Origin of the sequence: Cyclobacterium jeungdonense (genome assembly GCF_010994275.1) — a bacterium.
GTDB classification, from domain to species: Bacteria; Bacteroidota; Bacteroidia; order Cytophagales; family Cyclobacteriaceae; genus Cyclobacterium; species Cyclobacterium jeungdonense.
The window spans coordinates 1-111,041 of sequence record NZ_WMCD01000014.1 but is presented as its reverse complement, the minus strand read 5'-3'; the positions used below and the strand labels follow the sequence as shown (position 1 = coordinate 111,041).

91 protein-coding genes, 1 tRNA gene and 1 other RNA gene are annotated in these 111,041 nt (G+C 45.1%); 35 read left to right on the top strand and 58 right to left on the bottom strand.

The window, feature by feature from the left end:
• Positions 1-145: 145 nt before the first annotated feature.
• From GKS34_RS21430 to alaS, 7 genes are all read right to left on the bottom strand, one after another.
• Entirely contained in the window at positions 146-2,590 is a 2,445-nt protein-coding gene (locus GKS34_RS21430) for a leucine-rich repeat domain-containing protein (RefSeq protein WP_163387039.1), read from the bottom strand.
• The gene (locus tag GKS34_RS21425; RefSeq protein WP_163387038.1) at positions 2,577-3,419 is read right to left on the bottom strand and encodes a hypothetical protein; all 843 of its coding nucleotides are present in this window, start codon (positions 3,417-3,419) and stop codon (positions 2,577-2,579) included. Before GKS34_RS21425 ends, GKS34_RS21430 begins: the two co-directional genes overlap by 14 nt.
• Entirely contained in the window at positions 3,416-3,994 is a 579-nt protein-coding gene (locus GKS34_RS21420) for a hypothetical protein (RefSeq protein WP_163387037.1), read from the bottom strand. Before GKS34_RS21420 ends, GKS34_RS21425 begins: the two co-directional genes overlap by 4 nt.
• A 30-nt stretch (positions 3,995-4,024) precedes the next feature.
• The gene (locus GKS34_RS21415) at positions 4,025-4,495 is read right to left on the bottom strand and encodes a nucleoid-structuring protein H-NS (RefSeq protein WP_163387036.1); all 471 of its coding nucleotides are present in this window, start codon (positions 4,493-4,495) and stop codon (positions 4,025-4,027) included.
• Positions 4,496-4,842: 347 nt separating this feature from the next.
• A complete protein-coding gene (locus GKS34_RS21410; RefSeq protein ID WP_163387035.1) occupies positions 4,843-5,961 on the bottom strand; it encodes a TlpA disulfide reductase family protein in 1,119 nt (372 codons plus the stop codon).
• A gap of 2 nt (positions 5,962-5,963) precedes the next feature.
• Entirely contained in the window at positions 5,964-7,445 is a 1,482-nt protein-coding gene (gene gatB / locus GKS34_RS21405) for an Asp-tRNA(Asn)/Glu-tRNA(Gln) amidotransferase subunit GatB (protein ID WP_163387034.1), read from the bottom strand.
• 73 nt (positions 7,446-7,518) lie between these two features.
• Entirely contained in the window at positions 7,519-10,155 is a 2,637-nt protein-coding gene (gene alaS, locus GKS34_RS21400; RefSeq protein ID WP_163387033.1) for an alanine--tRNA ligase, read from the bottom strand.
• A 156-nt stretch (positions 10,156-10,311) separates the two neighbouring features.
• On the opposite strand from alaS, the gene GKS34_RS21395 reads away from it, so the two are divergent.
• The 4 genes from GKS34_RS21395 to GKS34_RS21380 all read left to right on the top strand — a co-directional run bounded on the left by GKS34_RS21395 (position 10,312) and on the right by GKS34_RS21380 (position 13,640).
• The gene (locus GKS34_RS21395; RefSeq protein WP_163387032.1) at positions 10,312-11,289 is read left to right on the top strand and encodes a M23 family metallopeptidase; all 978 of its coding nucleotides are present in this window, start codon (positions 10,312-10,314) and stop codon (positions 11,287-11,289) included.
• Positions 11,290-11,449: 160 nt separating this feature from the next.
• The gene (locus tag GKS34_RS21390) at positions 11,450-11,806 is read left to right on the top strand and encodes a MerR family transcriptional regulator (protein ID WP_163387031.1); all 357 of its coding nucleotides are present in this window, start codon (positions 11,450-11,452) and stop codon (positions 11,804-11,806) included.
• Entirely contained in the window at positions 11,784-12,911 is a 1,128-nt protein-coding gene (dprA, locus tag GKS34_RS21385) for a DNA-processing protein DprA (protein ID WP_163387030.1), read from the top strand. The genes GKS34_RS21390 and dprA overlap by 23 nt, the downstream gene beginning before the upstream one ends.
• A gap of 72 nt (positions 12,912-12,983) precedes the next feature.
• Complete coding sequence (locus GKS34_RS21380; protein WP_163387029.1) at positions 12,984-13,640, top strand: hypothetical protein; 657 nt, start codon at positions 12,984-12,986, stop codon at positions 13,638-13,640.
• Positions 13,641-13,801: 161 nt separating this feature from the next.
• On the opposite strand, the gene dnaN is transcribed toward GKS34_RS21380, so the two are convergent.
• The 14 genes from dnaN to GKS34_RS21310 all read right to left on the bottom strand — a co-directional run bounded on the left by dnaN (position 13,802) and on the right by GKS34_RS21310 (position 28,994).
• Positions 13,802-14,926, bottom strand: a complete 1,125-nt coding sequence (gene dnaN / locus GKS34_RS21375; protein ID WP_163387028.1) for a DNA polymerase III subunit beta — start codon at positions 14,924-14,926, stop codon at positions 13,802-13,804.
• Between the two features lie 233 nt (positions 14,927-15,159).
• Positions 15,160-16,848 carry a gliding motility-associated ABC transporter substrate-binding protein GldG gene (gldG, locus tag GKS34_RS21370; RefSeq protein WP_163387027.1) on the bottom strand — a complete coding sequence of 563 codons (1,689 nt, stop codon included), beginning with the start codon at positions 16,846-16,848 and terminating at the stop codon, positions 15,160-15,162.
• Entirely contained in the window at positions 16,841-17,563 is a 723-nt protein-coding gene (gene gldF / locus GKS34_RS21365; RefSeq protein WP_163387026.1) for a gliding motility-associated ABC transporter permease subunit GldF, read from the bottom strand. The genes gldG and gldF overlap by 8 nt, the downstream gene beginning before the upstream one ends.
• A gap of 4 nt (positions 17,564-17,567) precedes the next feature.
• A complete protein-coding gene (gene gldA, locus GKS34_RS21360) occupies positions 17,568-18,476 on the bottom strand; it encodes a gliding motility-associated ABC transporter ATP-binding subunit GldA (protein WP_163387025.1) in 909 nt (302 codons plus the stop codon).
• Between the two features lie 231 nt (positions 18,477-18,707).
• Positions 18,708-19,907 carry a phosphoglycerate kinase gene (locus GKS34_RS21355; RefSeq protein WP_163387024.1) on the bottom strand — a complete coding sequence of 400 codons (1,200 nt, stop codon included), beginning with the start codon at positions 19,905-19,907 and terminating at the stop codon, positions 18,708-18,710.
• A gap of 36 nt (positions 19,908-19,943) precedes the next feature.
• Positions 19,944-20,906, bottom strand: coding sequence for an L-threonylcarbamoyladenylate synthase (locus GKS34_RS21350; RefSeq protein ID WP_163387023.1), 963 nt, complete (start codon positions 20,904-20,906; stop codon positions 19,944-19,946).
• Positions 20,906-21,619, bottom strand: coding sequence for a tetratricopeptide repeat protein (locus GKS34_RS21345; RefSeq protein ID WP_163387022.1), 714 nt, complete (start codon positions 21,617-21,619; stop codon positions 20,906-20,908). Before GKS34_RS21345 ends, GKS34_RS21350 begins: the two co-directional genes overlap by 1 nt.
• Before the next feature lie 88 nt (positions 21,620-21,707).
• Positions 21,708-22,259: an NUDIX hydrolase gene (locus tag GKS34_RS21340; protein ID WP_163387021.1), complete on the bottom strand. Its 552-nt coding sequence runs from the start codon at positions 22,257-22,259 to the stop codon at positions 21,708-21,710.
• A 2-nt stretch (positions 22,260-22,261) separates the two neighbouring features.
• Positions 22,262-22,849: a hypothetical protein gene (locus tag GKS34_RS21335; protein ID WP_163387020.1), complete on the bottom strand. Its 588-nt coding sequence runs from the start codon at positions 22,847-22,849 to the stop codon at positions 22,262-22,264.
• Positions 22,846-24,768 carry a RecQ family ATP-dependent DNA helicase gene (locus tag GKS34_RS21330; RefSeq protein ID WP_240459410.1) on the bottom strand — a complete coding sequence of 641 codons (1,923 nt, stop codon included), beginning with the start codon at positions 24,766-24,768 and terminating at the stop codon, positions 22,846-22,848. The genes GKS34_RS21335 and GKS34_RS21330 overlap by 4 nt, the downstream gene beginning before the upstream one ends.
• A gap of 69 nt (positions 24,769-24,837) precedes the next feature.
• Positions 24,838-26,814 carry a ComEC/Rec2 family competence protein gene (locus GKS34_RS21325; protein WP_163387019.1) on the bottom strand — a complete coding sequence of 659 codons (1,977 nt, stop codon included), beginning with the start codon at positions 26,812-26,814 and terminating at the stop codon, positions 24,838-24,840.
• Between the two features lie 163 nt (positions 26,815-26,977).
• On the bottom strand, positions 26,978-27,544 hold the full coding sequence (locus tag GKS34_RS21320; protein WP_163387018.1) for a DUF3575 domain-containing protein: 567 nt from the start codon (positions 27,542-27,544) through the stop codon (positions 26,978-26,980).
• 50 nt (positions 27,545-27,594) lie between these two features.
• On the bottom strand, positions 27,595-28,035 hold the full coding sequence (locus GKS34_RS21315) for a GNAT family N-acetyltransferase (protein WP_163387017.1): 441 nt from the start codon (positions 28,033-28,035) through the stop codon (positions 27,595-27,597).
• Entirely contained in the window at positions 28,032-28,994 is a 963-nt protein-coding gene (locus GKS34_RS21310; protein ID WP_163387016.1) for a PhoH family protein, read from the bottom strand. Before GKS34_RS21310 ends, GKS34_RS21315 begins: the two co-directional genes overlap by 4 nt.
• A 104-nt stretch (positions 28,995-29,098) precedes the next feature.
• On the opposite strand from GKS34_RS21310, the gene GKS34_RS21305 reads away from it, so the two are divergent.
• The 3 genes from GKS34_RS21305 (at position 29,099) to GKS34_RS21295 (ending at position 30,891) form a co-directional block, all read left to right on the top strand.
• Positions 29,099-29,869 carry an SAM hydrolase/SAM-dependent halogenase family protein gene (locus GKS34_RS21305; protein ID WP_163387015.1) on the top strand — a complete coding sequence of 257 codons (771 nt, stop codon included), beginning with the start codon at positions 29,099-29,101 and terminating at the stop codon, positions 29,867-29,869.
• A 153-nt stretch (positions 29,870-30,022) separates the two neighbouring features.
• A tRNA-Leu gene (locus GKS34_RS21300) sits at positions 30,023-30,106 on the top strand.
• A gap of 398 nt (positions 30,107-30,504) precedes the next feature.
• Positions 30,505-30,891: a hypothetical protein gene (locus tag GKS34_RS21295; RefSeq protein WP_163387014.1), complete on the top strand. Its 387-nt coding sequence runs from the start codon at positions 30,505-30,507 to the stop codon at positions 30,889-30,891.
• 15 nt (positions 30,892-30,906) lie between these two features.
• Here GKS34_RS21295 and GKS34_RS21290 read toward each other — a convergent pair whose 3' ends face one another.
• Positions 30,907-31,626, bottom strand: coding sequence for a DUF4197 domain-containing protein (locus GKS34_RS21290; protein ID WP_163387013.1), 720 nt, complete (start codon positions 31,624-31,626; stop codon positions 30,907-30,909).
• A gap of 381 nt (positions 31,627-32,007) precedes the next feature.
• Between GKS34_RS21290 and GKS34_RS21285 the strand changes: the two genes are divergently transcribed.
• Positions 32,008-33,114, top strand: coding sequence for an AI-2E family transporter (locus GKS34_RS21285; RefSeq protein ID WP_163387012.1), 1,107 nt, complete (start codon positions 32,008-32,010; stop codon positions 33,112-33,114).
• 84 nt (positions 33,115-33,198) lie between these two features.
• Here the strand turns inward: GKS34_RS21285 and GKS34_RS21280 are convergent, their stop codons facing one another.
• The 3 genes from GKS34_RS21280 to GKS34_RS21270 form a co-directional block, all read right to left on the bottom strand.
• Complete coding sequence (locus tag GKS34_RS21280; protein ID WP_240459409.1) at positions 33,199-35,889, bottom strand: DUF7133 domain-containing protein; 2,691 nt, start codon at positions 35,887-35,889, stop codon at positions 33,199-33,201.
• Positions 35,890-36,059: 170 nt separating this feature from the next.
• Positions 36,060-36,752, bottom strand: a complete 693-nt coding sequence (locus GKS34_RS21275) for a phosphoadenylyl-sulfate reductase (RefSeq protein WP_163387011.1) — start codon at positions 36,750-36,752, stop codon at positions 36,060-36,062.
• A gap of 120 nt (positions 36,753-36,872) precedes the next feature.
• Positions 36,873-38,030, bottom strand: coding sequence for an MFS transporter (locus tag GKS34_RS21270; RefSeq protein ID WP_163387010.1), 1,158 nt, complete (start codon positions 38,028-38,030; stop codon positions 36,873-36,875).
• 357 nt (positions 38,031-38,387) lie between these two features.
• Between GKS34_RS21270 and GKS34_RS21265 the strand changes: the two genes are divergently transcribed.
• A complete protein-coding gene (locus GKS34_RS21265) occupies positions 38,388-39,086 on the top strand; it encodes a spheroidene monooxygenase (protein ID WP_240459408.1) in 699 nt (232 codons plus the stop codon).
• Positions 39,087-39,092: 6 nt separating this feature from the next.
• Positions 39,093-40,013, top strand: a complete 921-nt coding sequence (locus GKS34_RS21260) for a glutamate--tRNA ligase family protein (RefSeq protein ID WP_163387009.1) — start codon at positions 39,093-39,095, stop codon at positions 40,011-40,013.
• Here GKS34_RS21260 and GKS34_RS21255 read toward each other — a convergent pair.
• Positions 39,991-41,196, bottom strand: a complete 1,206-nt coding sequence (locus GKS34_RS21255; RefSeq protein ID WP_163387008.1) for a Gfo/Idh/MocA family protein — start codon at positions 41,194-41,196, stop codon at positions 39,991-39,993. The two genes, GKS34_RS21260 and GKS34_RS21255, sit on opposite strands and share 23 nt — an antisense overlap.
• 214 nt (positions 41,197-41,410) lie before the next feature.
• On the opposite strand from GKS34_RS21255, the gene GKS34_RS21250 reads away from it, so the two are divergent.
• Together GKS34_RS21250 and GKS34_RS21245 are read left to right on the top strand one after the other, a co-directional pair.
• The gene (locus tag GKS34_RS21250; RefSeq protein WP_163387007.1) at positions 41,411-44,476 is read left to right on the top strand and encodes a PVC-type heme-binding CxxCH protein; all 3,066 of its coding nucleotides are present in this window, start codon (positions 41,411-41,413) and stop codon (positions 44,474-44,476) included.
• Positions 44,477-44,491: 15 nt separating this feature from the next.
• A complete protein-coding gene (locus GKS34_RS21245; protein WP_163387006.1) occupies positions 44,492-45,385 on the top strand; it encodes a hydroxypyruvate isomerase family protein in 894 nt (297 codons plus the stop codon).
• A 101-nt stretch (positions 45,386-45,486) separates the two neighbouring features.
• Here the strand turns inward: GKS34_RS21245 and GKS34_RS21240 are convergent, their stop codons facing one another.
• The 7 genes from GKS34_RS21240 to GKS34_RS21210 all read right to left on the bottom strand — a co-directional run bounded on the left by GKS34_RS21240 (position 45,487) and on the right by GKS34_RS21210 (position 56,647).
• On the bottom strand, positions 45,487-46,653 hold the full coding sequence (locus tag GKS34_RS21240; protein ID WP_163387005.1) for a glycosyltransferase family 4 protein: 1,167 nt from the start codon (positions 46,651-46,653) through the stop codon (positions 45,487-45,489).
• A gap of 85 nt (positions 46,654-46,738) precedes the next feature.
• Positions 46,739-47,791, bottom strand: coding sequence for an NAD-dependent epimerase (locus GKS34_RS21235; protein ID WP_163387004.1), 1,053 nt, complete (start codon positions 47,789-47,791; stop codon positions 46,739-46,741).
• 268 nt (positions 47,792-48,059) lie between these two features.
• Positions 48,060-51,110 (bottom strand): efflux RND transporter permease subunit, encoded by a 3,051-nt coding sequence (locus GKS34_RS21230; protein ID WP_163387003.1) that lies wholly within the window; start codon positions 51,108-51,110, stop codon positions 48,060-48,062.
• 3 nt (positions 51,111-51,113) lie between these two features.
• Entirely contained in the window at positions 51,114-52,187 is a 1,074-nt protein-coding gene (locus GKS34_RS21225; protein ID WP_163387002.1) for an efflux RND transporter periplasmic adaptor subunit, read from the bottom strand.
• 258 nt (positions 52,188-52,445) lie between these two features.
• Complete coding sequence (locus GKS34_RS21220; protein ID WP_163387001.1) at positions 52,446-54,005, bottom strand: SulP family inorganic anion transporter; 1,560 nt, start codon at positions 54,003-54,005, stop codon at positions 52,446-52,448.
• 308 nt (positions 54,006-54,313) lie between these two features.
• Positions 54,314-55,204: a serine hydrolase gene (locus tag GKS34_RS21215; RefSeq protein ID WP_163387000.1), complete on the bottom strand. Its 891-nt coding sequence runs from the start codon at positions 55,202-55,204 to the stop codon at positions 54,314-54,316.
• 24 nt (positions 55,205-55,228) lie between these two features.
• The gene (locus GKS34_RS21210) at positions 55,229-56,647 is read right to left on the bottom strand and encodes an SLC13 family permease (RefSeq protein WP_163386999.1); all 1,419 of its coding nucleotides are present in this window, start codon (positions 56,645-56,647) and stop codon (positions 55,229-55,231) included.
• Between the two features lie 205 nt (positions 56,648-56,852).
• On the opposite strand from GKS34_RS21210, the gene GKS34_RS21205 reads away from it, so the two are divergent.
• Positions 56,853-57,872: a hypothetical protein gene (locus GKS34_RS21205; RefSeq protein WP_163386998.1), complete on the top strand. Its 1,020-nt coding sequence runs from the start codon at positions 56,853-56,855 to the stop codon at positions 57,870-57,872.
• A gap of 438 nt (positions 57,873-58,310) precedes the next feature.
• Positions 58,311-58,715, top strand: a transfer-messenger RNA (tmRNA) gene (ssrA, locus tag GKS34_RS21200).
• 1,199 nt (positions 58,716-59,914) lie between these two features.
• Here the strand turns inward: ssrA and GKS34_RS21195 are convergent.
• Positions 59,915-61,216, bottom strand: coding sequence for a glucuronyl esterase domain-containing protein (locus GKS34_RS21195; RefSeq protein WP_163386997.1), 1,302 nt, complete (start codon positions 61,214-61,216; stop codon positions 59,915-59,917).
• 942 nt (positions 61,217-62,158) lie between these two features.
• Between GKS34_RS21195 and GKS34_RS21190 the strand changes: the two genes are divergently transcribed.
• The 4 genes from GKS34_RS21190 to GKS34_RS23330 all read left to right on the top strand — a co-directional run bounded on the left by GKS34_RS21190 (position 62,159) and on the right by GKS34_RS23330 (position 64,307).
• The gene (locus GKS34_RS21190) at positions 62,159-62,881 is read left to right on the top strand and encodes an NAD(P)-dependent oxidoreductase (RefSeq protein ID WP_163386996.1); all 723 of its coding nucleotides are present in this window, start codon (positions 62,159-62,161) and stop codon (positions 62,879-62,881) included.
• 85 nt (positions 62,882-62,966) lie between these two features.
• Positions 62,967-63,422 (top strand): DUF305 domain-containing protein, encoded by a 456-nt coding sequence (locus tag GKS34_RS21185; protein ID WP_163386995.1) that lies wholly within the window; start codon positions 62,967-62,969, stop codon positions 63,420-63,422.
• Positions 63,423-63,431: 9 nt separating this feature from the next.
• On the top strand, positions 63,432-63,953 hold the full coding sequence (locus tag GKS34_RS21180; protein ID WP_163386994.1) for a DUF421 domain-containing protein: 522 nt from the start codon (positions 63,432-63,434) through the stop codon (positions 63,951-63,953).
• A gap of 210 nt (positions 63,954-64,163) precedes the next feature.
• Positions 64,164-64,307 carry a hypothetical protein gene (locus GKS34_RS23330; protein ID WP_205602127.1) on the top strand — a complete coding sequence of 48 codons (144 nt, stop codon included), beginning with the start codon at positions 64,164-64,166 and terminating at the stop codon, positions 64,305-64,307.
• Positions 64,308-64,327: 20 nt separating this feature from the next.
• Here GKS34_RS23330 and GKS34_RS21175 read toward each other — a convergent pair whose 3' ends face one another.
• Positions 64,328-65,050, bottom strand: a complete 723-nt coding sequence (locus tag GKS34_RS21175) for a collagen-like triple helix repeat-containing protein (protein WP_163386993.1) — start codon at positions 65,048-65,050, stop codon at positions 64,328-64,330.
• A 137-nt stretch (positions 65,051-65,187) separates the two neighbouring features.
• Here GKS34_RS21175 and GKS34_RS21170 point away from each other — a divergent pair, with 137 nt between their 5' ends.
• Entirely contained in the window at positions 65,188-65,829 is a 642-nt protein-coding gene (locus GKS34_RS21170; protein WP_240459407.1) for a four helix bundle suffix domain-containing protein, read from the top strand.
• Positions 65,830-66,111: 282 nt separating this feature from the next.
• Here the strand turns inward: GKS34_RS21170 and GKS34_RS21165 are convergent, their stop codons facing one another.
• The 4 genes from GKS34_RS21165 to GKS34_RS21150 form a co-directional block, all read right to left on the bottom strand.
• A complete protein-coding gene (locus GKS34_RS21165; RefSeq protein ID WP_163386957.1) occupies positions 66,112-66,501 on the bottom strand; it encodes a hypothetical protein in 390 nt (129 codons plus the stop codon).
• Positions 66,502-66,503: 2 nt separating this feature from the next.
• Entirely contained in the window at positions 66,504-70,658 is a 4,155-nt protein-coding gene (locus GKS34_RS21160) for a DUF6443 domain-containing protein (protein ID WP_163386992.1), read from the bottom strand.
• The gene (locus GKS34_RS21155) at positions 70,655-74,143 is read right to left on the bottom strand and encodes a hypothetical protein (RefSeq protein ID WP_163386991.1); all 3,489 of its coding nucleotides are present in this window, start codon (positions 74,141-74,143) and stop codon (positions 70,655-70,657) included. Before GKS34_RS21155 ends, GKS34_RS21160 begins: the two co-directional genes overlap by 4 nt.
• 208 nt (positions 74,144-74,351) lie before the next feature.
• Positions 74,352-74,510, bottom strand: a complete 159-nt coding sequence (locus GKS34_RS21150) for a hypothetical protein (RefSeq protein WP_163386990.1) — start codon at positions 74,508-74,510, stop codon at positions 74,352-74,354.
• Positions 74,511-75,513: 1,003 nt separating this feature from the next.
• On the opposite strand from GKS34_RS21150, the gene GKS34_RS21145 reads away from it, so the two are divergent.
• From GKS34_RS21145 to GKS34_RS21110, 8 genes are all read left to right on the top strand, one after another.
• A complete protein-coding gene (locus tag GKS34_RS21145; RefSeq protein WP_163386989.1) occupies positions 75,514-75,732 on the top strand; it encodes a hypothetical protein in 219 nt (72 codons plus the stop codon).
• A 381-nt stretch (positions 75,733-76,113) separates the two neighbouring features.
• The gene (locus GKS34_RS21140; RefSeq protein WP_163386988.1) at positions 76,114-76,461 is read left to right on the top strand and encodes a PadR family transcriptional regulator; all 348 of its coding nucleotides are present in this window, start codon (positions 76,114-76,116) and stop codon (positions 76,459-76,461) included.
• A complete protein-coding gene (locus GKS34_RS21135; RefSeq protein WP_163386987.1) occupies positions 76,458-77,069 on the top strand; it encodes a hypothetical protein in 612 nt (203 codons plus the stop codon). The genes GKS34_RS21140 and GKS34_RS21135 overlap by 4 nt, the downstream gene beginning before the upstream one ends.
• 51 nt (positions 77,070-77,120) lie before the next feature.
• Entirely contained in the window at positions 77,121-78,761 is a 1,641-nt protein-coding gene (locus GKS34_RS21130) for a serine hydrolase domain-containing protein (RefSeq protein WP_163386986.1), read from the top strand.
• A gap of 290 nt (positions 78,762-79,051) precedes the next feature.
• Positions 79,052-79,939 (top strand): dienelactone hydrolase family protein, encoded by an 888-nt coding sequence (locus GKS34_RS21125; protein ID WP_163386985.1) that lies wholly within the window; start codon positions 79,052-79,054, stop codon positions 79,937-79,939.
• Between the two features lie 629 nt (positions 79,940-80,568).
• A complete protein-coding gene (locus tag GKS34_RS21120) occupies positions 80,569-82,014 on the top strand; it encodes an MltF family protein (protein WP_163386984.1) in 1,446 nt (481 codons plus the stop codon).
• A 163-nt stretch (positions 82,015-82,177) separates the two neighbouring features.
• Positions 82,178-82,492, top strand: a complete 315-nt coding sequence (locus GKS34_RS21115; RefSeq protein WP_163386983.1) for a hypothetical protein — start codon at positions 82,178-82,180, stop codon at positions 82,490-82,492.
• Between the two features lie 44 nt (positions 82,493-82,536).
• Entirely contained in the window at positions 82,537-82,821 is a 285-nt protein-coding gene (locus tag GKS34_RS21110; RefSeq protein ID WP_163386982.1) for a DUF6958 family protein, read from the top strand.
• Positions 82,822-83,006: 185 nt separating this feature from the next.
• On the opposite strand, the gene GKS34_RS21105 is transcribed toward GKS34_RS21110, so the two are convergent.
• Positions 83,007-84,347, bottom strand: coding sequence for a M48 family metalloprotease (locus GKS34_RS21105; RefSeq protein WP_240459406.1), 1,341 nt, complete (start codon positions 84,345-84,347; stop codon positions 83,007-83,009).
• A gap of 52 nt (positions 84,348-84,399) precedes the next feature.
• Here GKS34_RS21105 and GKS34_RS21100 point away from each other — a divergent pair, with 52 nt between their 5' ends.
• Both GKS34_RS21100 and GKS34_RS21095 read left to right on the top strand, forming a co-directional pair.
• Positions 84,400-84,672 (top strand): hypothetical protein, encoded by a 273-nt coding sequence (locus GKS34_RS21100; RefSeq protein WP_163386956.1) that lies wholly within the window; start codon positions 84,400-84,402, stop codon positions 84,670-84,672.
• Between the two features lie 4 nt (positions 84,673-84,676).
• Positions 84,677-86,059 (top strand): M28 family metallopeptidase, encoded by a 1,383-nt coding sequence (locus GKS34_RS21095; RefSeq protein ID WP_205602126.1) that lies wholly within the window; start codon positions 84,677-84,679, stop codon positions 86,057-86,059.
• Between the two features lie 26 nt (positions 86,060-86,085).
• On the opposite strand, the gene GKS34_RS21090 is transcribed toward GKS34_RS21095, so the two are convergent.
• Together GKS34_RS21090 and GKS34_RS21085 are read right to left on the bottom strand one after the other, a co-directional pair.
• Positions 86,086-87,687 carry a S1 family peptidase gene (locus tag GKS34_RS21090; protein ID WP_163386980.1) on the bottom strand — a complete coding sequence of 534 codons (1,602 nt, stop codon included), beginning with the start codon at positions 87,685-87,687 and terminating at the stop codon, positions 86,086-86,088.
• Positions 87,680-88,540 (bottom strand): hypothetical protein, encoded by an 861-nt coding sequence (locus GKS34_RS21085; protein WP_163386979.1) that lies wholly within the window; start codon positions 88,538-88,540, stop codon positions 87,680-87,682. The genes GKS34_RS21090 and GKS34_RS21085 overlap by 8 nt, the downstream gene beginning before the upstream one ends.
• A gap of 216 nt (positions 88,541-88,756) precedes the next feature.
• Between GKS34_RS21085 and GKS34_RS21080 the strand changes: the two genes are divergently transcribed.
• Genes GKS34_RS21080 through GKS34_RS21070 form a run of 3 tightly spaced genes read left to right on the top strand, consistent with a single transcriptional unit; the run spans position 88,757 to position 89,716 of the window.
• Positions 88,757-89,059, top strand: a complete 303-nt coding sequence (locus GKS34_RS21080; protein WP_163386978.1) for a YciI-like protein — start codon at positions 88,757-88,759, stop codon at positions 89,057-89,059.
• Between the two features lie 11 nt (positions 89,060-89,070).
• Complete coding sequence (locus GKS34_RS21075) at positions 89,071-89,244, top strand: glycosyltransferase (protein ID WP_163386977.1); 174 nt, start codon at positions 89,071-89,073, stop codon at positions 89,242-89,244.
• A 49-nt stretch (positions 89,245-89,293) separates the two neighbouring features.
• Complete coding sequence (locus GKS34_RS21070; RefSeq protein WP_163386976.1) at positions 89,294-89,716, top strand: hypothetical protein; 423 nt, start codon at positions 89,294-89,296, stop codon at positions 89,714-89,716.
• Between the two features lie 56 nt (positions 89,717-89,772).
• On the opposite strand, the gene GKS34_RS21065 is transcribed toward GKS34_RS21070, so the two are convergent.
• The 7 genes from GKS34_RS21065 to GKS34_RS21035 all read right to left on the bottom strand — a co-directional run bounded on the left by GKS34_RS21065 (position 89,773) and on the right by GKS34_RS21035 (position 94,950).
• Positions 89,773-90,345, bottom strand: coding sequence for an MCP four helix bundle domain-containing protein (locus GKS34_RS21065; protein WP_163386975.1), 573 nt, complete (start codon positions 90,343-90,345; stop codon positions 89,773-89,775).
• Positions 90,346-90,429: 84 nt separating this feature from the next.
• On the bottom strand, positions 90,430-90,822 hold the full coding sequence (locus tag GKS34_RS21060) for a GreA/GreB family elongation factor (RefSeq protein ID WP_163386974.1): 393 nt from the start codon (positions 90,820-90,822) through the stop codon (positions 90,430-90,432).
• A 432-nt stretch (positions 90,823-91,254) separates the two neighbouring features.
• Positions 91,255-92,499 (bottom strand): DUF4153 domain-containing protein, encoded by a 1,245-nt coding sequence (locus tag GKS34_RS21055; protein WP_163386973.1) that lies wholly within the window; start codon positions 92,497-92,499, stop codon positions 91,255-91,257.
• A 28-nt stretch (positions 92,500-92,527) separates the two neighbouring features.
• A complete protein-coding gene (locus GKS34_RS21050) occupies positions 92,528-92,833 on the bottom strand; it encodes a winged helix-turn-helix domain-containing protein (RefSeq protein ID WP_163386972.1) in 306 nt (101 codons plus the stop codon).
• A complete protein-coding gene (locus tag GKS34_RS21045; protein WP_163386971.1) occupies positions 92,830-93,456 on the bottom strand; it encodes a hypothetical protein in 627 nt (208 codons plus the stop codon). Before GKS34_RS21045 ends, GKS34_RS21050 begins: the two co-directional genes overlap by 4 nt.
• Positions 93,457-93,603: 147 nt before the next feature.
• Positions 93,604-94,557 (bottom strand): NAD(P)-dependent alcohol dehydrogenase, encoded by a 954-nt coding sequence (locus tag GKS34_RS21040; protein WP_163386970.1) that lies wholly within the window; start codon positions 94,555-94,557, stop codon positions 93,604-93,606.
• A gap of 132 nt (positions 94,558-94,689) precedes the next feature.
• Positions 94,690-94,950 (bottom strand): hypothetical protein, encoded by a 261-nt coding sequence (locus GKS34_RS21035; protein ID WP_163386969.1) that lies wholly within the window; start codon positions 94,948-94,950, stop codon positions 94,690-94,692.
• A gap of 466 nt (positions 94,951-95,416) precedes the next feature.
• Between GKS34_RS21035 and GKS34_RS21030 the strand changes: the two genes are divergently transcribed.
• Entirely contained in the window at positions 95,417-95,713 is a 297-nt protein-coding gene (locus GKS34_RS21030; RefSeq protein WP_163386968.1) for a PIN domain-containing protein, read from the top strand.
• Between the two features lie 95 nt (positions 95,714-95,808).
• Here the strand turns inward: GKS34_RS21030 and GKS34_RS21025 are convergent, their stop codons facing one another.
• The 3 genes from GKS34_RS21025 to GKS34_RS21015 all read right to left on the bottom strand — a co-directional run bounded on the left by GKS34_RS21025 (position 95,809) and on the right by GKS34_RS21015 (position 101,890).
• The gene (locus GKS34_RS21025; RefSeq protein WP_163386967.1) at positions 95,809-99,315 is read right to left on the bottom strand and encodes a sulfatase-like hydrolase/transferase; all 3,507 of its coding nucleotides are present in this window, start codon (positions 99,313-99,315) and stop codon (positions 95,809-95,811) included.
• Between the two features lie 245 nt (positions 99,316-99,560).
• A complete protein-coding gene (locus tag GKS34_RS21020) occupies positions 99,561-101,012 on the bottom strand; it encodes a sulfatase (protein ID WP_240459405.1) in 1,452 nt (483 codons plus the stop codon).
• A 137-nt stretch (positions 101,013-101,149) separates the two neighbouring features.
• Complete coding sequence (locus GKS34_RS21015) at positions 101,150-101,890, bottom strand: DUF6250 domain-containing protein (protein ID WP_163386966.1); 741 nt, start codon at positions 101,888-101,890, stop codon at positions 101,150-101,152.
• 404 nt (positions 101,891-102,294) lie between these two features.
• Here GKS34_RS21015 and GKS34_RS21010 point away from each other — a divergent pair, with 404 nt between their 5' ends.
• Positions 102,295-102,909: a Uma2 family endonuclease gene (locus GKS34_RS21010; RefSeq protein ID WP_163386965.1), complete on the top strand. Its 615-nt coding sequence runs from the start codon at positions 102,295-102,297 to the stop codon at positions 102,907-102,909.
• A gap of 248 nt (positions 102,910-103,157) precedes the next feature.
• Here GKS34_RS21010 and GKS34_RS21005 read toward each other — a convergent pair whose 3' ends face one another.
• From GKS34_RS21005 to GKS34_RS20980, 6 genes are all read right to left on the bottom strand, one after another.
• Positions 103,158-104,339 carry a hypothetical protein gene (locus tag GKS34_RS21005; protein WP_163386964.1) on the bottom strand — a complete coding sequence of 394 codons (1,182 nt, stop codon included), beginning with the start codon at positions 104,337-104,339 and terminating at the stop codon, positions 103,158-103,160.
• Between the two features lie 232 nt (positions 104,340-104,571).
• Entirely contained in the window at positions 104,572-104,865 is a 294-nt protein-coding gene (locus GKS34_RS21000) for a hypothetical protein (RefSeq protein ID WP_163386963.1), read from the bottom strand.
• Positions 104,813-105,736, bottom strand: coding sequence for a hypothetical protein (locus tag GKS34_RS20995; RefSeq protein ID WP_163386962.1), 924 nt, complete (start codon positions 105,734-105,736; stop codon positions 104,813-104,815). Before GKS34_RS20995 ends, GKS34_RS21000 begins: the two co-directional genes overlap by 53 nt.
• Before the next feature lie 141 nt (positions 105,737-105,877).
• On the bottom strand, positions 105,878-106,615 hold the full coding sequence (locus GKS34_RS20990) for a hypothetical protein (protein WP_163386961.1): 738 nt from the start codon (positions 106,613-106,615) through the stop codon (positions 105,878-105,880).
• A gap of 1,088 nt (positions 106,616-107,703) precedes the next feature.
• A complete protein-coding gene (locus GKS34_RS20985; RefSeq protein ID WP_163386960.1) occupies positions 107,704-108,144 on the bottom strand; it encodes a GNAT family N-acetyltransferase in 441 nt (146 codons plus the stop codon).
• 69 nt (positions 108,145-108,213) lie between these two features.
• Positions 108,214-108,666, bottom strand: coding sequence for a PH domain-containing protein (locus GKS34_RS20980; protein ID WP_163386959.1), 453 nt, complete (start codon positions 108,664-108,666; stop codon positions 108,214-108,216).
• A 743-nt stretch (positions 108,667-109,409) separates the two neighbouring features.
• On the opposite strand from GKS34_RS20980, the gene GKS34_RS20975 reads away from it, so the two are divergent.
• On the top strand, positions 109,410-110,618 hold the full coding sequence (locus GKS34_RS20975) for an ATP-binding protein (protein ID WP_163386958.1): 1,209 nt from the start codon (positions 109,410-109,412) through the stop codon (positions 110,616-110,618).
• The last annotated feature ends 423 nt before the right edge of the window (positions 110,619-111,041 follow it).

The following is a 111,041-nucleotide window of genomic DNA, read 5'->3' as shown; positions in this document are numbered from 1 at the left end:
GCAAAAAACTGAAAAAAACACTTTTATTGAACGAAAGTCAGCAAAACCTGGCCAAAATGTTTGGTTTTTGATTTTGGGTGTCCCAGTGTCGAAGTCAGGAGGCTACCAGGGAAATCTGGTAGCCTTTTTTGGTTCGCTTCTGTTTTTAATAATACCTGATTTCACAATTGGGAAGTTCTTCTTGGAGTTTCTCAATGTTTCGACTGCTAATCCGGGTATTATAGCAAACCAGTCTTTCCAAATTTATCATGTGGCTGATGGGATTCAAATTTCTTACACCCGTGCTGGCAATATCTAAATACCTTAGGTCATAAAGCATCTCCAATCCTTTCAGGTTTCGGATATTGGTACCCGAAAGGTTCAAGTGCTTGAGTCTCCCTAGCTCGCTGAGTGGTTGCAGGTCTTCTACGGCCGTATTGGATAGGTCTAGCTCTTCTAAAAAGCTGAGGGGCTGTAGAAATGACGCATCACGGAAAGGAGTCTCTACCAATTGAAGCAATTCCAGCCCTTCTAATCTGGAAATGGCAGAAGGGTCTTTTAATGGGACGCTTCTTATCCGTAATTTTTTAAGGTTAAAAAACACCAATAATGGCTCCAGGTTGGAAATATCCGCATTTTCAATCGAAACAGCAGGACTGGCAGTCATGCGGTGCAATTCCCTCGTTTCCGGATCGGTAGTAAGATCAAATTGAGTGCTAAATAAATTCTTCCATGTGGAATCAAGACTATCCCACCATTGAAATAATTCGTCTGATCGAAAAACAATGGTAGCCTCTGGAAGGAAGCTGGAAAGTTCCTGGATTTCCCAATCGGGCACTTCTGTAAGGTCCAGATTGACATATTCAAGCGTTTCGAGTCCCTTTAATGGGGAAACAGTCTTAACCTTGGTAGAAGCAAAAGATATCTTTTTCAGGTTAGTCAATTCCTGCAAAGCTCCCAAGTTTATTACCCCTGTTTGATTTCCCTGTATGTGTTCCAGGCTTTTCATTTCGGCCAATGGCGAAAGGTCTTCTATCTGGGTGTTTTCGAAGGAAATATAAACCGCATTTTTAAATTTCAAAGCCGGACGAAGGTTGACGACCCGGCTGTCATTGAGCATTAGTGAGTCGATGTTCACGAGCTCGGACAATGCTTCAATACTTGGTTTTCCTCTTCCCAAATTTGGGAATTTTTGGATAAATACCTGATTCCAACCTTCAGGAAGGGTCTCCCACCATGTTTGCAGGTTTTCCACATTGTGGATGAGCAAAATGCCCCGGTTATTTCTGGCGAAAGTTTCAGCCGCATTTTCCGAAATGCTGGTGCGGTCGGCATAAATTCTCCGGATGGAATTTGACCCGCTTAATGGATCCAACCTGCTTACTTCCGTACCGTTAATATTAACACGCCAAAGGGCGGGAAGTTCGGCAAGTGGCGACAAATCGAGGATATTGGTAGCTTCCAGGTTTATCTCTTCCAGATTTTTTAGTTCAGATAAGAACCCAAAATTAATCAGGTAATTTCCTTTCAGATTAAGCTTCTTCAACTTAGTCAAATGCTGGATATTCTCGATATTATTAAACCCACTTTCTTCCAGGTTAAGATGTACCAGTTCTGTGAAATTCTCTAAGACTCCGAAACCCATAAGTGGCGTTTGAACGGCATTGAGTACTTCCAAATTTTTCAGGCTGCCTAGTTCTTCAATATTTGTAACCTGGGTTCCCGATATGTCCAGATAGGTCAGCTTATCCGAATATTTGATAAATTGAATATCGGAAGTGGGTGTATGTGCAATATTCAGATACGATAGAAATGTAACGTTGCTGATAGGAGCCAGTTCTTCGATTCTTGTGTGGCTGATATCTACGTATTTCAGGTCCTGAAATACTTGAATTGGTGAGAGATCCACGAGTAAGCGGTTTCCGGACAGATTGAGCGAATCCAGACTGGAAACTTTATAAAGCATGTCCAGGGACACGGAATCCTCCTGAAGGTCAAACTTCTCCCTGATTACGGTCTCCCACTCCAGAGACAGGGAATTCCACCAGTCTACCAACTCTTCATCCCTGCTCAGCTTGGTAGTGTACATACTGGCAATTTTTAGTTCATTCGAGTCCCTATCAAGATTAATTTCTATGTATCTCGCTTTGGTATTCTCAACCGGTTCGTTATTCAACCCCAGCCCGGTAAGGGTCCGATCGAGGGAAATTTCAAAAAACAACTCATCTTGGTCGTTTAATTTTGGTTTTATTTCTTTGATTTTAAATTCGAACTCCACGTCCTTAAAAAAGAACTCTATGTCCTTCAGATAAGAAACGATGCTTTTATTGGTGATTACTTGTCTATCTGTAAGCAAATCGTCCTCTACCTGTACCTGCTCGTCTCTAAAAATCTTTTTATAGCTTTCCCGGATGATTACATCCTTATCCCGGGCAGAAGTTTCACTACTTCCGACGGTATTGAGAAAATATTGCAAAAAGCGAACTTGATCTTCCGCCTGCTGGCTAAAATCCTTAATTTCCTGTTTACTGTATCCTCCTAAATCCTGAGCAAAGGCTATTTGGGTACAAAAAAAAAGCAGGATTGAAACAATTGATCTAATTCCTGTCATAGATGTAATTCAATATAATTTGCTTATCTCCATCATCCAATTTCATAAGATTAGCAATAAGCCAACCTGTATTAAATCCCGGACGATTGAACTGTGAAAGCTCGAAGTACCAATTATCAATTTGAAAAAAATGAAACTTGGTATCCTTCACGGTCACGAATTTCAATCTCTCATTCTTTATTTCATAAAGAAAAAGAGTAAGGTAATCCGGTTCATAACCATCTGGAGTATACGATTCCGGCTTGGGATTTTCCACGATTGCCTTCCTTAAGTTCATAAACCCCAATTCGTGACTGAGAGGATGGAGAAACTTTTTATCATCTCCTGTTGGCTTGTCGAAGGCAGCGGTGAATGGTTCAAACGAAACATTCTCAATTACCCATTCATATCCAAGTCCCTGTGGCTGTAACTTCAAAAACAATACCACATCTTGCCGTTTTCCATTATAATTGAAAACTGTATTGACTTCGGAAAACCATTCTCCGCCATGAAAATTAAGAAACTGCGGATACGTGTCGGAAACCACATGATTTATGAATTCCCTTTTCAGTTCATTACTGACATCGGATGTTTCGTTGTCAAAAAGGATATTGATAAAAGATTTTCTCAGCTCTTCATTGTGGTAATTTTCATCACCGGGAAGATACCGGATCGTTCCATCTTTACTTTCTTCGGCATTAAACCTTCTAAAAAATTGATTGACTTGTTTGGTTGCGGCAGCGAACCTGCCATCATCTATAATCCGCCCGGAGCTATTTAAAGTCTGCCCCGGAGCGGAATGTATAGATAAGATTATGGTAATTAGGGTAATTAGGGGTACTATTCTCATGCTGATGTTTCCGTCACTCTCACGTCTCCCAGTAACACATCCCAAAACTCAATGGTTCTTCCGGAAATCTGGGTTTGCTTCTTCTCTACGTAGATCGTAATGTCTTTTTTGGTTGTATCTCTATAATTAAGTCCGGCTTCCTGTGAAGTCCCTTCGAATCTTTGGTAGATGGTAATGACCCCTACATACCTGCCATCGGGCTGTCTTTCCAAATCACTGATGTAGTGGATATCGTACCAACTGATATTCACCCGATCGTAATTCAGCGCCATCAATCGCTCAAAATACCTTCTAATTTTATAGTAGGCAATCTCATTTGTGTTGATGGAAGACACGCCCATTTCGGCATCCGGAGCAAACAACTCTTCGGCTCGATCCATAACGCGGGTAGCCTCGGAAAATTGCGTTTCTTTACTTCCGATAATACTAATGTATTTACTAAGGTCCTTTACTTTTTCCAAAGCCAGGGAATCAATGGCTTGCTTTCTTTGAGGACTTATGCTGTCATCCTGCGCAAAAACCGAAATAGAGGTCGCCAGGAAAAAGATCAAAAGGGATGGGATATATTTTTTCATAATCACTTACTTTCTTTTATATTTTTAAAATTATCTTCTTCTAAGTTCTAGTTCTGTGACCTTTCCGGATCCATCCATTCTGATGTCACTGATAAAATTCAGATTCTTTTTGGTGTCTTTCAAATAATTAAGATACCTCTCAATGGTAGTAGGTTCGTCGTAATCTTTCACCCCACTTTCCTCATGAATGACAATCAACACAGGAGTATTTTGGTTAGAAAACATACCCATCGCTTCCCTAATAGTATTGTTGGCACTTTGAAGCGTGGATGCATTGGCTACCGCATCGAAGTAACTTTCCAATTTACCTACAGCAACTTCTTCCGCAGAGGGTTGTTCCGGCTCGGGAGCTGGTTCTGGGGCTGGTTCTTCTACAGGCACTGGCTCAGGCTCTGCCTCAACTACCTTTTTCTTACTCTTACATGCTCCCATGGCTAACAAAACGAATAGCATCACAGCCAGTGACCGTGTCAAGGGAAATTTTAGGTTTCTTTTTTTCATAAGAATTGAATGGTTTTTAAGTTAAATGCAAATCCAGTGTTTGGGTAATAGTCTCACCCTGCTTATCTGTTTTACATTGGAGATTGGTGAAAATTGTTTATGTATGTGTTACCTGTTATTTATTTTCAATTACACAAATTTGGCTATGGGTGACAAATAAATCCGTATAAATACTTCAGTACTTACTTTTGATGAACAAAATAATTATAATAAAACATATCCAATAATAGGGAATTATTTCCTCAATTACACATGGAATGATGAGATCATTTTTAATTATCCGAATTGCTAATATATTACTATCTCCTGATTGCTGGAAAAGATTATTTTAACGGTCAAATCCTCATTTAATTGAATAATTCCTCCAGTTTTCTCTCCAGGGATCTTCCCCGCAGGTCTTTTGCCAGGATATTTCCTTCGGGGTCAATCATGTAAGTAGCCGGTATGGCATTGATTTGATAGGTAGCTGCTGCTTCCGAATTAAAATACTTCAAATCCGAAACCTGGGTCCACTCCAACCCATCTTCCTCAATTGCTCTCAGCCACATTTCCCGGGTCCGGTCCAGGGATACCCCAAAAACCTCAAAACCATCTTCTTTATACTTGTTATAAAGTCTAACCACATTTGGGTTCTCATCTCTGCAGGGCTTGCACCAGCCTGCCCAAAAGTCTACCAAAACGTATTTACCCTGCAAGTCCGACAAATTCACTATCTCTCCCTCTGGGTTTGGGAGGGATATTTCAGGCGCAGGCTGCCCTATGGACAAAGCTCTTAATTCATCCAACTCCTGCTTCCAGGAAGTGATAAGCTTCATATCAGGATATCGCTCCCCCAAGTCCGTTATCAGACTATCCAGGTAATTAAAATCTGTTCGGGGATTCAGCATGCCCATTCCTGCCAAGGCAGCGAAACTGCCGTCACTATCGGAGATAACCGCTTTGATGTTCTCCGCATGGTTCAATTCCAGATCCATGGCCTGCTCCTGGATTTGTTTGATTTTTTCCTGATCTTTATCTGCCATGGCCTCATAGAAGGTGGAGTTAAGTTCATTTCCAGCCTCCTGATAAACGGACGTGAGAGAATCAATAGCTACCACCAATTGGCTATCCGAGGACCCCGAAAGTTGGAGTTCGTCTGTTTCAAAGTCGTAATTGACCTGCACATCTTCCTCATAAAGTGCCAGGCGTACCGTTTTCATACCAAAAAGATCCAGTTCGTAAAAGTTGGGGGATTCCAGTTCCAATTCGTAGGAAAATTCTCCATTCTCTTCTACCGTAAGGGTATCCACCACGTTTATCCGGTCGTTATCGTATTGAGACAATACCAGTTCACCATCCGGGTGATTTTGGATTTGGCCAGAAATGGTGACTTGACCATCAAACACTTGTTTCTCTCCTTCCCCACAAGAGAAAAGGAGGCCAATCGCTACTCCTATGGGAAGGACTGTATAAATCCATTTTTTCATAATCACTGTTCCAATAATTCAGTTAAAATTTTATTGGCAATTTTTGGATCTGCCTTTCCTTTGGATTTTTTCATTACCTGTCCCATAAACATGCCCATCAGTCCTTTTTTCCCGGATCGATATTCCAAAACCTTGGCCTCATTTTCAGCAAGAACGGCTTCAATTACGGGTTTGATCGTGCCTTCATCACTCTCCTGAATCAGGTTAAGCTCCTGCGCGATTTCCAGTGGAGACCGCTGCGGATGTTGTAATAATTCGGGATAAATTTTTTGGGAAGCTGCTGTGTAGCTGACCTTACCTTCATCGATCAGACTGATCAATGCAGCCAATTTTTCAGGTCCGATAGGGAAATCAGCAATTCCAAGTGTCAATTCGTTCAAATACGATTTTACAGGCCCCATTAGCCAGTTAGACGCACTTTTATAATTTTTTGTGTGGCTGCAAAAGGTTTCAAACCATAGCGCGATCTCCTTTTGGTCGGTAAGTACCCCCGCATCGTACTCGGGTAAACCATAAGTGTCTACAAATTTGGCGAAAAGCACTCCCGGCAAGACGGGCATTTCAGCTTTTACCGACTGAAGCCACTCCTCGGAAATAACCACTGGACTCAAATCCGGTTCAGGAAAATACCGGTAATCGTTAAGGTCCTCCTTGGTTCGCATGCTTCCCGTTAGGCCGGAAGTTGCATCGAAAGTTCTGGTTTCAGAGACAATCTCCTTTCCTTCTTCCAGAAGCTGAGTTTGCCGTTCGAATTCGTGCTCGATGGCTCTGGCCACGTTTCGGAAAGAGTTCATATTTTTCACTTCCACTTTTTTTCCCAAAACCTTGTCCCCCCAACGTCTGACCGATACATTGGCATCGCAACGAAGGGACCCTTCTTCCATATTTCCGTCACAAATCTCCAGGTATTTTACCAGCTTTTTGATTTCAATTAGCAAATTGTATGCCTCTTCGGAAGAGCGCATGTCAGGTTCTGTTACGATTTCTATCAGCGGTACACCGGCCCGATTAAAATCTACCAAGGTGTCAACTTCTCCTGCCAGGTGAATGGACTTTCCTGCATCCTCTTCCAGGTGGATGCGGGTAAGTGCGATGTCCTTTTTTTCTCCGCTCGACAATACGATGGGTACATGGCCGCCTACACAGATCGGGTTTTTATCCTGAGTAAGCTGATAGCCTTTAGGCAAATCCGGGTAAAAATAATTCTTCCTCGCAAAGACGTTTTTTCTGGTGATGGAACAATGGCATGCCAGCCCCATCTTTATCGCGTATTCCACTGCCCGCTTATTGACTTTTGGCAAGGTACCCGGGTGCCCAAGTGTAATGACGGACACATTTGTATTGGGCATGTTGCCAAAAGTAGTTGCATCCGAGGTATACATCTTACTGTTGGTGAGTAGTTGGGCATGAACCTCCAACCCTATCACCAACTCGTATTTTTCCCGAATGGCACCAGCTGAGGAAATGGATTTTTCGTCAATCATCGTTTATTTATTACATTTATTATTCCAAAAATGGCAGAGAATTCTCCCAAAACCAAATCTGGAATCGGCAAAATTATTTCAGGGAATGCTGGAGGATCGCTTCCGCCTTGGATAGCACACGAGGCAAACCTGAGGAATCTTTGCCCCCAGCTGTGGCATAAAAGGGCTGTCCTCCACCACCCCCATTGATTTCCTTCGCAAGCTCTCTTACCAATTCCCCGGCATGAAGCCCTTTTTCTTTTACAAGCCTGTCACTAATGACAACCGCTATTTGGGGCTTGCCTCCAATATCAGCCGCCAGGATGGCTATCAGGTCTTCCATTTCATTTTTCAACTCAAAGGAAAGCTTTTTTAAGGCTTCTCCGTTAGGCAATTTAATCAAAGCTGATACCAATTGGTAACCGTTCAAGGATTTTGCCTGATTTTTCAGACTTTCTTTTATTTCTTCAGTGGCTTTCAAATGCAAAACTTCGATCTCTTTTCGAAGAAGCGACCGCTCTTCTATTAATGCCGCTACAGCTCCTACCAGGTCTTTAGGGTTTTTTAATAACTCCTGTACTTCATGCATGACCTGGAACCGCTTATTAACAAAGGCCTCGGCCTGACTGCCAGTAACAGCTTCCACTCGTCGAACGCCAGCAGAAATAGAACTCTCTGAAATTAACTTAAAAAACCCGATTTCTCCCGTTGCCCGTACATGCGTCCCCCCACACAATTCGACAGAAAACTCCGGATCAAAAGTAATTACCCGAACATGTTCTCCGTATTTTTCGCCAAAGAGTGCTGTGGCTCCCATGGCCATCGCTTCCTCTATGGGTATATTTCGCTGCTCATTCAGCGAAATGTTTTCCCGGATTTTAGCATTTACCATGGCCTCTGTCCGCTCTAATTCATCGGGCGTCATTTTTGCGAAATGAGAAAAGTCAAAGCGCAATACCTGCTCGTTTACCAAAGAACCTTTTTGTTGGACGTGGATTCCCAACACTTGTTTCAAAGCCGATTGGAGCAAATGAGTGGCTGTATGGTTGTTTTTGATTTTAGCACGTTTATCTTCATTGACTTGGCAATAAAACTCGTTTTCAATACTATCAGGCAATTTATCCACCCAATGAACGATCAGGTCGTTTTCTTTTTTAGTATCCAGGACCTGAATCACCTCGTTTCCATTGCTGATCGTGCCGGTATCGCCAACTTGCCCACCACTCTCGGCATAAAAAGGTGTCCTGCTTAAAACCAACTGAAACCGATCGGATTTTTTATCTTTTATTTTCCGGAATTTTATAATTCTGGCTTGTGTCTGCAGGGAGTCATACCCTACAAACCCTTCACTCTCTTCGTTATTTACGGTATTCCAGTCGCCAGTTTCCAATTGAGCGGCGGATCTTGACCGCTCCTTTTGGAGGACCATGGCTTGTTTAAAACCCTTTTCGTCCACACTTAGGCCATTTTCCCTTGCGATCAACGAAGTCAGATCTAATGGGAATCCATACGTATCGTACAATTCGAAGGCAACTTCTCCAGGTATCACCTGCTCATTTTTTGATTCCAGGGATTGCTGAATGTTCTCCAGATTTTTTAGTCCTTTATCAAGGGTTCGGAGAAATGCCAACTCTTCTTCCTGTATTACCTTAGCAATAAATGCTCGCTGTTCCTGTATTTCGGGATAAAACTCACCGAACTTTTCTGCCAAAACAGAAACCAGCTGGTATAGAAAAGGAGCTTTCAGATCCAGGAACGTGTACCCGTACCGGACTGCTCTCCGAAGTATTCTCCGGATAACGTACCCTGCTTTGTTGTTGGAGGGTAGCTGCCCATCTGCTATGGTAAAGGATATCGCCCGGATGTGATCCACAATCACCCGGAAAGCAATATCTGTTTTTTCAGACTGCCCGTATTGGTACCCGGAAATGGCTGCGATCTTATCTAAAAATGGTACAAATAAATCCGTATCGTAATTGGATGCTTTTCCCTGGATAACCCGTACCAGGCGTTCCAGCCCCATTCCGGTATCCACGTGGCGGGAAGGTAGCTCCTTCAGGCTTCCGTCTGAAAACCGGTTATACTGAATGAAAACCAGGTTCCAGATTTCGATCACCTGGGGATGATCTGCATTGACCAGCTCTTTTCCCGGAATCTGGTCTATCTCCTCCTGAGGACGCATGTCAATGTGGATCTCCGAGCAGGGACCACAAGGCCCCGTCTCTCCCATTTCCCAAAAATTATCCTTTTTAGAACCAAATAGGATCTTCTCCCGGTCGATCCATTCCTCCCAATAGGAAAAGGCTTCCATATCTTGTTCCAACCCATCTTCCCGGTCGCCTCCAAATACAGTCACATACATGCGGTCTACTGGCAGCTTGTACACATCGGTCAGCAATTCCCAGGCCCAGGCGATGGCTTCTTTCTTGAAATAATCTCCAAAAGACCAGTTACCCATCATCTCAAACATGGTATGATGGTAGGTATCCACGCCTACCTCCTCCAAATCATTGTGTTTTCCCGAAACCCTAAGGCACTTTTGACTGTTAGTAACCCGTAAGCTGGTTGGGATTTCATTTCCTAGAAAAAAATCCTTAAATTGATTCATTCCTGCGTTAGTAAACATCAACGAAGGATCATTCTTAACAACAATTGGGGCAGAAGAAACAAATTGATGCTTTTTTGATTGAAAAAATTCAATGAATTGGCTTCTTATTTGTTTTGAATTCATATTTAGTTAGCTTAGAATGAATTACTTGGAAATTGTAAAGTTTTTGGATTATCTTTGTACCCAAACACCCAAATAAGTGATTTTCTAGTAGTAATGAAATTAACCGATTTTTTTTTCGGATTACAAAATTAGCAGTTTTAACGTACTATTTGTTAAATGAGTAGAATAAAATATTATTACGATCCCAAAACCTGTAAATACGAACGATATGTCAGGAGTAAGTGGGATGTAACCCTAAACTTATTGGGTTTTTTGTCCTTATCTTCCATGCTGGCGGTAGGTATTCTTTTGGTATTCCATTACTATTTTGACAGCCCTAAAGAACTAATGCTGAAAAAAGAAAATCGGGAGCTGAAGCTTTATTACGAACTCCTTGAACAGGAAGTTGGGCAATTAAACACCATGATGGCTGACCTTCAGGAACGTGACGACAACCTCTACCGGGTTATTTTCGAATCCGAACCAATACCCACTTCCGTAAGAAAAGCAGGGTTTGGGGGCTCGGACCGATTTCGGGAAATCAAAGAGAAAGGGTTGAATCAAGAAAAAATGATCGTTTCCGTTTCCAATAAAGTAGAAACGCTTAAAAGGCAGCTTTTCATACAGTGGGAATCCTATGACGAATTATCTGAAACGGCCATGAACAAAGAAGAGTATTGGGCTTCCATTCCCGCCATTCAGCCAATTCATAACGAAGAGTTAAATCGTCTGGCCTCGGGATATGGTGTTCGGTTGCACCCGATCTTAAAGGTTAGGAAAATGCACACCGGTGTGGATTTCTCCGCACCCAAAGGTACACCTATTTACTCCACGGGTGATGGTGTGGTAGAACGAATTCGTACGGAATTTGGAGGTTATGGCAAATCCATTATCATTGATCATGGTTTCGGTTTTAAAACCCGCTATGCACATATGAACGATTTTGATGTCAAAGTAGGTGACAAGATTAAAAGAGGCGATAAAATTGGTTCGGTAGGCAATACCGGCTCTTCTACCGCCCCCCATGTTCACTATGAAGTAATCAAAGATGATAAATACGTGAATCCGGTAAATTACTTCTTTAAAGATCTGGAACCCTCTGAATTTGATAAAATTCTTGAGTTAGCTTCCAGAGAAAACCAGTCCTTGTCCTAAAAACCAAGATTCTTCTAATGACCAGAAACGTTTCCGTAATTACCGGACAGGTTTCTGGTTTTTCATTTTTATCATCCGACTACCATGGAAAATAGTTACGAGTAAACCTATGTTGTTTGCCGATAAAATTGTATATTTTTGGTGAAAAAATACCTGGAAATTGCCTTACAGAGAAAAAGAAATAGAGAAAAAATACTATTCTATAGGAGAAGTAGCCGAGAAGTTTAAAGTGGCTACTTCCCTAATCCGCTATTGGGAAGGGGAATTTGATATCATCAAACCCAAGAAAGATAAAAAAGGTAACCGGCGGTTTACCAAAGATGACATCGAAAAAATTCAGCTCATCTATCACCTGGTAAAGGAAAAGGGATATACGCTCACCGGTGCTCAGGAAATCATCAAAAAAGACCTGCACAAAATTCAGGACACCGCTACGATGATCCACAAGCTGCATGAAATCAGAAGTTTTTTGATCGAAATCAGGGAAAATCTGGATGAGCAACGGACAGAACAGTAAGGTTTTGCATACCGTGGCTCTGAGTTTGATACCCAAATTGGGGCCGAGTATTTTCAAGACAATCGTCAGCTATTGCGGATCAGCTGAAGGCTTTTTTACCCTTCCACAGGGGAAGGTGGCCAAAATTCCCGGCATCGGACCGAAGTTGCTGGCACAGCGAAAATCCAAAGATTCTTATCTAAGAGAAGCAGCGTCCATACTAGAAATCGCTATTAAGAAAAATATACAGGTACATTGTTACCCAGATGACAGCTTTCCGGACCGGCTGCGAAGCATCCCGGATGCACCTCCCATTCTCTTCACTAAAGGCAACCTGAATCTAAATCCCAAACGAACGGTCGGTATCGTGGGAACCCGGAATGCAAGCAGGTATGGCAAAAATATCACCCAAAAAATTACTGAAGACCTTGCCCGTTTTCAACCTTCAATCATTAGCGGACTGGCTTACGGTATTGATGTGGAAGCACACCGGGCCGCACTGTCTCTAAATTTACCCACCATAGGCGTGATGGGCTCTGACCTGGACACCATCTACCCTGCTACACACACTGTCATTGCTTCACAGATGATGGAAAACGGTGGGTTACTATCTGAATTTAAAATTGGGACTAAGCTAAATCCCATGAATTTCCCCCAGCGAAACCGGATCATAGCCGGGCTTTCCGATGCGCTCATCGTAGTGGAAGCAGCAAAAAAAGGGGGTGCCCTCATAACGGCAGAAATTGCCTATAGCTATAATAGAGAGGTTTTTGCCGTACCGGGTAATTTGCAGGCGAAATACAGCGAAGGATGCAATAACCTCATTCGTAACATGAAAGCTGGGATTTACATGGGGGCAAAAGAAATCGAGGAGTCACTTTCCTGGGACAAGGAATCGGGAGAAAAGGACCCCGCATCGACTTTGCCAGATACATCCAACCTGGATTCCATTGAGGTCAGGGTCCTGGAGCGGCTATTTGAAAAAAACGAGGCCGGAATTGATTGGCTGAGTCGGGACACGGGGGTTCCAATCGCTGAACTTGCTATCAAACTATTAAACCTGGAATTTCTAGGGTTTGTAAAGGCTATCCCTGGAAAAAAATACCAGTGGACCCATAAAAAATAAGAATTTCCAATCCACTCGTGTAAATGCCTTAAAATGATTACCTTAGTAAGTAACCATTTAAACCACCTACTCATGAAAAACAGTAACTACTTCCTGATTCCCCTCCTTATCATTGCCTTGGCCTGCACGCCTAAAACGGAGGATACCGATTCCATTACCATGAAAATAGCCAAAGCATATGGTTATGAGCAGCTGGATGAGGTCAGTTCAATCGCCTATACCTGGAACGTGCGCAGAGACAGTGTGAATGTACTGGTAAGAGACTGGAACTGGAACATGGAAAAGGGCGAAGTTCAATACCGGGGACCAGATACTACGGCTAGCTACAGTCTTGCAAACAAGACAGCTCAGGTCGAAGAGGTAGACCAGAAATTCATAAATGATAAATATTGGCTGCTTTTTCCTTTTCAATTGGCCTGGGATGATGGATACGAGGCGGAGGTGATCGAAAATCAACCCTCTCCCATACATGGAGAAACGACTACGAAGGTCATTATCCGTTACAACAATACCGATGGGTACACCCCGGGAGATGCCTACGATCTATACGTGGACGATGACTATATGATCAAAGAATGGGTTTTTCGCAGGGGAGATGGTCCGGAAGGAAGGGCCTTTACCTGGGAGAATGTCCAAGAATTCGACGGGGTTAAAATTGCCCTGGACCACCGATTGGAAAACGGGGATAAAATCATTTGGTTTACAAATGTAGAAGTAAACAAAGAATAAGAATTATCCATCAGAACGAGAACGGTACTCTTGAGAAGCAAACAAAATGGCTTTGCCAGGACAAGCATTCTCCTCTACCTCTGATTTCAATATTAAATTAAGCGAATTAAAAAAACCCGGGGAATAACCGGGTTTTACATCTTTTTAAATACCTCGCTTTTCTAAACGTAATTGCTAAGCATCACCGGCATTACCAGCATGAGGATATCCTCATTTTCACTCATATCGGAAGGCAAAATCAGGCCTGCTCGGTTTGGAGCGCTAAATTTTAAGGTGACTTCCTTGGCCGTAATGTTATTTAACATTTCCACGAGAAATTTAGCATTGAATCCTATCTCGATATCCTCGCCTTCGTGTTCGCAGGATAGGCGCTCGTTTGCCTCATTTGAGAAGTCCAGATCTTCCGCAGAAATCTGAAGTTCGCTTCCTGTCAGTTTTAGGCGTACCTGATGGGTGGTTTTATTGGCATAAATGGCAATCCTCCGCAGGGAACCTAAAAATTCCTGCCGGTTGATCACCATGTCATTTTCATTATCGGTAGGGATGACATTTTCGTAATCCGGAAAACGCTCATCAATCAACCGACAAATCATTTTAATATTATTGAATTTGAAGTAGGCGTTACTGTTATTAAACTCTACTGTCACGGGTACGTTATCCGAAGGAAGGGTTGATTTTAACAGGTTCAAAGCTTTTCGTGGTACAATTATATTGGCGGCCTCGGGTGAAGCAATGTCTACTCTGCGATATCGGATAAGACGGTGTCCGTCCGTGGCCACGAAGGTGGTATTGGTGTCACTAAGATTGACATAAACTCCTGTCATGGCAGGCCTAAGTTCATCGTTGCTGGTGGCAAAAATGGTATTGGCAATGGCGCTACTCAAAACCTCAGTTGACATTTCCACGGATGTAGCGTTCGTTACTCCGGGTATTCTTGGAAAATCGGTGGCATTTTCACCAGCCAGTTTGTACCGGCCGTTGTCGGAACTGATTTCTATGCTATACGTCTCCTTATCAATGCTGAAGGTAACCGGCTGTTCGGGTAGATTTTTTAGGGTTTCGATAAGAATTTTAGCAGGAACTGCAATATTACCATCTTCCTTAGCCTCTACATCTATTTCTGTCATCATTGAAGTTTGCAGATCGGAGGCTGTCACCGTCAGTTTACTGTCCTTGATTTCAAAAAGAAAGTTTTCCAAAATCGGTACCACCGGGTTGGTCGTTACCACCCCGTTTATGGAAGACAGTTGCTTCAAAAGGGATGAAGAAGAAACAATAAATTTCATAGGTGTATTTTTTTATTACGTCAGTCAATTGATGCGCCTGATCCACAAGGTTGGTCCTGGCAGCGATAAAAAGATGATTTCTGATTTCCAAACCTTTGCTAAAGAGCAATAGTTGACTCTCCAGATGCATCCGATGGATTTAACAGGGTAAAGTTATAAATAAAATTACAAATGCCCTCATTGGGATTTGATTAGATGAAATAAAAATACCTGGGAGCCGGTAGGGATTTCTATTAGACATGGTCTTTTTCGTATTTTCTTTTCTTGAATAAATACTGCGTCCAGCCAATTAGCAGTACTAGCAGCACTGGAAAAGCAATATTGATGACCTGCCAAACGCCTTTTTGTCGGTTTACTTTTACTTTATTAAGCGGCCTGATTTGGAATTGTTTTCTTTTGGTAGCCATGATTCCATCAGGGTCCACCAGGTAATTCACTGCATTTTGCAAAAACTCTCTGTTTGCCGTCTGATTTTCAGAAAATGGACTCATGCCAAGAGGCAAAGGTTGTTCTTCGCTGGGGTCTACCCAACTCTTCGCCAGATCGGAATCGCCGGCCACGAGAACCCGCCCTGCATTCCCTTCCGGAATAAAGCTGGAAACATCAAACCCATCGGGTACAAACCTGTTTTTAAAATACGAAGTGAATTTTCCTTCTAACAAGTATACCAAAGGTAGGTTTCCTGTAGTGAAGGTTGCCACTTCCGGTTCTTCTGCCATGTCCTTAAATGCAATCCGCACCGGAGCACTCAATTTTTTGCTAAAATTACTACTAAAAATGAGCGGGGTTTTGGTAACCCCTTCCGCCTTTACCGTATCCATGGTGCTGACAAAGCGGAATTGGACCTGATCGAGTCCTTTAGTGATCGGGTGATTGGCCATTTTTCCGGCCTGTACATAAAAAGGCCAAGGCAGTGGAACAACCTGCGACTGATCTCCAAAATCTCCGGCAACCACCGGGTGATATCCAAAATTCAAATCCTGAATCAAATCCCTGTTGATTCGAATACCATACCGGAAAAGCAAACCATCCAATCCGGTGTCAAATGGCATCGCTACCGTCCCTTCTCCCCCCGCCTCTTCCAGGTTCACCGCCATTTGATCCACAAAAAAAACCAGATTTCCACCATGCATTAGATACTGGTCCAGCAGGTACTGTTCCCGTTCTCCGTAGGCTTGCTGAGGACCCGCTACCAAAAGGGTCTCAAAAGTAAGCAAATCGGCTACCTTTTCTGCCTGATCAAAGGGAACCTTGTATACTTCATAATCCTCATTTAGGGCTTCTACCATACCAAATCCATTGTCCTCCGCCGTTTCTCCTTGTCCAATGATAATGCCCACGGCCTTTTTATTTTTCGTATAAAGCCGCTGAAGGGCCTGGCTGATCTCGAATTCCAGGTTTTCTATGGAAAGGTTCAGTATCTCATCAGGCCCCATGCCCCTCTCCCCTTTAAGCAGCAAGACGCCCAATTCATAATCCTCACTTCTAAGTACAATTCCTGGAAATATCATGCGGGAAGTTTGGGCTCCATTTTGGGTACTGTACAAATTGGTCGGATTGATTCCATACGCAGCAAGGTCGAGAATGTAGGCGTCCCGGGAATCGCTTTCCATTTTTAAGGGATCCTGGTAATGGATCGTGATTTCTTCATTGCTATAATTCTGAAAAGTGGTCAGCGTTTCCTCAATTCCTTTCTGAAAACGTTTCATTCCTGCTGGCAAATCCCCCTCCAGCAAAATTTCTACTTCCAACGGCCCGTCCATATTAGCCAAAACCTCCCTGGTAGCGTCGGACAGGGAATAGCGTCCCTCTTCGGTCAGATCCATTCGAAACTGCCACCAATTCCCCAAAACCCACAAGCTCAACCATAGGAGTATCAGTAAAAGTATTCCAAGTACTATCGGTTGGTTCTTTTTATCCATTTCGCTCGATCAAAATCCAGGTGAAAATCAACCAGGTAAGAATCATCCCCAGAAAGTAAAAGACGTTTTCCGAAACGATCACTCCCCTGCCCATTTGTTCAAAATGAAAACTAATACCCAGTTCTTCCAGAAACAACCCCAATTCGCCGGAATATAAGGCCGCAAGTGCACCCATGCCACCGTACAATAGAAAACATAAAAACACCGCTATTACAAATGCAACAATTTGGTTCGAAGTGAGCGTGGAACTGAAAAGCCCAATAGCCGCAAATAAGGCTCCCACCAAAAGCAACCCAATATAGGAGCCAAAAAAACCGGCACTGTCGATATTTCCAACGGGATCACCAAGCTGAACCACACTGAAATAATAAACCAGCGTGGGTAGCAGTGCAAACAGTATTAACAATAAAGAAGCCAGGTATTTGGCCAAAATAACTTGATGGCTTTTGAGGGGAGAGGTTTTAAGGAGCTCCCAGGTACCTGATTTCCTTTCCTCTGCTACCATGCCCATGGTAATGGCCGGTATCAAAAAGATAAACACGAAGGGGGTATAGGTAAACAGGCTGTCTAAATCTGCATAACCATATTCCAGCACACTGGTACCTGGAAAAACCCAAACGATCAAACCCAGGGCCACTAAAAATATACTGGTAATCAGGTAAGCTGACAGGTTGCTGAAAAAGCTGTTTATTTCCTTGTATAACAAACTAACCATGTTGTTAATTTTGTGTGAGCCTGTAGAATATGGATTCCAGGTTATTTTCCTGCTGCCGGACACTGATCAGGTTGAGGCCTTTTTCCTGCACCAGACGCATCAGTTGCAGGCGTAATTGTTTAGGGTCTGTACTGGAAAAAGCATAGGTAGTTGGATTGGGCTGGGAATATTCCGAATAGGCCATGCCTTTGATCCACTCCGGGACCAGTGCCTCTTCAGTTTCGAATATCAGTTGCCCCTCTCCCTGACCTGATTTCAGGTGCTGCAACAGATCCTGGGCCACGATTTTTCCGTTGTGAATAATGACCACCTTATCACAGAGGGCTTCGACTTCCTGCATGATATGGGTACTTAATATCAAGGTTTTATTTTCACTGATGGTTTTGATCAGTTGCCTGATTTCTACCAATTGGTTGGGGTCAAGGCCAGAGGTGGGTTCGTCCAAAACGATAATTTCCGGATCATGTAACAGGGATCTGGCCAGCCCGACCCGTTGTTTATAGCCTTTGGATAACAAGCCTATTTTCTTTTTCCGCTCAGCCATCAGGCCGCATTGTTCCATGACCGTTTGTACCCTGTTTTGAAGCATTTTACCTTCCATTTGGTAAAGACCTCCTACAAAAGTCAGAAATTCAGGAATGTACATTTCCGGATACAACGGATTGTGTTCCGGCAAATAGCCAATCAGTTTACTTATGACTTTCGGATGCTTGGTGACCGAAATTCCTTTCACCAAAACATCCCCCTCATCAGCCGTCAGGTATCCGGTCAAAATCTTCATGGTGGTGGATTTCCCGGCACCATTAGGCCCCAAAAAACCAAGAACCTGACCTGGTTTAGCCTGAAAACTTACCTCATTGAGCACTTGCTGAGAACCGAACGTTTTGGATAACTGATGGATTTCTATGGACATGAAAGTCAGCTGATTTAAATTCGGGGTCAACCACTAAACGACAAAGAAATACGATCTAGTGCCTGAAAGGTAATTTTCCCCTGTCACAAACCAAGGGCAAGGACAGGGGAATAACCATTCAAAGGCTTGCCTAAATTCCAAAAAAACCATCTAATCTACAGCCTTTGGAATCAATCCATTTAGGACCAATCCGGATGGGGATCGAATGGCAGCCTACTTAGTGGTAATTAATTAGGGTTCCAGAGCTTTTACACCAGGAAGCGTCTTTCCTTCCATCAATTCCAGAAGCGCACCTCCGCCCGTAGAAACGAATGAAACATCATCCCCATAGCCAAATTTATTGACCGCAGCGGCAGAATCTCCTCCTCCTATCAGGGTAAAAGCTCCATTTTTCGTGGCGGCTACTATGGATTCGGCAACGGCTTTGGTGCCGTTTTCAAAACTACTCATCTCAAAAACACCCATGGGACCATTCCATAGAACGGTTTTCGAGGCCATGATGACTTCAGAGAATTTTTTCCGGCTTTCCGGTCCAATGTCCAATCCCATCCAACCATCAGGGATCTGTCCTCTTTTAGCCGTGCTTTGTTCTGCATCATTGGCAAAAGCCTTGGAAGTTACGGCGTCTTCAGGTAAAATCAGGTTAACGTTTTGCTTTTTGGCTTTTTCAACCAATTGCAGGGCAAGTTCCATTTTATCTTCTTCCAAAAGGGAATCCCCAATAGAGCCTCCCTGCGCTTTGGCAAAAGTATAGGACATTCCGCCTCCGATAATCAGGTTATCCACCTTATCCAATAATTTATCGATAAGCATTATTTTGTCGGAAATCTTGGCTCCGCCCATGATGGCTGTAAAGGGTCTTTCCGGAGCGCCCAATACCTTTTCTGCATTTTCTAATTCCGCTTCCATCAGGTATCCTGCCACCTTGTCATTGAAAAATTCGGCCACTATGGCTGTGGAGGCGTGCGCTCTATGAGCAGTACCAAAGGCATCGTTGACATAAATATCTCCCAGGGCTGCCAGTTTTTTAGCAAATTCCCGGTCTCCTTTTTCCTCTTCCTTATGAAATCTCAGGTTTTCCAGTAACAATACATCTCCCGGGTTGAGGCTGGTAGCCAATTGGCTGGCTTCGCTCCCGATACAGTCTTTCGCAAATTGTACAGAAACTTCCAGTTCCTTATTCAACTCGGTTACAAGGTGCCTCAGGGAGAATTTTTCCTCCGGACCCGACTTAGGCCTGCCCAAATGGGACATCAGGATCACCGCTCCGCCATCTTCCAAAATCTTTTTGATGGTAGGGATTGCGTACACGATCCGGGTATTATCCGTAATTTTATATTGATCGTCCAGGGGTACGTTAAAATCCACCCTTACCAGGGCCTTCTTCCCTTTAAAATCAACATTATCGACAGTTTTGATTCTATTGTTCATATGTTGTAGGTTTAAAATTTATCAAAAATAAGGATTTTATTTGGCAGCTGCCCTCCTCAATCGGTCATTTATGGCCTTTCCCAAATGAATTTCCGGCAATTCCTGGGCTAATATTACCTCTGCATCACTAGCATCCAAAAGCCGCATGTAGGAAAACAGGTTTCTCGCTGCCTCGTCGTAATTTCCATCTGCACTCAATGCCAGCTGCAGGGAGTCTGGTAAGTCCGCAAAGGCTCTGGTAAAGGATAAGACCGCAAAAACGATTCCTTTTCTGCCAAACTTTTCCATCAGTTCATCCAAATCACCCAAATAGACCGGTTTTTTGGGAGCATAATGGCTTTTGAGCATGCCCGGAGATTTTGGATTGCTGCTGGACTGTGGCAGGATAAGTACTTTCCCCACCGCATCTTCTATATCCGCAACGGAAATCCCACCGAGTCTGTACACAATTACCTGACCCTGCTCCATTCCAACGATGGTACTTTCCAGCCCTACTTCACAATCACCTCCATCCAATATATAATTTATTTTATCACCCAACTGGTCTTGAACGTGCCTCGCTCGGGTTGGGCTAATGTATCCAAAAGGATTGGCACTTGGAGCCGCCAAAGGAAAGTTAAGCTGTTGCAATAGTTTTCTGGTGAGCGGATGCCTTGGGACACGTACCCCAACCGTGTCCAGTCCACTGGTAACCAAATCGGGAATAATGTCCTTTTTGGGTAATAAAAGCGTCAAGGGTCCTGGCCAAAAACGCTCGCCAAGGGCTGCTAATTCTTCCGGAACATCCTGCACATAATCCATCAATTGGCTTTTTTTACCAAGATGGATAATCAGGGGGTCAAATTCCGGTCTGTCTTTGGTCTTAAATATTTTTAAAACGGCGCGTTCATCCAGCGCATTACCTGCCAAACCATACACCGTTTCTGTAGGTATGGCCACTAACTCTCCTTCTGTAAGATATTTGGCTGCTTTCGCTATGTCTTTACCTATCTCGGCCATTATTCCTGACAGAACTCGTCCACCCATTCCTTTGCTTGCGTATACCCTAAAGACAAGGCCATTTTTAATTGGGTACAGCCCTTTTCCTCGTTTCCTAATGCACTCATTTCCGTTACGCCAAGCAGGTAGTAAGCGGAGGCATTCCGCTGATCCAACCGCACCACTTCATTGAGCGTAGCAATGGCCGTCAGGGGGTCATTGTTTCCCAATTGGGCTTTGGCCTTGTTGAAAAGAACGGTAGGTTGCTCAGGGTTCGCTTGCAAGGCCATGTTAAAATCTATCAGGGCGTCCTCGTACATTTCCAGGCCTAATAAAGCCAGACCTCTGTTGTAATAAATATCAGATTGATTGATATCCAAACCATTAGCCCGGTTGTAGTCGATTAGAGCTTCCTTGAACGCCTCCTTTTCCATCCAGGCATTACCTCTGTTAAAAAATGGTTTGTAATTTAACGAATCCACCTCGATTGATTTGGAAAAAGAGTCAATGGCCTCATCCCATTGACCCAGCTCAAAAAAAGCCACACCTCTGGCATTCCAGGCAGCAGCATGCGCACTATCAAGGCCTACCAGCCGGTCAAAATAGCTGATCGATTCCTCGTACTTTTGCCCTTCCAGGGCAGTTACACCAGCCTCAAACAGCTCCTCTACCGAAGGCTGGCAGGAAACCAGTAGAAAAAGAAGTGCCAGGGATTTGAAAAGGTTGTTATTCATCTCATCTCAAAATTTTGGCAAAGATAGGGATTCCCTGAAGCACAAACCGAATAATCGGACAATAAAATCAGGCCTTCCGCGCCTTTGGTTATAAAAGTATTTCAGATCGGCTGGTTTTTTCCAGCATCCGAAGGATTGAGGCATTGTTGCCTACCAGCTCAGCGGTCATGTCAAAGCCTACCCAAGCCAGGTCTTTACTCTCCGGACTAATGATCAAAGGCTCGTCCATTTCAGCCTCTATCAAAAAGCGAACATCGTAATGAAAGTGCTGCGGATCGGTAGCGTTGGCTGGTATCAGATGCCGATCCAGGTCAAATATAAACCGATCTACTAACCGAAGAGAAGTCAAACCACTTTCTTCACGTGCTTCATCCATGGCCACTTCCAACAGGTTCTGGTTACCGTCTGCATGTCCTCCCAGTTGCAACCATTTTTGCAGCTTGCGGTGCAGGGTCAACAGTGTATGCGTTCGCCTCCGATTCACAATCCAGGCAGATGCGGTAAAATGTCCCTCCTTTCTATCGCGGCTGAAGGCAATCGGATCATCCAGCAATGCCAAGAAATCCGGAATCATCGCTTTTTCTTCCTCAAATGGAGTCCTGTAATTCGATAAAAATTCTTTTAATAGTCTCTTGTCCATAGTTAATCCTGATTAAATAACCGATCCATAAATCGGTCAAAGGGAGCGGCATCGTGGTATAACCTGTCTGCATAGACCGTAACCAATACCTTAAGGTAGCTGGGCTCGTTATTTATGTAAATTTTTTCTATACTCACATTGCCGAACAACTGATCAATTTTACTATTCAGATCCCCTGCTGATAAAGGTGGCTTAAAATAATATTTTTCCGTCACTTTTACCTGTTCGTTTGTTTCTTCCATTTTTCTATCCAGGCTTACTTTTCTATATCCCAATTCGGCCATCCCTTGTCCCAAACCAACAAACAGGTTGGAGAAGCTGGAAGCAGTCAAAGGATGCTGAAAACTTACTGCAAAACCATTGGCATAGGGAGAATGCAATACATGAACGTCAGGTTGCTTATTTACCCCGGCAATTTTAAGGTGGTAATTATCGTAAATCTTTTTCATCAACGCCCGACCTTCTACGGAGTCCATCCAGGAAGATACCTGTGCTTCTTCATTCCCGGAAACGGTAAAATTCTCTTTTATGGACAATTTACTGTCTTTCTCTGGAAACAACCTACCCAACAAATCATCGATGAATTTCATGTTAGCCTGATTTTACCATTTTCTCCTGTGACTAGTAGACCTTCATCCTCCAGATGTCGAATGACTTCTACCGTAAGATCATCGGGACTCTCTCCCACAAGTTCTAACAAATCCTTCAAAGAAAACGCTTGCCCGGCTGCTAAAGTTTTAAGTATTTTACTTTCCAGGCATTTTTGATAGCTCCCCCTTTCCTTTTCCTTCTTATTCTGGAGACAGGTATCGCAAATACCGCAGGTATATTCATTCTTTTCCCCAAAATAATCTAAAATAAGCGATGTCCTGCAATTTTTTACATTTTTCGCATAAGCCACCATTTGTCCGGCCTTTTCTTTGGCCTGTGTCCTTCTTTGATTGATCCGCTTTTTATCCAATGGAAGCGTACCGGCATCTTTTCTTGGTGTCATAAAGGTTACCTGGGGCTTGTCCTTTTTTGGAGTGTATGCTACCAAGCCAAGTTCGTCCATCCGCGTTAACATTTTCACCACTTCCTTTTCGGGGATCTTCAGGAGCTGGCTGAGTTTGTTTTCCCAAATGCGAATGTAGTTGACAAAAAGCTCCCCACCGTGCAATCTAAGCAACAGCTTAATCAAGGGGTCTAGTTTGGCGTAAGCAATTTGTGCCTCGTAAATTTTTGTCTGGGATACCAGGAAATGGAGAGACGAGGGGACGAAAACACTTTCAGAGAATAATAGAAAGGACTCTTCCTGAAGTACCTTGATGGCATTATAGGCCATCTTTACATCAAGAGAATAGGTGTTGGCAAAATTGGCGAAATCAAAATCAAAACTACTCATCTCAGCGCTCCCCACCGCCAGTCGGTAATAATTGGCCAGGCATTGGTAAACCCGCTTGATTTGGTCTTCAGGTGGATAGGACTTCTCAGCCATTTCGATCAGCGCCAGACAATCCTGCTCCCGAACCATCAACACGGCAAAGGCTTTGATCCGGTCTCTTCCAGCTCTTCCAGCCTCCTGGTAGTAATTTTCGAGGTTTTCAGGGATGTCCAGATGCAACACTAATCGTACGTCCGGTTTGTCGATTCCCATACCAAAAGCATTGGTAGCCACCATCACCCGGACTTTGCCCTGTATCCAATCCATTTGCCGCTGATTCCGATCTTTTTGTTCCAGCCCTGCATGGTAAAAAGTAGCCGAAATACCCAACTGAATCAGGTGCTGTGCTGTTTCCTTCGTTCCCTTCCGGCTTCTCAGGTAAATGATGGCACTTCCCGGTACTTTCTGAAGAATCTCCACTGCCTTTTCAACCTTGTTTTCCGCCCAGCGAACCGCATAAGATAAGTTGCTACGGGCAAAAGACTGCACAAAAACAGTTGCCGGTTTCATCTCGAGTTTCTCGATAATGTCTTCTCGGACGGCTAATGTCGCTGAAGCAGTCAGGGCAAGCACGGGCACTTCCGGTACCAGTTCCCGGATTTTAACGATCTCCAGGTATGCAGGACGAAAATCATAGCCCCATTGAGATATACAATGGGCTTCGTCCACTGCCAGCAGATTCACATTCATTTTTTTGAACCTTTCAAGGAATAGCTCCGTCTTCAGTCGCTCGGGAGATACGTACAAAAATTTGTAGTCTCCATACACACAATTATCCAGGAGGGTGTCTATCTCCCGCTTTTGCATGCCCGAATGAATGGCCAGGGCTTTAATTCCTCGCTTTTTCAAATGGTCCACCTGATCTTTCATCAAAGCAATCAAAGGGCTGATCACCAGACAAATGCCAGGCTTCATCAATGCGGGAACCTGAAAACAAATCGACTTACCTCCTCCGGTTGGCATCAAAGCAAGTGTATCCGTTCCCTGTGCAGCAGCTAATACAATTTCTTCCTGCAAGGGACGGAAATCAAGGTATCCGAAATACTGTTTTAAGGTGGCCAGGGCCTCTGTTTTCAATTCATCCATTGAGAAATTGTGCGATGTTCCTCCTACCAAGAGGCTATTTTTTTACAAAGTAAACCGCCTTCCAGCCAATCACAAGAATGTGAGCTGATTGTTAAAAGTTATTTTCAAAGCCGCTTCAGGTAGGCTGTTTGCAAAGGCTGACGGTTGGTACTCACGCCACTTGCCAGCCGACCAGAAATGCATTTTGAAGGCATCATCTGGTTTTGGCCGGAAGGTCTGTTTTTCCAATTTCAGGACCTTGCCACCAGGAAGTTCCAGATGAATAAACTCATCCTCATCTCTGACTAGTAGTTTACCTACATTCGTTCCCGTTTGTTTGATCCGGTGCGGAAGAATCTGATAGCGAAAGTCATCCGGTTCTACCTCCACCATCGCTTCAAACACCTGCTCTCCGCATACGTAGTCAATGGCAAGCCCCTGATCAACCTCGTAAACCAGTAAGTAATGCTGCCTGGCTTTTTCCCAGGTTTCAAAGATCCGGTAAAAGCCCAGCAACACCAGCACCGAAATCACCCACAAAACCTGCTGTTTCTTTCTTTGTATTAGCAATTGGTAAGTACAGAATAAAAGGGACCAAATTAAAATCATTTCAGGGAGGCGAAAATAGAGAAATTCAAGTTTCGCGAAGGGTAATTTTTGGAAACTAAAGATTCCCTCGTTTAGTAATCGAATCGACTCGTTTACTAAACTTCCCAAAAAGGAAGCAGGCACCGACCAGTAGGACAGCAATAAAAAGGTTAATCCCAGCGACATGATTATAAAAGCGCCCGGTATGGCCAGCAAATTAGACAAGAAAAAATAGGTGGGAAAAACATGAAAATAGTGAATGGCCAAAGGAAAAGTGGCTAACTGTGCTGCCAACCCCACACTACTAATGTCCCACAAATATCTCAAATACCGGCTATCAGGACTCCATAAGGAAGCAATCAGCGGTTGAAAAAGAAGGATGCCCAACAGGGCTGTATAACTCAGCTGAAACCCCACTGCATACACCAAAAACGGATCATAAACTAACAGAACCATGGCGGATAAGGCCAGCGGATTAAAAATCGACGGGTTTCTGGACTTCATCTGCGCAACGGAAATAAAGGTAAACATGGCAGCGGCTCTGAGGACCGAAGGGGAAAAACCGGTAATGGCTGCATAGAGCCAAATCAGTAGCACCACAAGGCTCAGAAAGAGTACCCGTTTAAACTTTTTGGCCTTTTGGGGTTTGAAAAACAAAAAGAAAAACCCGTAAATAATGCCGACATGCAATCCGGATACCGCCAGAATATGCATGGCTCCAGCCGTGGCATAGGCCTCTCCTATATCCTCGTCCAAGTCTTTTTTTTGCCCCAGAAGTAAGGCTTTGGCAATCTGAGCCGAAGCATCGTCTTCGACAAACCTCAATACCTTCCCCTCTAAAAATTGCCGTAATGAAACAATTCCGGCATGCCAGGGAGGCAATTCCCCCACATGCAGCAGTTTAAAATCGGAACCTATGAAATCACTATAATAAATACGCTTTTGAGACATAAAAGAAGCGTAATCAAACGCTTCCGGATTTTTAGAGGAGGGGATCTTCTCAGGTGTTCCATCTATCAGTAGTAGGGATCCCGGCATCAGTTGACTCGCAGACCGATGGTAAATCTGAACTTTTCCGTTGGCCTTTTGCCATCCTGATTGGGTGCGGACGGCATACACCTCCACCAGATTAGCTATGCTTTTGGGCTTTGGCTGATCCAGATCTTTTACTTCAGCCAGGTATTCTGATATACCGGAAAAATGGACCAAATGATCCGGATCATGGTAGACATCACGAATAGAAGCAACAAACATCCCCATGAGTACCAGATTGGAATAGGCGATGGCCGGAACAAGAAAATAAAGTGACTTCCTGGCTTTCGGAGTGTAGCTCAATACCAGACCGGTATATAAAACCAAAAAAACAATCAATGCTATCAGAAGCCGACCTGGAAGCATTTGGTTGGAATAGGGGTATACCAATACCCCGAACACAAAAAAAATCGTGTACCTGACGAAAGGAAACTCATTGAACTTCATAAAAAAAGAAAAAAGGGACCAAAATCTTTGCCTGTTTTTACTTTTTCTTCCAGATCAATTAAACCGGAAGCCTTTTATCGCAAACGAGGAAAGAAATTAGTGATTTTTTTCAAAAAGACCAATGAATTTGTCTGAATTTCAAGGAATTAGCGTAAGTCGCTACCTAAAATCGGAAACCGACGCTAAAGCCAGCATTAAGTTCTACCGGGTCAAAGCGATCACTTACTTCCTCATTAAATCCCCTGGCAATATTGACGTAGGGGCCGAGGATGAATTTTTCATTATGAACCCACTTATATCCGGCACCAAAACCAACCATAAAACTGTTCAAATTGGTCTCTTGAACCGTACTGTTTTCGTCCACTTCCGTAAAAGTGCCGTTTCTGTATTTCAAAAAGGGGTGCACGTAAAATCCGGAGGGATTTGATTCGGTCACAAAATAGTAGTTGTAGGCAAGTATCAAACTGGTGGCCTTAAAATCCTGGCCGTCTCCACTGTCCGAGACGTAAGCAAACCTATCCATAAATAGTACCTCCAAACCAAGCGATTGATTTTGATCCAAAAATCGCTCGTAGCCAAGCTCCAGAGAACCGATTATAATGGTATTGGCAATGTTAAGCTTCACCTCATTGGCTGGAGAAATAGGATACTCTGGACTTTGAGAATAAGCTGAACTTACTAAAAATCCAAAAAAAATGGTAAAAATCAGGAAATGCTGTAGTTTTCTCATTTCTTATATAAAATTCGTAAAATGTTTTAAAACTAATATGATTAAACGTCCTAATCACTTGAAAGTTCCATTAGGTAATGATCAATACCACATTCTACAAAAAGCTCTCCAGCTTTTTGGAAACCGAATTTTTCGTAGAGCCCCATAGCAGTCACCTGTCCGTGCAAATAGATGGTTTTTCCAGCACTTTCCGGGTGGGATTGAATATCTGCCAGGACGGCCTTCACCAGTGCCTGTCCTACCCCTTTTCCTCTGAACGGCTCCAACACAGCGAAGCGTTCCAACTTGATGCCGTTTCCGGTAAATCTCCAACGGGCAGTACCTACTTCCTGCTGGCCCTGATAGGCTAAGAACTGAGAGGACTCGTTTTCAAACGCATCGTATTCCTCATCCGGGTCCACGCATTGTTCCTTTACGAATACTTCTTCCCTGATTCTAAAGGCCTTTTTAAGAGCAAATTCATCTGTGATTTTCTGTACTGAAAACGTCATCGCGGTTGTTTAACTTCCACTTCATTTTTTTCATAGGCTTCGATGATGGATTTCACCAGTCGGTGCCGGACCACGTCCTTGCCGGAAAGGTGCACTACCCCTATCCCCTTTACGTCTTTCAGAATGCGGAGTGATTCTCTAAGACCCGATTTCTGTTTAGACGGAAGGTCTACTTGAGACTGATCACCTGTAATGATCACCCTTGAATTGGGGCCCATTCGCGTCAAAAACATCTTAATTTGCTCACTGGTGGTATTTTGAGCCTCATCGAGCAGGATAAAAGCGTCGTGTAAGGTCCTTCCCCGCATGTACGCCAGCGGAGCTATTTCGATCACCCTATTTTCCTGATAAAACCGTAGTTTTTCAGCGGGCACCATATCTCCCAGCGCATCGTAAATGGGCCTGAGGTAGGGATCCAGTTTTTCCTGGAGATCTCCTGGAAGAAATCCAAGATTTTCCCCTGCCTCTACTGCAGGGCGGGTGATGATGATCCGCTTAACTTCTCTGTTTTTGAGTGCTCTAACCGCCAACGCCACCGCAATATAGGTTTTGCCGGTACCTGCTGGTCCGAGCGCGAACACAAGGTCGTTGGCATAGGAAGCGTCTACTAATTTTTTCTGATTAGGAGATTTTGGCCGTACCACCACGCCTTTGTTTCCATACAGTATGATGTCATTCTTTGTCTCTGCCTGACCTGGAGGGTTGCCTTCAAGCGCAATGTATTCCTTGACATTATCTGGAGTTACCTGGCCAAAACGACTGAAATGCTCCAAAAGCATGTTTAGAATATCATTGATTTTAAGGATTTCGGGAGCTTGCCCTTTGATCCGTATCTCATTTCCCCGGGATACAATTTTGCTTTGGGGAAAAGCTGCGGATATCTGCCTGATATTTTCATTCTCCGATCCCAGGAAATCCAGGAGGGAAATGTTTTCCAATGTGATGACTTTTTCTACCAATATACTGTCTTCTGTTTATCCTATTCAAAAAACTAATTTAAAATGCCTATTTTTGTTTATCATATAATAAAACAAAAGTACGAATTTTTAATTGACTTGCTTCTATGGCTTTGGTAACATTCATATCTGATTTTGGAAACGCTGATTACTACGTTCCGGTAGTAAAAGCGAAGATGTTATCCATAAACCCCCAATTATCCATCGTCGACATCAGTCATGATATCGCTCTTTACGATATTGCGCATGCGGCTTTCGTTCTTCGTGCTAGCTATAACGAATTTCCTAAAGGTACTGTTCACCTGGTGGCATTAAATTCCACCAGCGACATCACGGATGGTTACATAGGCATCAAACTGAACGAACATATTTTCGTCGGGCCGAACAACGGGGTCTTGAGCATGTTGGCAGATCACGATCCGGGAATAGTGGTCAAGTTCTCAGATATTCATATCCGTAACAGCAGCTTCCCTGCCAAGGACATACTGGCGCCCATTGCGGCCAAAGTAGCCAGCGGCGCGGCCATTCATGATTTCGGAGGCCCCTTGCCTTCCATAAAAAAGATGATGGGCAGGCAATTTAAAGCGAGCAAAAAACAAATCGTGGGTTATGTATTACGGGTAGACCATTACGGGAATCTGATCACAAACATCCCCAGAGACGTTTTTGATAAGCTAAATCCCGGAAAATTTGAAATTTCCTTTGGAAGGGAAACCCTGGAAACGATACAGCAGAACTACGACGAGGTGGAGCCTGGCGATTGTTGGGCCTTTTTCAACAGTCTCGGCTTGTTGGAGATTGGCATTAATCATGGACATGGGGCGGATTTATTGGGCTTGAAATACGACAGCTCCATTTACATTAATTTCGAGGTCTAAACGGACGATGGTCGGGGTCAGCCTGCCCCCTACTGGATTTGGAGTGCTTGAAGATAAAAAAATAAGGATTTGAAGGCGGTAAAGTATTGTTTGAGAAAATTTCTTTGCCCATATTTGCATCCCGTTCAGAAAGGAACGGGATTAGTTTGAAATGCCTTGGTGGCGGAATTGGTAGACGCGTTGGTCTCAAACACCAATGAGGTAACACTCGTGCCGGTTCGACTCCGGCCCAAGGTACATAAAACCCCTTCAGAAGCGATTTTGAAGGGGTTTTTGCATTTTTTGGCAATTGAGTGGAGAGTCAATCAGGGAGGGATCTCTATAATGCCGGTGGTAGTTTACAGAGACAAGGGGTATTTTCTACCGTATCCCTAATACAGATCAAATCAGGGCAACCAATGAGCGCCTCCCTTCAATTAATGTAGGAAGTGCCATCTAGGAAAGAAATCAGGTTTTAGGACTCCTTGCTATTAGCCAGGGTAAGAACCCCTGCTGGCATGAGCAGTGATCAATTGGTATTTCAAAAATATCCTGAGAGTATCCAGCTACTGATCTTGTCGTACTTTTTTCCTACCTTAAAGGCTCCAAAAAGGGAATGTGAAAACAAATATCCCATAAACCAAAAAAAGACAGCAATGACTACGCTTAAACTCGACCTGGTAATTACCAAAGAAAATAATACCTTTAAAGGAAGCCTTACCTATAACGATAATCCCCTGACCCAATCCGCTCCAAGCATTCCGGGACTGGAAACACAATTGAAAAAACTGCTGTGGGAATTTGAAAGTCTGAACCCGGGTACAGTGGAGTTTAATCACTATTACGATTGCCCCACCTTTTTTGAAGCGTTTAAGGTATTCGACCTGAAAGAACTGGCAATCCTGACAGAAATCGATGCTGAAAAAATGAAGGCATTTGCCTCCGGATCCAACAAACCTTCACCTGAAGAAGCTGAAAAAATAGAAAAGGGTTTACAAGAATTGGCGTCCCGATTGATGAAAACATCGCTGATGCTTTCCTGATTACCTGTTATTTTCTCAATTATCCTGCGCGGCAAAAACCCTACGTAATAAAGCGGTGGTCCTTTCGGCCGGATTTTCACGAATGGCTTTCTCTTCCTGCGCAATCAAGGTAAACAATCCGGAAATGGCTTTTTCGGTCACATAGGCCTTTAGGTCCGGATCCAGCTTACGGGAGGTAGTAGGAAAATTGTTATATGAACTTACCAAATCACCGTAATACCGCGTTGCACCTACCTGTTCAAGCGATTTTTGAATATGGGGCTCGAATAGTTCGGTTAATTTTTCTGTGGTTTGCCTTTGCAGGTATTTTGTGGCTGCATCATCGTCTCCCCTAAGAATATTCCAGGCATCCTGAACGGTGAGCTGCCGGATGGCATCAATAAAAATGGGCTTTGCTTCATTAGCTGCATTTTCTGCCCCACGGTTGATGGTCAAAAGTACCCGATCAACTTCAGCCCCCAGGCCTATCCTTCTTAAAGTGGCCTCCACCCGCTGAACATCCTCCGGTAAGGCGATGCGAATCAGGTCATTTTTGAAAAACCCATCCTCACGGGAAGCCAAATCTGCCCCGGTAGAAATGCCCATAACAAGCGCTTCCTTCAAGCCATTTCCCACATCCTGCTCGGTCAGGCTTGCCTCAGATGCTCCCTGAATAAAGCGATTGACTTCGGCTGCAGTACATCCTGCCATCAAAATGGTTACCAAAAAAACGTACCCTATCTTCAAAATTTTCATTCGGTCTATTTTAATTATTCTTTTCAAACTTTTCAAAAACTTACGATTGGCAGTTAGCGTGCCTCATTTCTATTATTTTAAACACACAATCATTGCGCCATGTTATAAAAATATTATTTCCGAATTGCCTCTCTTTAAAAAAAAATTGTTTACACGGAAAACCCATTTTGGCTGGCAGTTACTAATAACTTTAATAAGTTACCTAATTTTTCTCTATCTTAAGGTAAAATTCCAGCTAACCCCTGATGAGATAGCAAGTGATGATGCCATCAAATGATAGCTGATTGAACCTAACTCACAATGCCCACCTGCATTTTCTCTTCCAAAGAGTCAAACGCAGGCTACTATCCATTTGAAAACTACCATTTTTAACTTAGCCCTATGCAATTATCCTTTAGACATTTGTTTTTCACACTGGCCTTTGCTGTTTTGGTAATTACCATCATGGTCATCGCCAAATCCATTCTCATTCCCTTGAGTTTGGCCCTGCTCCTTTCCTTTATTTTGCATCCTCTACACAAAAGGTTACAAAAAAAATTCGGGAATATTGGTGCTGCCTTTACCGTATTGCTGGGATTTTTCCTGTTAATTCTTGGTGTTTTGACATTTTTTTCTGCTGAAATCCTCTCGCTTTCGGATCAGTTGACCGATTTCGGTGACAAACTAATGACTATTTTTACCGATTCAGTGGTATTTGTCAATGAAAACCTCAGCTTTCTGGGCAATTTCGAAAAAGACAAACTTTTGGAAGACGGGAAATCCTGGATAAAAGAAGGAGCCGCCGGATTATTGGGAAAAACCTTTAGCAACACGGCCAGTTTTCTGACAGGTATTTTTACAATGATTATTTACACTTTCTTGTTTCTGATTTACAAAAAGAGCTTGGTCAGTGCTTTTAAGCAATTTGCATCGGAGGAAAATGAAAACCAGTACTTAAAAATGCTGAAAAAAATCCAGCTAGTCGGGCAAAAATACCTTTCCGGCATGCTGACACTGATTCTAATCCTGGGCCTGGCGAATAGTACCGGATTATGGATCATTGGATTGGACAATCCCATCTTATTTGGTTTTCTGGCAGCTACCCTCTCTATTATTCCCTATATCGGAACGACCATTGGAGCCAGTATTCCGGTTCTCTATGCTTTCATATCCAAGGATGAGCTTTGGGTACCATTGGCTGTGGCCGGAATGTTTTGGCTTATCCAGGTTATCGAAAGTAACTTTCTGAGTCCCAAAATAGTCGGCAACAGTGTAAACGTAAACGCCTTTGCCGCCATACTCAGTCTAATCGTGGGCGCATCGGTTTGGGGAGTAGCGGGTATGGTATTGTTTCTTCCCTTTGCAGCAATGCTAAAAGTAATTTGTGAAAGTTACATCCCCCTTCAGCCGCTGGCCCTTTTAATAGGTGACGACCATTTTAATAATAAACAAAAATCAGAAAACGGTCCGTCATGGTTTACAAAAATTAAAAAAAGTCTGGGTGGCTAACCACAAAAAGGCCTGCTCGTATCCTGGCAGGCCTTTTTTGATTGTTTGGTATCACTTTTCCTTCTTACTAATAAAAGGAAATCGCTATTTCTGTTCCGAAAGGTAGGTGATCAATGAGGCAAACTCTTCGTAGGATAAGGAATTGGCCAGACCAGCGGGCATCATGGAATTTTCCATTTCCGTCCGCTCCTTTATGTTAGCTGCTGCTAGCGTAAAGGCCTGACCTGCTATATTGCGGATAACGATGCGCTCTGCACTTTCTTCCGTCACAAAACCCACATAAGACTTATCATCCTTGGTTTGGATCATCACCGTAGCAAATCCCTGAGAAATGGACGCATTCGGCTTGAGTATGGATTCTGCTATTTGCTCCCGAGTCATGATGCTTCCTACCTGCCCCATAAAAGGCCCTTTCATCTGCTCCCCTGCTTCTATGCTGTGGCAAGCCTTGCAACCCTGTTGTTGGAAAATCGCTTTGCCTTTAACAGCTTCTCCGGCTAGCTCCTGCATGGCCAAAAGAATATCTTCAATGGAGGATTCTCCAATCTGTCCTTTCTGATTTTTAATTTTTTCCAAATCCACCTCTGGTTCTTCCAAAACCTCCGTTACCGAATAGTCCCCTCCAAATTCAAGGATGCCCATCCGGTTTTTTTGATTCAGCATGGCAATGTAATCCTTATCGCTCCTGCTTCCGGTATCCCATAGCTGCTGGAATAATGCCTTAATCTCAGGAGAGGCCGACCACAATACGGACTTGTAATAAGGTCCATGGGTATCCGGCCGGGTTCCCCACCACCAGGAACCGTCGTAGGGAGCCTCTTTGGTATACAATCTGGCCAGGGTAGCCAGAATGCTCCGTTTCAATTCCACACTCTCCGTAGCTGAACCATTATACCTGGAAATTAGTCCGGATACGGCAGCAGGTGTATGCATATAACGCAACGTCCAAAGCGCCAGGTCCGAATTACCAGATCCCACTTCTTCCAAAATCTCGGTATCAGCCTCCAGGTCTACCAATGCCCTTACAGCCAAATGAGGTAGGATAATTTCCGAATTCGGACTGGCATGAGGGCCCTCCTCTCCCAATTCGGGAGCCTGGAATGAATTGGGAACCTCCACCTCCAATAAATGAGGAATAGCCGCCTTATTTCCAATCCTTCCCAATGCAATAATAGCTGCCGCACGTACCCTGGCAGAAGGGTCACTCATCGCTTCCACAAAAGGAGCTATTGACAGGTTTTGTAAATAGGCTTCCCTATCGGTAATTGCCCGGATGGCATGCTCCTTCATTTCGGCATCATCCATCAAAGCCATCATCTCTGCTACCCCTTCCGCACCACTTATCTGTGAAAATGCATACATGGCGGCTACCCGCGCATAAAGCGGTTCCCCTGAGCTTTTTGCTAAATCTAAAGCTTCGCTTGCTGCTTCTGAACTCCCCCTGCTTACCAACTCCTGTTGGGCATACAATCTGATGGTGGCACTTTCTTCTTTCAATAAATCTACCAGGTCATCTATATCTGCAGCGTTCAGATCAGGCATTTCGCTGTATTCCCAGACTTTGGGTACTACACGTACCACAAATCCCTTCTCTTCGTTACCGGAATACCCGGCGCCATCCCAGGCAGCCATAAACATTCTTCCAGTGCCATCTATATCCAAATCGGTGATTTGTGGTAGTTTGAAAAATTCTTCTTCCTCTTGGGTATAGGAAGGGCCGTCGGCTGTCAACCGATGAATGTACAATTGGCTTCTTCCCCAGTCCGCCATCATCGGCACCTTATTATACTTCTCCGGCCAGCGATTGTCATCAATAAAAAGGGCTCCTGTTCCAGATCCTCCACCTACATCCACCAGGGCAGGGATAATCTCCTCGGTGAAATTTTTAAATAAAACCGGGTATCCGTATTCGCCTGTTTGAATCTGATGAATAAAGCGGATATTCCAACCGCCACCATCATTGGTATTTCCCCTGGTAAACATATTCATATAGGGGTCAATCGCCACATCGTAGATATTCCTCAAGCCATGGGTATATACTTCCATTTCGGTACCATCAGGCCTGACTCTCAAAATTCCGCCGCCTAGCATGGTCATTTCCGTACCATCCCGGTCCACCGCACCATGAAATCCAAAATCTCCCACGGCAATATAAATCCAACCGTCAATTCCCAGACGAATACCATTGGTCGCATGATCCGTCCCCCTACCTTGAAGAAACTTGGGCGAGCTGATATGCTGAATCAATGGTTCGGACGGGCCATCGGCAACGCCGTCTCCATTGGCATCCTCAAATACAACCAAGTCCATTCCGGTGGCCACGCTGTCTTCCAACGAAAAAATCGTGTGCAGCACGTATAGCTTATCCCCTAGCGGAATAATTCCACGCGGATTGTCCACCTCAGCAAAAACGGTATGTTCGTCTGCTTTGCCATCGTTGTCCTTGTCAATGAGTTTGACAATCCTTCCTTTTCCAGGAGTTTTCCCCAAGGACCCGATGGCGTCTACCCCAACGTACACTTCTCCATAAGGAGATACTGCCAGACAGGCTGGACTTGGGGTCAAATCCGGACCAGAAAATGCTTGTACTGCCAACTCATCCGGCCAGCCCAGCGCTTGACTCAGTGAATCCAGTGAAGGGGTAGTAGTCGATTCGATGATTTCGACCTTTTTTTCAGGTTTACATGCCAGGGCAATCAGCAATACAACGAATAAAATAGGAGTTCCTTTCATATGTTTATAATTGTCTTTAAGCGGCCATATGGAATCTCGCATGCTTTATAATCATCCCTCCGTGGATAGCTAGCATCGTGCTCAATTTCATTAGGTTTAGGTATTTCGCGGATGAAAATTATGTAAAAAGGAAAACCCATCCAACAATCGGATGGGTTTTGTGTCAAAATAACGTTTAATTTACAGGAATGGAGCTTAAAAACTCCCTCAGACTAAAGATGTAACCCACACTCCGTTTTAGGACTATTATTCCACCTCCCACTTCGATCTTCTCCAGGCACCGTACAATGTTTACAACCAATGGAATGGTATCCAAACGCGATTAAGGGGTGAAAGGGCAATTGATGCTCCTTGATATACTGATCCCTTTCCTCCTCGGTTACATCCAAAAGCGGATAAAATTTGAGTATACCGCCCCGCTCTTCAAAAATATCCAGGGTAGCCCGGTGGTCACTTTGCCAACTCATCAAACCAGAAACCCATACTGAAAACCTGCTTTTGATCAACTCCAACGGCTTTACCTTGTTGATGGAACAACACAGTTCGGGATCTGTTTTCCAGGTTTGATTGGTAGACGTGTATTCATGATCTTCTCTTCCTGCACTGACAGAGGCTACATTCAGCCCGTAAAGTTCGGTGAGTTTTTTCTTGTACTCCAGCGTTTCTGGAAAATGATACCCTGTATCTATAAAGTAGATTTTTTGCTTGGGATTGCATTTAGAAAAGACACTCAGGAGTAAGGCAGAAGTAGCTGCAAATGAACTGGTAAGCATGACCTCTTTTTCGTCAAAATCCTTATAAAGCTGAAGAACCCGCTCATCCACGCTTAAATCTCGATAACGGGCATTCAACTCCCTAACTTCTTCTTTCGAATATACTTTCTTTGAAACCAGTGACTCCTGCATGTTGCTTCTCTATTAATTCTATAAAACCTACCGATTTGGTATGGTATTAAATTTTGGTAAAAATAAGTAAAAATTTTCAAAAACCAATAAGGCGGAATTTAAACTGACCTCAATTTTACATTAGGATCTGGCCTGGACAAAATTTTGTCTTCCTACTCTTACCCAAAAAGGAATCATCAGCCCTACCAATGCCATCAATGCGAAGGAACCTTTTAATCCGATTAATTCAGCTATGAAACCAATGAGCGGAGGCCCCAGGAGAAATCCGAAGTAAGAAATAGTGGATACCATGGCAATGGCTAAACCAGGAGCATAACCGGAAGCACTTCCGGCAAGGCTATAGGTGAGAGGTACCACTGCGGCTGTTCCAAACCCAACCAGCATAAAAGCTGGTATAACAACCCATACAAAAGGTACCAATACCGAAAGCAGTAATCCCGAAAAGATCAGAAGCCCTGACCCTTGCAATACCATCATCTTTCCAAACCGGTTTGAAAATTTATCGGCGAAAAACCTACCCAAGGCCATGGCCCCCATATAAGCAACGTAGCCACTGGGTACCCAGGCAGCCGAAGCTCCCACTTCCTTTGCCATGTACACTCCCGACCAGTCAAACATGCAGCCTTCACACATCATTCCACAAAAGCCCACCATACCCAGGTTAGCAAGCGTTGCGTTTGGCCTTTTCCAGACGAATCCACCTCCTCCGGTTTCCTTTTTGCCACCATCCGAAAGAATGCCTTTTTCAAAATAAACCAGCATACCTGCTCCAAGCAAAAGGATAATCAGGTAATGGTCGCCTGGAGTAAGGTCAAAATACACCATCAAAGCCCCTATTCCGGCACCTATAAAGCCTGCCAGACTCCATAAGCCATGAAATGAACTTAAAATATTTCTACCATAATCCTTTTCAATTCCCAAGGCCTGGGTGTTTAAGGAAATATTCATCATATTCCCCATCATACCAAAAATAAAGACCATCAGGGCGAGAATAAACGCATCCGGAGAAAAGCCAATTCCAACCAGAAACAGTATGTAAAAGGACATTCCTGCCAAAACCACCAGTTTACTTCCAAATCGAAACACGGCCCAGGCAGCTAAGGGAAGTGCCAATAAAGACCCCAGCGGCAGACCCAATAATACCGATCCCAACTGTCCTTCACTTAGTTGAAATTTGTCCTGAAAATCCGGTATACGCGAAGCCCAGGAAGAAAAACACAAGCCTGTCAGAAAAAAGAAAGCCCCGGCAGAAAGTCGTCTCGTTTTTAATTTTACCATAATTATTCAACAGCATGCAAAGGTAAGGTAGAAGTGGCAGGATTTTGCTGTCATTCTCTGATCTTTTTGTTGCGTGAAATCAAAACTTTATTTCCACCGATCCGGTTTATTTTGTTGACAAGCTTTGATTTGGAAAGGAATACCCCTCCACTTTCATTTTTTGTTGGTTTTCCATTATCACTTCTTAGCCATATAAAACACAAATACTTATGGAATTCGTTATCGCAGGGACCACCATCGCCCTGGCCATCCTGTTAATCCGTGTGATCATTAAAAAGGTTTTTGATTGATTCTTTGCCGGAAAAGGTTTTTTCCGAAAGTTTCCTTTGCCCGCAATGGAAGGATTAATTCATCCCGATGTTTATATTTGTAGCGATGACTGACAACCAAGAAATTGTATCCCTGACTTTTTTTGAATATCCTAAGTGGAATCGCTGGTGGGCCTTTAACCAAATGCAATTGGCAATGGCACCCTTACAACAAACCTCCGGACTGAAATTTTATAAACTCATGGGCACCGGAGGGGGATTTGGGTTTTCGCTCCGGCCGGATCTTAAAACCTATGCCTTGCTATTGGTATGGAAAAGCGGGGCATTTGCCAAAAATTATACCGAGTCTGAAATATATCAGCGATTTAACCAGCAATGTAAAAGTAATTTCACCTATTGGATGCACTGCATACAGGCCCATGGGAGCTGGAATGGAGTGCAACCTTTTACCGTAAAAGAAGTAAAGGCCGAGGGACCCGTGATGGTAATTACCAGAGCCCGTGTAAAATTCCATAAAATCCTCCGGTTTCTATCCTTTGTACCCAAAAGCAGCCGATCTGCAGAAGCCGCCGACGGCTTGCTTTACACAAAAGGCATCGGAGAATGGCCGGCTATTGAACAGGCTACCTTCAGCTATTGGCAGAGCCAGCAAAAAATGGAAGCCTTCGCTTACCAATCGGATCATCGTGAAATCATTCAAAAAGTAAAAAAAGAAGGGTGGTACAAGGAAGAACTCTTTGCCCGTTTTATACCTGCCTCACTTCCGGAATCTGACACGGACCGTTAATTAAATATGCACCCCGTTATCCAGAAAACCAGACTTGCTCCTACCCCAAGCGGATTTCTACACCTTGGAAATGTGATATCATTCCTCATTACCGTCAGTTTGGCGAAAAAACACCAGGCAAAAATCCTGCTCCGTATCGACGACTTGGATCAAAAGAGAACAAGGGTTGAATACATACAGGACATTTTCGACACATTGGATCTTTTGGAAATCCCCTACGATGAAGGACCCCGATCTGTATCTGATCTGCAACAAAACTATTCCCAAATCCACCGATTGCCCCATTACAAGCAGCTCCTTGAAGAACTAGCTTTAAACCAACTCGTTTTTGCCTGCAATTGCTCCCGGAAAAAAATTCGCGAGAGCCATCCAAAGGGCCGCTACACGGGACAATGTCTAACAAAAAATGTACCCTTGTCAGAGCAGGGCGTATCCTGGAGATTAAAAACAGTTGTGGGAAGTTCTCCCTCCATGAATCGGTATCCCAATTCCAGACAAGTCTGTCAGATACCTGATTCCATGAACTTTTTTATCGTTAAGAAAAAAGACGGAGACCCGGCCTATCAGTTAACTTCGGTGGCTGATGATCACTATTTCGGTGTTGATTTCATTGTCAGAGGGCAGGATTTGTGGGACTCGTCCTGTGCACAATTACACCTTTCTTCGCTGATGCCGTACAACCCCCTGGCTAAAACCACCTTTTTTCATCATCCCCTACTCATGGAAGGTATGCGAAAACTATCCAAATCAGAAGGTGCCCTCGCCATCAGAACCATGCGTAAATCCGGCATGAAAAAGGAAGCAATCCTAACAAAGGCCGCCTCATTTTTGGGTATTCAAATTCCCATTCGCACCGTCGAGGAATTTATTCCTGCCTACCTGGATAGTCTGGCAAATCCGCCATTCAATCATCGTAATCTGGAATAGCGAGCTGTTCCCCTCCTTTCAAAGCCGATTGATGCGCTATAATTCCTGGTACCGTATAGGCCAATGCCTCATAGATATCCACCATCGGCGACCTGTTTTCCAGGATTGCCTGGATAAACTCGTGGGTGATGAAGGTATGGGAACCGTCGTGACCGCTATTGTGCCGCAGAGGTTCCGGCAAAAGATCGGTTTTCCACCAATTTGGGAACTCGAATGCTTCTACGTTATTTTTAGTATGGACAAAACCGGCATCATCCTTTGCTTCTTCATTTTCTTCCCTAATAATGGTGCCGCTGTCTGCATGTCCGGTGGGTAGATACAAACTCATTTTTTCTCCTCTCCACTCCCCTCTTTCAGCGTTTCTCAAGGCGCCTTTCCAGTTCACTTCCACCCTGAAAGGATGATCGCGATCCGTATGGAAAAATGCCGTTTCGTTCCAAAATGGGTTATTGTAGGGGTTGCCTTCCAGTAATCCATCCCCATCACCCCAGCCAAGGCAACTTACTTTTTTTAACCGCTCACCAGTCACGCTGATTAAAAATGCAGTGCAGTGTGTAGGATAATGCATGGGGGGTAATCCATGCCTCCAGGTAGGTTCGTCATTTTCAAACCACAGTATTTCCAACCCGGGATGATTGTATTCAGCAGCGGCGCTGAATATTTCGCCAAATTTCCCTTCCTGATAAAATTTCCTGGCAGTAATGGTGCCCTGCATAAAGGTGGTTGTTTCCGCCATCATAAAAACCTTTCCCGAGGACAGCGCGGCCTCCTTTACTCGTTCACATTCTTCCAGGCTCATGGCCAGCGGCACTGCGCAAAGTACATGTTTCCCAGCCTTTAGGCTTTCGATAATATGGTTGGCGTGGTCGGGAGCCGGAGTGGCCAAAAAGACTGCGTCTACCTTTGGATCGGTCAGCAGGTGCTTGAGTGAGGGATAGCTTTTTTGACAGCCGTAAGTTTTCATTAAATGATTCCGCCTATCCTCCCGCAAATCACTGACCGCCTCTACGACGCAGTCCGGGTGTTCGTGAAACTGAAAAGTTGCTCCAAACCTGCCACCAATAATTCCGACCCGAACCTTGGAAGCAGTTTCGTAACCATAGGTAGCAAAAGAGCCCAAAGCCAGTAGACCGGATGCGAGGCCTGTTTGTCGGATAAATTTTCTTCTGTTTATACTCATCATCCCTTTTTTTTTTGGAAACAACACTAGTCTATTATACCATCTGTGAACCTGAAAAAGACTACTTCACATCGCAGAATCGGCACCGCAACTGCCCGAAAGCGTACCTTGCATCGGTGATAACTGTCAAAAAAACAGTTAAATAATTGGAATAATATCGTAATTTTCTGTTTATTCAGCTGTTAATTACACAATGAATGCCCATACCTGCAACATTATGCCCAAAATAAATCAATCTTATAAGCTGAAATCACTCCTATTACTTTTGATTATCAGCTTTTCCTGTAAGGAAGCGCCCGATACCACCGCTGTTCACCCCTTCGATCAATTAAGTGAAGAGGAGAAGCGAAACCCGGAAAATGCCCTTCTTGGAATCAAGGTCAACGAGAGCCTTGAAGCCAGTCTTTTTGCTTCAGAACCGATGATCACCAACCCGACCAATATTGATATTGATCATAAAGGAAGGGTATGGGTTTGCGAAGCGTATAATTACCGTCCGGATATCACCGGAAATGAAACCAAGGGAGAAGGGGATCGCATTTTAATCCTGGAAGACAGCAACGGCGACGGGAAAGCCGACAAAAGTACAGTGTTTTATCAGGACCCGGAACTGAACGCCCCATTGGGAATATGGGTCATGGGCAATCAGGCCATTGTTTCTCAAAGTCCCTATGTGTGGTTATTGACCGACACGGATGGAGACGATAAAGCGGATAAAAAAGAAGTTATTTTTCAAGGTATTGGCGGGGAGCAACACGACCATGGCATGCATGCGTTTGTATTTGGTCCGGACGGTAAATTTTATTTCAATTTTGGCAATTCTGGTGGGACCATTCAAGATAAGAATGGCCAGACACTGAAAGATGCCACCGGAATGCCCATTGATGCCGGAAATTACAAAGAAGGATTGGTCTTCCGCTGTAATACCGATTTTTCCGGCATTGAAGTACTGGGACAAAACTTCCGGAACAATTATGAAGTAGCAGTCGACTCATACGGCACCATGTGGCAATCCGATAACGACGATGACGGAAACAAAGGTGTCCGCATCAATTACGTCATGGAATACGGGAATTTTGGCTACAAGGACGAAATGACCGGAGCGGGTTGGAGAGCCAATCGCACTAATAAAGAAAAGGAAATACCCTTACAGCACTGGCATTTGAATGACCCGGGAGTCGTCCCCAATTTGCTGCAAACAGGAGCAGGATCGCCGACAGGGATGGTGGTGTATGAAGGGAATGCCCTACCCGAAGCATTTCATAATCAGATGATCCACACTGATGCGGGGCCCAATGTGGTCCGCGCTTATCCGGTAGAAAAAGATGGGGCCGGATACAAAGCCTCCATCATCAACCTTATGGAAGGTGACAAAGATCAATGGTTCAGACCATCCGACGTATGCGTAGCACCGGACGGATCCCTAATGGTCTCGGACTGGTACGATCCAGGAGTGGGAGGCCATCAGGTGGGAGACCTGAATAGAGGTAGGATTTATCGAATTTCCGCGCCAGAAATTCCTTATGAGATTCCCGAGATGGACATTCGTTCGCTAAATGGAGCAGTGGAAGCATTGCTAAATCCTAACTTATCCATGCGTTATCAGGCATGGAAAAACCTAAAAGCCATGGGCCACGACGCCAGGCCGGCATTGGAAAAAATCTTTTATGAACATGCCAACCCCCGTTTCAAGGCCAGGGCTTTCTGGCTTTTGGCGAAAATGGATAAAAAATACATCCAGGAGGCCATTAGGCACCCCAACCCTGATATTCGGATTTCCGGTCTTAGGGCTGCGCGTCAAGAGAATCTTGATCTGATCCCATACCTTGAAACCTTAGTGCATGATTCAGATGCGCAGGTACGAAGAGAAGTGGCCATCGCATTAAGAGGTATGAATTCACAAAAAGCACCGGAACTTTGGGCAACATTGGCCATGCAGCACGACGGGGAAGATCGCTGGTACCTGGAAGCCTTGGGAATTGGGGCTTCTGGTCAGTGGGATCGTTTTTATACGGCCTGGGTGGAAAAATCCGGAGCGGATATTAGTAGCAAGAAAAATCAGGATATCGTCTGGAGATCCAGAACGGTTAAAGCCATCCCTCATTTGGCAAGCCTGGCCTCGGAACCTTCCCAACCCATTGAGAATAGACTGAGATATTTCAGGGCTTTTGATTTCAATCCGGATAAAGAAGGAAAATCAGCGGCACTGGTAAAGATGCTAGAACAACAACTCCGTCAGGAAAGCCAGGAAGAGAGCCAACAAATCAATAAGCTGGTGTTAACCCACTTGGATCCGGAATACCTGGATAGGTCCCCGGCTGTTCGTTCCGTACTTACCAATACCCTGAATGAAAGCGCTGGAACAGAATCTTATCTGGAACTGGTTCAGAAATTCGGAGTTCGATCGGAAAATCCACGGCTGCTGCAAATGGCTCTGGAAGAAAGCGACAATAACCTCGGGAAATCAGCTGCTACCCTTTTGCTCCGTCAAGGTGGTCTGGAAAGCGTGAAAGAGGTACTATACAGTGGAGAAGATGACAAGATTCACTCCATGTTTTCGGTACTGCGAGGGATCGGTAGTGGGGAATCTCTGGATTTGCTCGAAGAAATGACATTTGACACCTCTCTTCCGCTTTCTGTCCGCAAAGAAGCTACTGCTGCGATTGGGGGTAGTTATGGGGGTGAAGACAGGATTTTGGTACTTCTGGAAACTGGAAAGCTCCCGGATAATCTGATTCCGTCGGCGGTCACGGGAGTTAGCCGTGCCTGGAGGAAAAGTGTACGTGCTGAAGCGGCTACCTATCTGGATGCATCCGCCGGAGAAGAAAATCCACTACCACCTATGAAAGAGCTACTGGCCATGGAAGGAAGCGTAGAAAAAGGCCTGGAAGTATTTAAAAATAATTGCGCCGTTTGTCACCAGGTGGGCGATATGGGGATGGACTTTGGTCCCAAACTTTCCGAAATTGGCAGTAAACTTTCTAAAGAAGCCCAATTCATTTCCATTCTTCATCCGGATGCAGGTATTAGCTTTGGCTACGAAGGTTACCTTATACAAATGAATGATGGCAGTAGTCTGGGAGGCATTGTTGCTAGCCAGACCGAAACAGATATTGACTTAAAGTTGCCAGGGGGAAGCACCGTACCCATTAAAACCAGCGAAATAAAAAGCATGCAACAAATGGAAAACTCCATGATGCCCGCCGGATTGGAAAAGACCATGAGTACCCAGGAACTAGTCGATCTGGTAAGCTACCTGATGTCACTAAAAAAACAATCTTAAATTAGTACACAATTTATGAATAACAGAGAAAATAACCCAAGAAGACGCACATTGAAGAAAATGGCTGGTGCCGGCCTGGCTAGCATGTTGGTACCGGGATTGTCCCAACGGCTCCTGGCTGCCGAAAGACAGCTACCAGATGCTCTGAAAGGAAATATCAACCATTCCGTTTGCAGGTGGTGCTACAATGACATTGCGTTTGAAGACCTATGCAAGGCCGCCGTAGCTATCGGATTGCAATCCATAGAATTAGCCGGTCCGGAAGAGTGGCCCATCCTGAAAAAACACGGACTGGACTGTGCCATGCCCTGGGGAGCCGGTATGGGAATCGAAAGAGGATGGAACAACCCGGAGCTACACGAGGAGCTGATCAAAAGCTACGAGGAAGTAATTCCGAAAGTGGCAGCGGCAGGATACAAGCAAATCATTTGTTTCTCCGGCAACCGAAATGGACTGGAGGATGAGCAAGGAATTGTGAATTGTGCCATGGGACTCAAGAAAATCATGCCTACTGCTGAGAAACACGGTGTCATTATGTGCATGGAATTATTGAACAGCAAGGTAAATCACAAAGACTACCAGGCTGACCATACTGCTTGGGGAGTCGAAGTTTGCAAAGCAGTTGGTTCTGAAAACATGAAGCTGCTGTACGATATCTACCACATGCAGATCATGGAGGGAGACGTCATTGCTACCATCAAGGAGTACCATCCGTACATTTCCCACTACCACACCGGCGGTGTTCCAGGCAGAAACGAAATAGACGAAAGCCAGGAATTATATTATCCGGCAATTATGAAAGCCATTCTGGAAACGGGATATCAAGGCTATGTGGGCCAGGAATTCATCCCAAAGAGACCTGATAAATTGGCCTCTTTAAAACAAGGCGTTGAAATCTGTGATGTTTGAGCTGAAAAAGATGATTGGTAGAAACACAAAAGCCGGCTCGCTATGAGCCGGCTTTTGTGTTTCTAAAGTCTCTCCTGAATATCAATTCAGTCATTTCGACCTCAATTCATATTGATTTCGTTATCTGAAAATACACTTTTTGAAATCTCCGGCTTACGTCTGGACAGCAGTTTCTTTTTTCTGATACCTTGTTTTTCTGACAAACTCGGTCTCTTTTTGCAGTTGTTTTTGATGTTTTTCAGGGTTTGCTTATCCATCCAAACCCCAAGACCAACCGCCACCAGAATCAAAATTGGAAAAAGAAAATGATCATTAAGCATATATCCAAAGAAAACCAAGGCAATGAACAGCAACTTAACCGTACCTAATGTCAACGCTACTTGATCGTGTTTCAGCCCCATACGAATTAGGAAATGATGCACATGGCTTTTATCAGGTTTTAAAGGAGACTTTCCTTTGAGGCTACGTTTGACGAAAATCCGTACCGTATCGTAAATGGGGACAATCAAAAAGGCCATTCCAGCTGCAAAAGGGGCATTTATTTTTAAACCTTCCCAGGGAGCCATGGTGCCGGTTCTGTCTACAAATAAAATCACCAAAACTGTAAGCGCAAACCCCAAACTCAGGGACCCCGTGTCCCCCATAAATATTTTCGCCGGATGCCAGTTAAATACCAGAAAGGCAAGAACACCTCCTACAAGAGTAAATGAAATCAAACTGTAGGAAATCATATCAGCCGTATAAAACCAGAAGCCGAGGATAGTTAGGGTCACCAGACTAAGCGAGCCAGCGAGGCCGTCCGCACCATCTATAAGGTTAAAGGAATTAGTAAGTATTAAAATAGCACAGAAGGTAATCGCAACACTCACCAAATATGGGATTTCGTAAATTCCCAAAAATCCATAGAGTCCGGATATCCGAATGTCTGCCATCACAATTACAAAAAAAGCAGGAATGGATTGGCCAATTAATTTCTGAAATGCTGTCAATTCTATTAAATCATCCCGGAGTCCCACTGAAAACATGATTCCCAATGCCACCAGAAAATACCTTGTTTCAACGATTTGATCAAAACTAAGCCAGGAAAACAATCCAAGAAAAGAAGCTACGATAATGGCAATTCCACCCATAGAGGGAATACTCCCTGCATGAATCTTCCTACCTCCGGGAGCCTCCATAAAATTGATCCTTTTAAGGATCATAATCAGGACTGGCGTCATTAAAAACCCAAAGAAAAAAGAGGTAGCCGTGGAAAGAAAAATATTCATAATATGAAAGTTTTCACAAAAATAAACATAATGGATTTATAATATTAGTTTTTTACTGCGAATTTTATACCAAAGCACAGTTTATTTACACTTTATAGTAACTTCTGTACCATTTTATAAATTGCTGGATACCAAAAGGTACCGAAGTAGCAGGCTTGTATCCCAACTCTTTTTCCAATGGCGTAGTATCCGCATAGGTCGCAGGAACGTCTCCTGGTTGAATAGGCAACATTTCCTTTTTCGCCTCTTTCCCCAGGGCATCTTCAATCGCATGAATGAAATCCATCAACTTGACGGGACTGGAGTTTCCAATATTGTAAATCGTGTAAGGGGCCTTCGATTTGCTGGCATCTCCCGTATCAGGGTCCCAATGAGGATCCGCTACGGGAGGTTGGTCCACGACGCGTATTACCCCTTGGACGATATCGTCTACATAAGTAAAATCGCGCATCATCTCACCGTAATTGAATACCTGAATGGGCTTGTCTTCCAATATGGCTTTTGTAAACAAAAATAGAGCCATATCTGGTCTTCCCCAGGGACCGTACACAGTAAAAAATCGCAACCCGGTAGTCGGGAGGCCAAAAAGATGACTGTAGGTATGTGCCATCAATTCGTTTGATTTCTTGGAGGCAGCGTATAAAGACACCGGATGATCCACGTTCTGGCTGGTAGCAAAAGGCATTTGGGTATTGGTTCCGTAGACAGAGCTGGAGGAAGCGTAAGCCAGGTGCTTAATTTCGTGATGCCTGCAAGCCTCAAGAATATTTAAAAATCCAACAATGTTGGCCTGAATATAGGCATCAGGATTGGTTAACGAATACCGGACCCCAGCCTGAGCCGCGAGGTTCACAACTTTGTCAAATTTCTGCTCATCAAATAATTTCATAATCCCTTCTTTATCCTCCAACTGAAGTTGGATAAATTGATATCCAGGATACTTATTACTTGATTGTAATTTTCCGTATTGAATCGCAGCAGGATCGATTCCGGTTTCGCTTAGCCGGTCGTATTTTAGCTGAATTTCATAATAATCATTGATACTGTCCAGACCCACCACTTCATCCCCTCTTTCAAGGAGCGCTTCAGCCAAATGCATGCCTATAAACCCAGCAGTTCCTGTGATCAAAATCTTCATGTGCTCGTTAATTTTTGGGGATAACAGTTATAGGAAGAAAAATTCAATCGAATCCATCGCTTTAAACAATAACTAAACTTAATTCGGTAAAGATACAAAATTTAATGAAATTCTGACTTGATTCTCACCTAAAATCACATTTCAGCACTGCCCATTCAAAAAGTGGATATCTGCCTGGATTGCCAAACTTCGCCGGCTCCAATCTCAACAGGATCTACTTTTGCCGCCGGTTCAGGATACCGCTTAAATAAAGATTTAGCTCGATTGGCTATTGAACTATTGGCTGGGAAAGTTTCGATTTCCCGGCCATAAACCAATACGCTAAGGGAACAAAGTACAAGGCAGTAAAGGTACCTATGGTCAATCCGCCTATCACCGACACCACCAGAGGCCGCTGCAGATCTGCCCCCAATCCAGCACTAAATACCACCGGCAACAACGCTAAAATGGTGGTAATAGAGGTCATTACAATGGGCTTCAGACGGATTTCTCCAGCCCTGAATAATGCTTTTTCCAAGGCATTTTGTGGGACCTCACCGCCTGCCAGATACTGTTTTCTGAGTCTGTTAATCGTGTCTATTTTCAAAATGGCATCGTTGACCATGATCCCTAACATGACCACCAGGCCAATAGCCGACATCACATTCAGGGAAGTCCCGCTAAGCCAAAGCAACAAAAATGCCCCGCCTACTCCCAAGGGAAGTGTAAAAATAACAATCAAGGGCTGCACAAAATTTTCGAACTGTGCAGCCAGGATAAAATAAAGCAGTAAAACGGATACCAATAATATGCCGACAAGCTGCCAGATGGTTTCACGATCCTGAAAATACTGGCCTGTAAATTCGACTGCCAAATTATTTCCAGAAGCCCAATTCCGAATTGTGCCCTCCTCGTGTTTTGAAAGTGAAGTATCGAAGGTTAGGGATTGAAAAATCCCCGAGCGATCGGCCGTGACAAATTTATATTGCTCATCGTAAGAAAAATGAATGAATTCATCCAGGGCATAAGGAACCCCTTCTTCTCCATACAGGTAGTTGGTCTTTAGCAATGTCTGAAAATCCAAGGTCTCACCAGCCAAAAGAATAGGTGTAATTTCACCAAAACGTTTGATATCTGCAATGAGGTAGTTCCCGAAAAGTTGTTGAATTTTTTCTACTAATTGCTGACTTTCTAACCCATATAGGGCCAGCTTTTTCATATCTGTTCTGAATATTACCGAGGCACCCTTTTGAAGGCCCGGTCCTTTGGACCAACCGGAGACAGGAAACGCTTCCAACCAGGGGTCCATCTCACTTACGGCCACCGGTTGTTTGGAAGTAAGATCCTTCCAGCGCACTTCAAAAAAAGGCCGGTCGGAACTGAATAACTGGTCAAAAGCATTGGGAGCATCCTGAATTTCCACACTAGCCAATGGAAACCGTTGCCGTAGAAATCGCATCAGCTTGGAACTGATAGCTTCTTTTTGTTGGCTATTTTCAAACATCAAAAATACATCTGCCTGCTGTATATCATTATCTCCTTCGTATAAAAGAAATTGGCGCAAGCCCAGGTCACTCTCAGCCCACTGATAGTCCCCTTCAACCAGTGCCAGCATGTCCAATACCCTTTCTTTATTTTGGTTGGCATTAATGGGCTCGTTCCAATCCAGAGATACCATCACATCGTACTTTTCTATGGGAGGTAATCCCTCCACCTTTAGCAGCCTTACTGTTAACAATAAAAGCGGAATCAATAAAAACAATACCAAAAGAGACCCTGCTCGGTAGGCAAAAACCATTCGGTATATCCGTTTATACCCTTTCAATAAAAGTAAAAACAAGCGGCTATCCTCCACAGAACGCTGGTAGTCCTTCCCTTTGAAAAACAAATAATAAAGTAGGGGTAAAACGATAAATGCTACCAATAGAGATACAGACAAAATCGCGGCAACCGAAACGGCCTGATCATAAAATAAGGCTCCGGATATTCCGCTCAGAAAAACCAGGGGAACAAACACCGCCAGTGTAGTAAGTACTGAACTAATCAAAGCGGACATTACTTCATTTACACCCGAAACGCATGCCTCAAAAAGTGGAATCCCTTCCGATCTCTTTCTGCTGATGTTGTCCAGGACAATGATCGCATTGTCTATCAACATTCCCAATCCCAGAGCCAGGCCACTTAAAGAAATGACATTAATGGAAATACCGGCAAAATAAAATATTGCAAAACTTATTATAAGTGAAGAGGGCAGACTAATGCCTATAATAATTGGCATGCGGTAATCCCCCATAAATACAAATAGTATTCCAAAAGCAAAAAGCCCCCCAAAAAGCAAACTTGTCTGCAGGTTATTGATGCCTGCATTTAGCAACGTAGATTGGTCCTGGGTAAGTGCGAATTCCACCTGGGGATAATCCTCCTCAAACCCCTGCACTGCCTCGTAAAGCAGCGGCATGATATCGTTCATTCGGGCCGAAGTCTGCTTATGTACCGTCACCACCAGCCCCTCCCGGTCCTGATACAAATGAAACCCATCCGGTTTCGCCAGGGAATGACGTACTTCCGCCACCTTGCCCAAACTCACCGTATTACCGGAGGGTCCCCGAACCGGAAGGTTACGGATATCTTCCGGTGTTTCCAGCCTGCTGGCAAGCCGAAGGTAATACCGGAATTGGCCGTCCTCCACGCTTATTCCAGGTAATTCACTGTTTCCCGCCTCAATAGCTCTTATCACATCCGATTCCTGCATGCCCAAGCTCGCCAAAACAGGCTTGTCAGGACTGACTGAAATCACACGTTCCTGCCTCCCATTAATGTCTACCAGCGCCACTCCGTCCAACTGCTCCACCCTCTTTTTAATCACATTTTCGGTAAGCAGTGATACATCAGCGAAATCCACTCCGTCTTTGGGAATCACCTGTAGCCTTACAATGGGAATATCGTTGGTATTAATACGTACGACCCGGGGCCTTTCCAGGTCTTCCGGCAGGCTGTTTGTCAGCCGGTCTATCTTTTCATTTACCGCAATGTAGGCCAGTTCCATCTGGGTGTTGTAACTGAAGGTAAGGCGTACATTACCTACTTCTGATCCAGCCTTACTTCCCATATCCTCCAGACCATTGAGGGTTACCATCGCCTCCCGGATGGGACGCAAAACATTTTGTTCTATAGACTCCGGGGAAGTATTGGGATAGGCCACCTTGATGACGATTTGAGGAACATCCAGCGGAGGCAGTAAAGAAATGGGCAGGGTTCGGAACAGGATGAGGCTGAAAATAAGCAAGGCCAAAAAGGTCATGCCTACAGCGATCGGTCGTGCTAGTAAAAATCTAACCATGGTTTATTCCGTTATCACCTGTACCGGAGCCTGATGCGCCAATTGAACATTATTACTGATGATTACCGGCTGACTGGCTTCAAGGCCGTCGAGAATTTCCATCTCCCTGCCATTGTCCTTTCCCACTTCTACATAATTCCATATCGCTTCATTATTATCGATGGTAAAAACCACCGGCCTGCCCGATCGGTATACCACCGCCTCCTTTGGTACAACCAAACTATTGTTTTGAGGTGAGCGGATCACTGCCCTGGCATTCATTCCAGGTAACAGGTTGCCGGACTGCTGAAGATCCAGGGTTACCTGGACCAACCCGTTTTCGTCTACTTTGGGGTTGATACTGCTGACGGTACCGGAAATACCCTCTCCGGAACCCGATACCGGATAGACCTCCGCATTTTGCCCTTTGCGAATAAAAGAAATGTCGGATTCGAGAATTTTTACTTTCATCTCCAGCAGATTCGTGCTGAGCAGCAGACAAACTTCATCCCCGGCATTGACCAAACTTCCTTTTTTTAGTTGTAGATCGGCAATGGCTCCACTTATGGGTGCCTTGATATCGGTTTTCTCCAGATTCCGTTCGGCCTCCCGTACGGCAATCTGAGCAGACAAAAGGCCACTGGACGCCTTCCAGAATTCATCTCTTTCTGAATTTCCGAGGGAGTCCAATAGGGTCGTTTCTACATCTGCCGCAATTCGGCGGCTTTGGTATTCAGCCATAGCAGACCGAAGCTCCACCTGAGCCCTTTCCCATTCCATTTGGCTGTCGGTTTTATCCAGCCGGGCCAGGGTTTGTCCGGCTCGCACCTTTTGCCCCTCTTCTACCTCAAGCTCGATAAGGTATCCCGGACGCTCTACTATGACCATCACCTCATTGGCCGCTTCGATTTTTCCGGTGGCATTAATCAAGTAATCAAAAGATTTGGATTCCGATTGACTCACGCGCACCGTGGTCGCCTGTACTTCATCCCGGAAGGTCTCCATGGGAATCTCCTCATTGGATTCTTCTGGCTCACTACAGGAAAAAAAAATTGCATTAATGGAAAACAATGAACAAACAAAATAGGTACATCTCATTTTAGAAGCAGTTAGTTAACAGATTGAATCCCACCCCACAGCAAGTCGATGGGTTAAATAACTAATTATTTAAATCACCTCCAAACTTTTTGATGTAATTTTCCAAAAAAAAGCAGGGCCGATTGTGTCGGTCCTGCTTGTCGAATGTTAACCGGGCATGGCCTGACTATCCTCAGGGAATAGGTACCAAGAGCTGCCCTTTTGAACGTCCTTCCCTCCTTTCAAAAACACTGAAAGAAAAACAGTTTCATTCAACTCTCAATGACTTTCTGATTTTTCCTCTTCCAGGATGATTTTGAAACTGGCATCATCTTCTGTGTAATTCACGTTGATGATTTTTTCTGCTTTGGCAAGTAATACCCTACTACTGTTATTCAAATGACGGATATACACGGTTTTTCCAACCTTCTCGTACCGTTCGGTCACCTTATGGATCGCATCAATACCAGAGTGATCTACGATCCGGCTTTCCTTAAAATCGATAATGATTTCATTCGGGTCTCCCAGAGGATCAAATTTCTGTCCAAAGGTCATGGCAGAAGCAAAAAACAAGGGTCCGTATATTTCATAATGCTTTACGCCGTTTTCATCCATGAATTTTCTGGCACGAATCATCTTGGAATTCTCCCAGGCAAATACCAGGGCTGCAATCACCACACCAATCAAAACCGCCAGGGCTAAATTATGAAGGAGGACGGTTACCAGGGTTACCAGCACCATCACCAGCACATCGGACTTGGGAACTTTACGGAAGACCCTCAGAGAGGCCCACTCAAAGGTGCCGATGGCGACCATAAACATCAGGCCTACCAACGCAGCCATGGGGATCATTTCAATATAGGTAGATAAAAACAGGATAAAAACCAACAATCCTACGGCCGCCACGATGCCGGAAATCCGGTTTCTTCCTCCTGCATTCACATTGATCAGAGACTGTCCGATCATGGCGCAACCGCCCATGCCCCCAAAAAACCCGGTAGTTACATTCGCTATTCCCTGCGCCACACATTCCTTATTGCCATGACCCCGGGTTTCGGTGATTTCGTCTATCAGCGTCAGGGTCAGCAGGCTTTCAATCAGGCCTACCCCGGCCATGATCGCCGAATAAGGCAGAATGATCATTAGCGTCTCCCAGTTTAAAGGGACCATGGGAAGGTGGAATTCCGGCAATCCCCCACTAATCGAAGCCAGGTCACCTACCGTCCGCGTATCTAATCCCCCAAAGATAACAAGTAAGCTTACCCCTAAAATGGCCGCCAGGGCCGACGGAACTGCGGTTGTCAACCTGGGTAAAAATTTAATAATGACCATCGTGACCACGACGAGCCCTATCATGATGTATAGCGGGGAGCCTGTCATCCATTCCAGGCTTCCGGCAGGGGATACCGTTTTAAATTGGCTCAACTGTGCCATCGCAATAACAATGGCCAGGCCATTGACAAAGCCAAACATCACCGGATGAGGAACCAACCGAATGAGCTTCCCGAGTTTTAATACTCCCACCAAAATCTGGATTAGTCCCATAAGAACCACTGCAGCAAATAAATACTCGACTCCCTGCTGTACCACTAACGCGACTACTACCACTGCAATGGCTCCGGTAGCTCCCGAAATCATCCCCGGCCTTCCACCCATAATGGAGGTAATCAGACCTATAATAAATGCGGTATACAGCCCCACCAAAGGACTCACTCCGGCAATCAATGAAAAAGCTACGGCTTCTGGCACCAGTGCCAGGGCTACCGTGAGGCCGGAAAGTACCTCGTCCTTCAGGTTTGCCTCTTTGGGCATAAATAATCGGTAAAATGTTTGTGTCATCGTTTATCTGATTAAAGATTTTCCTAACCGCCTCTGAATAAAAAAATGAGGGCAATCTGTACTAAATCTGGTTATCTCAGGAAAGAATTAAATTGCAAATGTAAGATATTTTCAAGGTGTACGAAATAAAATTTCGAAAATTAACCGGTAATTAACGCTCTAAAATAAAAAGTTCTGACCTTCATATCTTATTATAGCAATCAGATACTCAGAACGCAATACACGTTCAAAATGAAACGCCCCCCTCTGAAGCTGGATAGTGTCGTTGGCAGGGTAGGCTACATACTTTATCGATAATACATCCATACTTACATTCCGGTCCTGGAAACATATTCAAAAACCAACCGACTGATTCGGGCAATGGTCTCCTTCCCCGCTGCCACATCTACCAGATTTTTACTCAGAATTACCAACACATAGCGTTTACCTTCGGGCAATTCCAATATGGCCGCATCGTGTTGTACACCGGTAATGGATCCCGTTTTATGCGCAATTTTAACATCTTCGGGAAGTAATTTGGGAATCAGGTCCTTAAAGTACTGGTCGGAGAGTATCGTTACCATTTCTTCGGAACCCTCCACCTTCCCGAGGGCAATGGCTTCCATGATTAGCATCATGTCCAGGGCAGTAGTGGTATTACTTAGGCCAGCGTCAAATGCTTTGAGGTCCTCCACCCCCCGCAGTACTTCGATGTCCTCCGCCCCCAAATCACGCATGGTCTGGGTTACATTATCAGCTCCTACCAGGTCGATCAGAATGTTGGTGGCCAGGTTGCTGCTCTTGATAATCATCTGATACATCAACTCATAAATCGTCGTTTTCTCACCGATCATTTCATAAAGACCCTCCTGGCTGTCCACTCCCAGATCCATGCTAAAAGTGCTGCCATCTACGATGCTGGTGAATTCATTGACAATGAGAATGGAATCCTGCAAATCAAACTTTCCCTCCTCTGCTTGTTTAAAAAGCTCAATCATCACCGGGGTTTTCATGGTGCTGGCAGCGTGAAAAACTTCTTTTTCATTGATAAGTAATTGGCTACCCGAATCATCCAGCATTCTGAAGGCAATTCCGAAATCACCTTCCGTGGCTTGCATGAGGGACAGAATATCCTTTTCCAAGGTCTCCAATTCGGATTTATCCCTGGCACCGGTGCAGGCAAGCAGGATGCATAGGGGCAAGAGAAAAATTACTTTCATCGATTAAAGTGGTTAAGGTGTCGCTTACATCAATAACATGACCCAGGCCATGACGGCCAAAAAAGCCAGTATCGGTCCCAGAAATATAAAGAATAATCCCCCGTTACGGAAATCTTTTTGTTCCACCATTCCGGTGGCATAGGCAATGGCATTGGCAGGCGTAGAAACAGGAAGCAATAAGGAGCAGGAACAACTGATGGCCACCATTACGGGGCCGGCAATTCCGTACACTCCCGGTAACGCCAAACTCAATGGCACCAATATGGAAGCAGCCGCCGTGTTGCTCATTACGTTGGAAAGTAGCACGGCTACCAGACAAAATACAATGGCAATCAACATGTTTGGCAAAGGAAGGGCATTGATTTTTCGCATGACGATTTCCGCCAGGCCCACCTCCACCAGAGCGATGCCAAGCGCCAGGCCTCCCGCTACCAACATCAGCGTGTCCCAGGGAAGGCTTCGAACATGCTCGGAGTGAATAACCTGGGTCATGGTCAGCAAAACGATGGGAATCGCAGAGGTAGCCGCAACGGGGATTCCGTGCAGCGCCTCAGTAAGCCACATCAACACGGTCACCACCAGGGTAAAAATAACCGCATTTTTCTCAAACCGCTTCACTTCCCCCTGTCCTTTGGGCAGAAGGGATAAATCCAGGTTGACATCGGAAAAATCATGGGTTTTGCAAAGAAATTTCCAAAACAGCCACACCAGCAATAAACCGGTAGGAAATCCTACCAGCATCCAGTCTACAAAGGTAATGCTGATTCCCTTTTCCTGAAGCGCTCCCACGGCGATGGCATTCGGGGTGCTCCCAATTATGGTACCAATACCCCCTACAGAAGCAGCCGCAGGGATGGCCGTTAACAACGCTTTCCCATAGGAAGATTTCTTACCGATTAGCTGTACCAGGGGAATGATCGATGAAATCATCATCGCCGTCGTGGCGGTATTGGACATGATCATGCTGGCAATGGCCGTGGTCATCATGAGCCCTAGCAGCAAACCCTCCGGCTTTTGTCCAAACCGCTTGACCGTAAATCGGAACAATTGCCGGTCCAGCTCTACCAGACTCATGCCTTTGGCCAGAAAAAAGCCTCCCAGCAGTAGCCAGATCACATTGCTGGTCCAGGTACTCACATAAAGATCCGGGGGCATGGTCTTTTCAAAAAACCAATCGGTACTGAACCCTGTCAGCAAAGCCGCAATAATAAAAATACCTACTGCAAAGGGAGGCATGGCCTCCGATATCCATAAGCCGATGGCCAGAATACTGATAAAAAACACAAAATTGACCTGGGGCTCGTACCCTATTTTTCTAAAAAAATAGGATACCAGTAGCGCAATCAGAAAATTCCCTATAAACGACGAAGTACTGAATACCCAATTCAGTTTAAGTTTCCGATAGAGCCTCCGGGCCGCACTTCTGGAATCGGAATAATACATGCGCTGTTTGGTTATTAATGTAAAAAAAAGATCAATGAAACAAAATGCATTCCCCATCGTCAGAAAGGAATTCTCCCCGGTCCAAACCCCAGGCAAGTTAACCATTTTTTAAAAAAGTTAGCAGCACGGTGATCCAAAATGCTCCGGCAGCTCGTAAGTCCTTCCAACTAAGAAAAAGTTTTAAACTGCTAAATTTTAATTGACCATGAAAACGTATTTGAATGTAACAAGAAAATGGAGTTTGGGTTTGATGGTAGCCGGACTGGGGCTATTTACTGCTTGCAACGATGATCCGGAACCGGAAATGCCTTTTACTCCTGGAATGGAATCCTTTGACTACGGCTTCAACGAAGGGCAATTGCTGGATAATCCGGCCACGGCCTACGATGGGGACGGCGAAGGGGATCATCCCCGAAACCTATCTGCCGAGCTGGAGATCAAGGAAATGGAAAACGGCAATGCCGAAGTAACCATCCGCCTGGAAAATGGTCTGGATGGCGTGCAGTATCCCGTACATGTACACGATGCAGCGGATCCCTCCACTACGCCTAACGGTACTCCCTATAACGAAACACCAAACGGGGATATCTTTGCCGGCATGATCAGCATCAGCAATGGAATGGGAAGCCAAACCATGCAAACAGAGATGAATTATGACATGCTTCTGGATGCCTACGAGGGCTTTTTGGTCGTACACGATCCTACTCAGGAAATCAGCACAACTAATTTAGGTACCTATCTGGTATTGGGCGTATTTGGACAGGAGCTACCAGAAGCGGAAGCTAATTTGCGCAGCGAAACGTTTATGTACGACTTTAATGAAGGCCAATTACTGGATAATACGGACCTGGCCTACGAAGGAGATCATGCCCGTAACCTGATGGCTGAAATAATGGTAGAAGAAATGATTGACGGAAACGCAAAAATTACTATTAGCCTAATGAATACCATGGAGGGGATGACCTATATGGTGCATGCGCACGATGCCGCCGATCCGTCCACCACTCCTAACGGCACTCCATATAACGAGACTCCAAATGGAGATATCTTTGCCGGAGGAATTGAAGGAAACGGGGGTACGGTAATGGCCGAAAACGACCTGATGATTTCTTTTAATGAACTGACCAGAAACTACGAAGGCTTTTTGGTGGTACACGATCCCACGCAGGATATCAGTACGGTAGATTTGACCACCTATTTGGTATTGGGATCATTTGCAAGATAATTTTTTTTAATAAATGTTGGTCAGAAGGTCATGGGAGCGATTCCGTGGCCTTTTTTTTAGTCCCCGCAGCCTGGGGCTGAGCATCCAATTAGGTAAGGCCTGGAGGGTATTTGTAACCTTACACTTGATCCAAAAGTACCAAAAGATCAAGACAAAAAAATCCTCCCTCCCACAGCCTCCCGCGCCCCCGGTTTTTTGTCGACCCGCCCGCTTTATTTATTTTTAAACGTTTCACCATTGTTAGAAAATGCTTGTTAAAAGGAACTGGGGTTATGTGGATTTACCGGTATGGAGAAGCCTAATGTGCTCGATGGAGCATGTCTGCCAGGGAGGAGATTTTTTATGCCAGACTGAAACGCTTGCTACCAAAAAAAGCTGGTGATAAAAATTTACGTATTGGAACCAAATTTGTGTTAGCTTTGTCTATTCATTTCAAATGGGGCTGACCGGTTTTGACAGTAGGTGTAAAGGCTGGGCTCGCATGCAGGCTGGAGTATGTACGGCCTTGAACGATTCATACGAACCATACTTGGCGAATCTAATTACGCCATGGCTGCGTAATCTTACCCTTCGGGGAATAGATACTGCTTAAAGGGTTGAGCTTCGATAGATGCTCCCCGGCCACATCCCACTACCCGTTGCGCTGTCCGGGTAGAGTTGGGGTGTCGACTTGACGGTGCTGCTCCCTGTGAGGCTACTAAGCAGGGCTAAGACAAGTGGCTAAGCCGGAAGTAGGTGTGTCACCCAGCAGCTTTCGGCCGACAATCCAACAGGTGACTAAGCATGTAGACGGTACGGTGTTTCCCTATCTGGACGCGGGTTCGACTCCCGCCAGCTCCACAACAGTAAGTAATTTCCCCTTGTAACTAATTGATTTACAAGGGGATTTTTATTTTAAGGTTTTACTTGGTGGCTATTTATGCCCTTAATTGCTCGTATGCATGCTTACCAAGGAGTGGTGCCACTTTTTACAGAAAAAGTAGTTGAATAGCACTAAGCAGACTCCTTCTTCTCTTTCCTATCGTAATCCTTTTACGCTAGATTAGCACTGGATCCCATCCTGGTCAACGACAGCATGGAATATGCCCCGAATAACCTTAGGACCTTTTTTTATTCAGGAGATTTACTATTATTCGCCATTACATCAGGGGATTTTATCAGTTTCTCATCAAATTCAACGACGATCTCTATTATCCTGAAAACCTGCCAGAGGAATTTAAGGTGGTATCTCAGGAACCCATACCGGTAAACATCGAATTTCAGCTCCAGAATGACCAGGAAGACATCTTTCAACCTGCTCCAAATGATGTGCCTGTTTTCCTGATGTCTGTACCCGTAATTAAGATAGTATCAATCGAAAAATTTAAATCAATTCCCTAAAGAGTCAGATGGAATAATATACTCTTCCCCTATTTCCCACTATGATTTTCAATTTGAGTTAATCTCTGCTGGTCTGAAGGTAAGAAAAGCCACCAAAACCAATTGGTGCTTTTGACAGGTCTCTTTCACCCCATTCTCATAGCAAATGCAATCCGCTTCCGATGCTTTGCCTGCTAATTTAACTAAATCCTTCAAATGATCATTATTCCTTTGGTTGGTAATTTTCAGTGGTGACAGGTCAGGATCAACACCATTCACTACTCAAAGAGACCTGTAGTCACCAGAACGGGCACGTAAGCAGGATTACAAATCCTGCACTATCTGAGGTTCGACATTGCAAATATCGAACAGCACATCCCCGTACCGCTCTGCGGAATTTGTAATTCCGTGGTACAGATAAAAGGGATTTGTAATCCCCGGTACGGACACGAAACCAGGATTGCAAATCCTGCATTATCTGAGGTTCGACATTACAAATGTCGCACAGCTTCATAAGTCAGGCTTTTTTGTTTTTTTTCCGGGCAGGAATGGTAAATAAATTCCCTTTAAAAATGAAAGATGTTGGCTAAGCAGACAATTAAATTATTGGTGTGTTACCAACCTATTTATAACTTTTCTTTAGGTATTTTTTCACCTCCACGATAGCAGATGGATCCGTAATGCTATTTTGTGTCCAGGTCAAAATGTTTTTTTATATATCGAATAAAAACCTCATGGTCTTCAGGCAATACCCTATGGCCTCCCTCATGCATATAATAGCCCAAGGTGTTGAGCATGGAATCGTCTCCTGGATCCGGGAAAGGCCCTGTGCCCACCCCCTTCAGCCCAAAAAGTTCGTAGACAGGTTGAGCCGCTTGGGCCGCAAGGTATTCCCCTTTGGGATCCGACCAGTAGTCGGTACTCCCGGTTTGGAGCAAAAGGGGACGCGGTGCCAACAGGGCAATGAGCATGTGACTGTCCATGGGCATTTGGTTCACCTTATCCGAATACTGGTGATAACGTGGTGCAAACTGATAGAAATAGCGGGACGTATCGGTCATGTGCCCGACAGTTTCCCCAAAATTCCGCCTGCTCAATGCCGCTCCGCTCTCCCCTGAAATACTTGCGATGACCATGGCAAACCTCGGATCGCGAGCCCCTGTCCATAAAACAGTCTTTCCCAGTCTCGATGCGCCCTGGATCGCCACTTTACCGGCGTTGATAGAAGGGTCCGTTTCTAAATAATCCATGGCCCGGCTTAGCCCCCAGGACCAGGCCGATACCGCCCCCCACTCATGGAGGTCAACCTGGGTGTTCCCGGGTTTTAAATATACACTCCGTATACCATACCTGATCCCGTCCTTTGCGTCAGGTTCAATATCCCCATAATATATACTGGCGTACCCTATTCCATTGGCGATATACCGCTCCACGTCTACCTTGCCAAATGCTGTCCGCGTTGCAGGAACCTTTTCCCCATCTTTCCACACTGTACCAGGACGAATGCCCGGATCATCAATGACAAGGGAATTTGGAGAGAATGAAAGGGCCAGCAACAGCGGTGAAGGCGCTGTTGCCTTAGCGGGAAGATAAATCACCATGTCCATATTGTGGTCACTGACAGTGTCTTTTGTAAAGTATATCCGCACTTGCTTTCTGATGGCTTTGCCACTAAAGGCAGGCGTCCCTTTATCAAACACATCAAAACGCATCTCCGATGGTTTACCCGGAACAGAACCGAACTGTTCCTGCTCAAAAATCCTAACTATTTCAGGCCGCCTGTTTTTTGTCCAGTCTTCACTATTCGACACTTTTTCGCCATTGGATTTGGTCAATGGGTCGGGCAGGGTATACGTACCTACTTTCTCTTCATCATAATTTACGGGGATACCTGCCACCAGGTCAGGACCCTTTTGGGCCTTTGAATTACTTGTGAAAGTTGCACTAAGTACAAAGGCAAATACAAATAATAGTTTAATTCTCATTATACGTTTTTTCTTGACTATTATCATCCTCCCAAGTAGGTTCGGATTTCTGTTATTGATAAATTCGGTATCAAAACCTTTTTTACCTTCCAGTAAAGGATTACCGGGTAAAAGCTTGATAGGGTGACTTTTGAAGCAATGGCAATTCACTCCTATTGAATGGCCATGTGGGGATGTCCCTAAATTGGCCCAGATAAATGTAACTATTTCCTTTGTCGAAAACCAATACGTTAGCGCCCTTTTTATCAGGCCAATCCTCAATGCAGAATCTTGCAGTCCTGCGGCACAGATAAAGGGGATTTTTAATCCCCGGAACGAGCTCGGAAACAGGATTGCAAATCCTGATTTATCTGGGTTCGACATTGCAAATGTCGAACAGCACGACCTCCTACCGCTCCGCGGAATTTGTAATTCCGTGGTACAGATAAAGGGGATTTTTAATCCCCGGAAACGTGTACGAAACCAGGATTACAAATCCTGCATTATCTGAGGTCGACATTGCAAATATCGAACAGCGCATCCCCGTACCGCTCCGCGGAATTTGTAATTCCGTGGACAGATAAAGGGGATTTGTAATCCCCAGAAACGTGTACGAAACCAGGATTACAAATCCTGCATTATCTGTGGTCCGACATTGCAAATTTCGCACAGCACATCCCCGTACCGCTCCGCGGAATTTGTAATTCCGTGGACAGATAAAGGGGATTTGTAATCCCCAGAAACGTGTACGAAACCAGGATTACAAATCCTGCATTATCTGTGGTCCGACATTGCAAATTTCGCACAGCACCACCTCAGCAGGACTTCCATCCCCCCATGAGTTGTCTATTAGGTATTTACGGAAACTTTTTTGATATTTCACTTGCATCGTTTGACTGAATACCCAAAAGTACTACTCCAGAGCAGTACTCACAGCCATTCGGTATCCTAAACCCAAACCCTATGACCGTATTTATAGCAGGTGCCAGTGGAGCCACTGGAAAATTGCTCGTAGACCAACTCCTTTCCATGGGCCATCAGGTCCGGGCGCTGGTACGGGAAACGGCTACCTTGCCCGATTCCTGGGAAACAAACCCTCAACTTACCCTTATCCACGGTTCCATTTCTGAAATGAGCCCGCAGGTCCTGGCTCCCTATCTGCAAGGATGTCAGGGAATCGCCTCCTGTCTGGGCCACAATCTGACCCTAAAAGGTGTCTATGGCAAGCCCCGAAAACTGGTAACCGAGGCCCTGCGATCCCTCTGCGCCGCTGTCCGTATCCTACCTCCGGAGCATCCAATGCGTTTCGTTTTGATGAATACCGCCGGCAGCCGCAACGCCAATCTACGGGAATCGCTTTCTGCCGGAGAAAAGCTTTTGATCGGATTGATCCGCCACCTGCTGCCGCCGCATACCGACAACGAACAGGCGGCGGAGTATTTACGCGCGGAAATCGGTGCAGGAGATCCCCAAATTGAATGGGTGGTGGTACGGCCGGATTCGTTGGTAGACCACAGCGAAGTCACGGCATACCAGGCTTTTCCCTCCCCTACCCGAAGTGCTCTTTTCAACCCGGGGAAAACCAGCAGAATCAATGTGGGTAATTTTATGGCGCGGCTTTTGGTAGAAAATGAACTCTGGGAGCAATGGAAAGGGCAAATGCCCGTACTGTATAACCAATCCTGAAAAGGCTTTTTCCTCTGCCATAAAACAGGTCCCGAAAATCCTGTGACTACAACTGAACCCTTTGAATAACTTAAAATAACTCACTATGAAAAATGCACCGTACACCACCTTTATTTTGATGCTTGCCTGTTCGGCCATTTCCATGTACATCACCATGTATTTCAATACCTATGAGCTAAGTCATGTCTTTTTTAGCTGGACCAGAATGTACATGACCCTGATCGGTATCGGCGGCATGGCGATCATCATGTTTTTGTTTATGCGGAAAATGTACACCAACCAGAAAAAAAACGGGGCCGTTATCCTTTGTAGTATTTTGCTGATGGCAAGTGCCACCTTTTTGGTAAGGCAGCAGATCCCCATTGCGGACGTGAAATGGATGCGTGCGATGATACCGCATCATTCCATTGCCATCCTGACCAGTAAACGCGCAGACCTGCAAGACCCGGAGGTAAAAAAACTAGCAGATGAAATCATCAAAGCCCAGGAAAGAGAAATAGCCGAGATGAAAGCGATGATCAAACGATTGGAAAATAACTAAAAGAAAAGCATGGAAACTATTTGGTTTGATAACTGGGCGAGCCTGATCCGGACGATCTGCCTAACGACATTGGGATACGCCGCTATGGTGCTAATCTTACGGATTTCGGGTAAACGAACCTTATCTAAAATGAATGCCTTTGATTTTATCGTTACCATTGCTTTGGGCTCCTGCCTGGCAACTATAGCGTTGAATAAAAATGTCCCCCTTGCCGATGGGGTGACGGCTATTCTGCTATTTATCAGCTTTCAGTTTTTATTAACCTGGCTGTCTGTCCGGAAAAAAACCATTAAAAAATTAATTACCAGTAGCCCTTCCTTACTTTTTTATAAGGGCGAATTTTTATATCGGGCGATGAAAAAGGAGCGAATCACGGTAGAGGAGATCTATAGCAAAGGCCGGCAGGAAGGCATGGCCAGCCTGGATGAAGTTGATATGATCATTTTAGAAACTACCGGTGATATCACCATCATCGAAAAGGCAATTGGCGCTAAAAAATCCACCTATGAAGACGTAAAGGTAACCACCTAAAACCACTTCTATTTATCTCCTCCCCTTTGGTGCAAAATGGTGTCATCTGACCATACAAAGTACATCCTTTTTTGAGGCTACCTGTTCATCGGGTACTCATTTATCCAATGCAACCCCCGGCTTAGCAGGAAATAGTCCCTTTTCATAGGCTGGAGGTGAATCGGTTGGGTTCGTTCCCAAATCCAGCAACTAAAATAATAAATAAAATAAATGCAGCTACTAATTTTAACGTGGATTCGACTCCGGTCAGACAATGATCCGGATCGGTCAGCTACCGATTCGGCTCTGCACAACCGCCCATTTAACTCAGATCAGCCCACCTACCAACCCGGCAGTCGATTGCATGTCTTTTAAGGTTTGTTTTTCAGAAATAATCACTTATCCAACAGTCCTTCGGCGACAAAATAAGCTTCCAACGCCTCCAGGTTGGTGAAATCCACCCGGGAACTGGCCATTTGGGCCATGGCCGAGCCGCTGATAATGACATAACGAATGGTATTATCCGGTACCGTCCAGTCCCGGATATTGGGCATGGTGCCTTCCGTATTTTTGGTAAAATAAAAGGCCAGACTAAAGGTATTCAGACTATAGGCACTGGAGTAATTACCGGTGTATATCTGGTTCAGATGCCGGTAGGTATAGGGTAGATTGGTCCATTGGCTGGGTTCAAAAGCAAGGCCAATAGGCACCCGGATATAGGCCAGCACCATGCCATTGGCAACAATATCCTCCGTAATATCGGGATCATCAATCTTGGCAATTTTCGCCGGAAAAAAGAACAGGGTATTGTTGGAATGCTTTGCCGACAGGTAATCGTCCGTATAATTCTGATCGGTGACCGTAATGGTTTTGACCAACACATTGGCATTACCATCCACGCCATCTTTCCCATCTTCACCAGGCACTCCCTGCGGACCCTGCTCGCCTTGCGGACCCTGCGGACCAGTTGCTCCATCCTCTCCGGGTATTCCCTGTTCTCCTTGCGGTCCTTGATCACCGGGAGGGCCTTCCGGCCCTTCGAATAAACTACAACCAATCAATAAAAAACACAGCACAAAGATATTAAACGAGGGAACGGAGAAAAGGGGCTTTTTCATTTTATTGGGAGGTAAAGGGTGGAGGCCATTTTTTAAAATGGCTTTGTGGATAAAACGATACTAAATATATATTTTTTTCGAAAATTACCAAAACCTTATTTGGCTATTTTTACTTCCCAACGAATCCGGTTAGCCAGGTGACTAAAGGGATGGTCTCTGCGATTTGTTACTGGAAAAAGCGGAAAATAGCGGCTTTACCGATGAGCGAGGAAGATAAAAATCCGGAAGGTTTTATCCCTCCACACGGAGGATATCGTAAGCTGTTTAGCTATCAGAAGGCAGAAATCATTTATGACGGCACGGTTTATTTTACCAATCGGTACTTCCATAAGTATGACCGCACAGTAGGTCAAATGGTGCAAGCGGCACGGAGTGGTAAGCAGAACATTGCCGAAGGCAGTATGGCTTCTGCTACATCCAAAGAAATGGAAATTAAGCTCACAAATGTAGCCCGGGCAAGTTTAGAAGAGCTTCAAATTGACTATGAGGATTTTTTGAGAACCAGAGCGCTTCCGATTTGGGAAAAGAATCATCACCTTGTTTACCGCATGCGCGAACTAAATAAAAGCACTCCAACACCAACCTACGACACATTTAAAAAAGCCATCGAGCATGAAGATCCGGAGATTTGTGCGAATGCCATGATTACACTAATTAAAATCTCCACCTATCTCTTAAAACAACAGATTAAGCAGTTGGAAATTGCTTTTGTCAACAACGGAGGGCTCAGAGAACGAATGACCCGAGCCAGGATTGAACAACGGAAGAAAAAGGGATAAGTTATTGGGACATTTTGGGACACTTGGGATGCTGTTTCACGATTCCCAAGTGTCCCAAAAAAATCAATTAACCAAGCGGAAATCCTGGCGATACGGATTGAACGAAACTCAACGCTTTCGGGTAGGACGGGAGAAATTCCGAAACCCTAAAAAACCGAGACTCCTCCTGTGCACGGTCAGCAATCGGCTGCTGCAGCCTGGCGAATTCGCAGCTGCCGGATACCACCGATAAATCAAGCCGGCGGAGAAGAACTTGCTCTCGTAACCGGATTGTTAGCATTTTCAATCACCTCCTCTCTTCTTCTTCAAAAACTCCGGTATTTCCTCCCAGCCTTCGTAAGGGGCTTTTAGGGTGTCGGGTACCGGGTAGTCCCAGAGAATCCGACTTTTTTTGATGTCCTTTACAGGAACTTCGATAAGGTAGGTTAATTGATCTTTGGAAATTTCATTTGTACCAAGAAAATTATCGGATTGAAATTTTTCACCCCAATAGTAGAAATGAAAATTAATCCTACTTCCTTGGTTAGGAAGTCTATATTTTTCCCCTAATACCCCAATGGTATAATTTTTTTCAAGTCCTGAATAGTAGTTTTCAAAAATCATGTTCCCAAAATAGACAGCCAATATTACAAATATGATTTTTGAAATAGTGATGGTGACTTTCTTGTTCATTGTTAATATTCGTTTGTTGAAACTTTTCCAGTTAAAATTCTAGCTGTACTATTGATATTTGAAATGATGGAAACTACCCTTTTATCTATTTCAGAACTATTTAGAAGTTTATTATGACCAAAATTAAACCCACCCACACCTAAATCAAGTGTAGTTTCTGAAATCCGTTTTTGATTGCCAATTCCGATTGAAGAGCTAAACCCATCTTTTAAATTAATATCAAAAAGAGCCTGCGAAAAAAAGGCTGATTTACCAAATAAACCAGCTAATCCAATATCGGCTACATCAACGCTTTTTAGATTTCCGTTAAATAGTAAACTCATTCCCATCTGCAGCCCTACCTCCATTCCCATCCGTTGAACGACACGAGCACCTAATCCCTCGACCACACCTCTGACCAAAACCGGCGATGCGACCGCCGCTACCATGCTGCCGGTAATCCCATGGGAAACCATTTTGCCGATGCCATCCAAATACCGGCTGTTTCTTGATGCCAGGGCTTCTTTTTCGCTGAAATGTAACTTCCGCCCCCGCTGGTACAAGTCTCGGGCCGCCTGCAGCCCTTCCCGGTAGGCCGTTTGCCCCAGGTTGCGGTAAACGGGATTTCGACTCTGACGCATAAGCTGCAGTTGCGACTCCAGCTGCATATGGTGCCTACGGTTCGGACTACTATTGATCGTCACTACCGGAAGCTGAAATTCCGGACAGCCATCGCAGTCCCCCGCCAAACCGGTAGGGTCCGAAAATAGAAGCGGGTTGTTGAATCCAAAGGCCATGGGACTAATGGAGGTGTACATATCAGAAAGCTTGTCCATGCCCCAAAATCTTCCCAAAACCGGATCATACAAGCGGTTGGGGGTTTGGTACCATCCCAGGCGATCTAACAAGAGACTCCCTGCGTTAAATTTATAATTATTCTTTTCCCGATCCTCCTCCCGGTATTCCAGTCCACTGAGCTCCAGCCCCCAGGGATCGTAATGGTCTTCCTGCACCACCAGGGGACTCAGGGTCTGAACCCGGAAGTCGTCAAACCAAACATCTGTCTCGGTCTCGTTTACCAAAAAGGCTTCCAAATATCCGGCCTTTTCAATATAAAAATTTGTCGCCAAAAATTCGTGTTTTCCGGCTGCTTTTTTTGATAACACCCTTTTTTCCTGGCGGTAAAGCTTTCCTTCGCTGTCGTATAGAACGTACAACAAATACGCCTCTGGCACGGGTTTGGTCTGCAGCTCTTTGATCAGCAAGTCTGCCAGCGAAAGCCACAGCACCGGATTACCGGCTGCCGCCGGAGCATTTCCGAATTCGGTAAGGTTGTCCAGCAGGCGGTTTTTCGCTCCACTGGCTATAAAGGTTTCCGGTTTCACCGACAACCCGCGGCTATCCCGGTATTTGCCCCGGACCGAGAGCCTTAGCTGCTCCCCGATCGCTACCTTTTGCCTTCTGGCAGGTCCGAGCATCCTGCCCCGGTCCGCATTTAGCCAGGCGGAATGGCTGCCTCCCGGCGTGCTGTTGTGTTCCTCACCGGCCTGCCGGGTTTGGTCTACTCCTTCGAAATGCTTGTTTTCTTCGTTTCTTCTCCCAGGTTCCATGCTGGCCAGAACGATGGTGCTAACCGGTTTTCTGAGCACCTGCCGGACATTCCCGAGATGGTCCCTGATAAAAAACTCGGGAACCCACTTTCCTTTTTCCCAAACAGCCCTCCCTTCCGGGTGCAACAACTGTCGGGGTTTGCCGTCGGCCAGCACCAGTTCGCCCAGCTGATCCGTTCGCTCCATCATTTTGCCATTTTTTTCCAGCTTTCTGTATAGCAATTGTCCTTCAGCCGAATAGGCAAACAATATTTTTTCACCGGAGTCAAATACCATCTCTTCAGGAAGATCCAGGTGGTTGTACCGAATACGGTGGATGCCCTTGTAAGGATTTGCCGTTAGGTTGCCATTGGCATCATATCGGTAATTTCCTCTGGAAGGAGCGGCACTAAAATCCCTTGCTGAAAAACCTGCGTCGGGTACATCATCGTTGATATTTTCCAACAGGTTGCTGTAAGGTGCATAGCGGTAACTGAGCCGGTCCACTTCTCCGAAGCTGTCCTTTCCCTGTTTGTTGTGCCGGGTAAGGCTAAGGAGATTCCCATTGGTATCATAGCGCATGCCTCTTAGGCTGTATCTGTCCTTTTCGGAATTTTTTCCTGGAACAGAATAAGAAGCTTCTGTCAGCCGGCCCGCAGGATCATAGTCAAATCGATACGTCCTGTGTTGTTGATCCCTACCACTCCACACCATTTCAGAGATATTGCCATTGAATAAGGGCTGTGGGCCGGTTTCGTGAGTGAGGGTCATGGAAAACAAACTGGTATCCGCGCTCCTGGGTCTGATGGCATTGGTCCAGCCCCGAATATGTCGTTCATATTGGAAAGTTGCCAGGCCACCGAGATGCTTTTCTTCCATTTGACCGGTCAACCCATAAGAATAGGAGGCCAGAAGGGTTTCCGGCTCCTCAGCCATTCGCCGGTAGATGGCGATGAGGTAGCCTTCCGGACTGTAGTGGTACCTATCGGTATAGCGTAGGGCCACGCTGCCGTGGATTTGAGATTGCGTTTCCAAGGGCCTACTCCTGAAATCATATTGGATTGAATTCTCGATTTCCCCGCCCAGGTGGTTTTCCGATAGGGTAAGCACCGCCCGGCCCATCTCATCGTAATGCACAACAGTCTCCATTAATTGGCCAGAGGCCATATTTTTCACCAATTTGCCTGTGGACAGTCCGGAGGCGGGAAGAGAGCTGATGCCGACTCCTTTTTCCTGAAATGCCCTTTTACTGTTGTGGTAGTCGTCATAATAGGTCAGGCTAAGAATCTCTCCCTCTTCCCGGGGAAAAGGTTCAGATGCAAGGGTTTCTTCCGATGATGTACCGACTTCTACAGGAAAACTCTGGATCCCTTTTGGCTCAAAATGAAAACCCGGTTTCAGTGCTATGGTTTGCAATGCCTGGTATCGGTTCTGCCAGTCGGAGGAGCCAGCAGGAAAGGTTTTTCCGTACGTTTCCGGTATCATTTCTGGCTTGGCGGGTAGGTAGCGGGAGCTTTCAGGGTCCAGGTCATTTTGCAGGGTTTCCCTTTTCCTTTTATCATTGGTAATGCCCGTCTGCACCGGTCTGTTGTGGGCATCGTATTTAGTGTACCGCCATTGGCCAGCCAATTTCAGATTGCCGTCTCTGCTGCCAACAAGCCGGTCCCGATCATCGTAAAGGAATTGTTCCCTTGCTTTTCCAGGGATTTTCTTTTCGACCAGCCGTTTTATGCCATCAAAGCGGTAAAGGAAATACAAGCCTTCGGCCAGTTCCATATCCCGCGAACGCTGCCAGTTGTCGGACAGGATTTCCACCGCTTTGGGAGGGAGAACTACCCGCAAATCGCCCAGCATGTCATAGATGTAGTAAGTGCAGTGCCATCCTGCGTGGGCTTCTGAGGGGTTTGGCCTGGCCTGGGTCTTTTTCAGGATTTCCCTGCCCAGCTTGTCCGTGTAGATCAGGCTGCGTATTCCTTCTCCATCGGTAATAATGCTGACCCATAGTTCCCCGGCTGCATAGCTTTCTTTGGTCAGCGGCAGGCCATCACCATTCACCGTCCAGATGCGGACCTGCTCTTCGGCTAGGTTGGGACGCTCGTGAAATGTTGTCTCCCTGCCAGAACCCGGTCTCCAGGCTTTTCCGGGTGGGGAAATGGTCTGCGGTGATAAAAGATCCGAAGGTTGATAAACGATTTCCTGATAGCCATAGGCATCTCCAGCGTACTTCTGGTGGTAATAGGAGGCATGTTCAGCCTCAAAATCGGGCCGGAATGCACCGGAGACCTTGTTGGCTATCGGGACATAGGGGAGGTATTCCCGGTCAGGCCTGCCGAAGGAATCGTAATGCTTGGGCTTGACAATGTCCCCACCGCCTGGAGCAGCCCCTTGGCTGACGATCTGTTGTTCTCTGCCCAGCCCGTCCAGGTATACCGTTGATATTTTAACCGAGGGAGAACCTTCTAATGAGGATGTTGCTTTCAGCGGCACTTCCGGGCGGAAAGTACGGATGCTGTTTTCCTGGGCAAGAGCAGGCCTCCCCGTCCAGGAACACAGGGTCAGAATGGCAAGGTATATCAGTTTGGTCTTCATGGCATCGCCTGGTTTTGGGTTTGGTAGGTATATGCGTAGTGTTCCAGAATATCCCTATCCATGTTTCGGATAGTCTCCAGCCTGCCCATGGCATCGTATTCATAGTAGCGGGTATGGTGCCTTTGGTTGGTCCTGCTGCTGATGCCGATCAGGGGTTCATGGGTATAGGTCTCCATAAAAGCATCCTTGGGGTGAAGTCGTAATTCGTCGATCAGAACACCCTCCCCGGAAAGGGTAAGCTTGTCGCTGGTCACTTCCCTTAGAATCAACTGCCAATCATTGATCAACAGCACGGTTTCCCCCATGAAGCTCCAGTTCCCGGAAGTCCTGCTGCTTGCTTTTTTTGCCCAAAACGAAAGCAGAAACACATGGTCAGGAGTTGCCGGTATCTCCGTCTTGCTAATAGCTCCACTCCCCAAGTGATACAGGTTTACTCCGGTTTTGGCACTTTCGCTTGTATAGGGTTCACCATTGAAAGTCCATCCTCCATTATCAGCAGTTTCGAATGAAGTATAGGCAATTTCCGATGCCCCCGCATTTTGGACAGCAGCCGCCATCCACCTACCTTCTTCAAACCAGAGAAAACTTTCCCGGGGGCCGGTCCGGGGCTTTTGCTCCAGGATATTCCCGAAGGAATCATAGGACAAAATGCGTAAGTCCTGGAATGTTTGATGGTCAGCGTGCTTTTTGAGCAGTCTGGACGGTAAAATTTTCCCATGGTACCTTTTCATTTGGACCTGTTGCTGCTCAACCTGTTGCCCTGCCATTTTTTTTACCTGGGCCAGACTGGGAGTAATCCTATTGACATCCATCAGGCCCGCAAGTATGGACCGGTCCCCGGAAGCATTCAAGGCCGCAGGAAGGTTGAAGGGGTAATAATAATATTCTTCCAGGCTTGTGTTTTGGGATAAGGAATGGGTCTGCTTTATGGGCAAAAGGTAGTTCTCATCATAGCTTGTTGTGCTGGTTTTTTCAAAGGCAGCACCGGTCTGGGTATCAAACCGAATCTCCTTTATTTCAATGCGAGGATTCCAGACCGTGGTATTGAAATATTTCAGGTACCGGACATCCTGACATCCTCCGGGCCCGTAACCCATGCAGGAAAAAACAAAGTTTTCATGTGAGGTCCTTTCCGATGCTCGATAGGTATAGATCAATTCCCGGGATTTTTGGAACCCCTCTTTGGTTTGGACAAAATAAATCACTCCGGCGGGCACACCCCGTTTGCCTTCTGCACTTCGGACGATTCCGAAGGGAGCCACATAACGAGATTGATCCGGGAAATGCTCTGGAGAAAGGTATTGATAATCAGTGCGCAGAATTTCCCCTTCCGTGTTTTTCCGGATCTCCTTAATGTTCGTATAACCAAAGTAATCCGCACCCGAGGATAGCGGAAGCTGAGAATAGGACCGTAATTCAAATTTCAAACAATGGTCTACTGCAATATCATTTCTACCTGGAACTTTTTGGGTGACGGTATTGAAATGGATGAAGTCGTATTTTGGAAAGGTCGCCAGCGAACCTGAGGAAATGCTTTCCTCCGCTTGCTCATAACGATAATGGATGGTTTCGGTTTGGTTGCCAAAATCTTTGGCAATGGATTGGACCCGCAAGCCTCCTGTAGGAACTTCTATCTGACCGCTATCCTCCTGTTTTGGTGGGTTTTTTCTTCCTGAAACGGTAGCGATCACTCCTGAAATTAGGTAAGCTGGTCCCTCTACATGCAGTTGGTATTGTGTTCCTGCTTTCAGCCAAATTTCACCTGTAATGCGACCCTTTTTGATAGTATTGGAAAGCAAACTTACAAAGGACTTCTCTACAGGAGAATACAGATAAACATCCAGGGAGCCCCGGCAATCCTTGCCTCGTGCATCACAATCCGCCAAATTACTCAAGTGAACCGTATATTGGATCAATTTGTGTGTATCCTCCGTGGATTCCTGAGGTTCCACCTGGAAATAGGCTTTGGGGCGTTTGCTGTTTACCGAAGCGGAATATAGAGGTTGATCCTTTTCCAGGACTACCGGACTAAAATAATTGTAGTAATCATCTGAACGGACTACTGCCGTATTGCTTTCCATTTCATAGGTAATGGTCCCTCCGGTCGGATAGGATATTTTTCTTAAGCAACCCATTGCGGCCTTTTCCGGAACGACCAGCCGGTTAGCGTTGGCTTGCCGGAATTTCATATACTGGGGGATAAGGCTCTGGTTGTCCTCTCCATTGTAAAAACCCCAATGGTCCTGTGCATTGGAAAACAAATCCGGTAAGGTATTGCCGTTATATTCCAAGATATATTCCAGTTCCTGCTTTGTTGTGTTTTCGGTGACTTTTTTAAGACGAAGTCGTTTCTTGGGCGTAGCCCTGGCTATGAAATCCGGAAGCTGTATTTGTCCGTTTGACAGGGTGGATTGGTAATAATCATGATCAAACGTAAACGATTTGATGAGCCGATCCCTATTATTAAACACCTTAATGCCTGATAGTCTTTTGGAAGTAGCATCTTGCCGGTCATTTTTGCTTTCGATTAGTATTTTCCCCAAACCAAATTGGATTGCTTGCAATTGTTTTCCCCGGATGGTCACTTCGGAAAACCCATTGGTTATTCTGTTTGTGCCGCAGACACCTCTTCCGGAAGTTCCACTAAAAAAATAGGAAGCAGATTGGGTGGATCTGGAATAATAGGATTCAGTATAGTTTTCGTAAAGGAAGGTTATTTCCCTGCCACTATAAGTGATAATTTTACTCAGGTGCCATGCCGAATGAAAAATGGAACGAAAAAGTGCTGATTTGCCTTCGGAGATAGCTTCAGTGATGGTTCGTTCCAGGTCTTCAAAAATGTACTGGTTTCCACTTCCGTCCCATACCTTCCAACGGACAATGTTCCTATTGACCTGATCAAATTGAATTTTTAAGTTGCTGGCATTCAGGAAGGCAACTTCACCATTTTTATCAAGCACAAATTTTCCGGAAAAGTTGGCGAATGCAAAATGGAAAATATCCTGCTCAAAATCGATGGTTGCATTTTGTGTGCGGTTATAATAGTCCGCCAATTGATTGGTAGTTAGTTGGTCAGGTACCACATCATGGTGGATATAGCCACTGCTTGACTGGTTATGCTCGTCCGGGAGACCCTTCATGGTCCTGCTGATGCTTCCGCCTGCATTCAGGGCCCAACCCAGTCCTGCCCAGCCAGCCCGCTCTTCCACGCGGATACCACCGGCATGGTAACTTAACAGCACCGGAATTTCCAGGTCTTGTTCTGCAATGGTGTACAGGGGGATGTTGATATCCGGTATGCCGGAATAATGCGATATGCGCGTGTCGGCAAATTTGGCCAGGGCACTCACTTCGGGAGATGGTGGGGTGACCTGGGCTCTGAATGCCATTTCCTGCCCTAAAGTGATTGCAGGTGTCAGGTTCATGTGCACGTAGATGGCTAAGCAAAGCCAACAGTGTTGGTTGCATTTGAGGATGGTTTTCATGATAAAATCAATGAGGTTTTAAAAATTAAATTGGATTACTAACCGGTTACCGGACCGCTGGCATCATCGGCAATGGAGCCGTTTTCATCTGTTTATAATTGTTTTTAATGGTCAAATAGCCTGTCCCGATGTTAAATCGGGAGAATCTTCGCATGATTAATGATCATCCCAATATGTGACGTTCTCGTCATGCTCGATTTCATGTTCTTTATTTTTGTCTCCAGTGCGGTGATTTTTTGTCTTCGCATCGGATCAGATAAAGGATCAGGTCCCCAACCTTTTCCGGCTGTAGCCGGGTGGTCTGGGATAGGGGGATTCCATCTTCCTGATAAGGAGCGGCGGCTTGGATTGATTTTTTCCTGGGCATACTGTGGTTCAAGGCACAGTAATGGCAGCCCTGTTAGTGGGAAGGAAAAAGGTATCATTAGAAAAAAGGCATTAGTAGGTTAACACATAGTAATGCCGTACTCCTGTTTACGTGGGAAACACAAGCTTGATGAAACGAAAACCTTTAAGCACTGGGGTATTATCAAAATTCAAAAAGTCACCAGGGACTGAAACGACACCTAAAGGTTAGTAAATTGGTAGATTTGTTTTTGAAAAAAGCTGTATACTGTCAACAGTTTTCGGCTTTGCAGATGATTGAAAAACCTTTTTGCTCCAAAATACAATGGCTTTTGTACCAAAAAGGACCCTTGACAAAACAATATGTCAGCAAAGAATGCGAGGCAGTTTAAATAATAGTGTTGGTTTTTCTGATAGTGAAGTTAATTAATTCGTGTAATTATCCAAATTTTTTTATGGATAAATTTTTGTTTGGGCTGAAATTTTGGGGAGTAGTAGAAAATTTCGCTGCCTTTCCCTCGATGGAATCAATGGGAATAACGATAACATAATCCAACCAACAGCTTCCTAACGGAAACTAACAAAATTATTTGATAAAGGAATGGATGGATTTTTGGTTCGATAAATCTGGTCTTAATCGTACTTTCAATCGAATCCGGTTCGTATCTAGGTGGGCAACCAACGTTTTTCGCACCGGGGGCAGGGCGCAGATGGAACTAAAACAGGCCTGTAGATACTCCAATAAATAACGATGCAGGCAAATTCGTCGTTCGGTACTACCCCCATCCGATCGAAGTAGAAACTATTTCGAAAACGCGTTGTGTCCAATCGGAAAATTTTGCTAGTTTTAGCGGCCTTCGATTTGTGGGAAAGGATGTAACGCATCGGGCGATAATCGGTACGGCGTGCGATGTATCAGCGTGTCGCCCGGAATGCCGATACAGGTGCGGGGCGCCGCGGCGATTCCTCCGTCATCCATTACTTCTCCCATTCAGCAAAGGCCTTAAAAAAAACAGACGATTCCTATGAAAACAGTTGGATTAATCCTTGGCGTACTGGCCGCCTTGGGTATGTTGCTGGGATTTATCCCGCTTTTGGGTTGGTTTAATTGGATCAATATCCCTTTCGCCATTCTCGGCCTGATCATCAGCGCAATCGGGAAATCCAATGAAGGCATGGTGTTATGTGGCATCGCGGTGGTGGTAGGAATTATCCGATTGGTCCTGGGAGGAGGTATTCTCTAAAAAGGCAATCGCTTGGAAACATCCCTTATCCGGAAAAATCGGTAGCTTCCGATGAAACAGCCGAGGCAAAATCCCGCAAAAGACGAGTTAACATCAAGCTACGAAACCGAAAGAAAAGAGCGATCAATCCCATGGTTTCCACTTCCTTTTAGAGTGCAGATGGCAAACCCATTTCATCAGAGGAATTTCTTAGCGACCTTTTTGGGGAATTACCCAAGCTGTATATCGAATTCCAGGAGCACCTGTACAATCAAAGCGTGGCCTAATTTTCAACTTTCATCTCAAGCAAACATCCCCCTATAGACGCGACGCATTTTTGAAATGGTGTAATAAATTATGCCTTTTAATTTGATACATCGTATTATGATGTATATTTGCCCTATGTATTCAAAAGAATTGTTAAAAGGCACCCTGGGGGTCATCATCTTAAAGCTCCTGGAAGAAAACGGAAAAATGTACGGGTACGAAATCTGCCAGAAAGTAAAGGGCATTTCGGAAGGAAAAATCCTGATCAAAGATGGTAGCCTCTACCCTATCTTGCATAAGCTGCTAAGCGACGGGATGGTCACGACGGAAGAAGTCACCATCGGGAAAAGGGTACGAAAGTACTATACCCTGACACCCAAAGGAAAAGGCGAGCAGAAAATGGCCGTGCAGGAGTTGGCCGACTTTATGGACACGCTACACAAAATCATCTTTACCGACACGAAAACCACTCCAGCGGTATGATTTCCGAGCAACAACTTTCCATCATCAGCCGGGCCATTCGGCACAGTGAAATTGCCAACAAAGCATTGCAGGATGACCTGATCGACCATTTTTGTTGCATTGTCGAGGCTGAAATGCAAAATGGGAAATCCTTTGAAAATGCCTTTCAAGCCGCCTATGCGCAAATCGCGCCCAATGGATTTGGAGAAATACAAGAGGAAACCCTTTATCTTCTCAACCATAAAAAACGCCTGCTCCTAAACCAATGCACCTACCTTTCAGGCTATGTGTTTGCCCTTTCGACTACCCTCGGCACCTTTTTTAAAATCATGTCTTTGCCGGGGGCTACTTCGTTCCTATATGCGGGCATGTTGGGTTTTGCCTTTGTTTTCCTGCCCTTGTTACTGGTAAACAAACTCAAAAACAGGCTGTTTTTACACCTTTCCGGAAAACTCCAATGGATAGTGGGCTCCCTGAGTGGTATGGTATTGATTGCGGCATGCCTTTTCAAATTACTTCATTTACAAGGGGCCGGTGTGTTGCTGGGGCTGGGCTTTTTGCTCTTTGGCCTGGGCTTTCTCCCCTTTTTCTTCTTCCGAATGTTTAAAGCAAGTCAGTCAGAAACCTAATACCTGCCTGGATTCCTCCCTTCTTAGAAAACCAGATAAACACCTACCAAAATGAAATCCTTCTACCTCTTATTATGGATACTTACGGCTGTTCAGGTACATGCCCAAAGTCCAGTTAAAAACAGCATCGATGCGCTGTTAATGGAAGCAGTACCGGAGGAATCACATCCCGGAGTAACTGTTGGCCTGGTAAAAGACGGGCAACTGCTATACCATAGCAGCAGAGGAAGTATGAACCTGGAATACCAGCTTCCATTCAATGATTCCACCGTTTTTGGGCTGGCCTCGGTTACCAAACAATTTACAGCCGCCTGCATCGGTATTTTGGAGAAGCAGGGGAAATTATCCATAGAGGAGGATGTAAGGAAGTATATCCCGGAATTGGCGTTTTATGGGGACACGATCCGGATAAAGCATTTGCTCAACCATACCAGTGGACTCCGAAACCACAACGTGCTACTGGATTTAAAAGGCTTTGACTACAGCCATCGGGGCTACACCAATGAAATGATTCAGGCGCTGATGTTCCGGCAAAAAGGGACCAATAACGCCCCGGGCGAAAAGATGCTTTATTCCAACACCAACTATGTTTTACTTGTCTTGATCGTGGAAAGGGTATCCGGGATGGACCTGCATGAGTTTTCAAAGAAAGAACTTTTCGACCCCCTGGATATGGAACATTCGTTTTTTATCCATGATCTGGAAACCCTTGTCCCCAACCGGGCCTATCCCTATTTTGCCACGGACAAGGGATACAACCAACCCAAATCCCTCACCCTTTGCGTAGGAGCCGGAGGCATGGAAAGTACCATTCCCGATATGCTCCGCTGGTCGGAACTATTCCTGAACCCTGCACATGATTTTTCCTACCTGAAAGATTTCCTTACGCAACGGGATACCTTGAATAATGGAGAACGGATGAGCTATGGCAGGGGACTATTCGTTTCTCCCTATAAGACACTTACCACCTACAATCACAGTGGGCGAGATCGGGGCATGCGCAGCCAATTTATCGCCGTGCCGGCACTGAATTTGGCGGTGGTGGTATTTGCAAACGACGAAAACATCAATGCCGTCAATTTCTCCTACCAAATCCTGGACCTGTTTGTGCAGGAACCAACGGAAGCCGGTCAAAAGGCAACTTTCACCCAACATTCGGCAGCAGCGTTAAACGCGTATACCGGAACGTACCAGGAATTAAACAGCGATTTGCGCATGGCGATTTATGTGGAGAACGATACCTTGAAAGCGGTTAGCAGTAGGGGCAGTACCGGGACACCCCTCATTCCGGAAGGCCCGAATCGATTCTCCAGAATCGACAATCCGTATATTACCTACGCCTTTGGACAAGAAGATGCTGATGATGACCTACAGGTAGATTTTGGCGGTGCCATTTTTTATTTTGAGAGGATCCAGCTAGCGGATCTGCCCAATCAGCATCTGGAAATCTATGCAGGGAACTACTATTCCAAAGAACTGGATGTGACCTATGTGCTAGAAGTAATCGATCAGCAACTGGTCTTAACGTACCCCAACCATCGCCTGGTCCTCACCGAGGGACAAAAGGGTGTATTTGGGGCGAATAGAAGAACGAAATACAGTTTTCATGGAAAAAATAAGGAGGAAATCATGTATTTTGAGGTGGCATCGGAAGGCACGGTGAAAAACATCCTTTTTGAAAGGGTAAATTAAAAAACTCACCCACAAAATGATCTTTTAAGAAATGGAAGAAAGGAGGGGGATCCAAAATCCCTCCCTGTTTTTATTATTGGATATCCCTCCCTAAAAGAAAAGTTTCGCCGGCTTTTTACCTTATTTTCGGAAAAATAGGGTAACTTAAACACATGCTTCGAATGTTGAAATTGGGCAGGACATACAATACAAAAAGGCATTTATATCCATCCTGCGCCATTTCCGCGGAACACGTCCGATCGCGCCGCCGCCGGGCTCGTTATAGACTCTTCAAACCAAACTACATATCCATGAAACCAATTGATAAGAAAGACCTGGACCAGGAAGTTTTTGACCTGTACGACGATTATGCGCATAGCCGCATTGAGCGCAGGGATTTTGTGCAGCGCCTGTCCAAGTTTGCCGTAGGCGGGCTGACCGTATCGGCCATTATGGGCTACCTGATGCCTAATTACGCCGCTGCCCGGCGCTATACACAGGACGATCCCCGACTGATCTCGGAATACGTGACCTACTCTTCGCCCAAGGGTGCCGGCACCATGAAAGGACTGCTCACCCGACCCAAGGACCAAAGCGGTCCCCTACCGGGCATATTGGTGGTGCATGAAAACCGCGGCCTGAACCCCTATATCGAAGACACCGCTCATCAGGCAGCATTGGATGGCTTTATCGCCTTTGCCCCGGATGCCTTGACGCCTTTGGGCGGCTACCCGGGATCGGATGACGAAGGCCGTACCATGCAGTCCAAAAGAGATCGGGAGGACATGTTGCAGGATTTTATTGCCGGCTACGAAATGCTGAAGAACCATGAACATTGCACGGGCAAAGCCGGTGTGGTGGGGTTCTGCTTTGGAGGCTGGATTTCCAATATGATGGCCGTGCGCGTGCCGGACCTTGGAGCTTCGGTCCCTTTCTATGGAGGACAGCCCACCGCAGAAGAAGTGCCACAGATACAGGCACCGCTGATGCTGCACTTTGCCGGGCTGGATACACGGGTAAATGCCGGCTGGCCGGATTACGAAAAGGAACTGAAAGCCCATGATAAGGAATACCAGGCCTTTATGTATCCAGACGTAAATCACGGTTTTCACAACCATTCCACGCCCCGCTACGACGAGGCTGCGGCCAAACTGGCCTGGGGACGGACCATCGATTTCTTTAAAGAAAAATTGGGCTAGGGCAAGGGTCAATGCTTACGGGTAGATGCTACTAATCCAAAAAATGGCTGCAACCAGGTTCCGTATCAAATTGCAACGGAAGAAACGGACCTAAAAGCCCAACTTGAACTAATTCCCCCTTTTTAAGGGGGCAAGGGGGATTTTTTTTTGAGTATTTTAAATTTGTAATAATTTAATTTAATGATAGTTAGGCGCTAAAATCCCTATCGACGCCTAGTCGGGTCAGGATCTTACCCCTTTGTACCTTAGATTTAAGACATATAAGATTTGGACACGTACGGATTAGCGATTACGATATTACCCAGGAGATTTCTCCGCCCGGTTAAAGGATATCCATTCAGACTTCTTCATTCTGAATAGTTGACGCTACCAGGTAGGGCTAAACCAATAAATGGCTGCTACCAGGTTCCGTATCAAATTGCAACGGAAGAAACGGACCCAAAAGCCCAACTTGAACTAAATCCCCCTTTTTAAGGGGGCAAGGGGGATTTTTTTTGAGTATTTTAAATTTGTAATAATTTCATTCAATGATATTAGGTGCTAAAACCCCACCTTTCTAAGAGGAAAATAAGGCAATTATTTAAACAATTCCTTGCTTAATTCATTTATTTCCATATAATGTATAGCTTATGGACCTACGAAAGAATACTTTAATCATCGTCTTGTTACTGATTTTGGCTGCCTGTTCCCAAACTTCCAATGAAGGAGAGCAGGTGATAGAACCGGATCTGGTACCTTATAACGTTTCAAAAGACCTGGAGAGCATCAAAGAAGATGGCGTGCTGCATGCCATCACCATCTATAGTTCTACGAGCTATTTTCTGTATAAAGGGATGCCCATGGGTTTTGAGTACGAGTTATTGTCTCGCCTGGCGGAGCATCTGGACCTGGAATTGCAAATTACCATCGCGGAAGACATCGATGACCTGTTTGATATGTTGAACAACGGCGAGGGCGACTTGATTGCCTACGGTCTTACGATTACCGAGCCAAGAAAACAATTGGTGAGTTTCACCGAAAACCATTACGTCACCCACCAGGCGCTGGTACAGCGGATGCCCGAAAACTGGCGCTCCCTTCCCGGCTACAAAATTGATAAGGAAGTCATTTCAAATACGCTGGAATTGGAAGATGATACCGTTTGGGTAAGAGAAAACACCTCCTATTCGCAACGACTTCAAAACCTGCAGGATGAAATTGGTGCCGAAATCCCAATAACCCACATTGATGGAAACATTGCTACTGATGAAATCATCCGAATGGTAGTCGATGGGGAAATCGAAAGAACCGTCGCCGATTATAATATTGCAGCCATCAACAAAACCTATTATCCGATACTCCATATAGATACCCGGATTTCCTTTTCGCAACGCATCGCCTGGGCGGTAAGGCAGAATTCGCCTGAATTGCTTCGGGCCATCAACCAATGGATAGCTGAAGAGAAAAAGAGCGATGATTATTACGTGATTTACAATAAGTATTTCAAAAACACCAAATCCTTTCGGGGCAGAATTCAAAGCGACCTATACAGCAAAAACGGCAATAAAATCAGCCAATACGATGACATCATTAAGGCCAATGCTCCAAAAATTGGATGGGATTGGCGTTTCCTCTGCTCTCAGGTGTATCAGGAATCACGATTTGATCCCCGGGCTGAATCCTGGGTAGGAGCTAGCGGATTAATCCAGCTCATGCCTGCCACGGCAAAGGAAGTGGGGGTCACAAATAGTCTTAATCCGGAGCAAAATGTAAGCGGCGGGGTGAAGTATTTGAGCAGGATGCGCGATTACTTTGAAGCGGTAGAAGATTCTATTCAGCAAGTCAAATTTACGCTGGCTGCCTTCAATTGTGGCGCAGGACATGTATTTGATGCCATGCGCCTGGCGGAAAAGCATGGCAAAGACCCGAATGTATGGGACGAAAATGTAGAAGAATATATTTTAAAGCTAGCCGATAAAAAATACTACCATGATGAGGTGGTGAGAAATGGCTTTGTGAGAGGAGCAGAGCCCTACCATTATGTACGGGACATATTTTTACGGTATGAGCACTATAAGAAGTTTATAGAGCTTTAAACGACACGTACGAAAATCAGGCACAAATCGAAGGGATGAGCGTAGATTTGGTTTGTTATTTTTCCTTAAAAGAACCACACTACGAATGGAAACTTACTCCGAAACCCTTAATTTTCCGTCATAAATAAAGGGAACGGTTCCCTACATTTCTAAAAGTCAAATTATGAGATTAAAGCCACTCATTTTCCCATTAGTATTACTCATCGCATTATCCTCCTGCGCACCCGGTATCTTCTCTTCGCTAAGAAGCTATAATATGGAAGCACTTGAACTGGGGATGTCTAAGGAACAGGTCACTGAAATACTGGGAAACGCGTATACCATTGCAGAGAAACGGATGGAAGACGGCGTTCCTGTCGAAATCCTATCCTATCGAAACTTTCCACATGACGACGAGTTTTACCTTTTTGTGTTTAAAAATAATGAGTTGGAGGAATGGTATCGGGAATTATTACCTCAAAATGAATTCAGGGAATAAAAAAAACTTTGTAAATTGGCATTGTACGTTTAATACCTACTCCCATGAATGAAGAAAAAATAATGACCCTTCATCCTCAAGGAAAAAAAGGAGTAAACATCCTGAAACGAAGGTACGACCCTATCAAAAATTTCATTATCGAGACGTTACAAGAATACAAAGAAATCAGCTTTTCCGAATTAACCGACTTAGCAGTAGCTAAACTAACCGATTCCTTTGATGGCAAAGTTACATGGTATGTAGTTTCGGTGAAACTTGACCTAGAAGCCAGGAACCTAATTGAACGTATTCCTAAAACCAGTCCACAGAAAATTAGATTAACAAAATAACGGGCTATCAACTGCCCAGCTATAAGGACGGAAATTAAGCCTGAGTTTGACCTAATTTTCTGTATAAAACCGTCAATATCGTCATTGCGAGACTTAATTTTTCTTAAACGCAGAAATTAGAAAACGAATGATGGAGACGTAAACCGAATTTGAATTCTTTGAATCAAATGTAAACTTCGGTGTTCCTATTTTGGAACCTTAATTAAGCTTCCTGCACTGAGGGATTCATTAAGGTCCATTCCGTTTAAGATGGCCAGTTCTTCCAGGCGTGCATCGGAAAAACCTTGCGCTTTCAATGCTTGCTCCAGGGTGGTGTTTCGGGAAAGGGTCACGATGCGCAGCCGTTCGGGTTGCCGGTTGAGTTTGTCCGCTTCTTTCAGTTCTCTGAAATTTTTCATGGTAGAAAGAAAAGCGGATTCGTAGGTAGCATAGTTGGCTGATTCCGCCAATCCCATCAATCGGTAGCTAAGATCGCCTTGTTGAATAAAATAAACCAACAAGCGGATGCCGGAACCGTTTTCCTGTTTTTGCTCAGCCAGCAGTTGAAGGGAAGTAAGGCCGTTGACCTTTTCTTCGCTGACAGAAAGTACCTCAAGTTTGTATTGTTCCACCATTTGCTCGGCCATCTCACGGAAATTGGTACCGGAAGCCAGCGTCATCGTCAGGACAGCTTCACCGCTTTTGGGAGCCATCTGCACCTGCTGTGGGGAGTTTTGAAGGTTCCAGTCACCGGGTACCGGAAAGCTAAATTTAAGTTCGGGATGGTAAAAAACGCTATTTTCTACAAATCCCTGGCGAGGGTCTTCGCCGTACACCAAGCCTTCTATTCGACGTAAATACGCTTCCCGGTTCACCTCGGTATCTTCCAGATTCAACTTTTCCTTCCAGGTTGCTGCCAATTGGGCCACAGTTTCATTTCTTTCGGCCGGAGAAGGGTGAGTGGATAGGAATTCGGGTATTTCGCTGGCTCCGGATTGTTCTTGCTTGCGTTCCAGCGTTTCAAAAAACCCGGCCATTTCGACCGCATCGTAACCAATTTTAGAAGAATACTCCACACCCAATTCATCGGATTGGCGCTCGGCATCCCTGCCAAAACTCAACAGTGCCAGTTGCATGCCCTGGGAAAGGGGTTCTATAAATTCTGACAATTGAGGTACCAGCACCACACCAGCGATCATTCCCAACTGCCCCAGCAAATTATTGCGCTGCTGTATGACCGAGTGCCTGGCCGTTACATGGCCGATTTCGTGGCCCAGCACCCCTGCAAACTCCGCCTCATTGTTAAAATGCGCCATAATTCCCCGGGTGAAATACACAAACCCTCCCGGTACAGCGAAGGCGTTGATTACTGGCGAATCTACAATTTTGAATTCATAGTCCAGGTTTGGCCGGTGAGAAACTGCCGCCATTTCATTTCCCTTTTCGGTAATAAAGGCCTGCAAGTCCGGATCCTCGTACCTGCCAAAATAAGCCATTATATCGGGATCGGACTCTTTACCCATCTGAATCTCCTGCTTTTCGGACATCAGAACCAGTTGTTTTTTACCCGTGACGGGGTTTCGTACACAACTTATCTGGATGAATACCAATCCAATCAGAAGAAAACGAACAAAAATCAAAAGTTGCGGCATGGTAGTTTACTTTATAGGGTATAGAACTGGCTTATTTGATATCAAAACTTGTGCTAGAAAAGTAGCGCTTTTCCATTATTTTGTTTTAAGAATGGTTGTGGGTTTCGTTTGGGTAGCAAAAGTAAGTATAGAAATTATAAAGGGGCCGCAACTGAAAACCTTTTTCCAAGGAAATTTTCCCGGATTAGCTGCTATAATCATTTTTCCCTGGTTACTTTAGTAATATGAAAAACCGAATCCATTTCTTTCCGATCATTTCTTTTGGACTGCTATTCCATGGCTTAATTATTTTGTCAACGTTGACGGGAACGGCTCAGGTTACTTCCATTCACCGGGAACCGGAGCTTGAGGCGATGGTAAAGGAAGTTTCAAAAGACAGTTTGCAAAACTACCTGGAAAGTTTGGTGAGCTTTGGCACGCGTCATACGCTAAGCCAGGGTCAGCAGGGACGTGGAATAGAAGCGGCCAGGCAATACGTCCTTTCCCGCTTTCGCTCGTTTGAAAGTACTTCCGAAGGCAGGCTGAGGGCTGAGATCGATTATTTTCAAGTGGAAGCGGATGGCCGTCGCGTAGATCGGGATATCCGGATGGGCAATGTAATGGCTACCCTGAAAGGATCGGATCCGGAAGATGACCGGGTTTTTGTGGTGAGCGGGCACATTGACAGCCGGGTTTCAGATATTATGAATGCCGAAGCCGATGCGCCGGGCGCCAATGATGACGGCTCCGGAGTAGTCGCCCTGATTGAAATGGTACGCATCATGAGCCGCCAATCTTTCCCTGCCACGATCATCTTTGTGGCCGTATCCGGAGAAGAGCAAGGGCTGATTGGTGCTGCCCACCTTGCCCGGAAAGCAAAAAACGAAGGATGGAACCTGGTAGCCATGATCAATAACGACATGATCGGAAATAGCACTTCGAGCGGTACGGATCTACGGGACAACACCAAATTGCGTGTATTCAGTGAGGGCGTACCTCTTTTCGAAACCGAGCAGATGGCCTCTCTCCGGCGGTCAACGAATGCCGAAAATGACAGCAAGTCCCGGCAGCTGGCCCGGTACATTAAGGAAGTGGGTGAGCGCTATGTGGATCAACTGGAGATCAAACTGGTGTATCGCAACGACCGCTTTTTAAGAGGCGGAGACCACACGCCCTTTTCCAGAGAAGGATTTACAGCGGTGCGTTTGTGCGAAATGAATGAAAATTATTTCCACCAGCACCAGGATATCCGGGTGGAAGACGGGCAGCAATACGGAGATTTAATTGACTACATTGATTACGAATACCTGCGAAAAAATACCTCAGTGAACCTGGCGGTACTTGCCAGCCTTGCCTCCGCCCCGGGGGTGCCCCAAGAGGTAGGCGTAGATATCAGCAGTTTGAGCAACGCGACCTTGCTGCGCTGGAAAAGCCCTGAAAACGGCACCGCCAGCGGCTATTACGTGCTGATGCGCGAGACCAGTGATTCCATGTGGGAACGAAAGTTTTATACCGAGGAGCTGGAAATGGAGCTGCCTTACTCCAAGGATAATTACTTCTTTGCCGTACAGTCTGTGGGAGCCAATGGAGCGGAAAGCCTGCCCGTTTTCCCCAGGCCAGTTCGATAAAGGTCTGAATGAACCACAACCCTATTTCAATAGGCAAAATTAGTCAGATGCGCGGCAGCAAAGGTCTGAAATACCTGATTGAAATAAGTGCAATACTCGGCATAAATGCCCGGGTTATTGCAGTCCAACCCATAAGTCAGTGCCATGGCCAGCATTTCGACGGGAATGGGAATGGTAGCGATGGCCATAAAGGTTTTTTCTTCCGTCATCAGCAGGGTCATGTATACATAAAAGGCGTATTGGAGACCGTCTTGCCCCATTAGGTATTCGTTACCAAGAGATAATATCCAGGCCACTTTTCTTCCTCCATCAAACTCATCCCAAACGGAATATTCCTCGTCAACGGTAAAGCCGCTCATTCCGTAGCGGTAAGCGAAGTTTTGGTTGATAACGTCGCCCATTACCAGCAGCAATTCTTCAAAATCCGTTTCGGAAAAATCATTTTGCACCCCATAAAAATAAAGTTGCATGTCATTGCCATCGGTATTAACCACCTGAAAGGCTTCCTCCGCAGGATTGTATTGCAGCGTGCGCCCTTCGGGCACAGCTAAAACCACACCGTTGTTGATATCTTCGTAGATATCGTAGTACATGGCGTCGTAATCGAGTTGGATATTAAGATCCAGTGCAAACTCGTCCGATAATTTTTGGATGTTTTCCGGATCATCCGAGGTGTCCATCATCTCGCTGAGGGAGCGTGTTTTGATGGGATAAAATTCAAAACCGAGCGCTTCAATCGGTTCGGATTCAAAACGGTCGAAACTACCTTCCAGCAATTTTTCCATAACATACCGTTCACTATCCCCCTCAGAAACGGATTCATTCGGAAATTCAGTCGCAGCAGCAACTACCTCTTCGGTAAATTCAATTTTGGCGGCCGCAGAAAAGAGTTGTACAAGGTTTTCGAATCCCGGAGGGAGACTCGTGGAAGTAGAACTTTCCAATTCTGAAAGGTAATAGGCTGGGATGATCCAACTAACGTTACTGGCGCCCTTTTCCAATCCACCATCTCCAATACCGATCAGTCGACTTTGGGGATCAAATACAGGGGCACCCGAAAATCCAGGAAGCAAGCTACCTTCCAGGTAAAGAATGTTCAGGTCCAAGGCCGGAAATCCGATTCGGGACAAGGCGTCCTTGTCTTTTTTGGGAATCAGATTAGCCAGGGTTTCGGGATCTACAAATCCCTTTTTCATCTGCCTGGACGAACTCCCGATGGCACCTCCATTAAAACCCAACGCATACACGCTGGTACCAAAACCGACCTTTTCAGGACTAAAACTGCTCAACGGTGTAATTCCTGCAGGAGGTGCGGGCTCTCCGGGTAACAGTTCCAATAAGACCAAATCCGCCTTTTGCAGGACTTTCTTGATCCGGGCTTTTCTCCAGGCCTGTCCCGGATACAGGATACGTATGTCTCCCGTTCGGCTCATACCATGAAGGGACGTAACTACCTGATTGGGAGATTTCCAGACGAATCCCGTCAGGGCATTCGAGCTGCGGTTATCTGCGGCCACTACCACCTTCACCAGGGCATTTTTTATCTTTCCTGGGTCAAAGGACTGGGCAAAGGAAGGGTTAACCAAAAGAAGGGTTACCCAAAAAAGAAAGGTTGAGAATTTATTCATCGTTAAATACTTGAAGTAGCACAGCATAAGCTTTAGTCCGTATATCCGGGGTGAAATGTTCCTCCAATAAATTGGTAATCTCCGGCCAGGGGGCTTCCAGAGAGCGTAAGTGTCGTTCCAGCCCTTCCAGATCTTGCTCCGGGTTTTGCTTCAGGATAGTTTCGGGAATTGTCAGTCTTTGCTCACCTCCTTGACCATCGGTACAAAATCCATCTCTCAAGGACAGTAAGACTGTTCTGGCCTGCTCCTCACTCAATTTGTTTTGAAAGGCAGGGACCAGTTTCGCCCAAAGCCCCCCCGCTGTTTCGAAGGTATTAAATACCTCGGCAGGAGGCGTCGTTTCGTCAGCATAAACTAGAAAATCGCAGGCGGTGATGCTGACCTCCGTACTGTAAAGTACATTGGCCTGACGTACCGCCAGGGATGAATCCGCCCGGATAAAGTCCGTCACCAGGAGTTTGGCTTCTTCTGGGCTATAGCCAATTTCCAGATACTCCTGCATTTTGTCTGACAGGCTGGGTGCGAAGGGATCATTGGACCGAATGTATAGACCCAGTAATATCCCAACTGCTGAAAACAAGCCGAAGGAACCGATTCGAAGGCTTTTGACCGGATCCAGAAACTTTTCATTCAGCCCAATTAAAACGGCAAGCAGAGAAGTGATGGTACCAACCACCCCACTCACCACGGGAGATACTGACAGGCCCATCAGAAGTCCTAAAAACAACCCGATCCCAAGGCCGTTAAATACGGCCGTGAGGGCTTGCAGCCTATTTCCTGAATGGCCTGAATCCGGAAGCAGCTCCTGAAAAGAGGGTTTTGGTTCGGGAGCTGAGGCGTCGTTTTCTTCCATGGCAGATGCTGGTTAATACGGGTTATTGGAAATGCACTCTTCCGCTATCAATATAGTGAAAAATCAAAATATAAATGCACTTGATACTATTTTAAGTACGTGAGCTAAAGCGACTTAAACACCTTGCAGCTATATACAATGGAATTCATAACCAAATGATTTCTAAATTTTGCCAGGAATGAGTATCATTGGGAAAAACCCTAGCACGTTATCACCATGAATTATTACCTGCTTATTTATACCGTTTCACCAGATTACCTGGAAAAAAGAGGGACCTACCGCAAGGAGCACCTGAACCTGGCCGAAAATCTTCACAAAAATGGCCAACTACTGATGGGTGGTGCGCTGGCAGACCCAGCCGATCAGGCCATTCTGCTTTTTCGTGGAGAAACCCCAGCAGCCGCAGAAGCTTTTGTGCAGGCGGATCCTTACGTAAAAAACGGGCTGGTTCTTTCCTGGGAAATCAGAAAATGGACGGTGGTGATAGGTAATCCCAGTGCTTCAGGTAACCTATCTTAAGAAAAAACCGCGTGGATTGTCAGGTATCTGTCATTATTCCCATAAAGGATTACACCCCATTTTTGGAAGAAAGCCTGAAAAGTACGGTTTCTTGTCTGCGGCCGGGGATGGAACTGATATTGGTGGATGAGCGGATGGATTTGGATTGCAAACCGGTTTTAAAACCCTATCTCTCGCACCCATAGGTGAAGCTGGAAAAAGCTACCGGAAGATTTTGACCTGTGGTTACGCTGGATGAATAAGGGGGTACGATTTGCCAAAATAAACGAATACCTGCCGGTGTGGAACGATTGGGAAGGCATACTTTCCAGAAACCATCGTGCCTATGCCAAGAGGGCATTTCGGGAAGCGACTGCTGATCCATTTTTCGCTCCGGCAGGAAAAGAAATCTGGGTTTGTAGGTATGGGCAAACCGTGGAAAGGCGACTCGCCCCCTTCAGAAAAAAGGGGTTGGAAATTAGCGGGTACCTCGCCTTAAAAAAGGAGGAAAGGGAAGATAAGCTTCCTGTTCGAATCCTGGAGGAAAAGGTTGGAAACCTAAAAGGCAAGGCCATGATCCTGGTAATGGTAGGCAACCTACTGGGTAAAAAGTGGATACAGGATTTTCTGGACAGGCATTCCTTTAAAGAGGGAGAAGATTACCTTTGGATGGTCTAATGGATTTTTCCGCTTTACTACTAAAAGAAGCTTAGGTAAAAAGGGACCGGCAATAATCAGTTTAGGTTGTAGGGAATGTTGGATTTGCTACTAAATACCCGGGCAGAGATTACCAAGGTCTGAACCAGAATCAAAATCAGGATTAATGCCACCATCTCCAATTGCGCAAATCGTTCTCCGGAATGGAAGATTTTTTCTGTACGCGAAAGGATCTGCTCGCCTTCTTCCAATTGGATACTGGATAGTTTTTGCAAATCTTCCATGGCGAGGGTTATGTTGGCTTCCATTGCAAGATCGGAAATATTTCCCGAAAGGGAGCCGCTGATCTTTTCAACGGTTTCTACCAGGTGGCGGAGGTGCTTTTCCTCCGCCGTAGTAAGTTGGGTTTCCTGAAACAATCCGGTAAGCCGGTTTATCCTCTCAATCTTCTTAGCTAGGAAAGAATTCGTTTGATCAGGTTTCTCTTCCTGAAGGGCTGCCCTCATCTCTAACAGATTCAGGGAAATATCGTAAATATAGCCTTCGACCAACAGCCGATCCTGGTAAATGGCAGCCATTGCCGTCCTCATTTTATCGGCATTGCTTCTTTCCTGAAAATGATTCAGAAGTACCACCCCTACTATTGCCATTAACAGAAGAGAAAGCTTGCGTTTGTTGCGGATGCTGTAAACCCATTTCATAAACTATTGGAAAGAAATGTTGCGAATTCATTTTCAACTCACCGGCACTGCTTCGGGGTTTTTTACCTTGAGGATCTGGATAATCCTTCTCCCAACAGGCAAGGGCCAATCCACTCGATCCCCTTCCTTATATCCTATCAGGGCAACACCCAGAGGCGAAAACAGGGACAGCTTGGAAGAAGCCAGGTCCGCATTTTCCGGAAGGACCAATGTCATGGCGATCAACTGATCATTTTTTTCAAATTTGACTTCAAAATAGCTGTTCAGTTGAATAACTTTTTGCGGCATAGCGGCATCCGTAACTTTTTTTGCCTTTTGGATTTCGCTTACCAGCTGTCTTACTTCTTTTGTCTTTTCATTAGGATTCAAATGATTGACTAATGTGAAAATGATGTCTACATCACTTGTTTTGATGATTGGTAACATGATAATAAATTTTTTAAATATAAACTAGGGAATGCATGGCCTCTTGGAGGCATTTGCGTAATAAAAATACGACCCTCTACCCTGATATAGGCGGCAGAGGGCTTAGCTAATGAAGGCTTTATTGTGGCCTATAAGTATCCGACCTGCTTTCAAAAGAAAACAGGAGGTAAGAACTAACCGGGCATTATGATGGAAAAATACAGAAATCATGATCTTCGGTGAAAGTACAAAAAAAACACCATATTATCTGTTTTTTGCAAAAGTATTTTTTGACGGTTGCTATTGGGTAGGCAACAGCCTGTATAACGTTACCCGGAAAATTGCACCAACGGGTAATTTGGGCCGTCCCCGATTTTTCAGAGGATCGGGATCACCAGACACAGTTGTCTAACGGGCATTGCCAATGGGAGCCAGTGACCCCGAATTTGGAGACTATGCAAATCCAAAAAGAAATGGAAAGAGTAAGGTGACCAGAACTGCCCAAATAAAGTAAACCGGTAGGTAGGAAACCATGACCTTTTCTACTTCATCCATTTCGGCTTTTTCACGGAGAACCCGAATCAATTTCCAACTTACCATCAATAAATGAAGAAGTATCCACACATTCCCTCCCAATACGGCTATTCGGTTGGGAGTGATGCCCCATTCTGCCAATCGAAACAAGATAGCCGACAAGGCCACTCCATTCACCAGAATGGTTACTCCGGCCAAAAGGGCCAGGATCCAAATTTCCAACTTCTTTTTGGATGCGGAGGAAAAGCCCGCAATCGAAAAGAAAATCAAAGCCAGAACACCTACCAACAAGGCATTGAACAGCATCAAAAAATCCCGGTCATTGTACGGATCTTTTCCCGAATAAAGAATAGCTACCAGATAAATTACCAGCATCACCAATACCAGCGGGCTGAAAAGGGAAGCGATTACCTGGGATATTTTACCTACCACCTGTGGGTTGGTTTGAATCAGGTAGGTACTGATGATCGGAAGCGCGGCCACCCCGAAAATCAGTATGTATTCGGTATAAAATTTTTCAATATCTAAGCCGATTACTGAAAATAGCCCCAGGGTTATGCCCGTCAGAAGCCCGCCGGCAATGGCCATCGGAACGCCCATAACCAGTAAATCGCCATTAAATTTCAAAAAAGAAAGCCATCTTTCCCGTATCTTCTGGCCCCCACCTGCATGGGAATATCCGAAAACACCCCACAAAATGACAAGCAAATGAAGACAAGCCAACACCAACGTATCACTATCCGGAACTTTAGGAAGGAAATTGATGAAGACAATGCCGGTTAAAGTAAGCAGGGCTATCGGAAGGACTTTTTCCTTTGGCAGCTGGTTTTTCCATGAAAAATAGATGGTAAGCGTGGTAAATAGAATAAAGCCTACATTTCTCTGAAAGAAAAATTCCTCACTTACCCCCAGAATTACTGGAAGCTTAGCAGCAATGCCGGCCAAAAGTGCCAGTAAGATCACTACCTGCCATTCCCTGCGGCTTCCCCAATCGATGCCCTCCCCTTCGTGCTGCAATCGTTCTTGCCAGAAAGTAGCGAGGGGAATATTTTGAAGCTCGGGGTACAGGTCCCGGAAAGCTTGGCGAAAACCTGATTTGTCAGATCGGTACAGGGATTCGAGCTGCCCTGGTTCGTTGATGTGTCTGCGAATGGTCTCTTTCATGATGGGAGGAGGGTGAGATGTGGATGAGTTATTTTTGACTGACTTTTTTGATAAGTGCTTCCAACGTGTTCAAGTGTTGGGTGAATTTTTGCCGGCCCAGATCCGTAGCCGAGTAGCTGGTGTTAGGCTTTTTGCCCACAAACTGCTTTTTTACCTGAATAAACCGGTGTTTTTCCAAGGCTGTTAGGTGACTGGCAAGGTTCCCATCCGTGAGTTCAAGCAAATGCTTGAATTCATTGAAATCCAGCTTTTGATTAACCATCAGGGCGGACATGATGCCCAGCCGAATCCGGCTTTCAAATACCTTATGTAGTCCGTGGATCGAAGTTTTCACTTTTCGTAGGTAACATGCATGTAAAGTCCAAACAGAATATGCAACAAGCCGAAACCAATCGCCCAGCACAAGAGTCCATAGGGAATAAAATGGGCGCAAAATAAGCCCAGGCCGATCTGCAATAGACCAAGCGGCTTTAATTCGTCAAAGGCAGCGTGCCCGGCATTGAAAATAGCCAAGCCATAAAAAATCAGGGAAAGGGGCGCAAGGAAACCGGTCATCCCTTTTCCCAGCACTATTAGCAGCAAAATGCCACCAGCCGTCAGCGGAAGGGCCATTTGGAGCACCAATCGCCGGGCGGTAGGACTCCATGCCTTTTCCTTTCGCTTATAGGCCTTCTGATAGGATAAAAAAACGGTACTCCCTACTGACAGTGCCAAAACCAATACCGCAATCAACAAGGTTTTTGCCAGATTGGGGTAAATCCCTTCGGAAAGAAGGGCGGCATCCGTTACCTGGTCGGGATTAAAACCGAACATCCAATAAGCCAGAAAGGCGCCGATCAACGCATAGCTTCCTGCAAGAATGCCTGCCGATCCGGAAAGGGAATAAAACCGGGAAGACCGCTCCATCAGGCTACGGATCTCGGTAATATCTCTTAGGTAATCTTGTTCTTTTTTCATTTTAAAAGTACTTTGAAATACAAAGTTAAATTTAAAATTTTATTTAGCAATAGTCAGATTGCTGAAAATCAGAAATATTATGAAAAAAAAATTCTTCTTTCCTGGAAAGAAAAAAATGGAAACCAGGCTATTTGGGTTTGAAAGTATTTAACCTTCCTCCCAAATCATAGCCACCTTACCCCTGGTACGCATGGCTTCTATGTAGGTTATTGCCTTTGGGATATCCCGGTAGGAATAGGTCTTTTCCAGGTGAACACTGATTTTCCCTTCTTTCACCAGGGATGCGAGTGTTTCCAGATCTTGCGTGTTAGCGGCAGCGGTAAACTGCGCCAATGGAAATTTACCCAATGCCCCTTGCAACATTAGGAGTGCCAAGTGTTTCATGTTGGTAAAGCCGATTACCACACCCCGCTTCCCCATGCGGGTAAAGTCCCGGTAAAACAGGTTTCCATGAGTATCAAAAACCAGGTCGTATTTTCCCTGGTGACGTTGAAGGTTATCTTTGTCGTAGGCGATGACCTCATCGGCTCCAAGGGATTGCACAAAATCCCTGTTTCTTGCCGAACAAACTCCCGTGACACGAGCTCCAAACGCCTTTGCGATTTGTACTGCTAAATGACCTACGCCACCGGAGGCACCGTTGATAAGCAACGACTCCCCATTTTGTAGCTTGCCATGGGTGAGTAGCCCCTGCAAAGCCGTAAGGCCTGCAACTGGAATGCTTGCCATGGCGGCAAAACTGCTGCCCTCCGGCATGTGGGCACAAGCAGTAGCGGGAACCACAGCAAATTCGGCAAAGGTTCCACCTTTTAAATCCTCCCCGAACACCCGGTCTCCTACCTGAAACGGGCCTGCATCCTCCCCTACTTCTTCCACCGTGCCCGCAAAATCAGCCCCCAGCAGTTTGTTTTTGGGGGTTATCACTCCAAAAGCCAACCGGGCTAACACGGGTGTTCCACGTAATATATGCCAATCGGCAGGATTGGCCGAGTTTGCCGCTATCCTTACTAGTAAGTGGCCTTTCTTAACGGTAGGCTTTGCCACCCTGCCCAGGTGCAGCACCTCCGGTCCCCCATAGCGTGTTCTGAGATAAGCTTTCATTTTCATATGTTTAACGGCCATATGGAATCTCGCATGTTTTATAATCATCCCTCCGTGGGGGGCTTGCGTCATGCTCGATTTCATGACATAGTTGGGAAAGCGGATAAACTTACTTTAAAATAATTCCCGGTCTTATTTTGAGATTAGGTTTATTGTTTCCTGGTCTATATCAGGCTCCCATATTTTGCTCTTGTCATAAGTCGAACGTAAGTCGAATTTAAAATTAAACTGAACCAGTTTCCCCTGAAGGTCGGTAATTTCCAATTTTGGAAGGGATGCAACTACCCGTTCACCTTCTGCCAAAAGGCTTTGACTACGATAAGATTTCGTCATTTTGAATTCTTGGGAATCGTCATTGGTATATCCAATAATGACGATTTTATCAAACGCCATAAATTTCTCACCGGGTTTAACATCCAGCACTTCGGTGATACTGCCCTTATCACTGATCCTGGCATATATCCGTGCAGTGCCGATAAGACCGGCGTTAGCAAAAATGAAGGTAATATAAGTTCCTATTTTTTTTATTGGTTTTGATAAACAATAGTTTCCAATGATTCACTGGATTTGAATTGTGCCCTCAAACGTCACAAAGCGATAAGCAATTTGGCTAAAGCCAAGGATACGCACAAATCCTCTATTGCCTACAGCTAAAGCAGTAGGCAATTGATCAAAAGAACCCCGGTTCCAATTGAAGGTTGTTAAATAGGAATGCGGCTTTAGCCCATTCTGTAGAATGGAATCCTAAACCAGGGGCTTTAGCCAAAATTGATACCTCAAGCAGCAGGCAATTGATCCAAAGAATCTTGGGGATACGGTTCTTGAAATTCAAATAAGGAAAAAAGCTATTACCCTATAAATGGCACTTTCCTGCCTGAAAAGACTGTTTTCTATTATTGACCGAAAAATCAACAATCCCAAAACAGCAGCTCAGCGTGCTTATGCCTATCTTGCTATTCTTCAGATTACACCATTCAATCCCTCGTTTCTTTCTGCATTAAATTTTGACCTTTGGCCGGATTACGAAGACGGCCTGCAATACTGCTGTGCACTAAGCGGGAACTGCGATATTATACTAACTACCAATAGCCCTGATTTCTTTGCTTCTGAACTTCCTGTCATCGATCCACTCAATTTTGTATTGCAGCATCAATAGCCCCCGGCAAACAGGGTGAATATCCCGTCGCTTGCAGTATAACCGATAGAAAAGAACTTTTTTATCATTTTTCACTAGCAACTTCTAAAGAAACTCTAAAAAGAATTCACCTGCAACTCAATTTCATTCCGGCCCGGAGACAGCCGGATGGAGCCGAATTGGGTGTTGACTTTTTCTCCATTGAGAGAAACTGCATCGTTAGGGCCAAATTCCAAAAACAAATCGGCAGATACATTGGCCGGCAAATCAAAAGCATAGCGCTGCAGGCGATTGTTTACCCTTTTGTAAGAAGCTTTCACCTTGCCGGTAAGGAAAGGAACGATGATATCGGTCTCTGTCAGCCTGCTCAGCTGGGGCCTAATCTCCAGCAGACCCCCTCCTGGTGTTTTGGGCACAATCCCCCACATCTTTCGAGCCACTATATTCCCGGGGACGGCTCCCCAGGCATGGTTCCAGTCGGCATTGGGCTTGTATTTCATGTCCCATGCTTCAAGTGTCATGGTGGAGCCAATGGCAATCATATTCCACCAACTTCGATCATGTGTTGCCGTCATCAGGTCCAGTGCATAATCTGCCGCACCGGCATTGTAAAGACCATCCATCAGGTATTGAGAGCCGTATACACTGCAGGCCATGCCCCGGGATTTGATAAATTCCACCACTTCTTGAATATTTTCTTTGGGTACCATATTGAATGCCAGCGGCATCATGTTGGCATGCAAGGAAGAATGCCCGGCACCTTCCCCATCCAGGTAAATGCCTTTCTCCGGATCCATCAACTTCTCGGTCACCGCTTTCTTCACCTTTGCAGCCATCAGATCGTATTCCATGGCCTCCCTTGTTTTGCCCATGATCCGGGCAAATTCCCCCATGATCTCCAGATTGCGGAAGTACAAGGCATTGATCACGGTATTGATGGGGGTAAACACAAACCCGTCCCTTTCGCCTTCTTCCGTGGCCAACTCCCAACCGGTGTCCTTTTGGGCGGGTGGCCAGTCCACAATATCGCGCATCTTCACATCAGGATCTTTAAAACCCAGCTTTTTCATAAATTCAGGTGTAGCCCTCGACGAACTGATCAGCCCGTCTTCCCGAGCCAACTCCATCAGGGTTTTGTGCTTCAGTTCCTCGTAGTATTTTTCAATCAGTTCGGTATTTCCCGTGTACAGGTAATCCTCGTAAAACATCAGCGCCACATGCAGCTGCCACTCAGTAGGCCAGGTGGGGTTTTCCATAAAATATTCGATGCTACGCCGCGCAATGGGGTATTCCCAATCCACGGCATAATGACTGAGTTGGTTGATGTAGGCATCTGCTTCGTAGGGAATGCGCTCCCGGTCCCCATCCACATAGATTCCCGCAAAAGAAGTGGCTTTCATGGTGTATTTACACAGGTCCCATACCTGATTCAGAATGGTATCCGAACTGCTAAAACTACTTTGATCTTCCTCAAAATACCCAAAATAAGCTTTTTGGGTCAGGCTTTCCGGCTGTTTGGTTGCCGTGATTTCTGCATAGCGAAAGGGAAGTAACACGGGAAAGGAATCCGGTAGGGCCACGGCCGCCGGACCGGTATTGCGCTCATCCGGAGGAAGCTGAACGGCATACTGTTCTTGTCCCGGGCTTACCGATACGTTTACTTCCTGAAATCGAATATGTCCCTGGGGTTCGGTATGAATGCGTCCGTCTTGTAGCTGTTCCCCTAACCTAAGGGTCAGGGTTTCTTCCTGCGCTGCCTGATAACTGAAAGTCAGGCTGGCAAAGGCCGCTTTACCAAAATCAGCCAACCAGGTATCGGGGCTTACTTTTTTGAGGGTTTGGGGCAGGATATCTTCCTGCATGAAACGGTTGGCCGTCGTAATATATCCTTCCGATGAAGTTACCTGGAATGGCTGGGCCGGGGAATACCTTCCGGTGCGGTTGTCTCCGTCCCAGATCCGTACCTTCCAGTAATAGGTCTTATTCTCCTGCAAAGCAGGACCCTTGTAGGCAATATTGAACGATTCCTTTCCCTGTATTTTCCCGCTGTTCCAGATATCGCCAATATTCTGGTAGCTTTTTTCCGGCGAACTGCTGACCAGCACCTGGTAGGCCGTTTGAAAAGCCATCCCCTCAGGCACCTGCCAGCCAAATTCCGGAGTCAAATCCCGAAGGACAAGACCGGCTGGCTTTCGCAACATCTCCACATGAAGGTTTTTGGGGGCTGCTGTACTTTCGTCGGAAAATGCTTCTCCCATGCTATCCATTTTCTTACGGAATGCTTGCAATGTGGCAGCATGCGCAGGATCGGAGGCCAGGTTGTTTATTTCCCGGGAATCTTCGGCCAGATAGTATAATTCCTCAATTGATTTATCATTGATGTAGCGGAAATATTTCCAGTCTGCCGTACGCAGTCCTTCACTGGGCGGAATATTTTCAAAATCCCAGAGATGCTCGATGAGTACGGTGTCCCGGCCAAGCTCTTCCCGTCCCTGAATAACTGGAACCAGGCTTTTACCCTGGTAAGCCGCCGGAATGGGCAGGCCGGCCAGGTCTAAAATGGTAGCAGGCACGTCTACATTGGCTGCCAAGGCCTCCGATTCCATCGGTTTGGCCACCCGAGGGTCGTGCACAATCAGCGGTACCCGGATGGAGTTGTCGTACATCAACCATTTTCCGGCCAACTGCCGCTCGCCCAAAAAGTAACCATTGTCGCCCATGAGGATTATGACCGTATTCTGGTCCAGCCCTTTATCGCGGAGTTGCTTTCTGATTTTGGCGATTTCCCGGTCTATGCCGGAAATCATGCGATAATAGCCCTTGACGCTGTGCTGGTATTTTTCGGGGGTATCGTAGCGCCAGGTCCAGCGCAAGCGATTGAAGCCGGATTTGACGATTTCCGGCTGGGCTTCAAAGTAGCGGTCTTCGGAAAGGTCGGCATCGGGGATGGTAACGCCCTGCAAAAGGGGGTCCACTTCTTGCTGCCAAAAATACTGGTCTTCGGCCGGATCGTGGGCATGGGGGGCACTGAAAGACAAGGAAAGACAAAAGGGTTCGTTGGGATTGGCCTGGTCGATAAAATCCAAGGCCTGCTGCCCGGTATAGCGGGTCAGGTGGACGGTATCGCTGCCGATGGTTTTGTAAAAATAGCCCCGGCGATCCCTAAATTGTCCGTTTCGGTCGTAGGATTCGTATTCATCAAATTGCCCGGCAAGGTCCTTGTGGTTGACCCCATACTTTCCAAAGAAACCGACACGGTATCCGGCTTCCTTCAGTAGCTTGGGGTAGGCGGTTTCCATGTATTCTTCCCGGATGGGTCCGGTTTGAAAGGTGTAGGCATGGGTGCGTTCATACAGGCCGGTGAAAATGGTGGCCCTGCTGGCGGCACAAATAGGGGTGGTGACCAGGGCATTTTTAAAGTAGGCACCTTCTTCCGCCAGGCGGTCCATTTCCGGGGTGTGGATTAGGTCGTTCCCGGCATGCCCCAGGGCATCCCAGCGCTGGTCGTCAGTTAGGATAAAGATAATGTTGGGTTTTTGGTTCGATTGGTTGGTGGATTGGGCCTGACAAATCAAGGGAGTGAAAGCCATCCATACCAAGATAGTAGAAATCGATTTAAGCATGTATAAGGTTATTTTTCTATCAATGATTAAGAAAAAGAGATATTAAAAGTACTCCTTTTTCCTTAATTTACCATTATAAATAGGGATTTTGGCGACTGCTGGGAATAAGTAGGGAAATCATTCTGATCCTGCCTAGGAAATGCCCGGCCAATGACCATCCATTATCACAGTTAAAACAATCGCTATTCCACCATCAATCAACGTCCGCCGTTGTACATTTTGTCATTCTTTCATTTATCTATTACCTAGGGCTTGCTTAGGAAATCCGATCCCCATTTTTCACGCAATTCGCGTGACAATTCGGTTACCTGGGTTTGGTATCTTTCTTTTTCGGCCAGGTTGTCCAGCTGCAATGGGTCGGAAGCTTGGTTAAAAAGCATGCGTTCGTAAGCGACACCCCGGTCATCGGTCCATTCGGTATATTGGAACGAATCGGATATCAGCGTGACTCCGTCGTGAAACTTGACCACCGCATGGTTCTTTTCCCGTTTTCCGCTTTCCATTAGGGAAACAAAGCTGTCTCCTTCCAGATGAGCCGGTTTTTCAATGCCTGCCAGCTCACAAAGGCTGGGGTACAGGTCGATCGTCTCGGTGATGAAATCGGTGTGCTGTCCATTGGTTTTTCCCGGGACTTTGACGAGCATGGGGACCCGAAGGGAGGAGTTGAAATTGGCGTGTTTGCACCAAAGCTTGTGGTCTCCCAGGTTCCAGCCATGATCCCCCCAAAGGACAACGATGGTGTTTTCGGCCAGGCCCAACCGCTCCAATTCGTCCAGTACCATGCCGATTTGGGCATCGGTATAGCTTACACAGGCATAATAGCCATGAATCAGTTCCTTTGCCTGCGCTTTCGGCAAATCACCTTCCTTGGGTATGGTCTCGTAATTTCTGAGCTCTCCAAAATTATGATAAGCTTTGCGGGGCGTGGTTTCCGGCTGCCGGTAATTTTCGGGAAGCTCGATGTCCTCCCGCCGGTACTGGTCCCAGTATTTTTTGGGCGCGGTAAAGGGCAGGTGCGGCTTGTAAAATCCCAGTGCCAGAAAGAAGGGCTTGTTTCCATCCTTGAGTTTGTTCAAATCACGTATGGCTTTTAGCGCCAACTTACCGTCCCTGTACGCAGAATCCGGCACATCAGCGTTTTCCATGGGCATGCCGCGAAAGGTATTTGCCCGAATCTCCCGGTATGCTTCGGTAGCATAGCTATATTTTCCCGACGGTTGCCAAATCTCGTCCCAGGCCAGGGAATCGTCCTTGGCATGATGGTACACTTTCCCGTTGGATACGGTGGTGTAGCCGTTGTTCTTGAAGCGTATGGGCAGGGATTCTGCCTCCGGGTAGTCTGCGTCCTTCAATGTTTTATAATCTATAAATCGGTAGCGTGTCGGCCTGGTTCCGGTCAGCAGACTGGCCCGGGATGCCCCGCAGACCGGTACATTGCAATAGGCACGATCGAATACCAGGCTTTGGCTGGCCAGCCGATCCAGGTTGGGGGACTGAATGTGCTCTGCGCCATAAAAATTGAGCTCCGGCCGCAAATCGTCCACGGCGATAAAGAGGATATTGGGTTGCCTTTTTTCTGTTTCTTGTTGCTTTTCCGAACAGGATATAAGGAAAACACCAAATAGTAAGAAGGCTCCAGTGATGTATTCTTTCATATGTTTATAATTGTCTTTAAGCGGCCATATGGAATCTCGCATGCTTTATAATCATCCCTCTGTGTGTCGATCTCGTCATGCTCGATTTCATTTTTGCACTATATAACTATATAGAGGATTGTTTTCGATCTTTTTTCCAATGTGTTAGTACTATCCACTACGTTTTTTCTTTTATGGTACTAAGGAACATCCATTTTTGAAAGCTCATACACGTTAAAATCATCAATAAAAAGGTGATTATTCACCGTCCGAAAGGCAAAATAGCCGGAATCATACGGTGACGCATCGTATACATTAAAAATCAGTTGTTCATTTCTCCAGTATTGGATCGTAGTATTGTACACGATAATGCGTATCCGGTTAGGGACATTCGGGACGATCAGGTATGCTTCATCTGAAAGATCGTGTGCCGGGAGTAGCGGCTTTTGCCCATTTCCAGAATATCTGCGAAACCTCGTCTTTGTGTTATTATGACCGCCAAGCCCCACGTAATAGAGCTTTAAGCTATCATACTGACTAAATTTACCCGCTCTATGTGGATGCGCATCCCCAAAAAAATTCGTGTGCCAGGGATCGGTAGCCAACCAGAAACAGTTTAAGTCCGACACCCGGTCCAGTGGCCCTCCTTCATCAATCACAGTAGCGGTAAACTCGATCATAACTGGTTGACGCAATTGCTTATCAAACCAGACGGTACAACCCGCCTTGTCTTCGATTTCCATTCTACCCCTATTTAAAACGACCGTTCCTCCGGGTTGCTGCTCGGTTATCCAATGGTCCAGGTCGTTGAATGTTTCTGAATAAACCAAGGTAGGCTTCACGAGTATGGAATCATTCAAGGTGAGATGGCGAGATTCCTGGGCGAACAGGATGTTTGGTAAAATGATGATAAGCAAGGGTAAAAATAGTATAAGTCGCATTATTAGGTTTTTCATTATTGCTGCTCTCTCTGCCTGGCAATGGCAATATCTGCTGCCACCCAGTCGGTGGTTTTTTCAAAATCCACATAGCCCACCCGATTGGTCCAAAGTGGATGCGTGTTTTGGACACAGGGATTTTATTCCCACCGACTAAAATACCAAATATTTTATCATACACAGGTTGATGCAATGATAATTTTTCCGAATGGCAGAAAAGTGAAGGCTTGGCCAGTGTCACACCATTTCATGCCTTTTCTGGCTGAGCCTGTCGAAGCCCGACTCCGCTCAGGCACCGCAGGCATCAACACATCACCACATCACCACATAAAATTAATTGTGTAGTTTTCCATGAATCACCTGCCTATCATCCAGTATTTCTGAAATATTATTTGTAAATTCCTGCTATGGATTTCCATGAAAAACCAAACCAATCGGAAGAGCCTTTCACCTCTTATGGCCATTACACCTATTTGGACTACCTCCATTGGCAGATGGATGAAATGGTGGAATTGATTAAAGGCAAGGTTTTTCGGGCAGCTGCTGCGCCACGACGGATCCATCAGCAAATTTTGCTGGAAATGGCCAGAAAATTTGCTGACCATCTAGATCAACATCCATGCAGGGTGTTTATTGCGCCATTTGATGTTCGTCTTCCCAAGGACTCTAACTTGCCTGAAAAAATTGATACCGTGATACAACCAGATATCTGCGTGGTTTGCGACCGCAGCAAATTGGACGACAGGGGTTGCTTGGGCGCACCCGATCTGGTGGTGGAAATCCTTTCTCCTGGCAATAACCAAAAGGAGCTCAAGCAAAAATATGACGTTTACGAAAAAAGTGGGGTTAAAGAATACTGGATCATTCATCCCGATGAACAGACCTTATTGGTGTACCGGTTAATTAATGGTGCCTATCAGCCCACCCGCTTACTCACCCATGGAGATCTGGTCCATTCTCAGGTAATTACAGGTTTTAAATTAAATATTTCAGACTTATTTGAAAGTTCCGAGGACAAATAACCATTGAGGTCTTCGGGACCTCGAGGGTTTCTTCGTATACGCTCTGCGAAAAGACCTTGCTTCGGAAAACCCCAAAGATCAATGGCTATAACCTTTGGGGCTTCGGGACCTCGAAGGTTTTATTCGTAAACGCTCCGGAAGAGACCTTCGGGTTAGGGAAACCCCAAAAGTCAATGGCTATAACCTTTGAGGTCTTTGAGACCTCGAAGGTTTTTTTCGTAAACGTACCAGGAAATACCTTCTTTAGATTATTTTATAATCAACTTCATTTGATAAAAAGTAACCTTATCCTCCTCCACCCCAAAATAATCCTGATCCTTCAGGCCCAAAATAGCTCCATTTTCATCCACCACACTGCTGAGCGTGATACCCTGTGGAAAAGGAATATCCTTTTGCAGTATCCGATGTTCCCGATCCAGAACCGCCAGGTAATTGCTGATTTGAAGGGAAAATGCCGCTCTTTCTTCCATGGTATTCCTGGGAAAGGATTTGGCCTTTTCCTCCTCCATACCCTTGGTGTAATGGATGAGGATCTGGCTGTCCAACACATACAGGTTTTGGATCCTGCCAAAAACATTGTAAAGACTCGCTTCGTAGTAATCGTCCATGCTGGCCATGGGAACGCCTTTTATTGCGACGGCATCTTTCAGGTCCAGGTCGATGGTATTGTGGTAATCCAATTCTCCCCCTGCCTGTGCGTACACGTGATAGGCCAATTCGCCCCTGAAATAGACCAACCACTCCTCTCCTGCAGGAATCACGGCAGGAAAGATCCAGTGGTAAAAATTGCCGTCCTCGTATATCGTTCCGGGTGGAAAAGGCATGGTCTGCCTGTAGGCACCTGTTTCCGGATCAACCAGTTCCAGAATGGGACTGCGGTAAATGCTTTCAAACATTTCGGCCTGGTTGGTATAATCCTGTTCTCCCCTTTCCGGTCGGATATAGGCCAGTTCCTTTCCGAAGGCATGAACGGGACTTTTGAGCCCATTGATAAAGGTGTACGGAGGATTTAAATCCATGCGCTTGACGATTTCTCCCTGTGTGGAAAAAAACAGTAAGCCCTTTGCGGCATCCATTACCGTGAACTGCCCCTTAAAAAAGCCCCATCCCATAGCCCATGAGATGGCATTGGGGCCGTCCTTTGCCAGGTGAAACCGGGAACTGACGTTTCCTTCCCTGTCAAACAGCAGTACTTCATCCGTACCGTTGTCCATGCCCAGAAAAAGGTGGGTTGACGAGTCGTAGTCATAAAGAAACAGATTCCCCTGATAATCCGCCTGAATGGAATCGGTCAGCATCAATTGATAGCCGGAAAAAGAATCTTCTCTTATTTTATCTTTATTCCTGCACCCAAAAAAGGCCAAAGCCAAACAGCATATACAAAGCCCTATTTTCATCTTCCCAAGATCCACAAAAGAAAATGAAACCATTACATAAAAGGTGTTAAATTTTACTAATCGGGGGAATTTTGGGAGATAAATGAAGGATTTTAATACTTAGCATGTCGAAAAAATCCCCCTGCCCTCTTTTTAAGGGGGATTTATCTTATCTGCATTTTCTGTGTTCATTGTAGAAAGGTACCGCTTGTCCACAGAAACATCAGCTAGAATCGAATTCAGGTTTCTAACTAAATGGCTATCTTCTCGCGACCAAAAATTAAATTTACTCCCCTCCGTATACCATTTTAAATTTATAAACCGTATGAAAATCCTCTTCCACACCTGCCTGTTCCTGGTCTTTTAGTGCTACGATTTGGCCCTTTTTGTCCACCAGGGCCTCAAAAGGAACCATGCTTTTCGGAATGGGCAGGTCCACTGCGCGCAGGCCAAACTCCGAATCAAAAACGGCAAATTCCAAGGGAAAGGAGTACACCAATTCCCGCCGCTGTGCCGGATCCGACACATCATAGGCTGCTTTCGTTTCGGGAGAAACACCCTTGCTGTAAAAGGCGATCAAATGATCCTTCAGTGGTAAAAACCGGTGGATCTGGGGGATACGGTAGACAAGCCCATTTTTTTCGAAAAAAGTATCCATCTGCTCCAATGGCACGGGCTGGTCCGGGAAGGCGTTCTTCGCCGGAATTTTTTACCGTCTGCTCAAAGAGCAACTGTTGTTCCTCTTCGCTATAAACATGAAACTCCAGGGCATTATTGACCGAAAGGAACCATTGGGAGCCGCCATTTTGGATAAGGGGCGTAGGGTACCCGTAAAAGAGCCCTTCTTCAAAGGCATCGGTTTCCGGAAACTGCATGGTAGGATAGTATTCGCCGCTGATCGTATCCAGGACCTCCATCATGGGTCCTCCGTCCAGCATGCGTCGGTAGGCTGCCTGCCGGTCCTGCCCTTCTTCTGCCGATTCCGGTTTGTAGTACAGCAATTTATCCTCCAGCGAAGAAGCTGCTATATGTGCGCCACCCACGATCCAGAAATAGGGATAGGGTATCTCCGTCCGGTTCAATACCTTTCCCTCTCTGCTCAATGTATAGATTTGATCGGCAAAAATACAGATGTTTCCTGCCGAGAACCTGGGGTTTAGCCCATAGCCGCTGATGGCCTCCGGGCCGTCGTCTTGCAGGATAAAAGTATGTTGGATAGCTCCTGAGGTATCAAAAATCAAAACTTCCTTTTCCTGTTGGTTGTAGGCAAGGTACTGGTTGGTTTCCGGATCATAATCCTTAAGCTCCAGGCTGCCCATATAATCGACGCGCAGGGAGTCCACCAATTGGATGGAATAGCTGTCGGCACCGGAAGTTTCCTTTTTGGAACGGGAACAGGAAAGCAGTCCTACGGCCAGCAAGGCTAGTATTGGTAAACGAAAATGTAACATGGTTAAAAGTAAACCTAGTGGCATAAAAAAGCAAAATTAAGAGTGTCCACCTAAGTAAACCCAAACCGAATCGTTCCAGTACCAGAATTGGGGTACAAAAAAATTGAATCCTTTATAAGGCAAATAATTACTAGCGGTATCCTATGGGAGCATCGCACAATTATTGTTTTCCAAGTCCTCTGATGTGGGATTGTAGAGGTTTCCTTGGGTGTAGAAAACATCTCCGTTTCTTCTATTTTTTACGAAATTGGTCAACGGACAGAAATCGTTCAATAGTGGATTGGAATAAAGCAGTACTGCTATTGATTTATTAAAACCCTCCAAGCCACTAATATTCTTTAAGTTAGGGTTATAGCTAACCACCAGTTTTTTAGCCTCCTTCAAATTTTCCAATCCGTTTAAATTACTCAAAGACTCATTAAAAACAACACTCATTTTCTCGCCTACCGTGTTCAATCCCTTTAAGCCTGTTAATGATGTCAAATTATCATTGTACTTAATTTCTATATCCTTGGATACACTTACTAAGTTTTGAAGTCCGCCTAAGTTTTTCAACTTAGGGTTAAAGCCAATCTGTAAAAACTCGAGTTCCCGAATATTTTCTAGACCTATCAAGGTTTGTAAATTTTCATTTTCCAGAATGATAATACGCCTAACCTCCCTAAGGCTTTTTAAAGGACTTAAATCTTCAAATTCATCGGAAATGACAATGTTCAAGGTACCGTTAATGGTCGTGTAACCTTCATCAGCGAAATTCTGAAGATCCGAAAGAGAAACTAAAATAATATCTCCTTCAAAAACGACAGGTTTAAAAGGCTCGTCAGCCTCAGAACATGCAACCAATGTAAAAAGACTGGCTAATAAAAGCAAAAATCTCATATGATAGTATTCAATAAGAAAAAATTAATCTTTCTATGAATTTAATTATTCATGTGGTCATAATTTGATTTCTAAGACCATAGCTGTCCCAATACTATCTTGGAAGAATCTCACATGGGTCACAATCATCCCTAATGTATCGCCTCTATCCAGCCTGATTTCAGTTTTTTCCCTATGCACCGGTATTCTCAATTTCTTAGTAAAAAAGCTGCGGAAATTTAGGACAAAAAAATGATATTAGGTAACTATATTTACAAGATTTATTCATTATAAATGATTTAACCAATCAAATATTCCCCAGAAAACGACCTTTTTTTACCACATGAGTGGGCTATACATTCATTAGAGAACATCACGTTCTGCTGATGCCTATCAAGATTATATCAAAGAAAGGGGTCAGCAAAGCATTTCCACTGATAACAATTTTAATAAGGGAAGGAGGAGATATGACCTGATTAAAAGTAGAACTAATAGTCTAAAGAAGCTAAATCTCCCACCGTCAATGCTAATCGGTAAAAGATGCCAATACCGGGTAAGCGGAAGCAGTAGTCGTACCCCTGAGATTGAAACTCCTATCGCTTGTTGTCAAGCCGCTTAACAAGGAACATGACTATTCGCTAATACCGGTGCAGGTTTGATGCCGATTTCCGCACTCGCATGAGGGTAGAACAAAGGTTATGTCCTTAAGCAAACCTGATTCTTTTCTGTACTTTTTGCCGTCGATTCGCTGCGCTGGTCGGGAAAAGCTTTGACCCAAAAGATCAAGGCACAAAAATCCTTCCCCCCGCAATCCTCCCGCACCCCCCGGTTTTGTGCCGGCCTGCCCGCTTTTTCCATCTTAAGACCTTTTATCAAGGCTAGTTGATAGGGTTAAATGGAAGCAAGGGTTTTATTGGTTAAACGGCTATTCAATATACATGCAAACCTCGTCCGCAAGAAGTTTTTTATTTTACAACTAAATCTCCCTTTATAATAGACGGGTATATGTAGGGAGTACCGGACAGTTTTTTCCTCGGAGCTTTCTCATGCCTTTTCATCTACCTTGTCATTTCAAAAGTTCTGCTTCAGAAATCCGGTTTCGATATCGGTTAAAGTCTGTAGGTAAAATGAACGGCACTTTCTTCTCCATCCGGCCGGGTCCTGCGGTAAAAATGAATCGCATTCTCATCATCGCCATCAGCCTGGACAAACATTTCTTCATAGCGCTCTTCCCGGCAAAATTCCCGGGTGAAGGCCATTAATTGTTTTCCTATACCCTGCCCTTGAAACTCGTTTTTTACGGCTAGGTCATAAATATAGGCTGCAGGCTTTCCGGTATAATAGCCATCCAGGCGGTACACCGTCAGACCACCAATGACCGATCCTTCCTTCATGGCTACAAAGACAAGGAAATGATCTTTTTGTAGCAGCACCCTCAGCTGAGCTATATCTGGACTTGGGAATGGATCCATTTCAAACTCGGTTCCAAAAAGGTCAATCAATTCCTGAAATAACCCGGCTTCGTTTTTTGCAAGTTGCCTTATTTCCATATAGATATTGGTTAGAAAGATAATTTGATTGCTTCTTTACTTTATTAACTATAGCTGTTTCACCCGCCTTCAGGCGGTTTGGGATCCGGATGGGGTTTCCGATGCGATTACCTGGATGGTCGGGTTGATGGTGAGCAGGTCGGCAATCAGGTCATCACTGTCTTCCGGGGCAATGTATACGTCGTCATACCGCTTGTATTTTACGATCAAGCCTCCGGTAGCCAGTGCTGGCTTCACTCCCACCCATCGGGTTTTGCCTTTGAGGATGGTGGTGATATCGGCTATATCAATTTCCCCTTTGATATATCCTGACTTGTAGTAAAAGGTATGGCCCCGGATCCAATACTGTGTGTCAAGATAGGGCCATATAATCAATAAGGCCGGAGTTGTTAGGGGGATAATTCTTCGCAACTTCTCCTTTATCGGTTTTGTATCGAAGAGACCATATGCCAATGGAAATACCAGCAGGACAAGCAATATCCCCTGCATCAGGCGTCCTTTTTTAGCTTTGTATGTTTTCATTTCTATTGGCTGCACCCAGTTATTTTTACCACTAAAAATAGCGAAGATTTGAGATTATTTAAAAATATCAAGGTAATTTTCAATGGAATCCAACAGGTTAAGAGTTAAGGGGCCTGGACCATTTAGGTTTGACCAGAACTAAATTTCTGTGACTGGACTTATTATCGGTAGCCAGGGAGATGGTTAAGGGTTTATAGGTTTAATTGGTTAATCGGTTAATTGTTTAATTGTAAATTAACTAACTTATTAAAGTATCATTCCATTTGCGCATCAGATCATCACACCATCAATTTGTACCGGGTGAAATTTGCAATTTCTCCCTGATATTTACGAAAATGCGTTTTCAAAAACCATATATTAAAAGGCCATTTGCAATGGCCAAGCGTGAATTAAATTTAGTTGTTTCTTCATAGAACCGCCAAATTACCGAATTCTGCATAAATTGATATACAGTAAAATCATCCTCCATTTTATTATCGTTTTTGCTTGCCCCATAAATGATGAAAGCCGAAAAGGTGAAATACAGGTATTTTTCATTTGACCAGGTTCCACGAACGGAGATGGTGTCCCTACCTAAAAAAGCTAAATTTTTGACGAATCGGCGACGAATAAAATAAGAGGGAACCGACCAAAATCCTAAATTTTATCTGAAGGTATCCGGAAAAGTATTTTTTATTGTTTAATAAACTACACTATTGTTGTTTATTAAACAACAATAGTGTAGTTTAGCATAAAACGCATGTATGCTACCCCTCGACTTACTGAAAGAAGTGGCTTTGAGCCAGAGATCTGATTTAAACACCAGAACGCAAGGCCTGGAAAGAAAAGAACTGGATAATTTTCCAGTGCTCAAGAGCCATTCGTTGATTATATCTGGCATAAGACGATGTGGAAAGAGCACGCTTTTGGTCCAATTAATGAAAAAAACCTATCCAACCGCCTTTTATTTGAATTTTGAAGATCCCAGGCTTTATGGATTTACAGTAGAAGATTTCCAAAAAATTGATAAGCTGGTAAAGGAACAAAAGCATAACGAATTGCTTTTTGATGAAACACAGGTAGTGGCTGGTTGGGAACGGTATATTCGTCAAAAGTTGGACCAGGGAAATCATCAGATTATCATCACCGGCTCTAATGCCTCTTTACTTAGTAAAGAATTAGGAACAAAACTAACCGGGAGGCATATTACCAAAGAGCTTTTCCCTTTCTCCTTTGGACAATTTTGTGCCATAAAGGAGCTCCCCAAATCCCCGGAGAGTACGTCGGACTATTTGCAAAAAGGTGGGTTTCCGGAATATATAAAAAGTGAAAAAATAGAATTATTACACCAGCTTTTTGATGACCTGTTGTTAAGGGATATTACCGTCCGGTATGGGGTAAGGGATTTTAGGTCATTGCAGCATTTGGCCATGTATCTTGTATCCAATGTGTCTAAATTGGTATCTGGAAACAATCTGCGAAAAACACTGGAAATCAAAGCCACTAGTACCGTGATGGAATATTTTTCCTATTTGGAAGAAAGCTGGCTGTTCTTTTTTATACCAAAATTCAGCTATTCCAAAAAAAAGCAACTGATCAATCCAAAAAAGGTATATGCGATTGATACGGGACTGGTATCGGCCAACTCAAGGTCATTTTCTGACGATCAGGGAAGAAAATTTGAGAACATGGTATTTCTTCACTTTAGGAGAAAATACCAGGAGATTTATTATTTCTCGGATAAGCAGGAATGTGACTTTGTCTTATGCGATCGGAGTGGACCGGTATCCTTGGTTCAGGTTTGTGTGAAGTTGAATCCAGATAACCTGAACAGGGAGTTGGATGGCCTATGGGAAGCCATGAAGTTTTTTGATAAAAAAGAATCCTTATTGGTAACTTTAAGCCAGGAAGATGAATTTTATGATGCGGGCCGTAAAGTTGTTGTGGTGCCTTTTCACAAGTTAAAGGATTAGAAAAAATCATCCCCCAATTTTTTATGTCGATTACTACTTAAAATTAGGATCAAAGCCGGAAACATGAAAAAGATGATCCGTCGGATTCTCCAAGATAAACTGTTTCAGGGTTTGAAATCCATGCCAGGAGTCGTCCTGTTCGGACCCAGACAGGTCGGAAATGGGTTTTATAGATTTCGTTAGATGATATTAACTTGGACAGCAAAGTACGCAGGTAGCCTTTTGGGGTTTTTAATCGAAATCCAAGCATCCAGTCCATGTTTCCGTTACCGATATGTCTTGTCCTGAAATAGGTTTACAGATTTGAGTGGTTTTAAAACAATCAAAACCATGAAAATTGTAAAACACTATTCGGACGATTTTAAAAGAAAGGTGATTCAGCATTATCTGAATTCTGATGATAGCATGAAAACCACAGCGGTC

Coding starts and splice junctions, on each gene's coding strand:
- GKS34_RS21430 (WP_163387039.1), bottom strand. CDS start 2,590: ATGACAGGAATTAGATCAATTGTTTCAATCCTGCTTTTTTTTTGTACC.
- GKS34_RS21425 (WP_163387038.1), bottom strand. CDS start 3,419: ATGAGAATAGTACCCCTAATTACCCTAATTACCATAATCTTATCTATA.
- GKS34_RS21420 (WP_163387037.1), bottom strand. CDS start 3,994: ATGAAAAAATATATCCCATCCCTTTTGATCTTTTTCCTGGCGACCTCT.
- GKS34_RS21415 (WP_163387036.1), bottom strand. CDS start 4,495: ATGAAAAAAAGAAACCTAAAATTTCCCTTGACACGGTCACTGGCTGTG.
- GKS34_RS21410 (WP_163387035.1), bottom strand. CDS start 5,961: ATGAAAAAATGGATTTATACAGTCCTTCCCATAGGAGTAGCGATTGGC.
- gatB (WP_163387034.1), bottom strand. CDS start 7,445: ATGATTGACGAAAAATCCATTTCCTCAGCTGGTGCCATTCGGGAAAAA.
- alaS (WP_163387033.1), bottom strand. CDS start 10,155: ATGAATTCAAAACAAATAAGAAGCCAATTCATTGAATTTTTTCAATCA.
- GKS34_RS21395 (WP_163387032.1), top strand. CDS start 10,312: ATGAGTAGAATAAAATATTATTACGATCCCAAAACCTGTAAATACGAA.
- dprA (WP_163387030.1), top strand. CDS start 11,784: ATGAGCAACGGACAGAACAGTAAGGTTTTGCATACCGTGGCTCTGAGT.
- GKS34_RS21380 (WP_163387029.1), top strand. CDS start 12,984: ATGAAAAACAGTAACTACTTCCTGATTCCCCTCCTTATCATTGCCTTG.
- dnaN (WP_163387028.1), bottom strand. CDS start 14,926: ATGAAATTTATTGTTTCTTCTTCATCCCTTTTGAAGCAACTGTCTTCC.
- gldG (WP_163387027.1), bottom strand. CDS start 16,848: ATGGATAAAAAGAACCAACCGATAGTACTTGGAATACTTTTACTGATA.
- gldF (WP_163387026.1), bottom strand. CDS start 17,563: ATGGTTAGTTTGTTATACAAGGAAATAAACAGCTTTTTCAGCAACCTG.
- gldA (WP_163387025.1), bottom strand. CDS start 18,476: ATGTCCATAGAAATCCATCAGTTATCCAAAACGTTCGGTTCTCAGCAA.
- GKS34_RS21355 (WP_163387024.1), bottom strand. CDS start 19,907: ATGAACAATAGAATCAAAACTGTCGATAATGTTGATTTTAAAGGGAAG.
- GKS34_RS21350 (WP_163387023.1), bottom strand. CDS start 20,906: ATGGCCGAGATAGGTAAAGACATAGCGAAAGCAGCCAAATATCTTACA.
- GKS34_RS21345 (WP_163387022.1), bottom strand. CDS start 21,619: ATGAATAACAACCTTTTCAAATCCCTGGCACTTCTTTTTCTACTGGTT.
- GKS34_RS21340 (WP_163387021.1), bottom strand. CDS start 22,259: ATGGACAAGAGACTATTAAAAGAATTTTTATCGAATTACAGGACTCCA.
- GKS34_RS21335 (WP_163387020.1), bottom strand. CDS start 22,849: ATGAAATTCATCGATGATTTGTTGGGTAGGTTGTTTCCAGAGAAAGAC.
- GKS34_RS21330 (WP_240459410.1), bottom strand. CDS start 24,768: ATGGATGAATTGAAAACAGAGGCCCTGGCCACCTTAAAACAGTATTTC.
- GKS34_RS21325 (WP_163387019.1), bottom strand. CDS start 26,814: ATGAAGTTCAATGAGTTTCCTTTCGTCAGGTACACGATTTTTTTTGTG.
- GKS34_RS21320 (WP_163387018.1), bottom strand. CDS start 27,544: ATGAGAAAACTACAGCATTTCCTGATTTTTACCATTTTTTTTGGATTT.
- GKS34_RS21315 (WP_163387017.1), bottom strand. CDS start 28,035: ATGACGTTTTCAGTACAGAAAATCACAGATGAATTTGCTCTTAAAAAG.
- GKS34_RS21305 (WP_163387015.1), top strand. CDS start 29,099: ATGGCTTTGGTAACATTCATATCTGATTTTGGAAACGCTGATTACTAC.
- GKS34_RS21295 (WP_163387014.1), top strand. CDS start 30,505: ATGACTACGCTTAAACTCGACCTGGTAATTACCAAAGAAAATAATACC.
- GKS34_RS21290 (WP_163387013.1), bottom strand. CDS start 31,626: ATGAAAATTTTGAAGATAGGGTACGTTTTTTTGGTAACCATTTTGATG.
- GKS34_RS21285 (WP_163387012.1), top strand. CDS start 32,008: ATGCAATTATCCTTTAGACATTTGTTTTTCACACTGGCCTTTGCTGTT.
- GKS34_RS21280 (WP_240459409.1), bottom strand. CDS start 35,889: ATGCGAGATTCCATATGGCCGCTTAAAGACAATTATAAACATATGAAA.
- GKS34_RS21275 (WP_163387011.1), bottom strand. CDS start 36,752: ATGCAGGAGTCACTGGTTTCAAAGAAAGTATATTCGAAAGAAGAAGTT.
- GKS34_RS21270 (WP_163387010.1), bottom strand. CDS start 38,030: ATGGTAAAATTAAAAACGAGACGACTTTCTGCCGGGGCTTTCTTTTTT.
- GKS34_RS21265 (WP_240459408.1), top strand. CDS start 38,388: ATGTTTATATTTGTAGCGATGACTGACAACCAAGAAATTGTATCCCTG.
- GKS34_RS21260 (WP_163387009.1), top strand. CDS start 39,093: ATGCACCCCGTTATCCAGAAAACCAGACTTGCTCCTACCCCAAGCGGA.
- GKS34_RS21255 (WP_163387008.1), bottom strand. CDS start 41,196: ATGATGAGTATAAACAGAAGAAAATTTATCCGACAAACAGGCCTCGCA.
- GKS34_RS21250 (WP_163387007.1), top strand. CDS start 41,411: ATGCCCAAAATAAATCAATCTTATAAGCTGAAATCACTCCTATTACTT.
- GKS34_RS21245 (WP_163387006.1), top strand. CDS start 44,492: ATGAATAACAGAGAAAATAACCCAAGAAGACGCACATTGAAGAAAATG.
- GKS34_RS21240 (WP_163387005.1), bottom strand. CDS start 46,653: ATGAATATTTTTCTTTCCACGGCTACCTCTTTTTTCTTTGGGTTTTTA.
- GKS34_RS21235 (WP_163387004.1), bottom strand. CDS start 47,791: ATGAAGATTTTGATCACAGGAACTGCTGGGTTTATAGGCATGCATTTG.
- GKS34_RS21230 (WP_163387003.1), bottom strand. CDS start 51,110: ATGGTTAGATTTTTACTAGCACGACCGATCGCTGTAGGCATGACCTTT.
- GKS34_RS21225 (WP_163387002.1), bottom strand. CDS start 52,187: ATGAGATGTACCTATTTTGTTTGTTCATTGTTTTCCATTAATGCAATT.
- GKS34_RS21220 (WP_163387001.1), bottom strand. CDS start 54,005: ATGACACAAACATTTTACCGATTATTTATGCCCAAAGAGGCAAACCTG.
- GKS34_RS21215 (WP_163387000.1), bottom strand. CDS start 55,204: ATGAAAGTAATTTTTCTCTTGCCCCTATGCATCCTGCTTGCCTGCACC.
- GKS34_RS21210 (WP_163386999.1), bottom strand. CDS start 56,647: ATGTATTATTCCGATTCCAGAAGTGCGGCCCGGAGGCTCTATCGGAAA.
- GKS34_RS21205 (WP_163386998.1), top strand. CDS start 56,853: ATGAAAACGTATTTGAATGTAACAAGAAAATGGAGTTTGGGTTTGATG.
- GKS34_RS21195 (WP_163386997.1), bottom strand. CDS start 61,216: ATGAGAATTAAACTATTATTTGTATTTGCCTTTGTACTTAGTGCAACT.
- GKS34_RS21190 (WP_163386996.1), top strand. CDS start 62,159: ATGACCGTATTTATAGCAGGTGCCAGTGGAGCCACTGGAAAATTGCTC.
- GKS34_RS21185 (WP_163386995.1), top strand. CDS start 62,967: ATGAAAAATGCACCGTACACCACCTTTATTTTGATGCTTGCCTGTTCG.
- GKS34_RS21180 (WP_163386994.1), top strand. CDS start 63,432: ATGGAAACTATTTGGTTTGATAACTGGGCGAGCCTGATCCGGACGATC.
- GKS34_RS23330 (WP_205602127.1), top strand. CDS start 64,164: ATGCAGCTACTAATTTTAACGTGGATTCGACTCCGGTCAGACAATGAT.
- GKS34_RS21175 (WP_163386993.1), bottom strand. CDS start 65,050: ATGAAAAAGCCCCTTTTCTCCGTTCCCTCGTTTAATATCTTTGTGCTG.
- GKS34_RS21165 (WP_163386957.1), bottom strand. CDS start 66,501: ATGAACAAGAAAGTCACCATCACTATTTCAAAAATCATATTTGTAATA.
- GKS34_RS21160 (WP_163386992.1), bottom strand. CDS start 70,658: ATGAAGACCAAACTGATATACCTTGCCATTCTGACCCTGTGTTCCTGG.
- GKS34_RS21155 (WP_163386991.1), bottom strand. CDS start 74,143: ATGAAAACCATCCTCAAATGCAACCAACACTGTTGGCTTTGCTTAGCC.
- GKS34_RS21150 (WP_163386990.1), bottom strand. CDS start 74,510: ATGCCCAGGAAAAAATCAATCCAAGCCGCCGCTCCTTATCAGGAAGAT.
- GKS34_RS21145 (WP_163386989.1), top strand. CDS start 75,514: ATGAAAACAGTTGGATTAATCCTTGGCGTACTGGCCGCCTTGGGTATG.
- GKS34_RS21140 (WP_163386988.1), top strand. CDS start 76,114: ATGTATTCAAAAGAATTGTTAAAAGGCACCCTGGGGGTCATCATCTTA.
- GKS34_RS21135 (WP_163386987.1), top strand. CDS start 76,458: ATGATTTCCGAGCAACAACTTTCCATCATCAGCCGGGCCATTCGGCAC.
- GKS34_RS21130 (WP_163386986.1), top strand. CDS start 77,121: ATGAAATCCTTCTACCTCTTATTATGGATACTTACGGCTGTTCAGGTA.
- GKS34_RS21125 (WP_163386985.1), top strand. CDS start 79,052: ATGAAACCAATTGATAAGAAAGACCTGGACCAGGAAGTTTTTGACCTG.
- GKS34_RS21120 (WP_163386984.1), top strand. CDS start 80,569: ATGGACCTACGAAAGAATACTTTAATCATCGTCTTGTTACTGATTTTG.
- GKS34_RS21115 (WP_163386983.1), top strand. CDS start 82,178: ATGAGATTAAAGCCACTCATTTTCCCATTAGTATTACTCATCGCATTA.
- GKS34_RS21110 (WP_163386982.1), top strand. CDS start 82,537: ATGAATGAAGAAAAAATAATGACCCTTCATCCTCAAGGAAAAAAAGGA.
- GKS34_RS21105 (WP_240459406.1), bottom strand. CDS start 84,347: ATGTCCGAAAAGCAGGAGATTCAGATGGGTAAAGAGTCCGATCCCGAT.
- GKS34_RS21100 (WP_163386956.1), top strand. CDS start 84,400: ATGAATACCAATCCAATCAGAAGAAAACGAACAAAAATCAAAAGTTGC.
- GKS34_RS21095 (WP_205602126.1), top strand. CDS start 84,677: ATGAAAAACCGAATCCATTTCTTTCCGATCATTTCTTTTGGACTGCTA.
- GKS34_RS21090 (WP_163386980.1), bottom strand. CDS start 87,687: ATGAATAAATTCTCAACCTTTCTTTTTTGGGTAACCCTTCTTTTGGTT.
- GKS34_RS21085 (WP_163386979.1), bottom strand. CDS start 88,540: ATGGAAGAAAACGACGCCTCAGCTCCCGAACCAAAACCCTCTTTTCAG.
- GKS34_RS21080 (WP_163386978.1), top strand. CDS start 88,757: ATGAATTATTACCTGCTTATTTATACCGTTTCACCAGATTACCTGGAA.
- GKS34_RS21070 (WP_163386976.1), top strand. CDS start 89,294: ATGAATAAGGGGGTACGATTTGCCAAAATAAACGAATACCTGCCGGTG.
- GKS34_RS21065 (WP_163386975.1), bottom strand. CDS start 90,345: ATGGCAATAGTAGGGGTGGTACTTCTGAATCATTTTCAGGAAAGAAGC.
- GKS34_RS21060 (WP_163386974.1), bottom strand. CDS start 90,822: ATGTTACCAATCATCAAAACAAGTGATGTAGACATCATTTTCACATTA.
- GKS34_RS21055 (WP_163386973.1), bottom strand. CDS start 92,499: ATGAAAGAGACCATTCGCAGACACATCAACGAACCAGGGCAGCTCGAA.
- GKS34_RS21045 (WP_163386971.1), bottom strand. CDS start 93,456: ATGAAAAAAGAACAAGATTACCTAAGAGATATTACCGAGATCCGTAGC.
- GKS34_RS21040 (WP_163386970.1), bottom strand. CDS start 94,557: ATGAAAGCTTATCTCAGAACACGCTATGGGGGACCGGAGGTGCTGCAC.
- GKS34_RS21035 (WP_163386969.1), bottom strand. CDS start 94,950: ATGGCGTTTGATAAAATCGTCATTATTGGATATACCAATGACGATTCC.
- GKS34_RS21030 (WP_163386968.1), top strand. CDS start 95,417: ATGGCACTTTCCTGCCTGAAAAGACTGTTTTCTATTATTGACCGAAAA.
- GKS34_RS21025 (WP_163386967.1), bottom strand. CDS start 99,315: ATGCTTAAATCGATTTCTACTATCTTGGTATGGATGGCTTTCACTCCC.
- GKS34_RS21020 (WP_240459405.1), bottom strand. CDS start 101,012: ATGCGAGATTCCATATGGCCGCTTAAAGACAATTATAAACATATGAAA.
- GKS34_RS21015 (WP_163386966.1), bottom strand. CDS start 101,890: ATGCGACTTATACTATTTTTACCCTTGCTTATCATCATTTTACCAAAC.
- GKS34_RS21010 (WP_163386965.1), top strand. CDS start 102,295: ATGGATTTCCATGAAAAACCAAACCAATCGGAAGAGCCTTTCACCTCT.
- GKS34_RS21005 (WP_163386964.1), bottom strand. CDS start 104,339: ATGGTTTCATTTTCTTTTGTGGATCTTGGGAAGATGAAAATAGGGCTT.
- GKS34_RS20995 (WP_163386962.1), bottom strand. CDS start 105,736: ATGTTACATTTTCGTTTACCAATACTAGCCTTGCTGGCCGTAGGACTG.
- GKS34_RS20990 (WP_163386961.1), bottom strand. CDS start 106,615: ATGAGATTTTTGCTTTTATTAGCCAGTCTTTTTACATTGGTTGCATGT.
- GKS34_RS20985 (WP_163386960.1), bottom strand. CDS start 108,144: ATGGAAATAAGGCAACTTGCAAAAAACGAAGCCGGGTTATTTCAGGAA.
- GKS34_RS20980 (WP_163386959.1), bottom strand. CDS start 108,666: ATGAAAACATACAAAGCTAAAAAAGGACGCCTGATGCAGGGGATATTG.
- GKS34_RS20975 (WP_163386958.1), top strand. CDS start 109,410: ATGCTACCCCTCGACTTACTGAAAGAAGTGGCTTTGAGCCAGAGATCT.